The sequence below is a fragment of the Streptomyces sp. NPDC020192 genome (assembly GCF_044388685.1).
In the GTDB taxonomy this organism is placed as follows: Bacteria; Actinomycetota; Actinomycetes; order Streptomycetales; family Streptomycetaceae; genus Streptomyces.
Window position 1 is genome coordinate 57672 of record NZ_JBIRXG010000021.1, and the last position, 112656, is coordinate 170327.

Below are 112656 nucleotides of genomic sequence, written 5' to 3' on the forward strand. Positions count from 1 at the left end.
CACACCTGCTGCGCGCGGCGTCGTGGCGCAGCGCCCGCGACGGTCTCACCGGAACGGTTCTCGACCCGGTCTCACGCGAACTGGTTCCGTCCTCGCGCCGGATGCACAGCCTGCTGGCCTGGATCCGCCCCGTCCTCGCCCGGAGCGGCGACACCGCCCTGGTCGACTCCCTGCTGTCCCAGCTCAACCTTCACGGCACCGGAGCAGTCCGCCAGCGCGCCGCCCACCGGCGCCGCCGGCGCCCGGCCGACACCGTCGACTACCTCCTCGCCCATACCCTCACCGCCCCGACAGCCACCCCCACCGACAGGAGACGTCCTCGCCCCAGCCGAACGTGAACTGCGGGCCATCCGAGAGGAGCGAGATCCACCCGTACCGCTCCGATAGCATGATCGACCGCACGACGAGCGCACGCACCGCCCGTCCGTCACCAGATCACGCTAACAAATCGGCTGAACCATTGACATCTATAGCATCGCGGTTGTTTTCGCGAATAAACAGCAGAATGAAGTCCGCCGTGTGGTGTCAACCACGGGCGCTGCTGTGGGCCACGGCGGGTGTGGCGGTCCTCGGATTCCTCGTCACGCTGGAGATCGCCGCGCGTCACTACGGCCTGCCCGGGCCGATCACCAATCAGGTGGAAGAGGTGATACTCCCGCCCAAGTCGGGTTTCCTGCTGTACGCCAGTATGGCGTTGATGATGGTGGTGCTCACCTGGCGGCAACGGTTCATCGCGGCTGCTGTCGCGATCGGAATCGATGTCGTCTTCTTTTTGGTGCGGTGGGCGGCCGGCGTCAGGATCACCCATGGCCACCCGTTCGGCAACGGCGCGTTGTGGGTGATTCTGGGGTGTGCGGTCATCGCTGTCACGCGCCGCACGGGGCAGGAACGTGTCCTGCTGTTGAAGGGCGTCGGGCTGGGCCTGCTGCTGGTGGCCGGTCGCAAGGCCGGCGACATCTGGCTACTGATCACGTCGAGGACCCGCCCGGCGGTGTTCGACCAGTACGTGGCGACCGCCGATCACGCGCTGGGCAACCCGTCGTGGCTGGCGGGCCGGATCGTCAGGGCCTCCGGTCCGATCGGCGCCCATGTTCTCGACTACGTCTACATCCAGCTTGCGGTGGCCGCGGTCGTCGTCGCGGCGTACCAGCTGCGCAACGTGGCCGTCGAGCGCCGATTCCCCAGCCATCATCTGGTGCGCACCTTTCTGGTCATCGGCCTCGTCGGGCCGGCGATCTACATGGTGTTCCCGGTGGTCGGACCGGCCTTCGCCTACGGCACCGAGGGCGGGCACTGGGCGGTGGCCGACCTGTGGCCCGACACGCCGCCGCCGCTCACGGCCCCGCACCCGATGCCATTTGACGTGATCACCCCACGCAACTGCATGCCCAGCCTGCACACAGCGTGGGCCACGGCCATTTTCGTTCATTCCCGCAAGGGCCCACGCATGCTGCGATTCGCAGGCGCGTTCTGGTTGATCGCCACGCTCGGCGCGACGCTGGGGTTCGGCTACCACTACGGCGTGGATCTCGTTGCCGGTGTGGTGTTCGCGCTCACGATCGAGGCAGCCTTGCGTTCGCTCGAACGTGGCTGGGACCGGTCAGGATTCCAGCTCGTCGCCCATGGTGCAACGGTCTTCGCCGTGCTCTTGGTGTCATATCGCTATCTGCCGAGGGAGATGGCCGGACATCCGTGGGTGTTCGGACCACTTCTCCTTCTGGCGATGGCCTCAGTGGTCCACGGCTACGTACGGACCACCACCTGGTGGGAAGCGAGGACCGCACCAGCACGGCAACCGGAACCGGAACCGCAACCCGAGCCCGTCTGAGTCACGTCAGCGCCACGGACGTCACGCAACGTCGCGCCTCTCGATCGAGTCCGCGCCTGGAGCCCGGTGGCCCGCTACGGCGGCTTCAGGCCTGTCCCTGTGGAGCAGCGCGGGGCGTTGGTCATCGGTCGTAGGCGAGGCGCGCCGTCCGGGGCACCGGGCCGAAGGACCCGGCGTGGAAGTCGGTGAAGGCCTTGGTGATCTCCAGTTTGGTGTTCATCACGAACGGGCCGCCGAGGGCGACGGGTTCGCGCAGAGGTGTGCCTGTTCGCGCACGTCATGAACGGCCGCCTGCTCGTCGGCGGCCGCGAACTGCGCGCCGGACAGACCGGCTGGTCCGACCCCGTCACCAGCGCAACGACCAGCACCCTGCAGCTCGCGGCCGTCGACCCCGACGAACCCGCTCGCGTCATGGTCTACAGCGCCCGAGCCCCTGCCCCGGTGGGACGACGCCGCCGAGCGCGGCGCCGACATGTGGGTGACCGAGCACGAGACGCGCGAGGAGACCATCGACCGCTACCGTCGCGCAGGGGAGCACTCGGACGCGACGATCACCGCACTCACCATCGACTCCCCCGGCTACGTGCCCTGGTGGCCACGCCCCGAGGTGAAGCTCTTCGACATCCTGGTCCACGTGCTCACCGAGACCAGCCGGCACGCCGGACACGCCGACATCCTGCGCGAACAACTCGACGGCGCCACGGGGACAGCGGCCGAGTACGCACATCCGCAGCGCGAGGCGGCGTTCTGGGATGCCCGGCGCACGACGATCGAGCGGGCCGCCGGAGCAGCCGCCGCCAAGCCCGATCACACCGCTTCTGCCGACGCGCACGGCTCAACCAGGACTACACCCTGAAACAGCCCTCGCCGTGACAACAGGCCATCTCGGCCTCTGGAGCCCGCGCCCGTGCTCCACAGGCCAGTTCCGTACGTCCCCCACCGCGCGGTGTCCGGGTCCTTGACGAAGGGCTGAGCGCTTCGTCAACGCCGTTGCAGCTGGTGCTCGGCAAACAGAGCCTGCTCCGGCCCATACCGGCGGCCCCGCCCTGCTTGATGGCCTTTCAGGCGGGGCTCGACCGAGCGGAGCCGCCGTGCTGGACGGGGTGGTTTGGCCGACAGCCGGTCGGGCTACCCATGGCGCATGATTCCATCCCGGGTCGAGGAAACACTGCCGGAGCTGGCCCCCTTCGTGCACGCCGTACAAGGCCGGCGCCCTGACGACGGCACATGGTGCGAGGCGTGGACGGTCCGGGACGTCCTGGTCCACCAGGCGGGCAATGCCGAGGAACTGGCCCGCGTTCTGCAGGCGTTCCTCGAGGGCACGCCGGTGCAGACCAGGGGTTTCGACCGTGAGCAGCCCTATCGGCAGATGCCCGACTGCGACCTCTGGACGGCATTTCTGAACAACTGCGAAAAGCTCACCGAGGTCGCCGCGGCCGGCGCACGCCATCTGCCACCGGACACGGAGATCATGTGGACCGGGCGGCTCGTGAAGCCCCCCTTCTTCGCGGAGCACATGCGCGAGGAACTGATCCTGCATCGCTGGGATCTGGCCGGCGACGACCAGACCGCGGTGCAGGCGCTCAACGAGCCGTGGATGACGGAGCACAGTGTGGTCTCGGTCGGCCGCCCCCTGCTGGAACGCGGCCGCACCGGTCTGGACCTCGGGCCGGACGGGCGGATCGAGGGCCGCCTGCGCACACCCGGCATGGACGACGTCGTGGTGACCGCCGACGCCGACGGCGGCACCATCCGCCTCGCCAACCCCGAGGGCCCCGCCACCATCGAGAGCGACGCCGCCGTACGCGTCCTGCTGCTCTGGGGGCGCCGCCCCGCCGACCCGTCACGCTGGTACAGCGCCGCCGGCCCGGAAGCCCTGCGCCAGGTACGAACCCTCCTGGGCGGCTACTAAGAACAACAGGGCGACGCTGGAGCGACAGCTCGGGGCCGGATGTCAGGTGTCGGCCCGAGCCCGCTCGACGATCCCCTGGCGCTCGGCCTCGTCTCTGACCAGCATCGACAGCAGGGACGCCACGGTCAGGCCGGCCTCGGCCGGGTGACGCAGGACCTTGCTCGGGTCGACCTGGTAGTGGTTGACGCGGCCGTTGCGGGTGTGGGACAGGTAACCGTCCCGCTCCAGATCCGAGATGATCTTCTGAACGGCGCGTTCGGTGAGCCGGCAGCGCGCAGCGATGTCACGGATGCGCGTGTTGTGCTTGTCGGCGATGCTGGCCAGTACGCGCGCGTGATTGGTCAGGAAGGTCCATCCGGTATGCGGCTCGGGCACTCCGTCGACTGCCACCATGAGCACAGGGTACGACCGCGCGTACACGTTCACAAAAGCACGAAACAGTATTCGTGTATGACTTGACGTGCAATGGGGGGCGTATGAGCCTGAAGGAGGACATACGGAGGAGGCAGTCATGCCGGTACCTCCCTACGAGGAGCCTGTGACGAGCGAGGACGGCACCGACCGCTCGTCGACGCCCGCCAGGAACCTGCTGGTGCGGACCGGGCCGGACGGCGGCCGCGTGGCCGTCACCGTGAGCGGGGTGTTCTGCCTCGACGACAGCCAGAGCCTGCGGCACGCCCTGTGCGACGCTCTCACGAGGTCGGCCGAGGGAGTGGACCTGGACCTCAGCGGACTGACCCTCGCGGACTGCTCCGCGCTCAACGTCCTGCTGGCCCTTCGCCGTCAGGCGGTCACGGCAGGCAAGACGGTGACCGTCACCGCGGCCAGCGCCGCCGCGGAACACCTGCTGACCTTCACGGACACCTACGCCCTCTTCTCCGTCACACGCGACCGGACCGATGCACCCGGCGGGACACCCGGGCCGCGGTACGAGGACGCCGACGACGGGCTCCTGCAGACCGAGGTCGTCCAGCTCCGCCATGCGCTGCGGACCCGGCCGGACATCGACCTGGCGCGCGGCATCCTCATGGCCTCCTTCGGCCTGAGCCCCGACGAGGCGTGGGAGGTCCTGGTCACGGCCTCCCAGAACACCAACACCAAGCTGAACCGCCTGGCCAGGGACGTGGTCACCACGGTGCAGGGCGCGTCCCTGCCGGATCCGGTCCAGAGGCAGCTGACGGAAGCCGTCGCGAGAACCCGCAGGACGGGTGGTCGTCCGCAGCTCCGTGCCCGCACGGGCCCGACCCGGCAGGCGGTGTGCCAGGGCCGGTAACGATCAACGGATGCCGGACGGTTCAGTCCTCACCCCTGACGATGTTCCACTCGGCGCTCGTGTGCGCGGCGGATGAGGCACTGTCGTCCGCGACGGCGGCCGCACAGGTACGCACGCCCTCAGACTTCAGCCGGTCGCGTGGGCGGGGAGCACCGCCTCCAAGAGCAGAGTGCGCTGGACCAGGGCGTGAGCGACCAGGGTGGGGCGGAGGTCGGTACCGAGGGCGTATGTCCGCAGGGCCGTGTAGGCCTTGGCCAGGCTCAGACCGCCGTACTCCGCGAGCATGCCGCCGGCGATCTCGACGGTCGCCTTCGCGGCGATCGCGCCCTGCACGCGGGTGCTGATGTCGTCGGGGCGGATGGGGTACGGGTTCCAGTTGACGAGGGCCACGGCGGTGACGTCGGCGAGCGCCTGGGCCAGGTTCAGGTCCAGCTCCGGCAGCCCGCCGGGGCCGGTGAGCAGGAGGTTCACGGCGCCGATGGTCTGCTGATGGACGCGCAGGGGCAGCGCGTGCACCGCCTGGAAACCCGCTTGCCGGGCGAAACGGGCCACCAACGGCCAGCGGTTCGTGCTGCTCACCAGGTCCGTGGCGTCCACCCGCTCACCCAGGCGGTAGGAGTCGACACAGGGGCCTTCGTCGGTCTGCAGCTGGAAGAGTTCCATGAGGGCGGCCCGGTCGTCGGTGACGGCCATGGTGCGCAGGCCGCCGCGCAGCGGGGCCACCATGACGCCGACCGCGTCGGCACCCGTGATCTCCCTGCAGTTCGTCGCGAGGCGGTCGAGGAGGACGACCGGGTCGACGTCGTCCGCGAAGGAGTCGGCCAGCCCGACGAGAGCCTCGGCGAGCTGCTGTTCGCGATTCATGACTGTTCGCGGTTCATGACTGTTCACCGTCCGGTCCGTCGTCGCCGGTGTCACGCCGGCCGTCCTGCTCGCCCGGGTTGCCTCCAGGCCCTCGCTCGGGCCGGAAGCTGAACCTCCGGGCGATCACGTCACGGGCCACCTCCGTGACCGTACGACCCTGGACGAAGGCGCGCGCCCGCATCCGGTCGAGAGCCTCCTCGGGGTCCACGCCGAGCTGCACCATCACTATGCCCATCGCCTGATAGACCTCGCTGTGCTCGGCCTCCGAAGCCTCCACCCATGACGCTACCTCGTCTTCCGGCACCCGTTCGGTTCCGTCGCGCCGAGAATGCAGACTCATGACGGCGAACGTGACCGCATCCCGCGCCCACAGGGCAATGCTCAGCTCGCTCGCGGACAGCCCGCCGGGCCGGTCGCGGTACAGGTCGAGGGTGCCTATCGCCGCTCCGCCGACACCCAGCGGCAGCGAGAACACCGCCCGGACCCCCAGCCCGACCGCCTGGTGCGCGAAGACCGGCCACCGCCTGCTGTCGGGCTCCCTGGCGAGGTCCCCCGCCAGCACCGGGGCCGACACGTCGAGCGCGGTCTGGCAGGGCCCGTCACCCAGGGTGTACTGCGCCTCCGCCAGCCGGGCGGCGACACGGTCACTGGCACACCAGGTGGCCCGGACCGTGGGGCCGCCGGAGATCGACACCGAGGCACCGGTGACCGACAGCAGACCCACGCAGGCCCGGCAGAGCGTCTCCGGGACCTGCTGGGCGTCGACGCCTCTGGCGGCAGCGGCAAGCGCGTCGATGACACGCAGCCGTTCCGCCTCCGACGGATCTCCGCGACCGGAGCGCTGCGCGAAGAAACCGGATGGCATGGTCTTCACCTCCCCGTCGGCGAGCTCGGTCAGCAGACCTGATCCACCAGTTCCCCGGCCGTCAGGGAGCCGGGCGGCGAGGTGTCCGGCCTACGTGCCGGAGCAGGGCGCGGTGCTCTCGTCTCGAGCGGATCCCACGGGCATGGTTTTCCGTCTCTTCGTTCACCGCCGAGCGGACGCCTGACGGGTACCCCCGCCGGGTGACGGCGCAACCAGATCGGCCGGACCGGCGACAGCATGCGGACAGCCGCCCGGGAAGTCCGCACGCACCGATCTCCACCACGACGAGGCACCACCCAGGACGCCCTCGCCCACGACCACGAACCCGACGAGCCGGGCTTCACCCCGCCCCGCCACACACAGGTTCCCGGGGCGGATCCACGGGCCGGGCGGCGTGGTGCCACGGACATCGGTGACCTCAGGCGTGGCTCAGGACACGGTCCACGGCGATGCTCGGTGGTCAGCGACACGGCAGGGCTATGCGGTGGTGCTGCTCTTGGTGAGGCGGGCGTACTGGGCCTGGGCAAGTGCGGTCAGTCCTGCCCGGTCAGCCGTGGCATGGGAGTAGTAGTGCATCTCCACCGCGATGTCGCCGACGGTGAACCGGGCCTGCATGACGATGTCCCCGTAGGAATCCGCCGAGTCGGCGGTGAGAATCCTGCCGTCCGGCAGTCCTGCCAGTGCTGAAGCGGACGTCGCCATGCTCGCGGACAGTGAGTCGACGTAGCCACGGGCTTCAGCGGCGCCGCGGAACTTGATCAGGAAGATCACTGCCCCGGTGCCGTCCGCCGCGTCCCAGTTGGTCTCGGCGGCATGCACGAAGCCCTGTTCCTGCAGGTACTCCTTCTCAGCAGTGATGGACTTCGCCACGAACATTCCCCGCACGAACTGGTCGAGGTCGAGGGTGCTGCGGGGAGCCAGTGCAATGGTGTGATCCGGCTTGGACCCGGTCGGAGCCGAGAGCAGTTCGTCCCTCAGCTGTGCTGCGGTCGCTGTTTTCTGGTGTACAGCGGTCGGCCGCGTCTCCTTGGCCGGCGATGAGTGGCCGCAGCCGCTGAGGGTGGCCGTGGCGAGTGCTGCGATGAGAGGGGTGCCGGTCACGGTACGGCTGACCTTCAGCGAACCCGTCGACCTGCCCCTGGCGACACGGCCATCTGGGTCAACCAGGACCAGGCCCCTCACGACGTGCACACCAGCCCCGCCCCCTCGACCCGCTGCTCCTCCTCGCCGGATCGTCGCCGTACTCTGCCTGCTCCTGGTCGGCTCCCGCTCGGCCCACCGCAGGCGCGCGAGACAGCGGCACAGCCTCGCCGGGCTGACCCACGGGCCGTACGCGACGTCGGCTGCCGGGTCAGCGCACCCTGACGGTCTCGGTCGGCGTGACCAACCGGAGGCGGAGCTTGTTCGAGTTCCAGTCCGTCTCGTAGAGCGCGCCGCGGAACTGGAGCGTGCCACGGTGCTGCGTCCGCACCCATGTGTCGACCGCGCCGCCGTTGAAGACCGCGCCGTGCGCGCACTTGACCGTGTGCCAGGATGCGCTGCCCTGTCGCTGCTGCACGCAGAACTTCTGAAAGAGGTCGTCGTCTTTCATGGCGTACCCCTTCACGTGGACGCGCGCGCCGGCCTTCACCGTGTGCGGACTCGCCTTGAAGTCGTAATCGACCTTTGCGGAAGCCGTCACCGCACTCAGCCCGAGTGCCGATACGCCGACTGCCGCAAGGACGGCCGCACGCGCGGCACGTCGATTGAGAACGCCCATTCTTTGTCTCCTCCTTCGGACGGCCTCGTGCCCGATTGCACCTTGTCAGAGGGTAAATGAGGGAGCGCCGTTGCCCGGTGATGCTTCATTTTTCGGGTGTGGGCCGCATGGCCTCCGCCAGGGCTGCGGTGGTGTTCGCGGGGGGCATGCACGTGGATCCACCTCGTGCGCGGCCTGTGCCCAACGGTGTCCTTCGGGACCGGCGAGCAGCAGATGGCGGCCGTCGCGGACCAGATCGAGGGTCGAGAGGCCGTCGTAGCGGCCGGTGAGGAAGGTGTGCGGCAGCCGGGTGCCGGGCTCGCCGCGCCACCGGCCCGGCTCGTCCGCCTCCGGCAGACCGCGATCCGGATCGTCGCCGGGCATGCGGTAGCGGTAGCCGATCGCCACTGCCGCCTCGCTGAGCAGGGGGCGCGTCGGCCGGCGCTTCGGCGCGGTCCCTGAGGCGGAGCAGGGCCTGTTCGACCGTGAGTGCGCCCACCGCCCGCCGCTCGGGTCCGTAGTCGTCCAGCAGTCCCGGACCGGCGTCACCGCGCAGCACGGAGACCAGCTTGGAGGTGAGGTTCCAGGCGTCCTGGATGCCGGTGTTGGCGCCGAAGCCACCGGTCGGCGGGGTGACGTGCGCCGCGTCTCCGAGCAGGAAGACCCGGCCTGTGCGATAGGAATCGGCCACCCAGCCGCCCATCTGCCAGGGCCGGGTCCCGGTGACGGTGCAGCGCGACGCGGGCAGTCCCAGCGCACGTGACACGGCGTCACGGCACCGCTCGGTGTCGGACATCGTCGCCGGGTCGACGACCGCGGGATCGTACCTCACCGACACCGTCCCGCGGTCGTGTGCCGTGTCCCAGGAGATGAAGGCCCGCTCGGGCAGGTCGGTCCGGGCCAGGGCGAGGCGGCGGCCCTCGAGGATCTGGCGCAGGTCGGCCGTGAAGCCGATCTCCATGACGTGTGCGACCGCCTCGCTGCCGCTGCGGCCGATGCCGAGCCCTTCCCGGATGGTGCTGCTGTTCCCGTCCGCGGCGAGCAGGTAGACGGCCCGCACGGTGTACGGGTCTCCGGCGGGGTCGAGTACGTGGGCGACCACGTGGTCGTCGTACTGTTCCAGGTGGCGGAACCGGTGGCCGAATCGCAGGTCGGCGCCTGCGGCGCGGGCGTGCGCGCGGACCACTTCCTCCAGGTCGGCCTCCTTGACGAAGGCGCTGGGACACGGCGAGACGTCGCTGACGTCCTGTGCGGCGGGCAGAGGCCGGCGCCGTACTTCCGGCCCGGCGAGGGAGGTGACCACCGCGGCGTGGTCGGCGGGCGGGAGACTGCGCTGGACGGCGTACACGTCCTGGTCGGCCCCCATCGAGCGGTACGTCTCCATGGTGCGTGGATAGAACAGCTTGGCGCGCGGCCGGGTCGACACCGCCGGGTGCTTCTCGACGAGTACGGGGGTGATGCCCCGGGCGGCGAGGAACAGCGCGGCCGAGGCTCCCACGATGCTGCCGCCCACGATCAGGACGGCGGCGTGCTCAACTGGTGTCCGGGAATGGGCGTGTGGAGCGCGGCCACGATGTCGAGGGGGCACATGACATACCTACATGAGTCGACGAGCGAGGCAGTCGAAGTCCGCCGGTTCTGGCGGCGGCTGGGGCTGCCGGGGCTCGTCGACGTCCACACCCACTTCATGCCCGAGCGCGTGCTGCGCAAGGTCTGGGGTTACTTCGACTCGCTCAGCCCGGAGACCGGCGGACTCCCCTGGCCCATCACCTACCGTGCCGAGGAAGCCGAACGACTCGCCGTGATCCGGGATTTCGGTGTCCGTGCCTTCACGTCGATGCTCTATCCCCACAAGGCGGGCATGGCCGAGTGGCTCAACGGCTGGGCCGCGGACTTCGCACACCGCACTCCCGACTGTCTGCACACCTCGACGCTCTTCCCGGAGACGGGAGTCGAGCGCTACGTCCGGGAGGCGGTCGAGGCGGGCACGCGGGTGTTCAAAGCGCACGTGCAGGTGGGGGCGTACGACCCGGCCGACGACGTGCTCGACTCCGCCTGGGGGCTGCTGGCCGAGGCCGGGGTCCCCGTCGTGATCCACTGCGGCTCGGGGCCCGCGCCGGGCAAACACACCGGACCCGAGCCGGTCGGGAGCGTGCTCGCGAGGCATCCCCGACTGCGGCTGGTCATCGCGCACATGGGGATGACCGAGTACGAGGACTTCCTCGGCCTCGCCGAGCGGTACCAGGAGGTGCGGCTCGACACGACGATGGTGTTCACCGACTTCGCCGAACGGCTCGCACCGTTCCCGCGGCGCGCACGGCCCCGTCTGGCCGACCTCGGCGACCGGATCCTCCTCGGCAGCGACTTCCCCAACATCCCCTATCCGTACGTCCATCAGCTCGAGGCCCTGGAACGTCTGGAACTCGGGGACGAGTGGCTGCGAGGCGTCTGCCACGACAATGCCGCACGACTGTTCGGGTTGTGACGCGGGCGCCGCATGGCATGGTGACCGCTCAGCCCTGGTAGCCCCGCAGCTTGCGGTACAGCGTCGCTCGGCCGATGCCCAGGGCGGCCGCCGTGCGCGCCTTGTTGCCGCCGTGCCGGCGCAGCGCGTCCAGGATCGTGGTGCGTTCCGCGTGCTCCATCGCGCTGAGGTGCCGTGCCGCGGGCCCTTCGCGCACCGGGTCCGGCAGCTCGGCACGCCGGACGGGCCCGGAGGCGCGCCGATGCTCCGTCAGCGTGCGTACGACGTGGGCGAGTTCGGTGACGTTCCCGGGCCATGGGTACTGCTCCAGCGCGCGCAGCGCGTCGAGCGTCCAGGTCAGCGGAGTCCGTCCCGGCGCGGGACGCGGCGCCAGCGCCGGGAGCAACTCCCGTATGTCCTCGGGGCGTTCGCGCAGCGCGGGCAGGGCGACCGAGCGGGCGGCCAGCGTGTCCAGGAGTCGCTGGAGACAGGGTCCGGGTGGTGTGCCGGGCGTGTAGGTGAGCAGCAGGGGTGCGTCCGGGTGGGTGTCGAGCAGGGAGTTGAGCGCGGCCACGCCCGGCTGTGCGAGCCGCTCCGCGTGGCGGAGCAGAACGGGCCGCCCCTGCGCCAGGTCGGAGTGGAGGCAGTCGAGTCGCCCGTTCTCCGCCGCGTCGACGATCCGCGCGCTGCTCCCGCCCGGCAGCTGACGCGCCAGTGCCGTCTTGCCCGTGCCGCGTTCTCCCGACAGCACCAGCGGTTCCCGGGAGCCGGCCAGGTCGAGGGCCCGTTCGACGGCGTGCCGCCAGGGGACCGAGGAGCCGGTCAGGGTGGTGGACGGGCGCGGCACGCGGCGTACGGCGTCGGCGAGCGGGTGCAGTACGGCCACCACCCCGATGACGGCACCCTCATGGCGGACGGGAGTCATCCGCGCGGTGCACCCCGCGCCCTCGGGCAGCCTGTCCGCGTCGGCAGGGAGGTCCTGCTGCCGTACGGCCAGCGCCGTACGCTCCAGCGCGGCCAGCGCCTGCGGCGACAGCATCTCCTCGGCCGCCGCGCTGAGCAGTCGGTTGCGGCCGTCGAGCACGGCCACCGCGTGGTCCGGGCCCTGGGCCGCCCGGCGGTAGGCGTCCAGCAGGGCCCGCTCGGCCGTCCGTGACCGGGTGAGCAGCGCGGCCTCCACGGCGCCGGCGGCGGCCTCGGCGAGCGCCGCGCCGGGGTGCGGCGGGCATCCGTCGCACAGTGCCGTGGCGACGGTGACCGTGCCCAGCACCTGTCCGTTCTCCGGCGCGAGCACCGGCACGCTGACCGCGGACAGGTCCTGCCACCGGTCGAGGAAGTGCTCGGGCCCGTGCATCTCGGCCCGGCGCCGGGTGCGCACGGCGAGCGCCGCGCTGTTGTTGCCGACCTCCTGTTCCGAGAGGTCGGAGCAGGGCTCGAGCCCTGGGATGCTGCCGGCCGTCCACAGCACGCGCAGTCGGTGGTCGGTGAGGACCAGGCGGGACCGGCCGGCGCCCAGGGCGGGGGCGATCCGCTCCAGCACGGGGCGGGCGGCGCCGAGCAGGGGCGACTCCGCCGGCCGTACGGGCCCGGTGGCCGTCTTCTTGAGATCGTGCGGAACCCCGAAGAACCGTGCGCGCCGCCATGCCGCGACGACCTCGTCCGGTACGCCGTCCGGCAGGGGACGCCCCGTCAGGAACCGCTCGCGGGCCAGTCGCAGCGGTGGGAGCGCGGGGCCGGCGGGAGACTGTTCTGTGGTGGTCACGACGCCTCCCACCGTACCGGGTTCAGTTGAATGCGCAACAATTGGGGCGGCACCAGCGACCCGCCTGGCTGTCTCGAAATGAGACACCCGCACCCCGGCGCACCGCTCCATGATCATGAATGCCTGAAGCCCGTTCTCCCCCTCAGGAGACCCCGTGTCCACCGTCGTCGAGACCGACGTCCTGATCGTAGGCAGCGGCCCCGCCGGCGCGTCGGCCGCCCTCGCCCTGAGCACCTACGGCGTGCCCAACATCGTCGTGACCCGCTATGCCAGCCTCGCCGACACGCCCCGCGCGCACATCACCAACCAACGCACCATGGAGGTGCTGCGCGACCTCGGCGTCGAACAGGACGTCATCGCCCAGGCCACCCCGCAGCACCTGATGGGCGACACGACCTTCTGCACCAGCCTGGCCGGCGAGGAACTCGGCCGGGTGCGCTCCTGGGGCAACGACCCACTCGTCCAGGCCGCGCACGACCTGGCGAGCCCGACCCGCATGTGCGACATGCCCCAGCACCTCATGGAACCGGTCCTCGTCGACGCCGCCGTCGCCCGCGGCACCCGACTGCGCTTCCAGACCGAGTACCTCTCCCACACCCAGGACACGGACGGCGTCACCGCCACCGTCCGCGACCGGCTGCGCGGGGACACGTACGAGATCCGGGCCAAGTACCTCATCGGCGCGGACGGCGGCCGCTCGAAGGTCGCCGAGGACGCGGGCCTGCCGATGGGCGGCCGGATGGGCGTCGCGGGCAGCATCAACATCGTCTTCGAGGCGGACCTGGCCCGGTACACCGCGCACCGTCCGTCCACCCTCTACTGGGTGCTCGCCCCGGGCGCGACGGTCGGCGGCATCGGCGCCGGGCTGGTGCGCTGCGTCCGGCCGTGGCACGAGTGGCTGATCGTCTGGGGGTACGACGTCACCGCGGGCGCCCCCGACCTGACCACCGAGTACGCCGAGTCCGTCGTCCGGGGGCTCGTCGGCGACGACGACATCCCCGTGACCATCAAGTCGTCCTCCGCGTGGACGGTCAACGAGATGTACGCCGAGTCGTACACGAACGGCCGAGTCTTCTGCGCCGGCGACGCCACCCACCGCCATCCACCGTCCAACGGACTCGGCTCCAACACCTCCATCCAGGACTCGTACAACCTGGCCTGGAAGCTGAGGATGGTCCTCGACGGTACCGCCCACCCCCGGCTCCTCGACACGTACACCACCGAACGCGCCCCGATCGGCAAGCAGATCGTCACCCGCGCCAACAAGTCCATCGGCGAGACCGCCCCCATATTCGAGGCACTCGACGGGCTCTCCCCGCAGACCCCCGAGCAGCTGTGGGCCAACATCGCCGCCCGCAAGGACGCCACGGAGGCCGCCGAGAAGCAGCGCGCCCGGCTGCGCGAGGCGATCGCCTTCAAGGTGTACGAGTTCAACGCGCACGGCGTCGACCTCAACCAGCGGTACGTCTCGGCCGCGATCGTGCCCGACGGCACCCCCGACCCCGGCTTCGCCCGCGACCCGGAGCTGTACCACCAGCCCTCCTCCCGCCCCGGCGCGAAGCTGCCGCACGCCTGGATCACCTGCGGCACCCGCACACTCTCCACGCTCGACACGGTCGGCAAGGGCCGTTTCACCCTGCTGACCGGCATCGGCGGCGACGGCTGGGTGCGCGCGGCGCGGGCGCAGGGCATCGACATCGCCACCGTGGTCATCGGACCCGGGCAGGAGTACGAGGACCCGTACGGCGACTGGGCACGGCTGAGCGAGGTGTCCGACGCGGGTGCCCTGCTGGTACGTCCCGACGGCTTCGTCGCCTTCCGGCACGCGTCGGCGGCCCCGGATGCCACGGAACTGCTGACGGACGCGGTGCGGCGGATCCTCGGACGCGGCTGAGTACCCGACCATGGAGGAAGCGGGACGCCGTAGACGACGAGGAGCGGGTATGACCACCGACACCACCGAGACCACCGGCGCGGCAGCGGCTGTCACCGAAGAGGCCGTCGCCAGTCTGCGCGCGACGGCCGATCCCCGGCTGCGCGAGCTGCTCGGCGCACTGATCCGCCATCTGCACGACTTCGCGCGCGAGACCCGGCTCACCCAGGCGGAGTGGGAGAAGGCCATAGGTTTCCTGACGGCGACCGGGCAGACCTGCACGGACACGCGCCAGGAGTTCATCCTGCTGTCGGACGTCCTCGGCCTGTCCATGCTCGTCGAGACCATCAACGGCGACCGCGTCCCCGGCGCCACCGAGTCGACCGTCCTCGGCCCCTTCCACCTGACCGGGTCGCCCGCTCGTCAGCTCGGCGACGACATCGACCTGGTGGGCGGCGGCGAGCCGTGCGTGGTCAGCGGCAGGGTGCTGTCGCAGGACGGTACCCCGCTGCCCGGAGCGGCCCTGGACGTCTGGCAGGCGGACGCCGAGGGCTACTACGACGTGCAGCAGCCGGACGTCCAGCCCGCGGGCAACGGCCGCGGGCTGTTCACCGCCGACACCGAGGGCCGCTTCCGGTTCCGCACCTGTGTACCGGCCCCCTACCCGATCCCCACCGACGGCCCGGTCGGCGCACTGCTGCGCGCCACCGGCCGGCACCCCTACCGCCCCGCGCACATCCACTTCATCGCCACGGCCGACGGCCACACCCCCGTCACCACACACATCTTCGTGGCCGGCAGCGACTACCTGGACTCCGACGCCGTGTTCGCGGTGAAGGAGAGCCTGGTGCAGGAGTTCACCGTGACCGACGACCCGGCTCTGGCCCGGGAGTTCGGCGTCCCGAACCCCTTCCGACAGGCGCGTTTCGACCTCGTCCTGGAGCGTGCGTCATGACGTTCTCCACCGACTTCACCGATTTCACCGGCTTCGTGTACGAGACCCGGCCCGTGCGGGTCGTCTTCCGGCCGGGCGCGTCCGTGACCGCGATCCCGGAGGAGGCCCAACGCCTCGGTCTGCGGCGGCTGTTGGTGGTCTGCGGCAACCGGGGCGAGACCGACGCCCGGGCGGTGGCGGACTCGCTCGGCGACACCTGCGTGGGACTGCACGCCGAGGCCCGGATGCATGTCCCCGTCGAGGTCGCCGACCGGACCGTCGCGGTGGCGCGGGCGGCCGGGGCCGACGGGTGCGTCGCGGTCGGCGGCGGCTCGGCGATCGGCCTCGGCAAGGCGATCGCGCTGCGCACCGGCCTCCCGCTGATCGCCGTGCCGTCCACCTACGCGGGCTCGGAGATGACCCCGGTCTGGGGCCTGACGGAACACGGGGTCAAACGCACCGGACGCGACCCGGTGGTCCAGCCCCGCAGCGTCGTCTACGACCCCGACCTCACCCTCTCCCTCCCCGTGCCGCTCTCCGTGACCAGCGGCATCAACGCACTGGCCCACGCCGTCGAGGCGCTGTACGCCCCGGACACCTCGCCGCTGGTCTCGCTCATGGCACAGGAGGGCGTCCGCGCGATGGCGGGAGCACTGCCACGGCTGGCCGCCGAGCCCGCCGACCTCGACACGCGGAGCCGGGCACTGTACGGGGCATGGCTGTGCGGATCGTGCCTCGGGGCGACCACCATGGGGCTGCACCACAAGCTGTGCCATGTCCTCGGCGGCACGTTCGGAGTCCCGCACGCGGAGACTCACACGGTGCTGCTGCCGTACGTCCTCGCCTACAACGCGCCCACGGTGCCGCAGGCGATGGCGGCCCTGAACGCGGCGCTGGACACCCAGGACGCCCCACGCGCCCTGCGGGATCTGGCGGTTGGCCTGGGCGCACCGCGTTCTCTCGCCGAACTCGGTCTGACAGAGGGCGACTTGACGGTGGTGGCCGAACGGGTGACGGGCAATCAGTACGCCAATCCACGCCCCGTCACGGCGGAGGATGTCCTCGGAGTGCTCCGAGCGGCGTACGAGGGGCGAGAACCGACCGTCCCGTCCTGACCGGAAGCGACCGCCTCGAGGTGTCTCGTATTGAGACACCCTTGCCCGCGCGGCCTGCCACAAGATCGAACGGGGGGTACGACCCTATGCGGGCGCGGTCGCGCCAACCGTGAAGAAAGGTGAACATCATGGCCCTCACACTGCTCCGGCGCCGGCGGCCCAAGGGCGCCTCGGCCGAGGCGGCGGGCCTTTCGCTCCCCCTCCCGCCCGGCGCGGGCGCCGTGGGCCGCGAGGTCGTCGACCCGATGGGTTCGCCCATGGCGGCCGCGGACGTCACGCTCACCGCGCTCGACACGCACCGCGTCGTGGCCCGCGGCACCACCGACCCGTACGGCCTCTTCGTCGCGGCACTGCCGCCCGGCCAGTACAGTCTGCTGATCGCCGCGGAGGGGCTGCAGCCGCACCGTGAGACGGTCGGCATCGTGGCGGGCACGGCCTCGCCCCCCGAGCGCGTCCGGCTGCAGCCCGCGCAGGCCCTGCAGCTGCCCATGCCCGGCACCTGGCTCTTCGATCCGCCGCACACGGCCATCCGCTTCATCGCCAAGCACGTCGGCATGGCCCACGTCCACGGCCGTTTCGAGCGCTTCGACGGCGGCATCCAGATCGCCCAGGACATGACCCAGTCCCGGGTCCACGTCCGCATCGACGCGTCCAGCATCACCACGGGCAACAACACCCGCGACAACCATCTGCGCTCGGCCGACTTCCTCGACGTCGAACGCTTCCCGTACATCAACTTCGCGAGCACGCGCTTCGCCTACCGGGGCGGCAGCAAGTGGACCCTCCAAGGCTCCCTGACCATGCACGGCGTGAGCCGCTCGGTGTCCCTGGACACGGCCTACCTCGGCACGGTGAACGGCGGTTACGGCGAGGAACTGCGCTGCGCGGCCCTGGCCAGGGCGGAACTGCACCGCGAGGACTACACCCTGAACTGGCGCTCGATGCTGGCCCGCGGGATCGCGGTGGTCGGCCCGACGGTCCAGCTGGAACTGGACGTACAGGCGATGTACCGGACCCACGACACACCCACGCCTCCGGAGTAGCCCCGGCGTCACCGACCAGCGGACACCGAGGTCGTCCGTGCGCCGCCCGCCGTAGGTGAAGAACGCTTCCGGGTCACGTGAGGGGTTCGACGAATTCGAGCCGGTTGCCGACCGGGTCCGCGCTGTAGAAACAGCGGTGGCCGGGGAGGGTGTCGTCCCAGACCACCGGGGCGCCGTGGGCCGCCAGCCGGTCGGCGAAGGCGTCGATGTCCTTCACCCGCAGGCCCGGATGGGCCCTCTTCGCCGGACGGAAGGGTTCCTCGACGCCCAGCCGGAGCCGGACGCTGCCGTCGGGGGTCGCGAACCATACGCCGCCCCGCCTGGCCGGCACAGGCGGCCTGGGAATCTCGACGAGGCCCAGGGCATCGACGTAGAAGGTCCTCAGGCAGTCCTCGCTCGCGGGCGGTGCGGCGAGTTGGACGTGGTCGAGAGCGACAAGCATGACGGACGGTCCTCCGGCAGGAAAGGTGTCGTTTCTGTACCAGTGAGACGAAACAATGACTCTCATAGTTTCACAATCACGCAAATGAGAAAGTTTTGGGGGCAGGCCCGGCAATGACAGGGAGTCATGTGTCGTGGAGGTGACCGTCGTCCGGGCCCGGCGAGCCCGCATGGTGCCCGTACTGCCCATGCCCGTGGTCGGCGTGATCCCGGCCGGTGTCGGGTGAGCCGCCCATCATGCCCAGCATGGACGGTCCGCCGGTCAGCAGGAACCGCACCAGGAGTACGGCGGCGAGGACGAGGAAGGCGATGTTGAGCCAGGTGGTGTAGTTCCAGCTGACGCCTTCCATGGGGATCTTCGCGTCGCCCTGGTCGGGGATCAGGCCGAGGCCGCCGAAGGCGAACTCCACGATGAATCCGGCGATGACCATCGCGAGGTAGAAGGTGCCGAGGAGGAAGGCGGCCGTCTTCGCGCCGTAGTACTTCCGGTAGATGTTGAGGATCGGCAGGATCAGCAGGTCGGCGAAGATGAACGACACGACGCCGCCGAAGCTGATCCCTCCCTTCCACAGCACCACGGCCAGCGGCACGTTTCCGATGGAGCACACGAACGAGGCGATCGCCACCAGCGGGCCGACGACGGGCCCCCACAGCTTTGCGGCGAGCGGGTGGCCGTCGAAGAAGAAGGTGCGCCAGAAGGAGTCCGGTACCCAGGCGGCGATGGCGCCGGCGATGAGCAGACCGACGACCAGGTCGCGCAGGATCGCCGCCCATTCCATGACGAACACGTGGCTGGTGGAGGTGAGGCCCTCGCGGGAGAACAGACGCCGGACGAAGGAACCTTCGCGCTGCACGGACATGTCCATCGCGGCATGGCCCTCCATCGACCCGGCAATGCCCCGTTCCGCCTGCTCGCGGGCCTGACGCAGCAGCCCCGAGCGCAGGAACAGCCGGAACAGGACAGCCAGCACCGTGATCATGATGGGTCCGCCGACGAACTCGGCGGCGGTGAACTGCCAGCCCATCAGCAGCGCCAGGATGACACCGAGCTCGACGACGAGGTTGGTGGAGGCGATCTCGAACGCCATCGCGGCGGTGAAGTTCGCCCCCTTGCGGAACAGCGAGCGGGCCAGCGCCACCGCGGCGTAGGAACAGGACGAGGACGCCACGCCCAGGCCTGCGGAGAGGGCCAGAGTGCGGGGCCGGTCGTCGCCGAGCAGTGCGACGATGGTGGACTTGCGCACCACGGCTTGGACTACGGCGGACAGGGCGAAACCCAGGATCAGCGCCCAGGTGATCTCCCAGGTCATGGCCCCCGTGATCGACAGTGCGTGCAGGACGGCGTGCATCTGTGAAGTCTTCCCTCCGAAGGGCGGCGTACAACGGGCGGACACGCCCACCGGCCGGGCTCGACTGACACAGCGTCAGTCGAGCCCGGCTCGGGGCGGTGAAGGTATGGGTGGCGTCATCCAGGTGCCCCTGTGACAGGGACTCCGTCGGCGCCGGCGCGATCGCGGCCAACTGCCCCTTGGAAACGGCCATCACGTCCCATGGGCCGCCGCCCCCTGGCCACCGACTCCTCGTCAAGCTAGACCTGACGATGCCGCGCCGCGCTGCCGGGCCGTACCGCACCCCCCGACGCTCTGCCATTCTCACCATGGACATGCCATATTTGGGGAGTCCATCCCCCACGAAAGGTCACCTCCATGGCACACAAACGCCTGGCGGGCCTGACCGCCGGTGTCGTCATCGCCGCCGCGGCCCTGTTGCCGCAGGTCGCGCAGGCCGGTACCGGCGCGGACGCCACAACGGGCCGGGCCACCGCCACCGGCCGCGCCCACGGCGGGCACCGTACGGTCGTCATCTACCGCGTGCCCACGCGCAATCCGCGCACCGACGCCGAACGCCTCGTCGACTCCGGATACGACCTGCTGGAGAAGCGGCAGGACGACAGCCTGTTCGTCGCCGGCGACACGGCGACCGCGGCCGGACTGCGACGGCTCGGCTTCACCCCCGCGATCGCCACCACACTGACCGAGGCGATCCCCTCCACCACCCCGGCGCCGCGCGCCCTGGGCGACACCTACGACGGCGGCTACCACACGGTCACCGGCCAATACTCCCACCTGGACACCGCCGTGTCCCAACACCCCGATCTCGCCAAGGTGGTGACGTACGGCCAGTCATGGCTCAAGCAGCGCGGGCGGGGCGGCCGTGACCTCAAGGCGATATGCATCACCAAGATCCAGACGGGCGACTGCGCCCTCAGCCCGAACTCGACCAAGCCGCGGTTCTTCCTGATGAGCCAGATCCACGCCCGCGAACTGACGACCGGTGAGATGTCGTACCGCTGGATCGACGCGCTGACCAACGGCTACGGCAAGGACTCGGCGATCACCCAGCTGATGAACACCACCGAGATGTGGGTGGTGCCCGACGCCAATCCCGACGGTGTCGACATGGTCGCGGCGGGCGGCGGCAACCCCGTCCTGCAGCGCAAGAACGCCGACGACTCGCACGGCTCACGGTGCGGGGTGAGCGCGTACAGCCAGATCGGCGTCGACCTCAACCGCAACGCCGGCACCCACTGGAACACCTCCGGCACCTCCAGCGCGTCCTGTGACCAGACCTACGGCGGTCCCGCGAGCGACTCCGAGGTGGAGAACACCGCGCTGGAGAACCTCTTCCGCCAGCTGTTCCCCGCGGTGCGCACCGGCACCAGCGACACCGCCCCGGCGCCGACGAACGCCAAGGGCATGATGATCACCATGCACAGCGACGCCAGCATGGTGCTCTTCCCCTGGGAGTACAAAGCCACCGTGCACACCGGCAACGACACCGCCCTGCGCGCGCTCGCCGCCCACATGGCCTCGCTGACCGGCTATCAGTACGGCCAGGCGGGCGAGATCCTCTACAACGCCTCCGGCGGAACCGACGACTGGACCTACGACAAGCTCGGCCTGGCCAGCTTCACCATCGAGATCGGCGACAGCGACGGCGTCGGCTGCGACGGCTTCACCCCGCCGTACTCCTGCCAGGACAGCTACTTCTGGCCGAAGATCGAACCCGCACTCCTCTACGCCGCCCAGCACGCCACGTCCCCCTACAGCACCACGTCAGCCGCAGGCCACTGACGCCCCCCAGGTCCCGCGCGGCTGCACGCCCACGCGTGCCGGCCGTGCGGGCCGTCCGCTAGGGCGCGGAGCGGGGAGCCTGGGTCGAGACCAGTTCGGCGGCTTCTTCCTCCGTCGCGACGGCGGGCGGGGATCCGGCCAGGGGTTTGTTGGCGGTTTCCCACATGCACAGGACGGCGATGACGCCGACGGCCGCCGCGGCGCTCGCGTAGTGGGCCGGCATGAGATTGGTACCGAAGGCGCTGATCAGGGCCGTGATCACCAGGGGGGGCGTACCGCGGAAGGGGATGCACCGGCCCCAGTGCAGCATCTGCTCCCGGCTGAGGACCCCGCCGAGGACGACGAGGCCGGACGCCGCGACGTACCCGGCGAGCGTGCCGAGCTCCAGGAAGCCGCCGGAGAAGCCGCGCCGTCTGTCGGGCGCGGACTCCGCGATGAAGGTCGAGCCCGGAGGGAAAGAAGACCTTCCCGATGGTCGAGGCCAGGTAGCTGTATATGCCGAAGTCGTACCACTCCATCGCGTTGCCGAGGGCGGCCGCCTTGGTGGCCCGCCTGACCGCCGCCTCGTCGGTCGCCGTGATGTCGCCGCGGCGCAGCCGCGACCGCGCATGGCGGCCTCGTGCGGTTGTCCGGTCCATCGACTCGTCATCGCCGGTCGCCGCCATGACAACGCTCCCCGTCCCGATCGGTGTCCCCCACGAACGACGGCACCCTTCGCGCCCCCTCAAACAAACCTCTTCACACCCCCGGCCGGCCGAGGGCCTTCTCCGCGGACGGCTTCGGGTTGCAGGCTGTGGGGTGTGCCGGTGCGCTGAAAGGGGAACGCGACCGTCCGGGGGTGCGCCACGGGGCGAGAGGAGCGCATGTGACTGCGTCCACGCCGGCGGCGGGCGGCCGCGACCAGGACCCTCAGGACGTCCGGGACCTCCAGGGCCCCCAGGAGGCCGGATACGAGCCGGACCCGCAGCGGTGGCGGGCCCTGTGGGTCACCCTGGTGGCCGGCTTCATGAGCCTGCTGGACGTGACGATCGTGGCGGTCGCCCTGCCCACCATCCAGCGTGACCTGCACGCCTCCGCCGCCCAGGTGCAGTGGGTGGTCTCCGGCTACGCCCTCGCCTTCGCCCTCGCCCTCGTCACCGCCGGCCGGCTCGGCGACGCGCTGGACCGGCGCCGTATCTTCCTGCTCGCGCTCAGTGGCTTCGTCGTCTTCAGCGCGGCCTGCGGAGCGGCCCCCGACATCACCCTGCTGGTCGTGGCCCGGCTCGCCCAGGGACTGGCGGCGGGGTTCATGGCCCCGCAGAACTCCGCGCTCATCCAGCAGCTGTTCCGCGGCGCCGAACGCGGTCGCGCCTTCGGTTTCTTCGGCGCCACCGTCGGCATCTCCTCCGCCGTCGGCCCCCTCACCGGCGGCGCCATCCTCGCCCTGGCCTCCGGCGCCCAGGGCTGGCGCTGGATCTTCTACGTCAACGTCCCCATCGGCGTCGTCGCCGTCCTCCTGGGCCGCCGTCTGCTGCCCCGCATCCGCCGCTCCGGCCACGCCCGCGGCCATGTGGACACGCTCGGCGTCCTGCTCCTGGGCCTCGGCGTCCTGGCGCTCATGTATCCGCTGGTCCAGGCGGACTCCGGCGGCATCGGCCATGTGTGGTGGCTCTTCCCCGCCGGCGCCGTGCTCCTCGCCGTCTTCACCCGCCGGCAGCACCGTCTCGTCGTGCGGGGCGCGCAGCCACTGCTCGACCCCCGTCTGTTCACCACCGTGCGCGGCTACGCCATCGGCGCCGGCGTCGGCACCCTGTACTTCATCGGGTTCAGTGGCGTCTGGCTGGTCTTCGCCCTCTTCTACCAGCACGGCCTGGGCTACTCCCCGCTCCGCTCCGGCCTGGCCGTCACCCCCTTCGCCCTGGGTTCGGCGAGCGCCGCCGTGATCGCCGGCCGGCTCGTGGAACGCTTCGGCCGCACACTCACCGTCTGCGGCCTCGTCAGCGTGATCGCCGGCCTGGGCGGCACGGCACTGCTGCTCCGCTACGCGCCCCTGGGCACCGCGCCCTGGGTCGCCGCCCCCCTGCTGTTCCTCGGCGGCACCGGCAGCGGCTTCGTGGTCTCCCCCAACATCACCATGACCCTGCGCGACGTCCCCGTCCGCATGGCCGGCGCCGCCGGTGGCGCCCTGCAGACCGGACAGCGACTGGGCGCCGCGCTGGGCACCGCCACGCTGCCCGGACTCTTCTACCTCACGCTCGGCAGGACCAACGACTACCCACGCGCTCTCGTCACCGCCCTGAGCGCCGCCCTCGTCGCCCTGACGGCGTCCCTGGCGCTCGCGGCGTTCGACTGGCAGCGCGACCGGCGCATCCGCAGGCGCTGCCGGAAATGCCCCGACGAGGTCTCCAACAGCCCCATGCACTCCCGGCAGACCTGACCCGCCCCCCCCTTTACGAGGGCAGGGTCCAGCGCTGCCCGACACTGCCCGTGCAGGTGGCCAGGGTCAGCTGGGTCTTGTTCGTCGCGCCGTTGCCGGCATCGCTGAGGCAGAGCCCTGAGACCGGGTTGACGAGTTCCCCCGTGCCGTCGGGCCGCCACTGCTGGGCCTCGGTGCCGTTGCAGGTGTGGAGTTGGATCTTCGTGCCGGAGGTGGTCGCGCCGTCGGTGACGTCCATGCAGTCGTTCAGCACCTGCAGGGTGCCGTCGGGGACGACCTTCCAGGTCTGCGCGTCCGTGCCGTTGCAGGTGTAGACCTGGACGGCCGTGCCGTTGGAGGTACCGGCGCCGGCGTCGTCGACGCACCTGCCGGCCGCGGTCTCGGTGATCGGGCCGCTGGGCTGCGCCACTCCCGTGCCCGGGGTGCCGTCGTAGGACGGCGGTGCGGCCGAGGCGTCCGCCGCCCACTGCGTGTCGGCGGTCGAGGCGAGGGTGAAGTCCAGTTCGGCGGAAGACGCGAGGAAGGAGGCCGGCACGTAGGCCTTGTTCCAGGCGCTGCCGTTGAGGGTCAGGGCCTGGACGTACGGTGAACCGTCAGCCGCCGCGGGGGCGTTGACGGTCAGGGTGTGCCCGCCCGCGGTGACGACGGCCGAGGTGAACAGGGGGCTGCCGAGGGCCAGGTCGGCGGTGCCCGGTGTCTCCGGGTAGAGGCCGAGCGCGGACCAGACGTACCAGGCGCTCATCTCGCCCAGGTCGTCGTTGCCGGGTTCGCCCCCGGCGGCGTTCGTCCACAGCTGGTCCTGGACGGCACGCACCGTGGACTGCGTCTTGTAGGGCTGACCGACCCAGTCGTACTCCCACGGCAGGCCGATGCTGGGCTCGTTGCCCATGTTGGACTGGGTGCCGATGACACTGCCCAGGCCCTGGTAGCCGCTGAGCACGCTGTCCAGGTACGACGCCAGGGACGAGGTGCCGCCCTCCAGGGACGCCAGTTCGGCGATGTTGAACGGGATCATCGGCGTGTAGGTGAAGGCGTCGCCCTCGGCGAAGTCGTTGGCCGAGGTGCCGGTGATCAGCTTGGCGTTGAAGCCGTCCATCCAGCGGCCGTTGGAGTGCCGCGGCTGGATGTAGCCGGAGGACGTGTTGAAGATGTTCTCCCAGTCCTGCGCCCGGTTCTGGAACTTCTTCCGGTTCGCGCTGTCGCCGAGTGCGCCCGCGAACTGCGACAGGGCGAAGTCGTCGGTGTCGTACTCGAGTTGGGTGGAGGTGGTGGCGTACTCGTGGCAGCAGCCGTACAGGGAGTTGGTGGGCAGGTAGCCGAAGGAGTCCAGGTAGGTCACCCCGGGTGTGACGTCGGTGTCGGTGGTCTGCTCCCTGATCATGGCGGCGAGGGCCGTGGAGGTGTCGAAGTTCCGTGCGCCGAAGGCGTAGTAGTCGGCCAGCACGGGCACGGCCGGGTCGCCGACCATGATGTGCGTCTCGCCGGTGGCCATGCCCCACTTGGTGAGGGTGCCGCCCTGCTGGTAGTCGTTGACGATCGACTGCGCCATGTCGGAGGCGGCCGTCGGGTCGAGCAGCGCCGTGAGCTGTGCCTGGGAACGGTAGGTGTCCCAGTTGGAGAAGTCGGTGTACTGGGCACTGTGGCCGCCGGTCACGGTGTGCACGGCGCCGTCGTAGCCGCGATAGGAGCCGTCGGCGTCGCTGACCACGCTGGGGAAGAGCGAGGCGTGGTAGAGGGCGGTGTAGAAGACGCGCTGCTGGTCGCTGGTGCCGCCGCTGACCATGATCTTCGACAACGCGTTCCGCCATGCCGTCGTCGCGGCGGACTTCACGTCGGCGAAGCTCTTGCCGGTGACCTCCGCGTCCCGGTTGGCGGCCGCCTCGGCCACGGACGTGTAGGAGATGCCGACGCGGGCCTCGACTGTTCGCCTGCTCGTGGTGTCGAAGGTCAGGTACTCGCCGCCGCTGTAGCCGCCGCTGGCGGTGAAGGGGCGGTCGAAGGTGAGGGCGAAGTAGAGGGTGAAGGGGTTGCTGGCCTCGCAGAAGCCGGTGCTGGTCACCGAGCCGGTCACCGTGTCGCCGCCGGTCACGTTCAGCGTCGAGGAGGTGTAGGGGGTCTGTGTGCCGTTCAGTTTCAGCAGCAGGTCGGCCCGGGTGGTGGCGGGGAAGGTGAACTGGCCGATCCCCGCGTGTGTGGCGGTGGTGAGCGCCACGCTCGTGCTGTTGCCGAGGGTGACGGAGTAGGAGCCGGGGGACGCCGTCTCGTTCGCGTGGGAGTACGACACCGTCGTGGAGCCGGGGTCGGAGCCGATCGCGCCGACCACGGGCAGGATGGGCAGGTCCCCGGCGGCGTCGCAGCCGACGCCGGAGACGTGGGTGAGGCTGAAGCCGGAGACGGCCGAGTCGGCGTAGTTGTACCCACCGCCCTTGGGCCGGGAGGTGGTGTCCGGGGACCACTGGAGCATGCCGTGCGGGACATCGGCGCCGGGGAACGTGTTCCCGGCGCTGAAGTCGCTGTTGGAGCCGGTGCCGATGTAGGGGTTGACCAGCGGCACGGGATCGGACACGGCCGCGGCCCGTGCCGCCGGGGCGAGTTGGCCGGGCAGGGCGAAGGCCAGTGCCATCGCGCCGGCCGCCAGCACCCGCAGCAGGGGGCGGGAGCGCAGGACTTCAGCCACGGCTCAGCACCTCGCCGAGAACTCCGTTCGCCGGGGCGGTGATCCAGTCGGTGGAGATGTAGGAGGCGCCGTCGGCGGCGAGTTCGGCGACGCGGGCCTGGGCGTCGGCCAGGGACGGATCGGAGGAACTGAGGGCGGGTGACACGTCGTAGGCGTCGGTGACGACGGTGAGGTAGTGGTTGGTGTCGTACCACTGGGTGTCGCCGTCGCCGACCCAGGCGGCCGCGTCCGCGTCGAACACCACGAACCAGGGGCGCAGGGTGGTGTCGCTGTAGCGGGTGCGCGGGTCCACCGCCTGCGCGCCGAGCACGCTGGGGAAGACGGCGGCCCGGTCGATGGCCCCGGCGGCGTTCAGGTCCTTGAGGTGCTGGGCGTAGACGACGTCCACCCAGGTGGAGGCGGGGTCGACGGCCTGCTCGAAGGTGCCCGGGATGACCTCCACGATCGCCTTGCCGCTCAGGGCCGTGGATCCGGCCCAGTTGTTCGCGCGGGCGGCGGTGTCGAGGTCCGGGTAGCGGGTGCCGTCGCTCTTGGTCAGCAGGTCGGCGGGGGTGTAGAGGGCGCTGCCGAGGTGGGTCTTGACGTACGCGTCGAACGAGGTCGGGTTCATGCCCAGGGTGTTGTCGAACCCGTTCTTCATCTCGATCTTGACCATGATCGGATGGCTGGCGGGGTGGGCCTGCAGCCAGATCCGGATGTCGTCGAGGCAGCTGTCCAGGTTCTGGTTGCGGTCGCCGGTGTAGAGGTCGGCGGCCGTGCTCGCCTGGACACAGTTGTTGTCGCTGCCGAGCGGGTTGCTGTGGCTCACGTTCCACTTGCCGGTGAACACGTTGGCCCAGGTGTCCAGTTCCACCAGGGAGGTGCCGGTGTCCAGGGCGTTGGCCAGGTAGGTGTACGTCGACTTGTCGTTGTACGTGTTGTGGATGCCGGTGCCGGAGACCTCGGCCAGCGACGTCCCGGCGAGGTCCGCGGCGTGGGCGGACGGCATCGTTGTCAGGGCGAGCAGCAGCGCCGGGACGGCCAACAATACGGCCCGTACTCTTCGACAAATCATGCCCATGCCAAACCCTCTCCCGCAGTACGCCGTGGTCGCGCAGAGCCTAGAGGGGACGGGCGTCCATTCGCTACGCCCCGGTAACCGCTTTCCCAACATCCAGGAACCGTTACGGATGTGACGCCCAGGGAGCGGACAGCAGATCCGCGATGCTGCGCCGGTCACGGCTCTCCGTCGGCTCCTCGGCCGCCTTTCCCAGCGCGACCATGGAGACGATCACCCAACCCGGGTTCGGGCTCAGTTCCTTGGTGAGGCCTTCCAGATCGAAGGCGCGGAACTGGTGGGCGGCCAGACCCATCGCCTGCGCCTGGACGGTCATATGGGCGATGGCCTGGCCGAGGTCGTAGTCCGCGAACTCGGAGTAGAGCAGCGGTGTGTCGTCGACGTGCCGGCGCGTCAGCGTGACCACGAGCAGGCCCGCGTCCGTCGCCCACCGGGCCGAGCTGGGCGCGAGATGGCGCACCACCCGCTCGTGCTCCGGCTCACCGGGCCGGCTCGTGAAGAAGCCCCATGGCTGGGAGTTGCCGGCGGAGGGCGCCCATCGTGCCGCTTCGAGCAGCAGGCCCAGCGAGTGGTCGTCGACGGTGGCCGACGGGTCGAACCGGTAGGGGCTGAACCGTCCCGCCAGCAGAGGGTGGATACCGGCGGGCGGTTCCTGATCACGTTGCATGTCCCGGTGCAACCGATCACCGTACGGGCGTATTCCAGTCAAGGCCGTGAGCGGTTCGGCACGTTCACAGCAGGCCCTCGGCGGCGGTCAGGGCTCGCTTCCAGCTGCGGATGTCGGTGGTCGTGTTGTTCACGGGCGTGCTCGCCGCGACGTGCGGAGCGTGGCCGGCCCGGGTGCCGTTCGTCCAGGCTCCCCTCGGCGTGCAGGGCGACGGCCCAGCCGCCCGCGTGGCCGTCCGCGGTGGCGGGCGGCTTGCCGAGCGGCACCGCCTCGGTGAGCCGGTCGGCGGTCAGGGTGAAGGCGACGGTCAACTCACTGGTCAGGCCGTAGGGGTTCGGGCTGGCGTTCACCGGCGCGGTGACCGGACCGGGGTTGCGCGGTGCGCCGCCGTCGGAGCCGTCATGGGCGTGGCGTAACCAGGCGAAGTCCGCCTGTCCGCCGGTGCCGTTGACGTTGACGTTGACGTTGAAGGTGAACAGGCCGGGCTTGCTGCCCTTCCAGAGCGCGTAGGCGAGCGTGACGGCGCCACCGAGCCTCACGTTCGTGGCGATGTCGGCGTTCGTCAGCGCCCCGGCACTGAGGAAGGTGGTCATCGCCGGAGTCGAGCGGTGACGACGACCACCCCGTGTCATCGGGTCACAGCGCGGGACAGCCGGGGAAGGAGCAGCTCGGCACGGAACCGCTGCCGCTGACCGAGCTGGTGGTCTGCGCGTACGACGCGGTGTACGCGGTGGCGTCCAGGCTCACGTTCTCCAGTGTCAGGCCCAGCGGATAGCCCGAGTTGAGTCCGACGAAGGTGGACTTGGCGCCGGAGAGGGGCTGGTCGACTTCAGCCCGTTGACCGTGATGCCGGTGAAGTACGGCGTGTACGAGCCGGTGCCGCCCGCGTAGTGGGTGTCGAAGACCAGCGGATACCTCACCTTGGTCAGGCATGTGTCGGTGTACGTCACCTGCGAGACCTTGCCGCCGTGGGCGGGCGAGGACTTGATCCGCAGCCCGTTGCTGCTGGAGCTGGTGTTGCCGAAGCTGTCGGTGCCGGTCAGGGTGTCGTTCTCGACGAGGACTTGGTGACCCCGCTGGAGGTCTCCGAGCCGATCGAGATGCCGTGCGTGCCGTAGAAGTGGCTGTTCCTGACGGTGATGTTGCTGCTCGCCTTCGAACCGCCCTTGATGGCGATGCCGTCGTCACCGTCCTGGATGGAGGAGTCGGCGATGGTGACGTCGGTCGCGCCGGCCGGGTCGATACCGTCCGTGTTGCGTGCGGTGGCGGGGGTCTTGATCCGCACGCAGCGTGAGCGAGCCGAGCGTGCCGAGCACCACGTGTGCGACGGTGAGCGCGCGACTGCAGATGGCCAACCGGTAGGCCGACAGCACCGCCGAGGCCACACCGCCCGACACCGCACGCATCCAGTCCGCGCTGGACGCGTGCCGGGGCAGCCGCACCACGCCCGTCGCCGTCAAGCTCGTCGCCGGTGACTCGACCCACGCGGGAACGGTCGCGACGGCGGCGGCCGCGACACCGGGCACCGCCGTCACCGCGAGCTCGGTACCTCCGCCCGCGACGAGCAGGGCGATCCCGGCTCCGGTCAGCGCGCGCACGTTGACGGGGTTTCTTCTGCGATGCATGGCGACTCCATCGGCGAGGGAACCGGTAGGGCTCCCTCCGGTCGACGACGGCACTGCCCTGCACCACGCCCGGCGGCTTCGGGCAGCGCCCCTGCGCGGGTGAGTGGCCGCCGGCGGGCCGAAGGTTGCCGCCTCGGGGACGTCCTCATCACGTCGACTCCCGCACCACCAGTCGGCACGGAACCGTCCGCACCCCCGGCGTCGCCTCCCCCGCGTCGATCGCCTCGAGCAGTCGTAGGGCCGCGATCCGCCCGATCTCCGTGAGGTTCATGTCGATCGTGGTGAGCGGGGGGCGGCTGGCCAGGGCCATGGTGTCCCAGTTGTCGTAGCCGACGACCGCGATGTCCCCGGGGACACCGACGCCTCGCTCGCGCAGCGCGTCGGTGACACCGCGGGCTATCTGGTCGTTGCCGCAGAAGAAGGCGTCCGTGTCGGGGGCCGTGCGCAGGACGGCATCCGCCGCGCGGCGGCCCCAGGCCTCGCTCCACTCGCCGAAGTGGACACGTTCGGTGGACAGCCCCAGGCCCGCCTCCCTCAGGTGCTCCACGGCGTGGCGGGCCCGGTCGCGGGCGGCCGCGTGGTGCTCGGGGCCGGTGACGTGGGCGATGCGGGTGCGTCCGGTGGACAGCAGGTGCTCCATGGCCAGATCGGAGCCGCCCTTGTCGTCCGTGACGACGGACATGTCACCGGGGTCCGTGGACGGCGAGAGCGCGTAGACCACCGGAATCGACTCCAGGCCGTTGATGCCGGTCAGCGGCGGGCGCGGGTCCGTGCGGCGGCCGGTGACGATGATGCCGTCGACCCGCCGGTCCATGAGGTTGCGCAGGTGATGCTGTTCGCGGATGGCGTCGCCGCGCGTGTCGCACAGCAGGACCGAGATCTTGCCCGCGCCGAGGGCGTCCTCGGCCCCGAGGAGGACGGGCGTGCTGAAGCGGCCGATGCCGTCGGTGGTCATCAGGCCGACGGTCCAGCTGCGGCCGGTGTGCAGGCTCTGGGCGTGCTGGTTGGGGCGGAAACCGAGAGCTTCCACCGCGTCCAGCACGCGCTGCCGGGTCTCCGGACGCATCCGGCCGGCGCCGCTGAGCGCCTTGGAGGCCGTGCCCACGCTGACGCCGGCGAGCGCGGCGACGTCGGCGAGCCTGGCCCGGCCGGTGGGAGGAGAGCCTGGAGCACCAGCGGGAGCGGTCACGAGCAAACCTTTTCCTAGACAACGGGGACACCGTCCATCGTGGCAGGCACGGCAGGCCCGTGCCAGTCCCTGAGCACATCGGAAAAACTCGTGCGACACCTCTTGACCGGAGGGTGCCGCTGCCCTCTACTTCTCGCTCAGGAAAACGGTTGCTCAGCTTTCCCGGTCCGGACCCCCCGCTTCCCCTCGGAGAACCATGCCCCGCACACGCTCCGTCCCATCCTCCCCCGCCGGTGCCGCAGGTCCGGTCCGACCCGGTCCGGCCGCTCGTGCCGCGCTGCGTCCCGCCGCCGTCGGCATCGACGCGGGCTTCTGGCACGCCCGGCGCGAGGTCAACGCCCGCACCTCCATCCCGCAGGGCCCCGAGCTGCTGGAGTCCGCGGGCAACCTGCACAACCTGCGGCTCGCGGCGGGCACCGCCGAGGGCGAGTTCCAGGGAGCGTTCCCCTTCGTCGACACGGACGTCTACAAGTGGCTGGAGGCCGCGGCCTGGCAGCTCGCGCAGGAGGCCGACGAGGACCTGGAGGCAAACGTCGACCGCATCGCCGCACTCGTCGCCGCCGCCCAGCAGCCTGACGGATACCTCAACACGTGGTTCCAACTGGTCAAGGGCGGCGAGCGCTACCAGGACCTGCGCTGGGGGCACGAGCTGTACTGTGCGGGGCACCTCATCCAGGCCGCCGTAGCCCACCACCGTGCGACCGGCCGCACCGAACTCCTGGACGTCGCCGTACGGTTCGCCGAGCACATCGACTCCGTGTTCGGCCCGCCCGGCAGCGGCAAGCCGCTCGACGGCATCGACGGCCACCCCGAGATCGAGACCGCTCTGGCCGAGCTCTACCGGGAGACCGGCGAACGCCGCTACCTCGATCTGGCCGCCTACTTCGTGGACCGCCACGGCCACGGCCTGCTCGGGGGTGAGGCGTACTGCCAGGACCGCGTCCCGCTCCGGGAGGCGACGAACGTCGAGGGGCACGCCGTACGCCAGTTGTATCTGCTGGCCGCCGCCGCGGACCTCGCCACCGAGACCGGGGACGGCGAACTGCGTGCCGTGGCCGAGCGGTTGTGGCAGGCCATGGCCGCCACCAAGACCCACCTCACCGGCGGGCTCGGCGCCCACCACGACAAGGAGGACTTCGGCGACCCGTACGAACTGCCCAACGAGCGCGCCTACTGCGAGACCTGCGCCGCCATCGCCTCCGTCCAGTGGAGCTGGCGCATGGCCCTGCTCACCGGCGAGGCCCGCTACAGCGACCTGATCGAACGCACCCTGTACAACGGCTTCCTGGCCGGAGTGTCGCTGGACGGCGAGCGCTGGCTGTACGTCAACCCGCTCCAGGTCCGCGACGGCCACACCGACCCCGGTGGCGACCAGTCGGCCCGCCGCACCCGCTGGTTCCGCTGCGCGTGCTGCCCGCCCAACGTGATGCGCCTGCTGGCCTCCCTGGAGCACTACCTGGCCAGCACCGACGACAACGGTCTCCAGATCCACCAGTACGTCACCGGCCGCTACTCCGGTGACGGCATCACCGTCCGCTGCGCGACCGAGTACCCCTGGAACGGCACCATCGCCCTCACCGTCGAGGAGACGCCGGACGACCGCCCCTGGACGCTGTCCCTGCGCGTCCCGCAGTGGTGCCGTGATGTGCGCGTGCGGTGCGGCGAGGAGGCGTACGACGGTCCGGTGACCGATGGCTGGCTGCGGCTGGAGCGGACCTGGGCCGCCGGGGACCGCGTGGTCCTGGAGCTCGCGCTGGAGCCCCGCCTCACCGCGGCCGACCCCCGGGTGGACTCCGTACGCGGCTGCGTGGCCATCGAACGCGGCCCGCTCGTGTACTGCCTGGAGCAGGCCGACCACCCCGGTGGCGGCCTGGACGACGTCGTCGTCGACCCCACGCGCCCCCTCGCCGTGAAGCACCGCCCGGACCTGCTCGACGGCGTCACCACGGTCGTGGCCGCGGGCCGTCGGCGCCGGATCCCCGACGCGGGCTGGTGGCCGTACACCCCGTACCACCCGCAGGGCTCGTCACCCGCAGACCCGGCACAGGGTTCGCCCGAGGACGAGCCGCTCGAGTTGACCGCCATCCCCTACTACGCCTGGGCCAACCGCGAAGACGGCAGCATGCGCGTCTGGCTGCCCACCTCCTGACTCCCTCGCCCTACGAACATCGAGGTCAGCCCCGTGATACCCACCCGCCGCACATTCCTCGCCGCGCTCACCGCCGTCGGCGCGCTCGCCTCCCTGACCGCCTGCGGTGGCGGCTCCGGCTCCTCGGGCGCCGGCAGCGCGTCCTCGGGGACGTACACCTTCTGGGACCCGTATCCGCAGTTCGACGCCGCCTCCCCGTGGGGCAGGCTCGTCGCCGACTGCGGGACGAAGGCCGGGGTGAAGGTCAAGCGCACCGCGTACGACACCACCGACCTCGGAAACAAGGCGCTGCTGGCCGCCCAGCAGGGCAACGCGCCGGATGTGATGCTGGTCGACAACCCGGTCGTCTCGACGCTGGTGGAGGCGGGGATCCTCAACAAGACCAGCGACCTCGGCCTGGACACGACATCGATCCAGAAGAACATCATCGGCGCCGGCACCATCGACGGCTCCGCGTACGGCGTGCCCATCGGCGCCAACACGCTCGCCCTCTACTACAACAAGAAGGTCCTGTCCGCCGCGGGCGTCGACCCGGCCTCGATCAAGGACTGGAGCTCCCTCACAGCCGCGCTGAAGAAGGTCAAGGCTGCCGGGAAGAAGGGCATCACCTTCTCCGCGATCAACACCGAGGAGGGCAGCTTCCAGTTCCTGCCCTGGTTCTGGGGCGCGGGCGGCGACCTCACCAAGCTGAACTCGGCGCAGGGGGTGGCCGCGCTGTCGCTGTGGAAGCAGTGGGTGGACGCGGGGTACGCGCCCAAGGACGTCCTGCAGAACACCCAGACCACCAGCTGGCAGGAGTTCGCCACCGGCACCTACGCGTTCGGCGAGAACGGCACCTGGCAGCTGGGCAACGCGGACAAGGCCGGCTTCGACTACGGGATCCTCAACATCCCGGCGCAGAACGGCGGTTCGGCGCCCGTGCCGACCGGCGGCGAGTTCGTCACCGTCCCGGTGCAGAAGGACACCGCGCGCTACGACGTCACCAAGAAGATCGTCGGGTGTCTGACCAGTGACGCCAGTCTGCTGCCGACGGACACCACGCTGATGTACGTGGCGCCGACGGCGTCGGTGCAGGCCGCGCAGGTGAAGCAGAACCCGAAGCTGAAGCCGTGGGTGGACGCGGTGGCCGCGGCGCGTGGCCGTACCAGCGGCGGGCTGGGCACCAAGTACCCGACGATCTCCCAGCCGATGTGGACCGCCGTCCAGTCGGCGCTCTCCGGCGGCAAGAGCCCGCAGGCGGCCCTGGACACCGCCCAGGCGAGCGCGGGGAAGAGCTGAGGCCGGCCCATGACCCTCGCCCGTGTCGACCGGCCGCGCCGGCGGACACCGGCGGTGGCGGAGGTGAGCGGGGCCGGCCGGCCGGCGGCGCAGCGCAGGCTGCGGCGCCGGAGCAGGCTCACCGCGCTCGCCTTCGTCGCCCCGCTGATCGCCTACCTCGCCGCCTTCTACCTCTATCCCCTCTACCGCAACCTCGACCTGAGCCTGCGCGACTACACCGTCCGCTCCTTCGTGGCCGGCGACGCGCCCTTCTCCGGCTGGGACAACTTCCAGAAGGTCCTGGACGACCCGACGTTCGCCCCGGCGCTGCGTCACACGATGGTCTTCACCTTCGTGTCCATCGCCTTCCAGTACGTCATCGGCCTCGCCCTCGCGGTCTTCTTCAACCGGCACTTCCGGCTCTCGGCGGTGCTGCGGGCCCTGTTCCTCATCCCGTGGCTGCTGCCGCTGATCGTGTCGGCGTCCACCTGGTCGTGGATGTTCAACAGCGAGTCCGGCGTGGTGAACTACTTCCTGCACTTCTTCGGGGTCGATCCGGTGGGCTGGCTCACCTCGCCGGACTGGGCGCTGCCCTCGGTGATCATCGCCAACATCTGGATCGGCATCCCGTTCAACCTGGTCATCCTCTACAGCGGGCTGCAGAACATCCCCGCCGAGCTGTACGAGGCGGCGGCCCTGGACGGGGCGAGCGCCTGGCAGGTGTTCCGCCGGATCACCTTCCCGCTGCTGCGGCCGGTGTCGGCGATCACCCTGCTGCTCGGTCTCGTCTACACCCTCAAGGTGTTCGACCTGATCTGGATCATGACCAAGGGCGGTCCCGGCGACTCCTCCTCCACCCTGGCCACCTGGTCGTACCAGCTCGGCTTCGGCACGCTGCTGCCCAAGTTCGGCCCGGGCGCCGCCGTCGGCAACCTCCTCATCCTCATCGCCCTCGTCTTCGGCCTGCTGTACATCCGCGTCCAGAGGAGGCAGGAAGCGTGAAGTCCCGGCGCTACACCCTCATCGGCCTCCTGCTGACCGGGCTGATGCTGTTCCCGGTGTACTGGATGCTCAACGTGTCCCTCACCCCGCAGCAGGACATGCGCAAGAGCCCGCCCGACCTGTTCCCGCTGCACCCGACCTTCGAGGGCTACCGCTCGGTCCTGGACGACCAGTTGCCCTACCTCGGCACCAGCCTGCTCATCGGCCTCGGCACAGTGGCGCTGACGCTGGTACTGGCCGCACCGGCCGGCTACTCCCTGGCCAAACTGCGCCCACGCGGCGGCGGCGCGCTCGGCCTGACCCTGCTGATCGCCCAGATGGTCCCCGGCATCGTCATGGCGATGGGCTTCTACGGCATCTTCCTCGACCTCGGGCTGCTGAACTCCTGGTGGGGTCTGATCATCGCCGACTCCACCATCGCCGTGCCCTTCGGTGTCATGATCTTCACGGCGTTCATGTCGGGCATCCCCGGCGAACTGATCGCCGCCTCGCGCATCGACGGCGCGGGCACCTTCCGCACCTTCTGGTCGATCGTGCTGCCGGTGAGCCGCAACGCGCTCGTCACCGTCTCGCTCTTCAGCTTCCTGTGGGCCTGGTCCGACTTCGTCTTCGCCAACACCCTCGACGGCGGCGGCGATCTGAGGCCGATCACCCTCGGCATCTACAAGTACATCGGCAACAACAACCAGGAGTGGAACGCGATCATGGCCACCGCCGTCGTCGCCTCCGTCCCCGCGGCAGTCCTGCTGGTCCTCGCACAGCGCTACGTGGCCGCGGGCGTCACCGCGGGCGCGGTCAAGGACTGAGCCGCCTCCCCCATCCCCTCCGTTGAGGAGAACCTCCACCATGAGCCGCACAAGACCCCTCACCTCGGCCTTGGCCGTCTGTGCCCTGGCCGCCACCGCCGCCCTCGCCACCGGAGCCCCGGCCCGGGCGACCCCCACCTCCGCCACCACCCTGGTGGTGAACGCGGGCCAGACGCTCCGCCCGGTCACCCACGTCGCCACCGGCAGCCTCTACGGCCTCGCCGACAACAGCACACCCGCCGACAGCCTGGTCACCCCGCTCAGGCCCAACACCTTCGTGCAGATGGCTCCGGGCGGCTCCCAACTCCCCAACGGCGAGCCCAAGCCGGCCGGTGACGCGCTCGTGGTCGCACCGAAGGCGGCCCGCGCCGGCGCCAAGGTCGTCGTACGGATGCCGGACTGGTACCCCAATTTCCCGTACAAGTGGGTGAGCTGGAGCGACTGGCTGTCCGCGGTCGACAAGCAGGTCGCCTCCGTACAGTCCTCGGGCGCCGGCAACATCGCCGCCTACGAGCTGTGGAACGAACCCGACTGGACCTGGGACACCACCACCGCGGGTGCCTTCGACGCCGGTTGGACGCGCACGTACAAGGAGGTGCGGGCGAAGGACGGCAGCACCCCGATCCAGGGCCCGAGTCACTCGGCCTGGAACCAGTCGTGGATGTCTCAGTTCCTCACCGACGCCAAGGCGAACGGCACCGTCCCCGACATCATCAGCTGGCACGAGCTGCAGGGCAGCTCCGGCATCGCCGCGCACGTGGCCGCGTACCGCTCGCTGGAGTCGAGCCTCGGCATCAGCCCGCGCCCGATCGCCATCGAGGAGTACGGCACCACCAGCGAGGTCGGCGTGCCCGGACCGCTCGTCGGCTACATGGCCAAGTTCGAGCGGGCCGGTGTGCACGACGCCGAGCTCGCCTTCTGGAACCACTACGGCACCCTCGGCGACACCCTCACCGACACCGGCGGCTCGCCGAACGGCTCGTACTGGATGTACAAGTGGTACGGCGACATGTCGGGCTCCATGCTGGTCACCACGCCCCCGGCACAGACGGGGATCGACGGTATCGCCTCCCTCAACGGCTCGGGCAACCAGATCAGCGTCATCGCGGGCGGCTGCACCGGCTCCTGCGCGGTGACCGTCAACGGCCTGTCCTCGCTGTCGGCCTTCGGCGGCACCGTCCATGTGAAGCTGGAGTACACACCCAACACCGGCCGTACGACCGCCTCCCCCGGGCCGATCACCATCTCCGACGCCGACTACACCGTCTCCGGTGGCTCGATCACCGTACCGGTGACCATGAACGCCTCCGACGGCTACCACCTGGTGATCACCCCCACCGGGACCTCCACCTCGCTGGCCGGGCGCTACCAGATCACCAACAAGAACAGCGCTCTCGCCCTGGACACCCTGAACGGCGGCACCGCCCAGGGCACCTCGGTCGTCCAGGCCACCTCCACGACCGGAACCGACCAGAACTGGAGCCTGGTGGCGGCGGGTTCGGGCCTGTACAAGATCGTCAACCAGAAGAGCGGCCTGCCGCTCGGCATCCAGAACATGAGCACCAGCGACGGCGGCACCGCCCTGATCTGGGGTGACAACGGCACCGCCGACCACCTCTGGCAGGTCATCCCGGCCCGAGACGGCTACTACAAGATCGCCAACTACAACAGCGGCCTCCTGCTGGGCGTGGACCGGATGAGCACGGCCTCCGGCGCCCAGGTCCTCCAGTGGTCCGACAACGGCACCGCCGACCACCTGTGGAAGCTGACCGCGCGCTGAGGACTCCGCGCGCAGTGCCAACTGCATAGACACCTGTGTCCCTGGCCGATGTCGGCGGCCAGGGACACAGGCTGTGCGCCGGCGGGCCTGCGAGCGTGTTCAGAAGGTGAGCACGGGTTTGATCGTCTTGCCCGCGCGCATGTCCCGCGCCGCCTGATCGATGTCCGCGAACGGATAGGTGCTGATCAGGCGGTGCAGCGGCAGCCGTCCCTCCTTGACGAGCTGGACGAGGGCGGGGATGAGGGTCTGGGTCTCGCTGTCTCCCAGGGTGAGACCCACGATCCGCTTCCCCGGCAGCAACCCGTTGACGTCCAGGGCGACTTCGGTGCCGAAGGGCGGGGCGCCGACGACCACCAGGGTGCCGCGGGCGGCGAGCGCGTCGGCGCCCTGGCGCAGCACGGTGACATTGCCCGTGGTCTCGATGACACCGTCGGCTCCCTGCCCGTCGGTCAGCAGGGCGAGTGCGTCGCCGAGGTCGGCTTCGGCCGCGTTGACGGTGTGCGTGGCGCCCAACTCTCCGGCGAGAGCGAGGCGTTCGGTGAACCGGTCGACGGCGATGATCCGCGCGGCGGGGGTGAGGGCGGCGGCCATCACCGCCGACAGGCCCACGGCTCCGGCACCGAGGACGACGAGCGTGCTGCCGGCCCGGCGTTCGAGGACGTTCCATACGGCACCGACCCCGGTCTGCACACCGCAGCCGAGCGGGGCGATGGACGCGAGGGACACCTCGGGATCGACCTTCACCAGGCTGCGCCGGTCCACCAACGCGTGTCCGGCGAAGGAGGACTGGCCGAAGAAGTGCCCGCCGAGCGGGGTGCCGTCGCGGTTGATGGTGCTGGTGCCGTCGGCGCGCCGGCCGCCGATGAGGTTCAGCGGCAGCCAGGTGGCGCAGTACGCGGGGTGTCCGTCGCGGCAGTTGCGGCAGTCGCCGCAGGACGTGAAGGACAGCACGACGTGGTCACCGGGCTCGATGCCGGTCACGTCCGGACCCACGGCCTCGACGACTCCGGCTCCCTCGTGGCCGAGGACGCCGGGCAGCGGGAACGGCAGGGCGCCGCTCGCCACGCCGAGATCGGTGTGGCACAGGCCGGTGGCGGCCATGCGGACGAGGGCCTCACCCGGTCCCGGGCTCTCGAGTTCGACGTCGCAGAGCGTGAAGGGCGCTCCCCCGGATTCGACTACGGCGGCACGCGTGGTGGTGGTCATACGGTGAACTCCTCTGCGCAGGCGCTCAGTCGAGCGAGACGACGACGGACTTGACCTTGGTGTACGCGGCGAGGGCCTCGGGGCCGTACTCGCGGCCGAAACCGGAGTCCTTGACGCCACCGAAGGGAACCGCCGGGTCGAGCATGGCCCAGTCGTTGATCCAGACGATGCCGGCCTGCAGCCGCTCGGCGACACGGTGGGCGCGGGCGAGGTGGGTGGTCTGGATGCCCGAGGCGAGGCCGTACGGCGTGGAGTTGGCGAGTTCCACCGCCTCGTCCTCGGAGTCGAAGGGCTGGACGGTGAGGACGGGGCCGAAGATCTCCTCCTGGACGACCCGGGAGTCGTTGGAGAGGCCGGTGATCACCGTGGGCCGGTAGTAGTAACCGCCGTTCAGGTCCAGCCGCTCGCCGCCGACGACCACCCCGGCACCTTCCTTGCGGGCCAGTTCGACGTACTCCTCGACCTTCTTCAGGTGCTTCAGGCCCGCCATCGGCCCGACGACGGTCCCCGGATCGCGCGGATCGCCGACGGGCACCTGCGCGACCGCCTCGGCGAGGATGCCGACCAGGGTGTCGTGCACCGGGCGGGCGACCAGCAGCCGGGGGCCGGCCATGCAGAACTGGCCGGTGTTGAAGACGAACGCCTTGATGATCGCGCCGACCGCCTTCTCCAGGTCGGCGTCCTCGAAGACGAGGTGCGCCGCGTTGCCGCCGAGTTCCATCATGACGGTCTTGAGCCCTTCGCCCGCCACACTCGCCACGTGCCGGCCGACCGCCGTGGAGCCGGTGAAGGCGATCTTGTCGATGCCGGGGTTGCGCAGCAGGGCCTCGCCCGCGACCGGGCCCGTGCCGGTGACGACGTTGACCACGCCGTCGGGGATGCCGGCCTCCTTCAGGAGACGGGCCATGAAGAGGGCGCTGAGCGGGGTCTCCTCGGCGGGCTTGTGCACGACGGTGTTGCCCGCCGCGAGAGCCGGGGCGAGCTTCGAACCGGCCAGGATCAACGGGAAGTTGAAGGGCGTGATGGCGGCGACGACGCCGAGCGGTTCGCGGCGGGTGTAGGCGAAGGCGGTGAGGGGCGTGTCGCGGGTGGCGCCGTCCTGGCTCTGGGCGAGACAGGCGTAGTACTCGTAGTCGTTGGCCGCGTTGGTCACGTCGACCGCGCTGCACAGGGAGATCGGCTTGCCGACGTCCAGGCTCTCCAGGCCGGCGATCTCCTCGGCGTGCTCGCGGATCAGTTCCGCGACGCGGTGCAGCACGCGACCGCGTTCCCGGCCGCTCATCCGGGGCCAGGGTCCGGAGTCGAAGGCGTCCCTGGCCGCGCGTACGGCGGCGTCGACGTCACCGGCGTCCGCCGCCGCGACGGTCGTGATCACCTGGCCGGTGGACGGGTCGATGACCTCCATACGGGCGCCGTCCGCGGCCTCGCGCCAGTCGCCGCCGATGAACAGCTGCCCGGGGTCGGTGTCGTAGTCGGTCGTCATGGCCCACTCCCCAGCGTTGATCGCTAAACTCTCAACAAACAGGATTCCTGTTGGTCCGCAGTCGCAGTCTGATGACGGACAGGTTTCCTGTCAATGGACGTGTGGCCGGTACACAGACGCGATGCGGACTGTGCTGCGCGTCACATCCGCCCCATGTCACAGCCAGGCCGTCTGCTCCCATCTGGTGGGCGTCAGTGAGCGCGACGAGGAGGGCGTGACGATGAGCGCACAGCGGAAGACCGGCATGACGGGCACGCACCGTGTGGTGATCCTGGGGGCGGGGTACGCGGGCATGGCCGCGGCCGTCCAGCTCGCGGCCCGGGTGAAGGGACGGCCGGGCGTGGAGGTGAGCGTGGTGAACGCGCAGGAGCGCTTCACCGAGCGGATGCGGCTGCACATGACGGCGACCGGGCAGCGGCTGGCCGAACTGAACATTCCGGAGTTGCTGGATGGCACCGGGGCGCGGTTCGTGCGGGGCTGGGTGACGGCGGTGGACGCGGAGGCGCGGACCGTGCGGATCGACGACGACCGCCTACTGCCCTACGACACTCTGGTGTACGGGCTGGGCGGAGTCGCCGACACGCCGGCGGTACCGGGAGCCGAGGAGCACGCCTTCACCCTGAGCGGCGCACAGGACGCCGAGCTGCTGGCCGGCCGGCTGGCGCGCCTCGACAGCGGCACCGTGGTCGTCGTCGGCAGCGGGCTGACCGGCATCGAGTCGGCCGCGGAAATCGCTGAGCAGCGCCCGGAGTTGAACGTCGTGCTGCTCGGCCGGACCGAGCCGGGTGCCACCATGAACCCCAAGGCCAGGGCGTACCTGCACACCGCGCTCGACCGACTGGGGGTCCAGGTGCGCTCCGGGGTCGAGGTGGTGAAGGTGCTGCCCGACACGGTCGAGCTGGCGGGCGGGGAGAGCATCGCCGCCGACGCGGTCCTGTGGACGAGCGGTACGCGGGTGTCGCCACTGGCGGCCGCCGCGGGGCTGTCCGTCGACGAGCGCGGACGCATCGTCACCGACGCCACGCTGCGGTCGGTGTCCCACCCCGAGGTGTACGCGATCGGCGACGCGGCCGCGATCCGCCAGGGCTACGGCGTCATGCACGGCACCTGCCAGGGCGGCATGCCGACCGGCGTGCACGCCGCGCTGTCGATCGACCGGACGCTCAGGGGCAGGCAGCCCAAGCCGTTCCGCTTCGGCTACTACCACACGCCCGTCAGCCTGGGCCGCGGTGACGCCGTGGTGCAGTTCACCCGGCCCGACGACAGCCCCCGCACCATCTGCCTGACCGGCGGCATGGCGGTCAGGTACAAGGAGACGGTGACCGCCTCTCCCTGGCCGACGTACGGCCGTATGAAGAAGATGCCCGCCTCGGGCGCGTTCTGGCCCCGCGGGGGCCGCTTCACCCGGGTCCGGAGGGCCAAGTGACCGACCTGTCCACCCATCCCGACCAGCAGATCTTCCATGAGCACCGACGGCTGCTGTTCTCCGTGGCCTACCGCCTCCTCGGCACCGCGGCCGACGCCGAGGACGCGGTCCAGGACGCCTGGATCAAGTGGTCCGCCGCGGACCGCTCGCAGGTGGCCGACCCCAAGGCGTACCTGACGCGCATCGTGTCGAACCTCGCCCTGGAACGGCTGCGGTCGACCCGGCACAAGAGGGAGACCTATGTGGGGCCGTGGCTGCCCGAGCCCATCCTCACGGGCGGGGACGCCTCCGAGGTCGTCGCGGACGCCGAGTCGGTGTCGATGGCCATGCTGGTGGTGCTGGAGACGCTCAGCCCGCTGGAGCGTGCGGTGTTCGTGCTGAAGGAGGTCTTCGACTTCAGCCACGCCGAGATCGCCGAGGCGGTGGAGCGTTCCGAAGCCGCGGTGCGGCAGGCCGCGCACCGGGCCCGCGAGCACGTGCGGGCCCGCCGGCCGCGTTTCACCGCCGACCGGACGCGGCAGCGCGAGGCCACCGAGCGGTTCCGCGCCGCCGCGACCGGCGGGGACGTCAACGCCCTGCTGGAACTGCTCTCCCCCGACGTCACCCTGTGGACCGACGGCGGCGGCAAGGTCCGCCAGGCCCTGCGTCCCGTGGTGGGCGCGACCACGGTGGCGGCCTGGTTCGCGGCCATCGGCACCGTGACCTACCAGGGCGTCGAGCCCGCCGACATGAAGGCCGAACTCGTGGAGATCAACGGCGGGCCGGGCATGGTGTTCCGCGGCCCGGGACGTGTGATCGCCACGGTCACCTTCGACTTCGACGCCGACGGCCGTATCACCGCCCTCCACAACGTGGCCAACCCGGACAAACTCCGGGCGGTCGCCGGCGGCACGACGTACGACATCGGCACACGGTGAACGACGATCACCGGTCTCGTACGCTCAACTTTCGGGTGGTTTGCTGCCGTTGCCGGCACCGGACGTCACACGTGCCCCGATGATCTCCACCGGCCGTGGTCCGCGGCCGGGAACGGATGGAGGCACATCGATGAGTTCGACGCGACGTACGGTGCTGGGCGCGGCCATGGCCGCTCCGCTGCTGGCCCAGTTCACCGGTGCGGCATCCGCCACGGCCGCGGCCGGCACGCTGGGCACGGTCTCCGACGGCTGGGTCGAGGTCCGTTGGACCCAGCAGGCCCAGGCACTGCTGGACCGCTTCCAGGCGGCGGTGACGGCGGTGGCGCCGGCCCAGCCGGTGCAGGATGCCCAGGGGACGGCGATCCGGTTCCCGGTGCGGTTCGGGGAGGGCGACCCGTCGCTGTCGAGCCCGTCGAAGGCCCACGGCAACGGCCGGCTGGACGGCGGGGTCGAGGTCCGCACGCCGAACGGCACCGTCCGGGTGGCCGGTCTGGAGGCGGGCCTTCAGGAGGGGCTGGCCTCCGGGAAGTGCGTGGTCAACGGCGTCGACGTCGGACACCACGCGGTGCTCCGGCCGGATCTCGGCCAGGGCCGGCTGACGACGGAGAGCGTGCCGCTGGGCAAGCCGATGAAGGTCCGGATCACGGAGGTGCCGCTGCGGCCCACGCCGGAGCTGTTGGAGACGTTCACCAGCGGCTTCGGCGACCCCGGCATCACCGTGGACACGGTGCTGGCGCACCTGACCGCCGAGGGCGTGTACACCCCGCCGACCTCGTGAGCGGCCGCCGGTCCGGATCGCTCAGCCGGTCCGGACCGGCTTCGCATGGCCGGCCTGCGCGGGCAGAGCATCGCCACTGCCGCCACCACGGCCACCGCCGAAGCGCCGCTCGCGTGCCGCGTAGGCGGTGGCGGCGTCGCGCAGCCGGGCCAGGTCGTAGTCGGGCCAGGGGACGGGGTCGAAGACCAGCTCCGCGTAGGCGAGGTGCCAGGGCAGGAAGTTGCTGATCCGCTGCTCGCCGGAGGTACGGATCAGCAGATCGACGTCGGGCAGTTCCGGCACGTACAGGTGCCGGGCGAGGTCGGCGGGGCCGATGTCCTCCGGGCGGACCGTGCCCGCCACCGCTTCGGCGGCCAGCGCGCGTGCGGCGGCGGCGAGTTCCTCCCGCCCGCCGTAGTCCACGCAGACGGTGAGCGTGAGCGCGTCGTTGTGCGAGGTCATGCTCTCCACCAGCGCGATCGTGGACGCGAGCGAGGTGTCGATCCGGTCGCGGCGCCCGCACCAGCGCACCTGCACGCCGAGCCCGTGCAGCCACTGCGCGCCCCGGGCGATGCCGTCGGCGAGGGCGTCGAACAGGGCGCCCAGTTCCTCCTGCGAGCGGTTCCAGTTCTCGGTGGAGAAGGCGTAGATGCTCAGGTGCCGGATGCCCAGCCGCAGGGCCGCGTTGACCAGCCGCATGGCCGCGCGCGACCCGGCGTGGTGGCCCTGGTGCACCGGCAGGCCACGGGCTTCGGCCCAGCGCCGGTTGCCGTCCATGATCACCGCGACGTGTCCCGGCACCGGTCCCACACCCGGCCGGGCGGGGCGGGGGCGCGCGCCGCCGTCCAGGGTCAGCGGTTCGACGCCGTCCGCCAGTACCCGGGACCGCAGCAAGGTCACCTCGTCGTAGTGCAGCTGCGCACCGAGCAGCAGGGTGTGCAGGAACGGCGCGTACTCCTCCCCCACCATCCCGGTGACCGGGGCGGCCTCGTCCAGGAGCCCGCGCCAGCGGGCGAGTTGGATGTCCACGAGCGCGTCCAGCGCCTCCCGGTGCTCGCCGCCGCGCAGGTCTCCGACCTCCAGCCCGAGCCGGCGCAGGTCCTCCCTCGGCAGATAGCAGCGCCCCGCCGCGAGATCGGCCGGCAGGTCCTCGAACAGGTCGGCCACTGTGCACGCCTCGGCCAGCACCGACACCAGCCGCAAGGCCTCCGGCCCGCACGGCTGCAGCAGGGGCGCCCACAGCTCGGCCACGACCCCCGTGTTCCCTCTCAGATAGCGCCGCTGGTCCGCGAAGGACTCGAAGTCCGGCGCGGCCGCGCAGTCGGCCCGCACCGTCTCCAGGTGCTCCTCGATCAACGCCTGGTCGAGATCCCACCTGCGCACGGTGTCCACCAGTGCCCGCCGCACCGGATGCGCGCCCTGCCCGGACCGCAGCTCGGCCAGGGTGTCGGCCTGCCAGCGGGCGAACCGCTCCTCGCGGCCGTCGGGCGAGCCCTCGTCGGCGATCCGGTCCGTCCGCACCGCCCACCCGTGCACCGCGTGGACGAACGGCCGGACCGCAGCGGGCAGTACGTCGGAGGCCGTCCACATCGGGGCCAGGAACCGCCGCACCTCGGCCTCGGCAGCCTCGTACGACTCGCGCAGCTCCGGCGAGCCGCCGATCGCCCCTTCGTTCCCCACCACGTGCGGACCCCGCCTTCCGGCCGCCACGGCCGGCAGCCTCCACCGCACCAACGACCCACCGGCCGCTCGGTGGCGGAACCGAGAGCGGTTCCTCACCCCACAAGGGGCGGCGGGCCCGCTCGGGGCCCGCCGCCGATGGATAGGCCTTCGTCAGCTGCCGTGCCGGATCTCGACGTGCTTGGCCTCCGCCTTCTGGGCGCCCAGACCCACACTGATGGTCAGCATGCCGTTGGTGTAGTCGGCCTTGACATCGTCCTCGTCGGCGCCGGGCGGCAGCGTCACGCTGCGGCTCATCTCGCCGTACCGGATCTCGTTGTGGCTCTTGTCCACCTCCCGCTCGGTGCGCTCGGCCCGGACCGTCAGCACCCCGTCGCTGATCACGACGTCGATGTCCTCGGGGGCCATGCCCGGAAGCTCGGCGCGCATGACGTAGCGATCGTTCTCCATGTAGTCCTCGATCCGGACCGCGGGCATGGTGAGCCTGCTGGGAAAGGTCTCGAACCAGTCCGGGATGTCCGGGAACGGGAACCTCTGCCTGCGCGTCAGTGTGACCATCGCGGTACCTCCTCAGTCCCCTATGTACCGTTCTACCCGCACAGGGAGAGATCAGACTGGTAACGAGGGCACGACCACATACGGCGGCGATCACCATGTCCGACGTCACCACCACCGATCTCTACGAAGTGACCATGGCCCTGTCCTACCTCCACGAGGGCATGCGGGCGCCCGCCACCTTCAGCCTCTTCGTCCGCGACCTCCCGCCCGGCCGGGGCTTCCTGGTCGCCGCCGGCCTGGAGCCCGCCCTGGACTTCCTCGCCGGTTACCGCGTCGAACGCGACGACGTCGAGGAGTTCGCGGCCGCCCTGCACCGCCCGGTGCGGGACCTGACGCCCCTCCTCGGCCTCTCCTTCGAAGGTGAGGTGCGGGCCGTTCCGGAAGGTCATGTGGTGTTCGCCGGAGAGCCGCTGCTGGAGGTGACCGCGCCGCTGCCGCAGGCCCAGCTCGTCGAGACGTATCTGCTCAATCAGCTCTGCCATCAGACGGTGGTGGCGTCCAAGGCGGCGCGCTGTGTGCTGGCCGCGGCCGGGCGGCAGGTGGTGGACTTCTCGCTGCGCCGCACGCACGGTCCGTGGGCGGGGCTGCAGGCCGCCCGGCTGGGTGCCCTGGTGGGCTTCGCGGGCACGAGCAACGTCGCCGCCGCCACCTCCCTCGGCATCCCGGCCTCGGGCACCATGGCCCACTCCTACATCGAGGCCTTCCCGAGCGAGGAGGCCGCCTTCCGCGCCTTCGCGCGGAGCCATCCCGGCCCGGTCACCTTCCTCGTCGACACCTACGACACCGAGGAGGGCGTGCGCATCGCCGCCCGGGTCCTGGCCGATCTCGGCCTCGGACCCGGCTGCGCGATCCGCCTGGACAGCGGCGATCTCGACGCGCTCGCGCGGCGGGCCCGCGCCCTGCTGGACGCCGCCGGGGCGGCCGGCGTACGGATCGTGGCCAGCGGCGGACTCGACGAGTACGGCGTGGACCGGCTGGTGCGCGCCGGCGCCCCGATCGACGTCTATGCGGTGGGCACGCGGGTGGGCGTGGCCGCGGACGCCCCGTACCTGGACGCCGCGTACAAACTCGTCGAGTACGACGGCCACCCCGTCATGAAGCTTTCCTCGGCGAAGGTCACGGCCCCGGGCCGCAAACAGGTCTTCCGGCGCGCCGGAAGACCCGATGCCATCGCTCTGGCGCACGAGGAACCGCCTGACGCGGCGGCTCGGCCACTGCTGCACACGGTGATGCGCGACGGGCGCCGGACCGGCCCGCCGGACCGCTGGCAGGACGCCCGCGCGCGGTTCCGCGCGGATGTCGCCGCGCTGCCCGAACCGGCACTCCGGATCGAGGATCCCGAGCCGGTCCCGCCCCTCCGGTCGCGGGCTCTCGAGGAGCTGACCGCCTCGGTACGCGCCGGCCTCGAAACCCGCCTGAGCCGCCCGGGCACCCGCAGGTAGGGCAGTTGGGCCGGCCGGATCGGTCACCGGCGTGCGAGGTCCCGTAGCGGGTACCCCGTCGCCGTGGGACGCTGCTCGGGGAGGGGTCCGGGTGCGCCCAGGGCAGCGTACGGAGGTGGTCATGGTCGGCGACATCGGCGACGAACTGCAGGCGCGGCGCGAGGGCGAGAACGGTCATCGCGTGCTGCCGCACACCGCCGACACACGCCTGCACGCCTGGGGCACCACCCGTGAACACTGCCTCACCGAGGCCGTCCGTGCCCTGGTGGAGGCCTTCGCCGATGTGTCGGACGTACACCCCACCGCCGTCGAACGGGTCCGGCTCGCCCCCGGTGGCGACGAGGACCAGCTGGTCGCACTGCTGGACGAGGTCGTGTACCGGCTCGAGGTCGCGGGCCGGGTCCCGGTCGACGTGGAAACGGAGCCCACCGACGACGGCGGAGTGGAGGCACGGCTGTCGCTCGCCGACCTCGCCGACGTCACCGTCGTCGGCGCCGCGCCCAAGGGTGTCTCCTGGCAGGACCTGCACTTCGGCCCGGACGCGTACGGCTGGACGTGCGCGGTGATCGTGGACGTGTGACCGCACAGGAACACCGTGCCGCACGGACACCCGCGTCATCCCTTGACCACGCCGAGCGGCACCAGCCGGGCGACCTTCCGGCACAGCCCCGCCCCCTCGCTCGCGGCGACCACGGCGTCGACGTCCTTGTACGCCTCCGGTGTCTCCTCCGTCAGCCCGCGCCAGGACTTCGGGCGCGCGGCGATCCCGGCCTCACGCAGCCGCACCCGCAGCTCGCTGCCGGTGACGGTGCGTGCGGCCTGATGGCGGCTCATGGTGCGGCCCGCACCATGGCAGGTCGAGTGGAAGGCGTCGCCCCCGGGCACACCGGCCAGCACGTACGACGCCGTCCCGAGCGTGCCGGGAATGAGTACAGGCTGCCCGAACTCCCGTATGTCCTCGGGCAGTTCAGGATGTCCGGGCGGGAAGGCGCGGGTGGCGCCCTTGCGGTGCACGCACAGCCGCCGCTCCTCGCCGTCCACCGGGTGGGTCTCGATCTTGGCGAGGTTGTGGGAGACGTCGTACACCAGGGACAGCCGGGCACCAGCGGTGCGCCGGAAGACGGCGCGGGCCGCGTCGGACAGCAACTGACGGTTCGCCCGGCCGTAGTTGGCGGCCGCGGCCATCGCCCCGAGGTACGCCCGCCCCTCGGGCGAGTCCACCGGCGTACAGGCGAGCTGCCGGTCGGGCACGGTGATGCCGTACCGGGCCATGGCGTGGTCCATGAACCGCACATGGTCGGTGCAGATCTGGTGCCCGAGGCCGCGGGAACCGCAGTGGATCATCACGCACACCTGGCCCGGCTCGATCCCGAAGGCGGCCGCGGCCGGGCCGTCGTACACCTCGGTGACCCGCTGCACCTCCAGGAAGTGGTTGGCGGAGCCCAGGCTGCCGACCTGGCCGAGGCCGCGCTCCCGGGCCCGCTGCCCGACCTGTGTCACATCCGCGTCGGCGACGGCGCCGCCGTCCTCGCAGCGCAGCAGGTCGCGTTCCTCCCCGTGGCCCCGCTCCACGGCGTAGCGCGAGCCCCCGGCCAGCAGCCGCTCCAGCTCGCCCGGGCCGTCCGGACGCCACACGCCGCCGGGCCCGGCGCCGCGCGGTATCGCCCGGTCCAGGCCGTCCATCACCGCGGTCAGCGCGGGCCGGAGCGCGTCGGCGTCGCAGTCGGCGGCCAGCAGCCGCACCCCGCAGGAGATGTCGAAGCCGACACCGCCCGGCGAGACCACCCCGCCGGCGTCCACGTCGGTGGCCGCGACTCCGCCGATGGGGAAGCCATATCCCCAGTGGATGTCCGGCATGGCGTAGGAGGCGGTGACGATCCCGGGCAGCGCGGCCACGTGCGCGACCTGCTCGAGGGACTGCTGGGCGTCCGCGAGCAGCGCCGGGGAGGCGAACACCACCCCGGGCACCCGCATGCCGTCGTGCGGCTCGATGCGATAGCGGAAGGAACGCTCCTCGACCAACTCCATCGCGGCCTCCGCCCCGGCCCGGTCCGGCCCGCCCGGGGTCACTGCTCGCGCAGCGCGGCGAGCACGTCGTCGTCCGTCAGCTGTTCGAATGCGTCGTACCACTCCCCCACGGCCAGGAACACGGCGGGCCGGTGCAGGCAGACCACTTCGTCGGCCTCGCCCCGCAGCAGGTCCGCCGCCTCCATCGAACACACCGGCACCGCCAGCACCACCCGTTCCGGCGACTGCCGGCGCAGCCAGCGCAGCGCCGCACGCGCGGTCGCCCCGGTGGCCACCCCGTCGTCCACCACGATCACGGTGCGGTCCCGCAGCTCGGGCGGAGGACGGCCCTGCCGGTACCGCTCCTCCCGGCGGTGCAGCTCCGCCCGCTCCCGCTCCACCACCTCGTCCAGGTCCGCCTCGGTCAGCCCGAGATAGTCCAGGGTCCGCTTGTCGAACAGCGGAGGATCGTCCCCCGCGAGCGCTCCGACCCCCAGCTCCTCCTGGAACGGCGCGCCGATCTTGCGCGCGACCAGCACGTCGAGCGGCGCCTCCAGCGCCCTCGCCACTTCGCGGGCCACCGTCACCCCGCCGCGCGGCAGGGCCAGCACGACCGGGTGCGTCAGCGCCCCCGCCTCCTGCCGGATGCGCAACCGCTCGGCCAGCTCGTGCCCGGCGTGCACGCGATCACGGAACCGCATGCCTGACCACTCCTTCCGCGCCGACGCCGAACCCCTCACCCGGCGGGTCGTTCGACGGCTCGTTCGAGGGGCTCCCGCTCCAGCAGCCCGATGAACCGTCCCTCCGGATCCGTGACGGGGACCACCTCGGTCCCGGACCGGACCATCCGGGCAAGCAGCGGGCCCAGGGGCGCATCGGCCCGCACGGTCGTCGGCCCCGGCCGCAGGACGTCCCCGACCGCGCCGCCGCCACCGGCCCGGGCGTCCTCGCGGTCCAGCAGGCCCACGACCACCTCCTCGCCGTCCACCACCACGGCGTACCGGTGTCCGATGTCGTCCAGCGTGTCCACGGCGTCGTCGAGCGGCTGGTCGACGGTGCACATGAGTGCGTCGCGGTCGGCCACATCACCGGCGAGCGCAGTGGCCGCCGCCCACCCCTCCCGCGGCAGTCCGGCGGCCAGCCAGTCGGCCTTGCCGGGCGCGTAGTCGTACACCTGCCCGAAGCCGAGTTGGCGGAGCCGGGCGGCGGCCCGGGGACTCAGATCGCACAGGGCGTCGGCGCAGTACACGACGACCGGCCGCCCCGGATCGAGCCGCTCACGAGCCCGCGCGTCCAGCTCACGCAGCCCGATGCGCAGCGCACCCGGCAGGTGGGCCTGCTCGTACGGCTCGCTCGGGAGCACCTCGACGAGCTGGGCCATGTCCTGCTCCACGAGCCGGAACACCTCCTGCCGGTCGAACAACCGGACGGACATGACGGCACCTCCCTCCGGTGTCCCCGGCCGGGTACCCGGGCACCTCCGCACGACACCGGACCACACCCGGGCGGCACGGTGCGGCAGACATCCGGGGCGCGGGGGACGAGACTGTGGGAGGTACACCCGCGTTCTGGGAGGAGTACGGCATGGCCGGGTCGGGCGCGGGGGGTACCGAGGGCGTGACGGGCGGCAAGTCCCGGTTCGACGACATCTACGACCGGCCGGATCCGCGCACGTACTTCCGGCGGCTGGGCCCCTTGGAGTACGAGATCCCGCACCACGCCCAGCCGGTCTTCCGGCAGGTGGCCGCCGAACGGGCCGCGCTCGACGACGGCCGCCCCGGCCGGCCGGCGGTGCTGGACGTGTGCTGCTCGTACGGGATCAACGCCGCGCTGCTCAACCACGACGTGACGCTGGCGGAGATGTACGAGCGGTACACCTCCCCGGCCCGGCAGACCATGCCCACGGTGGAACTGGCGGCGCGGGACAAGGAGTTCTATGCCGAGCGGCGCCGCGCGGACGCGGTGCCGGTGTACGGTCAGGACGTCTCGGCCCCCGCCGTGCGGTACGCGCTCGAGGTGGGTCTCCTGGACGCCGCCTTCACCGACGACCTGGAACAGGGCTCCCCCGGTCCCGGGCTGAGCCGCGCGCTCGCCGACATCGGCCTCATCACGCTGACGGGCGGCGGCAGCTACATCACCGCCCGTACGTTCGCGGCGCTTCTGGACGGTGTCCGCAGGCCGGTATGGGTCAGCGCGTTCGTGCTGCGGACGGTGTCGTACCAGCCGATCGTCCGCACCCTGGCCGCGCACGGCCTGCACACCACGCTCGATGTCTCCCGCACATACCCGCAGCGCCGCTTCACCGACGAGCGGGAACAGCGGTATGCCATCGAGGCGGTACGGGCGCTGGGCCATGACCCCGCCGGCCTCGAGGAGAGCGGTCGTTTCCACAGCCTGCACTACGAGTCCCGGCCCGGTACCGGGTGACGGCACCGGGGGCTCAGCGTGCGCAGCCGACGTCCAGCACCTCGATCACGTCGCCCTGCACGGTGTAGACGAGCCAGCACCAGTCGCCGAACGCCGCGGAGAGGCTCGGGGCCTGGGTCTCCGCGTCATGAAGCTCCGCGTCTTCGGTGACCGCGTCGATGAGCGTGATGATCTCCTCGTGCGTCTCGTCCGGCACGTCGAAGAGCACGTCGGCGGCTCGTTGGATCAGTTCGACTCGCATGGCACTGTCACTGACCGAAATCCGTTCCCTGTGACCACCATAAGCCCGTGCCACCGGGGTACGGGGACGGGGAAAGGCACCGACGACCCCGCACCATGATGAAGCTCTCGTTCCTGGAGCCCCTCTTCGCCGAACCGGGACCCTGGGCCAGCGTTCAGCTGGACACCTCGCAGGACATCGACGATCCCGGCAGGGCGATCGACCTGCGCCGGCGGCACCTGCGGGACGCCCTGCGCGTCCAGGGCGCCGACACCGCCACCGTCTCCGCCCTGGACACCGCGGCGGACCTCCGCCAGGAACTGCCCGGCGGCCGGCACGGCCGGGCCGTGTTCGCCGCGCACGGGCACGTCGTCATGACGGCGGCACTGCCCGAACCGCCCGTGCGCGACACGGCCCGGTTCGGTGCGCTCCCGGACGCCCTGCCGCTGGCCGTGCAGCGCGCGCCGGACATCCCGTACCTGGCGGTCCGCCTGCTGCGCGACTGCCGTGCGTCCCAGGACGGCGCACAGGGCGTGCACCGGACGTCCGCCCATGTGCAGGTGATCGCCGAGACGGGCCGCTGGCCGCTCGCCCGGGTGCGTCCGGGACCGCGGTTCAGCCACCTGGTGCCCCTGGAGGAGTGGCCGTACACGGCCCCGCACATCGCACGGCACCTGGACGAACTCGCCGACCGCCACCGGGCCGAGGTGGTCGTCCTCGGCCACGCACCGGAGGACTCCTGGGCGGCCGGGGTCCTGGTCAACCGCATGCCGATCCATCTGCAGAACCGTGTGGCCCTCGTCGGCCCCGGTGACGACGTCACGGACCGGGCGACCGGCCGCGCCCTGCTGGAGACGGAGGCGGCGCGGGTCCTGGACAGACGGCTGAGCGCCGAGGACCGGCGTCAGGTCGACACCTTCCACGCCCAACGGGCCCGCCATCCGCACAAGTCGGAAGGGATCACGGCCGCCGTCACCGCCCTGCAGCGTGCCCAGACCCGTTCCCTCCTGCTCACCCGCTCCCCCGCATTGCCCGAGGCGTTGTGGTGGGCCGAGGAGCCGCCCTGGATCGCGCTGTCCGCCGGCGAGTTCGACACCTTCGGCGTGACCGCGCCCCGGGCGGAACCCGCCGGCGCCGTCCTCCTGCACGCCGCCGTCCGCACAGGCACCGACCTCGTCGTCCTGCCCCCGGACGAGACGCCGTCGACCGAGGGAGTCGCGGTCCTGCTGCGCTACCGCGACCCGGCCGACATGGCTCCCGTGTAGCGCGCCGCGGTGGGCCCGGCCCGGGTACACCGCCCTGCGCCGGGTACCCGTACACGGCGACGAAGGAGGTGTCGGCCATGGGCGCGACCTTCTCGCTCGGCCGCGTGGCGGGCATCCGCATCGGCATGCACTGGAGTGTCCTGGTCATCTTCGGCCTGATCGCCTTCGGGCTGGCCGAGGGGCGCCTGCCCCGCGCCCACCCGGGCAGTGCGCCCTGGGCCTACTGGCTGACGGGGCTGGCGACGGCCGTGGTGTTCCTGCTGTCCCTGCTGGCGCACGAGATCAGCCATGTGATGGTCGCCCGGCGCAACGGGGTCGGCAGTGACGAGATCACCCTGTGGCTGCTGGGCGGAGCGGCCCGGCTGCACAGCGAGGCGCCCACTCCGGTGGCGGAACTGCGTATCGCGGGTGTCGGGCCGCTGGTGAGCCTTCTGCTGGGCGGGGCGTTCGCCCTGTGCACCTGGTGGGCCCACGCGCTGCGCGGCCCGGGGCTGCTGGTGGAGGCGCTGGCCTGGCTCGCGGCCATCAACGTCCTGCTCGCGGTGTTCAACGTGCTGCCCGCCGCGCCCCTGGACGGCGGGCGGCTGCTGCGCGCACTGGTGTGGTGGCGCACCGGCAACCGGCTGCGCGCCACCGAGGTCGCCACCGGCGCCGGGCGCGCCCTGGGCTGGATCCTGGTCGCCGTCGGCCTGTACGAGGCCCTGATCGGCGGGTTCGCCGGCGGGCTGTGGCTGATGCTCATCGGCTGGTTCATGGTCGCCATGGCGACCATGGAGGGCGGCCAGGCGAGGCTCCGTGAACTGCTGGGCTCCGTGCCGGTCCGGCAGGCGATGACCCCGGATCCGGTGACCGTTCCGGCAGGTACGACCGTTCAGGAGTTCCTCAGCAGTCCGCCCTGGCGCTATCGGCACTCGGCCTTCCCGGTCACGGATCCGGCGGGGCGTGCGGTGGGGCTGATGAGCGTACGGCAGGCCGGACAGGTGCCGGTGGAAGACCGTGACTCGACCGCGCTCGACGCCGTGATGGTGCCCCTCGCCGACATCCCCACCGCCGGCCCCGACGATCCCCTGGTCCAGCTCCTGCCGACGCTGGAGGCCAGCCCCGCCCGCCGGGCCCTGGTGCTGGCGGAGGGCCGCGTCGTGGGCATCGTCAGCAGCTCGGACGTCAGCCGGGTCATCACCTGGCTGTCCTCGACGGCACCACCGGGCGCGGGCATCAGGACCCAGACGTAGAGCCTCGCCGTTCCCTCCGGCGGCGGCGGAGGACGACGGCCGCGTCCGCCACCGAGAACACGGTGAGTGCGGCACAGACGCCCGCGAGACTCGCCAGTTGCGAGGACGTGGGGCTGCTGCCCGGTCCGGAGTGCGCCGACCACACGGCGAACAGCACCGCGGCGGCCACGAAGAGCGGCGCGAAGCAGACGGACAGCAACAGCCGCAGGCCCAACGCACTGCGAGCCGTCACCGGCTCGGTGCCGCTGCGCTCCGCGGAACGCTCGCCGGTCTTCGAACGGCTCGGGTGTTCGCGCGCCATGACCGCCTCCCTGCGCAGCGTTCCTCCCGGGGCCTATTGCTCCTCGCGGGCGAGGAGCGCGATGGTGCCTCCGGCGAGTACGGTGCGCCGGCGGCCGTCGGACAGACGGTGGCGGACCTGATAGGTCTCGTCCTTGGTGGTGTTGTGCAGCCGCAACAGGGGCTCGGCTCCCGGAGCCAGTGCGGTGTGCAGGTTCTCCAGCCGTAGCCGGTCGCCGATGTCGAGGCGGTCGTAGTCGCCCGGGTCGTCGAACTCCAGCGGCAGGACGCCGAAGTTGGCCAGGTTCTGCCAGTGGATGCGGGCGTACGACTTGGCGACGACCGCGCGCAGTCCGAGGTGCCGTGGGGTGAGGGCGGCGTGCTCGCGGGAGGAGCCCTGCCCGTAGTTCTCCCCGCCGATGACGAAGTGTGTGCCGGGGCTGCCGTCGGAGGCCAGGTCGGCGGCGCGTCGCGGGTAGTCCGGGTCGATCCGGGTGAAGGTGAACTCGGCGAGCTTCGGGATGTTCGACCGGTACGGCAGTGCTTTCGCCCCGGCCGGCGAGATCTCGTCGGTGGAGACGTTGTCGCCGCACTTGAGCAGGACCGGGCCCGACAGTGTCTCGGGCAGCGGGTCGAAGTCGGGCAGGCCGGAGATGTTGGGGCCGCGTGCCAGCTCGACCCTGACCGCCTCCTCGGGCGGCAGCGGGGCCTCGAGCATCGCGCGGTTGACCGATGCGTGCTTCGGAAGGCTCAGGTCCGGGTACGGCACGCCTTCCCCGGCCGCCCATTCACGGGGGTCGGTGATCGTGCCGGTGAGCGCGGAGACGGCTGCCGTCTCCGGGGAGCAGAGCCAGACCGCGTCGTCCTCGGTGCCGGAGCGGCCCGGGAAGTTGCGCGGGAAGGTGCGCAGGCTGTTACGGCCGGGGGCCGGGGCCTGGCCCATCCCGATGCACCCCAGGCAGCCGGCCTGGTGGATACGGGCCCCGGCGGCGATCAGAGCGAAGGTGGAGCCCATCCGGGTGAGGTCGGCGAGGATCTCGCGGGAGGTGGGGTTGACGTCGAAACTGACGGCGGGGTGGGTCTGACGCCCGGCGACCACGGCCGCGGCGATGGCGAAGTCACGCAGCCCGGGGTTGGCCGAGGACCCGATGACGGCCTGCCCGACGGGCTCGCCGGCGACCTCGCGCACCGGCACCACGTTGCCGGGCGAGGTGGGGCGGGCGATGAGCGGTTCGAGCGTGGACAGGTCGATCTCGTCGGTCAGGTCGTAGACGGCGTCCGCCTCGGCGGTCAGCTCGCGGAAGTCGGCCTCGCGGTCCTCGGCGCGCAGGAAGTCGCGCACCGCCGTGTCGGAGGGGAAGACGGAGGTGGTCGCACCCAGTTCGGCACCCATGTTGGCGATGACGTGCCGGTCCATGGCGGTCAGTGCGTCGAGACCCGGGCCGTGGTACTCGAGGATCCGGTTCACCGCCCCCTTGACGCCGTGGCGCCGCAGCAGCTCCAGCACCACGTCCTTCGCGCTCACCCACTCCGGCAGCTCGCCGGTCAGGCGGATCCCCCAGATCTCCGGCATGGTCACGTACAGGGGCCGCCCGGCCATGGCCAGCGCGACCTCCAGGCCCCCGGTGCCGAGCGCGAGCATGCCGAGGGATCCGGCGGCGCAGGTGTGCGAGTCGGACCCGGCCAGCGTCTTGCCGGGAATGCCGAAGCGCTGCATGTGGGTGGGGTGGGAGACGCCGTTGCCGGGCTTGGAGTACCAGACGCCGAAGCGACGGCACGCGGAGCGCAGGAAGGCGTGGTCCTCGGCGTTGCGCTCGTCCGCCTGGAGCAGGTTGTGGTCGACGTACTGGACGCTGACCTCGGTACGGACCCGGTCCAGACCGAGGGCCTCCAGTTCCTGCATCACGAGGGTGCCCGTGGCGTCCTGGGTGAGCGTCTGGTCGATCCGCAGCCCGATCTCACGGCCCCGTTCCATCCGGCCGTCGACGAGATGATCGTCGATGAGCCGGTGCGCCAGTGTGCCGTGCGAGAGCGTCACAAGGCCAGGCTGCGCGCTCCCGGCCCGGGGTCGCAAGCCGACGCGCGCCCCGCCGCCGTACGGCGTGAGCGGCCCCCGGTCGGGTACTCGACGGTGTCGGCAGCTCGCGGCGGTCTTCCAGGGGGCCGAGAATGGAGGTGCCGTCCCCTTGCCCAGGAGGGAGAGTCCTGATGGCGCGTCCAGTCGGTATTGACCTGGGAACGACGAACTCGGTGGTCTCGGTCCTCGAGGGCGGGGAGCCCACCGTGGTCACCAACGCCGAAGGGGCCCGGACGACGCCTTCGGTCGTGGCGTTCGCGAAGAACGGCGAGGTCCTGGTCGGGGAGGTCGCCAAGCGGCAGGCCGTCACCAACGTCGATCGCACCGCTCGTTCCGTGAAGCGGCACATGGGCGATCACGGCTGGCGGTTCCCCGAGCACGATGACATCGACGGCAAGCGCTACACGGCGCAGGAGATCTCCGCACGTGTGCTGCAGAAACTGAAGCGGGACGCGGAGGCACATCTCGGCGAGGACGTCACCGATGCCGTGGTCACCGTCCCCGCCTACTTCGACGACGCCCAGCGGCAGGCGACCAAGGAGGCCGGGGAGATCGCCGGCCTGAATGTGCTGCGGATCATCAACGAGCCGACCGCGGCGGCGCTGGCCTACGGGCTGGACAAGGAGAACGACCAGACGGTCCTCGTCTTCGACCTGGGCGGCGGCACCTTCGACGTGTCCCTGCTGGAGATCGGCGAGGGCGTCATCGAGGTCAAGGCCACCAACGGCGACACACACCTCGGCGGCGACGACTGGGACCAGCGGATCGTCGACCACCTGGTCTTGAACTTCAAGAACAACTACGGCATCGATCTCGCCAAGGACAAGATGGCCGTGCAGCGGCTGCGGGAGGCCGCGGAGCGGGCCAAGGTCGAGCTGTCCAGCTCGTCGGAGACGAACGTCAACCTCCCCTACATCACGGCCTCCGCGGAGGGCCCGCTGCACCTGGACGAGAAGCTCACCCGCGCCCAGCTCCAGCAGCTGACGGCGGATCTGCTGGAGCGCTGCAAGGGTCCCTTCCACAACGCGGTCAAGGACGCCGGGATCAAGGTCTCCGACATCAACCACGTGATCCTGGTGGGTGGCTCGACCCGTATGCCGGCGGTGACGGACCTGGTGCGGGAGCTGACCGGCAAGGACCCGCACAAGGGGGTGAACCCGGACGAGGTGGTGGCCGTCGGCGCCTCGCTCCAGGCCGGTGTCCTCAAGGGCGAGGTCAAGGACGTCCTCCTCCTCGACGTCACCCCGCTGTCCCTGGGCATCGAGACCAAGGGCGGCATCATGACCAGGCTGATCGAGCGCAACACCACGATCCCGACCCGCCGTTCGGAGATCTTCACGACGGCGGAGGACAATCAGCCGTCGGTGACGGTCCAGGTCTATCAGGGCGAACGGGAGATCGCGTCGTACAACAAGAAGCTGGGCATGTTCGAGCTCACGGGCATCGCGCCCGCGCCGCGCGGAGTCCCGCAGATCGAGGTCGCGTTCGACATCGACGCCAACGGGATCATGCACGTCTCCGCCAAGGACCTCGGTACCGGCAAGGAACAGAAGATGACCGTGACCGGCGGCTCGGCGCTGCCCAAGGACGACATCGACCGCATGGTCCGCGAGGCGGAGCAGCACGCAGAGGAGGACCGCCGGCGCCGGGAGGCCGCGGAGACCCGTAACCAGGCCGAACAGCTCGTCTACTCCACCGAGAAGCTCATCAGGGACAACCCCGACAGGATCCCGGCGGACGCGAAGAGCGAGACGGAGAGCGCGCTGACGGACCTGAAGGAGAAGCTGAAGGGTGAGGACTCGGCCGCGATCCGGCAGGCCACGGAGCGTGCGGCCGAGGCGGCGCAGAAGATCGGTACGGCGCTGTACGACAGGTCTCGCACCGAGAGCCAGGCGTCCGCCGGCGCGGACACGTCGGCTGCCCCCTCCTCGGACGAGGACGTGGTGGACGCCGAGATCGTCGACAACGACAAGCCGGAGGCGGGCTGACCATGGACGAGGTCCGGCCGCCGCACCCGGACCCCGACCGGCTGCGGCGTCTGCTGGAGGAGCGCACGGCCGACCTGCAACGGGTGAAGGCCGAGTACGACAACTACCGCAAGCGGGTGCGCCGGGACCGCATGGCCGTACGCGAGATCGCCGTGGCCAACGTCCTGCATGCCCTGCTGCCCGTCCTGGACTCCGTCGACCGCACCTGCGCGTACGAGCCGCTGACGCCGGGTCTGAAGGACATCACCGACACGCTGCGAACCCAGCTGGGCTCCCTGGGACTTGAGGTGTTCGGGGAGCAGGGTGACCCGTTCGACCCGGCGTGCCACGACGCCGTGACGCATCACGTCTCCCTGGGCTCCGACCAGCTGATCTGCACGAAGATCCTGCGCCCGGGCTACCGGATCGGTCCGCAGCTGCTCCGTCCGGCTCATGTGGAGGTCACCGGGCCGCCTCCACCGGCGAGGAACCCGCTCGGGCAGCTTCGGCAGGAGCCTCCTCGACTCGGCGCGCCGCGAGGCAACGACTGCGCCAGCCTCACGAGTCTCACGCGCGCGGGGCACGGTGATCGACTCGGGTGACGGCCCTTGGGTGCTCATCCTCACCGGCTTCCCCAGGCACAGGCAGCGGCTGCCGGAACGGCACGGAGGTGTCGACCGTGGGCGCGTTCCTGCGCAGTCTCCGAGCGACGGCCTCGCCCTCCCGCTCGGCCCCCGCGGCCACGGCGAGCAGGCGGAAGGGAGCGGACGGCCACAGTTCGACGCACACGACGGGTCTGCCGGGCCGTACCGCCACGAAGTCCTGCCCGCCCTGATGGCCGCGCGTGCCGAGGCACAGGGCTCCGGGAATGTGGATGCCCCGCTCGTGGATTCCGCGCAGGGCGCGCCACCAGTCCCGTTCGACCGTCACCCGGCACACCGCTTCCAGCGGCACACGCACGTCACCGCGGCGCACGGCCATCCGCTCCCACCAAGCGAGCCGTACGACCAGCTCATCTCCCTCGACAAGCATGCGTGCCATCGTCAACGCCTCCCTTCTATCCTGCCTCAGGAAGACATCCGCCGGAGAGGACCGTGGAGGGGCGAGGGAAATGACGGTGTGGGGGCTGGTCGTCGAATCGACCGTGGGGGTCGGCGAACGCAAGCACGTCGAGGCCCACGTGGTGGCACACATGTCCGGCTCCCGTGCCGAGGCGCTCGCGGAGTTGGAACGGCGGGCTCGGAGCTACTCGCCCGAGCACCCCCGAAGCCCCGAACGCCGTCGGCTCCTTCGGGACGGCGACGGATTCCTTCTGGTCGTCGACGGAGCGTGGCAGTCGTTCATCACGCGGTTCACGGTGGCAGAGCTGCTGGCGGACTCCGCCGCGCCCGCCGCCCCGGAACCCGTGGAGGCGGCGACCGAGCCCGTTGCCGCCCCGGAACCCGTGGAGGCGGCGAGCGAGCCCGTTGCCTCCCCGGGTGAATCGGCGGAGCAGGTCGAGCGGTACGCGGACGGGGTGCCGGTCAAGCCGACGTGGCTGGGGCGCGACGACCTGTCGTGAGCGCGTCCGTGCCCCATGTGCCGGCGCAGGCCATCCGAACTGGATGTCAGACGGTCATCGGCTCCTGGAGCCAGCGGCTGATCCGGTACGGCAGCCACCAGGAGAGCGGGCCGATGTCGAGGACGAGTTTCTCGGTTCTGAAGTCGTCCAGGACGGCGGCCGGCACGGAGGTCGCCGGTGCACCGTATGTCAGGCGTTCGATCGTGTCCTCGTAGTCCGGTTCGTCGGCGGTGAAGCGGCGTAGTTCTCCCCAGCGGCGGTCCCGGATCTGAACGAAGCCGGGGCCCTTGCGCCACAGGCATTTGCACAGGTAGTGGCCCTGCTGCCAGGCTCGCAGGGCCTCGTCGGCGCCGGTGGGTCCCTCGATGCGCCGGGGTGGCTGGAGGTGGCTGAGGGCCTGCCAGGCATCGGCCGGCGCCGTGGGGAGGCGGAGGTCCCATTCGACGAGGACGGCTCGCGCGGTCAGGTCCCGTATCAGGCTCAGTCCGGCCACCGTCTCGGCGGCTTGTCCGGGGTCCGCGCCGGCCGTCAGGTCGATGGTCCCGGGCAGTCGTACGCGCCGGGCACCGAGCTGCCAGAGCCGGTCGCTCTCGCTCGCCGGCGGGCCGGGAAGGGCGAGTTCGCCCAGGGACATGCCGGGGAGTTCGCAGGCGGACGGGTCGTAGTCGCGCCAGGCGAGGACGGTGGGGAGGCGTAGCGTGGTCGAGGCAGTCATGGGCGTCCTCCTCGGGGCGCGGTCATGCGTGGACGGGCTCGGTGGGCACGGCCGGCGCCGCGTGGGTGTGCCGCATGAAGTCCAGGCGGAGCAGTTCCTCGTTGACGGCGGCCGGGGCGATGTGGACGTACTGTCCGCCGTCCGTGAAGACGATCCCGAGCCGGACCCAGGAGTCGAGGAGCCGCTGTACGCCGGTCTCGTCGCGGGCGGCTCCGGGCGCCTGTCGTGCGGCTTTGCGGGCGAGTGCGGCGACGGTGTGCGGCTGGTCGAGGAGGCGGAAGGCGGCCAGTTCGAAGGGGTCGGTCAGCTCGGTCGTACGCCAGTCGAAGGCGCGGCGCCGGGAGACGAGGACGACCCGGTCGCCCAGGTCGGCGTGGGAGAGCCGGGCGTCGGCGTGGTGCTTCTTCCACGCGGCCAGAGCGTCGTTCAGCGCGGTGACGGTGGGTTCGCCGATGCCCCGCTCAGGTGCCTCGAAGACGTACGCGAGGTCATACAGCTCCTCTTCGGGCAGGTCGTAGGTGAAGCGGTAGTGCTCCTCGGGCCTGAGGCCGGTGAAGCCGAGCTCGGGGCGCTCGAAGTACGGGCTGAAGCGTTCGATGGCGATCCGGGCCGACAGGTCGACCGGTGGGTCGAGGTGTTCCAGCGCCGGTAGCTGGGCGATCACCGGCTCATAGTCCTGGGCGGTCTCGCCGGGGAAGCCGTGGAGGTAGTTCCAGGCGACGGACAGGCCGGTCTCGGCCCCGTCGCGGAGCATGCGCACGTTCTGGCAGCCGCTGACGCCCTTGTCCATCAGGTCCAGGACACGGTGGTTGAGCGATTCGATGCCGGGCTGGACGTAGATCATCCCCGCGTCGGCGAGGGTACGCAGCTGCGGGCGGCGCAGGTTGGCCTTGATCTCGATGTGCATCCGCAGGTCGTATCCGCTGTCGATGATCCGGGGCAGTACGGTCGTCAGGTAGCCCATGTCGAGGATGTTGTCGACGACGTACATGTCCAGGACCCGGTGCCGGCGGACCAGTTCGACGATCTCCTCGTAGAAGGTGTCCGGGCTCTTGGAACGGAACTCCATGAACGAGCCGTTGAGTCCGCAGAAGGTGCAGTGGTGCTTCTCGCCCCACCAGCAGCCGCGGGCGCCCTCCACGACCAGCTTGGGCTCGATCCAGTGGCGGGCGGCGGAGGCGGCGAGGCGCTCGAAGTAGCCGCTGTAGTCGGGGGGCAGGATCGCGGCGGGCGGAAGCGGCCGGCTGGCCATCGCGTTGGCGCGGCTCTCTCCGCCGGGGCCCCGATGGCACAGGCCCGGCACCTCGGCGAGGTCCGAGCCGTCGGTGAGGGCGGTGAGCAGTTGCGGGAAGGCGGCCTCGCCCTCTCCCCTGACGACGTGGTCGACGAAGGGGAAGTTGCGGTGTACGGCGGCCCCCTGCGCCCCGTCGCAGTTGGCCCCGCCCATGACGGTGACGATGTGCGGGGCGAGTTGTCTGACCCGCCGGGCGGCGGCGAGCGCCGCGGTGTTCTGCTGGAAGGTGGAGGTGAACCCGACGACGTCGGGCGCGTGCGCGACGATCCGCCGCGCGATCTCGTCGACGAACTCCGGGACGATCCGGTGCAGCGCGTGGGTCAGCTCCATGCGTGACTTCTTGAGTTTCCCGCGCATCGCCGCGGTGAACTCCTCCTCGCGCCAGTGCGGGTCGTCGTAGAGGGCCGAGGAGAACACCCAGTCGCCGCAGCCCATGAAGTAGGACGACAGCGCGTAGTACTCGTAGTCGTCACCGGTGAACCCGGTCCGCTCGGTGATCCAGTCGATGAATTCGAGATTGGCGTGCAGGACCTCGGCCTCGGCGCCGGGCACGCGCTCGTCCACGCTCCGTTTGAGGATTCCCAGTGCGAGGGACGGGAGGTCGATGGGCGACCAGGGCATGTTGACCAGCAGGACACGCATGTCGGCTCCTCGGGGATGGGGACCGGCCGGCCGGGGCGGGTCAGTCCTCTTCCGCTTCCTCGGCGTTGCGGAACGGGATGGTGACGGTGATGCCGATGCCCGGCTTGCGGTTCTCCTCGTCACCCGCGAGCGGGTCGTTGTGGATGATGTCCTTCTGCATGGGTCCTTCTCCTCTCCGTGGTGTGTGCGCTGGTGTGGTGCTCCCCCGCTCCGGGCGGAGCGGGGCGTCTGGGTGGGGCGGCCGGCCGGCCGCGCAGTTCCCGGTCGAGGAAGACGATGGCCCGGCGCAGCACGGTGACGTGGTCGCCGCCGTCGTAGCCGTCGTGGCCGGAGTCGAGCCACAGCGACTCGTGCCGGACTCCGGCGGCGTGCAGCGCGGCCAGGTAGCCGCGGATCTGGCCGGGCGGGCATTTGACGTCATGGCGGGCGGCCGCCACCAGCAGGGGGGCGCGGACCGCGGTGGCGTAGTGGATCGGTGAGCTGCGCGCGTACCGTTCGGGAACCTCGTCGGGCGTGCCGCCGAAGAGGCGTTCGTCCAGGGCGCGCAGCGCGGGAGTGGTGGTGCGGTGGGCGGCGACGCAGTCGGCGACCGGCTTGACCGCCACGCCCGCCTGCCACAGCCCGGGGCGGGTGCCGAGGGCCAGCAGGACGAGGTAGCCGCCCCAGGAGGTCCCCCACAGGCCCACGGCGTCGGCGCGGATCAGCCGGCGTGCGACGAGGTCGGCGCGCACGGACGCCAGGTCCTCGACCTGGGTGAGGCCGACGCCCTCCCGGAAGGCACGCCGCCAGCGCGGCCCGTAGCCGGTGGAGCCGCGGTAGTTGACGCGGGCGACGGCAAACCCGGAGGCGACCAGGGAGTGGACGACGCCGTCGTAGGCGTCGCGGTCGTGGTCGGCGGGCCCGCCGTGCACCAGGAACACCGCGGGGGCCGGACCGCGCTGTGCGTCCGGCAGACTGAGCAGGGTGTGTACCGGCCCGTCCGGGCCGGGCGTCCACACGTCCCGGTGCGTGCCGGGAACCCGGTCGGGGAGCGTGGGCAGCTCGGGCAGGGCGGTGCCCCGGGTGGAGTAGGGCCGGGGCGGGTGGCCGGCGGCTGTCCAGAGGTAGTGCAGATCGCCCCCGGGCCGGGTGGCGGCGTCCAGGACGGTGCCCGCTGGGGTGGGTACGGCGGTGAGGGTGCGGGTGGTGAGGTCGGCGCGGTGCAGGGTGGAGCGGCCGTGGCGGTCCTGGCGGACCAGGACGGACCGTCCGTCCGCGTCCCAGCGGGCCGTGATCTCCGTGTCGAAGGCGCACCAGTCATGGACGGTCAGCCCGGTGACGGGCCGCCAGGTCGCGAGGGCGTAGCGGTCGTCGTACTCGCGGACGAGGAGGAGTTCCTCGCCGTCCCCGGTGGGGGCGAAGCCCAGGGACCACAGCCGGCCGGTGTCGCCGTCGGGCAGGACGGCCCGTACGGCACCGTCATGGGTGAGGACGGTGACGGCTCCGGTACCGGCGAGGGCCAGCAGCCGGCCGCCGGGTGTGATGCCGGTGAGGGTGGCGTGGCCGTCGATCCGGGCGACCGTGCGGGCGGTGCCGCCGCGCGGGCCGAGGTGGACGGTGGTGGCGTGGCCGTTGCCCGCCGCGATGGCGACGGTGCCGTGGTCGCTCACCGCCAGGCCTCGGGGGAGGCCGGCCGGGACGTTCGTCAGACCGGGCCGGTCGGGGCCTCCGGCGAAGGGCTGGAACCGCCACTGCCCCGACCCGTGTGCGTCCTCGTCGAACCACCACACGTAGGCGTCCCGGTCGATGGCGCCATGCAGGGTGCCCCGGGGGCGCCGGGTGACCTGCCGGGCGCTGCGGGCGGCGGCGTCCCAGGCGAACACCTCGCACCGGCCCTCGGCGTCGGCGGTGAAGACCATCTTGGCCGGGTCGGCGGCGGCGACCTCCGGCAGGGCGGCCCGGTAGACCTGGTAGCCGCCGCTCACCGGACGCCCTCCGCCACGAGCAGGCCGCGCACCGGACGCCGGGAGCTGTGGACCGCGAGCAGGGCCAGCAGCAGCCCGCAGACGACCGCGGGCGCGGCGGTGGAGACCCGGTCGGCGAGGGTGCCGGCGAGGACCGGAGCCAGCGCGGCGGCGCCGGTGGTCGCGGTGGCCAGGACCGCACCGGTACGGGCCTGCAGCGCGGGCGCGGTGACCTGTATGGCGCGGGCCTGGAGCACGACGGAGGCGAGCGGCATCAGCAGACACACCAGGCTGAACAGCAGGCCGTACGCCCAGGCGCCGGTGACGGTGGCGAGCGCGGCCGTGAGCGGGACGAGCAGCCAGGTCACGCCGGTCACGACCCGTGGTGGGCCGTAACGCCGGGCCACTCTCGGTGCGGCGAGCGCCCCCGCCAGGCCGGCGGCGCCCGACACGGCGAGGACCGCGCCGAGCACGGGGCCGGCATGGCCGTCTCGCCGGAGGGTGAAGACGGCTCCGTAGTACAGCGCCACCACGACGGCGTTGACGACGGTGCCCCAGGCCAGCACCAGCCGCAGCAGCGGGGAGGAACGCACCAGCCGCAGCCCGGCCGCGGCCTCCCGCAGCAGTCCCTCGCCGCGCTGCCGCGTGGCCGGCGCGGCGAGGTCCGCGCGCATGGCCGAGACGCACAGCGCGCTGACGGCGTAGGAGAGGGCGTCGGTGAGGAACGGCAGGGCGCGGGCAGCCTGGTAGAGGACACCGCCCAGCATCGGGCCGGTGATCAGCGCGCCCTGGTCGGCGGCGGTGAGCCGGGCGATCGCCCGGGGCTGCTCCGGGCCCGGGCAGATCAGCGCGACCGTCCCGCGGGCCGCCGCCTCGAAGCAGGCGGTCGCCAGGCGTTCGACCAGTACGGCGGCGAGGATCAGGCCCAGGGGCGGCCGGCCGGTGGCCAGGGCGAGTGCCACGCAGCCGATGGCGAGCGCGGCGACGGCCGCGGACCCGATCATCACAGGCTTGCGAGCGCCCCGGTCGGCGGGTAACGCGACGAGCGGGCCGAGGAGAAGCCCGACGGCGGTGGAGACACCGGCGATCAGGCCCACCGTCTGGGGCGAGTTGCCCAGTCCCAGCAGGAGCAGGGGAAGGACGGTGCCGGAGGCCTGGCTGCCGACCCCGTCGGCGGCGTTGGCCAGCCATAAGAGCCGGAAGTCACGGTGTTCCGCCCTGGGGTGGGACGGTCGTGCGGTTGACACTGGCCGTTCCACGAACACCTCACCGATGTGGCGAAACTGTGCAGAAAGTGTGGCGAGAACGAAGCGAGCGGGAGCGTATTCGAGTCCGAACAGGCGTCACAAGAGCCCGATGTGCGTGGCCGGATTCATGTCGCGCTGCAGCAGGGAACGAGGGAGCGGCCATGGACGGAAATGAAGGGCGCCCATTCCGCATAAGGGGGGAGGAATTCGGATTTTTCCAGGGCAAACGCGCGGCAGCCTCTGCGTCCCGCCCGGGCACGCAGAGACGAGTGGCCGGCGGTCCGCGTCGCGGGGGGCGCGAGCAGGGCGCCGCTTTCGACCGAGAATGTTCGCCGCCGCGCACTGGCCCACGCCCGCGACGGGTCGGCTACGCGATCACCGATGCCGGCGCCCCGCGAGCCGTACGTCGACGGCGGTGAGTCTGGTCGTAGTCGCGCCGGAAGGTCGTCTGCAGGGCGTTGTCGCCGGAGGGCGGGACCTGCGGCGGTTCTCCAGGGTGCCGTCCGTGCCGTACGGCACCGGCGCGAGCGCCACCCCGCCCTTGACGGGGGCACCGTAACCGCTGGCGGGGGCATGCCAGTTGACGTCGGAGGCGGCCTGGCCGCGGCCGAGCGGGGTGCGGCCGGGCGGCGGCACTCCGGAGCGCCGCCGGGCGCTTCTGTTCGTAGGCGTCGTAGCACGATCGTGCCGCCGCCGGTCGACTCCTCGCTGCTAGGCCGTCGGCTCGCCGTCGTGGGGCGGCGTCGTGCCGGGCAGCGCGTACTCGTCGCGGCGCCCGCACATCCCGAAGCCGCCCAGGCGGCTCGGCTCGCTCTGGTACGCGGTCGCGTCGGCGAGGTAGGCCGGCTCGCCGGACTCCAGGGCGTCGAGCTGGGCGCCGGTGCGTTCGGCGGCGGCGAGGGCGCCGGCCCGCCACAGCTCGCGCCAGGCGGGCACCCGGGCGCGGACCAGGCGGGCGGCGGCCTGCTGGAAGGTGCGGTACGGGCCGCTGTCGCCCGCGACCATGGCCTCGCGCAGGGCGAGATAGCCCTCGACGGCCAGGTCCCGGCGGCGCCGGGCGGCGGCCTCGGTGTCCGCTCCGGTGCCCGGCGGCAGCGTGGCGGCGGCCGCGTACCGGTCGGGGTCGGCGAGCACCTCGGGCGGGAAGGTGAACACGGCGTCCCCGGCCTCGGGCAGGCCGTTGTTCTGCATGAGCACGGTGATCCGGAGATCGCCGCCCTGCACCATGCGGTGCACGGTGCCCGGGGTGAACCAGGCGAGGGAACCGGGCCCCAGCGGGATGTCCCGGTAACCGTCGGGGCTCAGCGTCTGCACCGCACCCCGGCCGCCGGTGACGACGTACGCCTCGGTGCACACCAGGTGCAGGTGAGGGCTGCCGCCGCAGACGCCGTCGGCGGCCTCCCAGTCGTAGGCGCTCAGGTGCGACAGGCCCACGGCGCCGGGCAGCGGACAAGACGGTCCACTCACCACGGCAGGCCCTCCAGGTGGCTGCTCACCTGCTCGCGGTCCCAGGCACCGTCGGCGATCACGACCCGGTAGCGGTAGCCGAACCTCTCCCCCGGCGGCAGGGCGAACTCCTCGAAGAACGCCCAGGAGAACGCGACGGTCGGGATCGGCTCGGAGCGCACGAACCAGTGCGAGGCGTGGATCGCGGACGACTCGTCCAGGTTCTCCGGGGCGTGTGCGAAAACGAGGGTGGAGTGGGCGTCCGTCTCGTCGTGTTCGGTGGTGAAGGCCAGCCACGGTCCCTGACTGCCCATCACTTTCTCGGCTCCGACGCCCGGTTCGGAGTCGGACGTGAACACGGCGCCGCCGGTGAAGTCGCGCGGGCCGCGCCACTGGAGCCCGGTGTAGCCGGCCATCTCGCGGCCGGCGGTGGTGGGCGAGCCGAACAGCAGGGGTTCGTCATGGGTGTTGGTGAGGTGGATGGACCAGTCCAGGGTCCAGGCGCCGGCTCCCTCGTCCACCGTGTGCACGGCGAGTCCGCGCACCTCGCGGGCCCATTCCCGACCGCCGTTCTCTACCCAGGTCAACTCCTCGGTGGCGTCGAGGCGTTCGCCGGTGACGGCGAGGTGGGTGAAGCCGTCGTGGCGCATCGAGCCGACGCGGTCGGGCAGGCGGAGGTAACCCTCGCCGTGCACATAGCAGTTGCCACCCCAGAAGTTCTGCCCGGACAGGTGACTGGCCGTCATCTGCAGGCCCTTGTGCCAGCGGTGGTCGTTCGGCCGGTATCCGGTCACCGTGCGCCCGGCGAGTGTGCGCAGGGGGTGGGCGTAGGGCTTGCGGGCCTCGAAGGCGTCCGGGTCGGGCCGGTAGACGTAGCGGAGGATCTCGGTGCCGCCCGGCGCCTGGACCGCGAGATGCTCGCCGTGGACGTGGCTGACTCGGATGCTCATGCGCGCTCCTTCGGGGCCCAGGCGGGGTGGTCGCCGTGCATGGCCGCGTAGTAGGGGTCGCCGGGTCCGATCTCGCCCGCCTGCACCGGCTGCCCGGTGAAAGCAGCCTTGTACAGGGCGGCGGCGAACTCCAGGGTGGCGCGCGCGTCGGGGCCGCTGCCCGGGGGCCGCTCGCCGCGGTCGAACGCGTCGAGGACGGCACCGAGTTGGGCGGTGTGCGAACTGGGCACGTCCTGCGCGGGGGTCCGCCAGGCCGCGGCGCGCTCGGGGGCGACGTGCGGCGCGGGGGTGTAGACCCAGTCGTCGTTGGCGTGGCCGTACAAGTGGGTCAGTTCCAGCGTGGCGTCGGCGCAGTCGACGCGGATGCGGCTGACCTCGTGCGGGGACAGGACGCTGTTGACGACGGTGGCGAGCGCACCGCCGCGGAAGCGGACCAGGGCGGTGGAGACGTCCTCGCTCTCGACGTCGTGGACCAGCCGGCCCGCCATGGCCCGCACCTCCTCCCATTCTCCCAGCAGGTGCAGCAGCAGGTCGTACTGGTGGATGCCGTGCCCCATGGTCGGCCCGCCGCCCTCGCTCGCCCACCGGCCGCGCCACGGCACGGCGTAGTAGCCGGCGTCCCGGTGCCAGGTCGTCTGGCAGTGCGCCACCAGCGGGGCGCCCAGCTCACCGCGCGTGATCAGGTCCCGGGCGTGTACGGCGCCGGAGCCGTAGCGGTGCTGGAAGATCACCGAGGCGTAGGCGCCGGAGGCCTCCTCGGCGGCGGCGATGTCGTCGTACTCGGCGAGCGACAGACACAGCGGCTTCTCGCACAGCACCCAGGCACCCGCCTTGAGCGCGGCCACGGTCTGCTCGCGGTGCAGGGCGGGCGGCGTACCGATGAGCACGAGATCGGGGCGTACGGCGTCGAGCATGGCCTCGGTCGAGGTGAACCCCGCGACCTGCGCACCAGCCTCTGCCCGGAAGGCGTCCAGCCTCCCCTGGTCCACATCGACGGCGGCGACGAGCTCGACGCGCTCGGCATGGGCTCTGAGCGCGGGGAGATGGCTGCCTGTGACGATGGCGCCGGTGCCGATGACGGCGACACGGCGGCGGGGTGCGGACAAGGACATACGGCGCTCCTGAGGGTTCGGCACACGGATCCAAGCACAAGGGAGAGAGAAAGCGCTTGCTCCGTACGAGGCGACCCTAGGGGCGCAGGGATTGTCAGGACAACCCCTGCGCGGGGAGAAATCGCTGGTGCGAGGGGATGGGGGCGGTGTCGAGCGCGGCCGGCGCCACGATGGTGGCCCGGGCGGGGAAGCCGCTCGGGCGGGCAGAGATTCAGTGCGCGGCGGCACTCGCGGTGTCTGTGGACCACGTCATCGAGGACGCACCTCCCTGGGCAGGCCGCTCACGGTCGGCATCACGACCTCCGACGGCGCCACGGCGGCTGTCCGCGGTGGCACCGAGGGCTGAGTCTCCCGTGCGGGCGGCGGCGGGGATCACCGCGGCCGAGCCCGGTCGGGACCGGGCCGTGTGGTGACCGGCCTCGGGCCCGGCCGTTATTCGCTTGCCGGCCATGGGGCAGCGCTGCATTGTGGCGGGACACCACGAGTCGTGGTGTCGGTATCCCGGGGAGGCAGCGGCAGCGATGGAGATCCGTTCCACGACCGACCAGGACCTCGACGTCTTCGTCGACACACTCCATGCCGCGTTCGGACGCTTCCCGGAAGCCCCGGCCGAGGGCGGCGGCGGGGTCTGGTGGGCGGCGCTCGAAATGGACCGCAACCTGCTCGCCATGACGGCGGACGGGCGGCCCGTCGGCACCGCCGGTGCGTACTCCTTCGAGCTCACCCTGCCCGGTGAGGTCCTCGTCCCGGCCAGCGGGGTGACCGCCGTCGGCGTCCTGCCCTCGCATCGACGCCAGGGCGTGCTCAGCGCGGTCATGCGGCACCAGCTCACCGAGCTGCGGGCCCGAGGTGAGTGCCTCTCCGTACTGCTGGCCTCCGAGGCCCTGATCTACCGCCGGTTCGGCTACGGACCGGCGACCTACACACAGCGGCTGGCGGTGCCCCGCCACCAGGCCGCCCTCGTCCTCCCCCGGGCGCGCGGAACGGCCGATGCCCCCGCGACCGGCTCGGACACCGGCACCGTCGAGGTCCTGCGGCGTGCCGAGTGCGGCGAGATCCTGGAAGAGGTCTACGACCGCTACCGCCGCGCACAGCCCGGCGCGCTGTCCCGGCCGCACCGCTGGTGGGCCACGCGCGCGGGGCAGCCCCCCGATATCTCCGGCGCCGCGCTACGTCGCCGTCCACCGTGACGCCGACGGGATCCCGGACGGGTACGCCAGCTACTCGATCGGCGAGGCCGACACCTTGACGGTCGACGAGACCGTCGCCGGCGACGACGCCGTCTTCACGGCCCTGGCGCGGTTCGTGCTCGGACACGACCTGGTCAAGCAGGTCGTGTTCAAGCACTTTCCGCCCGAGCACCCGCTGCGCTGGCAGCTCGCGGACTTCCGCGCCGGCGAGGTGAGCGGCCACACCGACTGGCTCTGGGTGCGGCTGCTGGACGTCCCGCGTGCGCTGACCGCGCGTGGCTGGTTCACGGACGGCGAGCTCGTCCTCGACGTCGACGACCCGTTCCTCGGTAAGCACGGCCGCTACCTGCTGACCGTCCGGGACGGCAAGGCCGACTGCGTCCCGACGGACCGGGAGCCCGACCTGTCCCTGGACGTGAGCGACCTGGGCTCGGTCTACCTCGGCGGCACCGCACCGAGCACACTCGTGCGCGCCGGACACATCCGGGCCCACCGCCCGGGCGCGGCCACCCTCGCCGACGCCCTCTTCCGCGCCGAGCGCCCCCCGCACTGCCTGCACTGGTTCTGACCGCGCGCTCGCCGAGGGTTGCGTTGAGCGTCTGGTGCCGGACGAACCGCGGGAATGGCGCCGGCGGTCTTGACGTCCGCCGGCCGTTCGCCTTCCCGGACAGCCAGGTCGTAGCTCATGACCGGGACCCTCTCACGCGGCACCGCCTCAGCCGGCGTGGCCCATCGTCACCGTGCGGGATCCCGGAGCGAAGTCAGCGAAGGACTGGGCCCAGGACTCGCCAGGCCAGTAGTAGGTCACCCTGCCCTCGGCGGGCCGGTAATGGGCGGTGTAGACGGTTCCCCAACCCGCGTCGAACTCGGGGCGGTACAGCGGCGGCCGCAGCATCGCCGCCACGTCCGTGCCCGCCGCGCGGACGGCGCTCAGTCGCTCGTTGGTCCGGGAGGACCGCTCCTGCTCATCGGGGACCGGCAGATGCTGGTGGTTGGCGGCGCAGGAGTCCGGTGCCTCGGTCAGGGGGATGTCCGGCCCGACGAACACCGTCACCGCCTTCTCGGGGTCGACGAGGGTGACGTTCTGCGGGATGGCGATCGGTATGGACCTCAGCTTGCCGACGGCCTCGTCCACGGTGTCGCACGTCTCCAGCAGGTAGCGCAGCACGATGAGGACGGCGAAGCCGGGGCCATGGACCAGTCGCCCGCCGAAGGTGAGCGAGACGGCGAGCCCGGCGTCGTTCATCCCGTCCAGCAAGCCCCAGGCCGCGTCCTGCGTTCCGATCACCGGACGGAGGAAGTGGGAGGACACGATGGTGCCCTCGCAGTCGTCGGGCTCGAAGTCGTAGTTGCGCAGCAGGGTGCCGCTGCGGCCGATCTGGGTGCAGCCCGAGAAGAACGGTCGCAGGGTTGCGTGGGTGAGGAAGGTCTCCCCCTCGGGACGGTCGAGTTCGCGGGCGAGCCGGTCGAGCACCGGGACCAGCTCCGGCATGTGCGCCTCGAACAGCTTCCGGGCCCGGGCCGCGCCCTCTGCGGTCCGGCTCTCTTCGGTCATCCACCCCTCCGCGGCCGGCCACAGGGCCTGGGCGTGGGCAGCCCACCGTCCGTCGCCCCCGTCGCCGACCTCGATCGCACGGAAGGTCTTCTGCTGCTGGCTCATGGCTGCCGCTCCCCTGTGCACCTCGCATGGATGAAGTGGTGGCAACCTACCTAAATTCGCGGGCAGTTCACCATGGAGGGACAGGCCGGGACGCTGTCAGGTGATGTGCCGGAGCAGGGCCGCGACCGCCGGTGGGGCCTCGCCGGGAGGTCGTACCACCATGATCTTCCAGTTCGGCGCGTGGCGGTCGAACCGGTACTGGGCCAGATCGTCGAAGCGGTCCGCGATCGACTGGGGCATGATGCAGACTCCCAGGTCGCCCCGGACCAGTTGGGCGGCGGCGACGATGTCGTTCACCTCGAACGTCGTGACGCGCTCCACGCCCGCGGCACGGAAGGCCCGGTCGACCGCGTAGCGGATGGCCCAGCCCGGGGTGAAGTCGACCAGCGGCATGAGGGCGACCTCGGCGAGGACGGCCTCGCCGGTGGGGGTGAGGCCGGGGACGGCTCGCCCCGGTGCGGCCAGGAGGACCATGTCCTCGCGGGACAGCAGCCGGGTCGTCAGTCCGCGTTGCTGCTGTCGGTCGAGGGCCACCACGGCCAGGTCGACCGTTCCGTCGCGCAGGGCCTGCCGGATGTCGGCCACCGCCGCTTGCCGCAACTGGACGACCACACCGGGATGTTCGGCACGCAGGGCGGCCAGCGCATGGTGAAGACCGGCCCACACCCCTTGCATGGTGCCCACCGTCACCCGGCCGCGCAGTTGTCCCCGTACGGCGTCGACCGCCTCGCGTGCCAGTTCGGCGGCCCGGAGCGTGGCGCGGGCGGCCGGGACGAACGCCTCGCCCGCGGGCGTCAGGGTCACGCGGTGCGTGGTCCGGTCGAACAGCGGGGTGCCCAGTTCGCGTTCCAGGGAACGGACCGTGCCGGAGACGGCGGACTGGACCACGTGCAGTCGCCGGGCGGCCGCGGTGAAACCACCCGCGTCCGCCACCGCGACGACGACCTCCATCTGCCGCAGGTCCATCATCCGCTCCCGGTCAGGCAGCGCCTCGTTTGGTGTGCACGTGACGATCTGCGCTCTTCTCCGCATCGTAGAGCGCGTGGCGTCCGAAGCCCGGACGAGTGGCGTGTCGGCCGCAGGCTCCGGCAGGCAGCACGCCTGCGGTTGCTTCCGGCCGACCGCCGCCCGTGTCCCGGCTCAGGCCTTCGTCGCGCTCGGCTCCCGTCGCGTCGGCCGCCGGCGTTCGGTCGTCCAGTACAGCAGCGCGACGAGGGGCAGTACCGCGCCCAGGACGGTGAGACCGGTCCACCCCGCGGCGTGGTAGAAGATCGACCCGAGCTGGGAGCCGGCCGCCCCGCCGACGAAGAAGATGGCGATGAACGCGCTGTTGAGGCGGGCGCGTGCCGCGGGATCGAGCTGGTAGATCGTGTGCTGGCCCAGGATGAGCGTCGTCTGCACGGCCATGTCGATGAGGATCGCGGCGAGCGCGATCAGGACCACGCTGTGCGCGCCGAGGCCCGCCAGAGCGAAGGCCAGCGCCGCCACCACGAACGCGGCACCCGTCATGGGACGGACCAGGCCGCGGTCGGCCCAGCGTCCGGCCAAGGGGGCGACCGCCGCGCCGGCCGCGCCGACGAGCGCGAAGACACCGACGGCCAGCTGCGAGTAGTGGAAACGCGGACCGGTCAGGACGAAGGACACGGTGGTCCAGAAGGCGCTGAACGCCGCGAACATCGCCGCCTGGTACAGGCCACGGCGGACCAGCGCCGGATGCGTGCGGACCAGCGCCGCGGTGGAGCGCAGCACGTGGTGGTACGGCATCGTCGTGGTCGGCGCGTGCTGCGGCAGGGCCGCTCGCAGGGCCACGGCGAGAGCCGCCATCAGGACGGCGGAGCCCAGGAACACCACGCGCCAGCCGGCCAGGTCGGAGACCACACCGCTCAGCGTGCGGGAGAGCAGGATGCCGGTGAGCAGACCGCTCATCACCCGGCCGACCACCCGGCCACGGGCGTGATCGGGGGCGAGACCGGCGGCGAACGGCACGAGGATCTGGGCCACCACCGAGGTCGCGCCGGCGACCAGCAGAGCGAGCAGCAGCATCGGGAACGTCGTGGCCGCTCCCGCGCCCACCAGGGAGACGGTCGTGACCGCCAGCAGGGCGGTGACCAGGTTGCGCTTCTCCAGCCGGTCGCCGAGCGGGACCAGGAAGAGCATCCCGATCACATAGCCGATCTGGGTCACCGTGATCAGGGCGCCCGCGGACGACGTGCTGATGCCGAAGGCACGGCTCAGTGTCGAGAGCAGCGGCTGGGCGTAGTACAGGTTGGCGACCGTCATCCCGGACGCGGCCGCCAGGAGCACCACCAGCCAGCCGGGCACCCCGGTACCGGGGCTCTCGGAGGACCCGGAACGGCGTCGAGACAGAAGACCGGGCGATGCGGACATGTGCACCTTCTGAAGGAAAGGAGTCGGAGTCCCGACCCACACGAACGGATCTGCGCCCACGGCTCCGTCGCCGCCGGCATTCACCTGAACCGTCCGTACGCCGTTCTGCTTCCCTGTCTCCGGCGATGATCCGAGATGTCAGTCATCTCGATCGGTGATGAGCCGGGATCGGCGCGCTCTCAAGTGGCGACGGAAGTCTCCCAGTTGATCCGGTGGTCGTACTGCCAGGCCATCTTCTCCGGGGTGGCGAGGCGGGCGAAGAGCGGCAGGAGGGCGTCCCGGAGCACCCGGCCCACCGGTCCGGCGGCCTTCCCGCTGTTGGTGCGGGCGGCCTGGGCGATGACTCGCTCGACCCGGGCGCGGCGGGCGCTCTCGTAGGCGGCGAAGGCCTGAGGGTGCGGCAAGTCCCGTAGCGCGCGGGCGAGTTCCACGGCGCTTTCCGCGGCGAGCGAGGCGCCCTGGCCGGAACTGGGGGACGTGGCGTGGGCGGAGTCACCGACCAGCACCATGCGGCCGCGATGCCAGTGCGGGACGTGCGGGAGATCCTCCATGGGGCCGGCGGTGACCAGGTCCTGGGGTGGGGTGCGGCGCAGCAGGTCCAGGGCGGGGACGCTGTCGTCGGCGAAGGCCTCGGCCAGCCGGCTCAGCCACTCCTCGTTCGGGGTCTGCCGCACCTGCTGCCATGTCAGGTAGGCATGCGGGAGGTTGGCGAACCAGACGCCGGTGCCGTCGTCGAAGGACTGGTGTCCGAAGAAGGCGCGGCGCCCGAAGGCCATGTACATCCGGTCACCGGTGGGCGGCAGTCCGGCACCGTCGACGCGGGCGCCGAAGCCGAGGAGTCCCGAGTAGCGCGGGTGGGGCGCCTGCGGGTCGATGAGCCGGCGCACGGTGGAGCGCAGGCCGTCCGCGCCGATCAGGATGTCGGCCTTCTCGCTGGTGGTGCCGTCGGCGAAGACGGCCTGGACGCCGGTGTCGCTCTCATGGACGTCGACCAGTTCGTGCCCGTGGTGGACACGGACGCCCTGGCCCAGGGCGAGGTCGTAGAGCCGCCGGTACAGGTCGGCGCGCCAGCTGAACTGCATGGGCTGGCGGATCTCGGTGATGACCCGGCCCTTGTGGTTCTGCAGCACGATGGCGTTCATCGGGGCGCCGATCCGGTCGAGTCCGACCAGGCCGAGGGCGGCCCGGCCGTTGGGGGCGACGCTCAGGGCTCCGCCGATGCCGTCGGCGGTCGTGGTGTGGGACTCGTGCACGGTGGCCTCGATGCCGGCCCGGCGCAGCGCGAGGGCTGCGACCGGGCCGGCGATGCCGCCGCCCACCACGACGGCGGTGCGGGTGCGGGTGCGGGTCATGTCAGTGGGTCCTCTCCCGGGTGGGGTCGTCGACGACGGGCGACCGGAGTGACTGTCGTCATGGCTCGATAGTCGCAATGAAACTAGTCTCTCGTCAACTAGTTCTCCTGAGATTGGCTCCGGTAGGCTCTGCCCATGCGCAGCTCCCCACTCGGCCTCACCGTCCTCTCGCTCCTGCACATGCGGCCGCTGCACCCGTACGGCATCCAGCGGCTGATCAAGCAGTGGGGCAAGGACCAGGTCGTCAACGTCAGCCAGCGGGCGAGCCTGTACCGGACCATCGACCGGCTGCTCGAGGCGGGGCTGATCGCGGTGCGCGAGACCAGCCGGGATCAGCAGTACCCGGAGCGCACCGTCTACGAGGTGACCGACGCGGGCCGTACGGCGACGCGTGAGTGGCTGCGGGAGATGCTGGTCGCGCCGCGCGCGGAGTACCCGGAGTTCCCCGCCGCGCTGTCCTTCACCATGATGTTGCTGCCGCAGGAGGTGGAGGCCGATCTGTCCACGCGCGCCGACCACGTACGGGCGCGGCTCGCCGAGTTGGAGGCCGCCGCCGAGGGGGCCCGGCAACTGGCCCTGCCACGGGTCACCATGCTGGAGGACGAGTACCGGCGCGCCGTACTGACGGCGGAGCTGAACTGGCTCGACACGGTCACGGCAGACCTCCGTTCAGGCACGCTCAGCTGGGACTTCGACACGCTGGCGGCGCTCGCCCAGGCTTCGTCCTGACGCCTTCAGGCGTCCCGGAACCGCAGCAGTGTGCCGCCGACGAGGAGCGCGCCCGCCGCCCACAGGGCGAGTACGCCGAGGCCCGCCCACGGTCCGATGGGCAGATGACGCAGGTCGGTTGTCGCCTGGACGGCCAGCCCTGCCGACATCGGCCCGATCTGCGCGAGGTGCCGCCGCAACTGCGGGTCGGTGACCACATGGCTGAGGAGCGGGAAGAGGTACAGCAACCCGAGTACGACGCCCATCGCCACCGCCGCGTCCCGAACCGCCGCGACGACACCGAGAGCGAGCAGCGCGACCAGCACCAGATAGATCACCGAGCCGGCGACTGCCCGCAGGGTCGGGCCGTCCGTGAGGGAGAGGGCGGCGCAGCCGTGGGCGGGCGTGAAGCCGTTGCCGGGCAGCAGGCGGCGTCCGGCGAGGGCGGATGCGAGGACGGCGAGCGTCCCCGCGGCGCATACGGTCCCGCTCACCACGGCGGCCTTGGCGACCAGGACGGTGGTGCGCCGCGGTATCGCCGCGAGCGTGGTGTGGACCAGGCCGGTGCCGTACTCGTTGCCGAGGACCAGCACGGCCACGACCGCGGCGATCGTCTGCCCCAGTGTCACGCCCGTCAGACTGAGCCTGACCGGGTCCTGGCCGCAGCCGACGTCGGGGCACCGGGTGGTCGCCGCCACTGCCGCGCTCACGGATGCCGTGACGGCGACGAGGCCCGGCCACAGCCATGCGTGGCCCGTGTCGGTACGCAGCTTGGTCCACTCGGCGTGGACCGCTCGGCGCAGATCGGCGGCGCTCATACGTCCCTCCGGCGCAGCAGCAGGCCGGCCGCCGCCAGTGCGAGGACGGTCCAGCCGGCGAGGACCGCGTAACCGCCCCAGGGCGAAAGGGGGAAGTAGCCGGACGACGGCGTGTACACACTCACCACGTGGGCGTAGCGCGGCAGTGTCTGCTGGACGGCGAAGCCCGCTGCCGGGGTGAGGCGGAGCAGCCACCGCGCCGGAGCATCCGACAGCACACCGCTGATCGCGAGCAGATAGGGAAGCACCGTCGTCACGACGACGGCGGTGATCGCTGTGGCGCCGCGCCGCAGGAGCGTGCCGATCGCCAGCGCGAGAGCGGCGCCGGTGGCCAGCAGGAGCCCGGTACCGAATACCACGCGCAGTTCCACCGCGCGCGGCACGGTGAACACCACGAAGTGCGTGGCGTGCGCGCGTTGCCGTCCGAGGGGGATGCTGACCGCGGCGGCGGCCACGCCGACCGCGAAGGCGACAGCCATGACCACGGCGGCTTTGGCGGCCAGCAGCCGTGTGCGTCCTGGTGTCGCGGCGAGCGTGGTGCCGATCAGTCCGCGCCGGTACTCGGCGGTGACGAACTGCACGGCCACGACCGTCAGGACGATCAGCCCGGCGAACGTGCCGACGAGGAAGTTCTCCATGGTGTAGGCAGGGCCGAGCGAGGGGCCGCCGACCACAGGGGCGATGTCCCCGGCACCCGTCACGGAGAAGCCGCGACCGGTCGGCGTGAAGCCGCCCGCGGTGTGCTCCGCGTAGCTGCCGGACGTGCCCGCGTCGCCGCCCACCTGCACGCCCCGCCAGCCGTCCGGCCGGCCGCCGTGGGCCCAGGATCCGCCGAGCACCACACGGCCGAACGTTCCGCTCGCGACGGCAGGGCTCGTACCGCCTTGTGAGCCGGTCATCTGCAGGGCCGCCGGGCAGGCGGTGAAGAGGCCCACCCGCACGGTGGCGGCCGGACCACGCAGATGCGCGCTGCCGACCTGGCTCCAGTGCACGCCGTCCATCGAGTCGTAGCCGGTGATCCTCGAACCGGTGCGGACGAGGCGCAGCCAGCGCGGCGAGGCGGCGGAGGGGCGGCCGGGCAGGCCGGCCCGGTCGTGGGTGAAGTCGTGCTGCATCCGTACACCGTGGGCGCCGGTGACCATCATCGCGGCGTAGGGCGAGCCCTGTTCGAGGCTCTGCCTGACGAGGATCCCGGTCTTGGCCCACGGGGTGAGGCCGGGCGTGGTCTGTCCCGGTTCCCGGGCGAGCACGCCGGTCAGGCGGGTCACGGGGACGGTGATGCTGCCGTCACCGGTCAGCGCCTGGTGCACGAAGTAGAAGTTGTCGTTGACCGCCTCACCCGAGGGACCGGTCGGCAGGGCGGCGGCGTCCTGCGCGCGCTGGTTCGAGGAAGCCGTCCCGGCCAGCAGCAACATCACGGAGGCCAGGGCCGCACCGACTGTGCCGAGCACCCAGCCGCGCACGGTACGGAACTTGGTCCACTCGGCGTGCAGGACCCGAAGCCGCCTCATCGTACGGCCCCCTCGACACCGGTGCCGCGGTACTGCACGTCGTCTCGGGTCAGCTCCAGGTACGCCTCCTCCAGGCTCACGCGGTGCGTGGCCAGTTCCGCGAACGGCACCCCGCGCGCGTTCAGCACGGTCACGATGGCCTCGCCCGGAAGCCCACTGACGCTCAGCGCGTCCGCTCCCCCGGCTTGGACGACCGCCCCGGCACGGGCCAGCGCCTCCGCCGCCGCGACCGGCGCGGAGGTCCGCAGCGTGACGCGGCCCGCGGACAGCCTCGCCAGCAACTCCCGTACGCCCGTGTCGGTGACCACACGACCACGTCCCACGACGATCAGATGGTCCGCGACGTCCTGCAGCTCGCTCATCAGATGGCTGGACACCAGCACGGTCCGGCCCCGCGCCGCCAGCGAGGCGAGCAGGCTGCGGATCCACAGGATTCCTTCGGGGTCCAGCCCGTTGAACGGCTCGTCCAGCATCAGCGCGGGCGGATCGCCGAGGAGCGCCGCCGCGATGCCGAGCCGCTGCCGCATCCCCAGTGAGAAGCCTCCCGTACGGCGCCGCGCAGCCTCGGCGAGGCCCACCTGCTCGAGCACCTGGTCCACGCGGCCGGCCGGGAGCCCCTGCGAGTGCGCCAGCCACAGCAGGTGGTTGCGGGCGGTACGGGCGGGATGCAGCGCGCCGGCGTCCAGCAGCGAACCCAGGTGCCGCAGCGGGCTGCCCAGAGTCCGGTACGGCCGGCCGCCGACCAGTGCCGTTCCCCGGTCGGCGGCGTCCAGGCCCAGTACCACCCGCATGGTGGTGGATTTGCCCGCGCCGTTCGGACCCACGAAGCCGGTCACCCGCCCCGGCCGGACGGCGAATGTCATGCCGTCGAGCGCCTGGGTCGCCCCGAAGCGTTTCCGCAGCCCTTCGACCTCGATCCCGGGATCGTCCGTCATTCTCTGCACTCCTTGCTGGTCCTGTCCTGGGGTCACCACGCTGGGCCGGAGGTCGTAACGCGGGCGGAACGGCCGCTGTCATGCCGCTGTTAGGCGCTCTCGCCTAGCCTGAGCGGGCGTTGAGGGAGAAGGGGGACTGATGGCTGCGGAACTCGGGCTCCCCGTACGGTCGGTGCACCGGCGGGGCATCCGTTGGCGGTTCACCACCTTGTACGCCGGCCTGTTCCTGGCCTCGGCCGTCGCGATGCTGGTGGTGGTCGGGCTGGTGGCCGGCGGCACCTACCGGGCGGCCCCGGCGCCGGGCAGCCGGCCCGGCGCCCTCCCGCCCGCCGTGCAGGAGCGGATCGCCAGTCTGGAGCACCAGCTCGCCCAGGCCCACGACCGGCAGGTGGACCAGCTGCTCCTCGGCTCGGCGGCAGGGCTGGTGGTGATGGGGCTGCTGTCGGTCGCGGTGGGCTGGTACGCCGCCGGACGCGTCCTGCGTCCGCTCCGCGCGATGACCGCGGCCACCCGGCACCTCTCCGCCGACAGCCTGCACGAGCGCCTCGCCGTCCCCGGCCCGCACGACGAACTCAGGGGCCTCGGCGACACGATCGACGAGTTGCTGGAGCGTCTGGAGCAGGCGTTCGCCGCGCAGCGGCGCTTCGTCGCCGATGCCTCGCACGAACTGCGCACCCCGCTGGCGACCATGCGCGCCTCGGTGGAGGTCGCGCTCGCCAAACCGGGGCCGGTGCCCGAGCAGACGCGCACCATGGCGCACCGCATCACGGCCGAGCTGGACCAAATCGAGCAACTGCTGGGCGGCTTGCTGGTGCTGGCCCGCGCACAGCACGGAGTGCCGCTGCCGGACAGCGAGTTGGTCGCCCTGGACGCGCTCACCGCGGATGCCCTCACCGAGCGTGCCGCCACGGCCGCCGCGAAGCGGCTCGTCGTGGACACCGACGGCAACGGGGTCGGGCCCGGCGTGTGGGTCTGCGGCAGCCGGACCCTGTTGCGCAGGATGGCGGACAATCTCATCGACAACGCGATCGAGCACAACCGGCCCGGCGGCTGGATCCGCGTCGCCACCGACGTCGAGGCCGCGGACGTACGCCTGGTCGTGGAGAACGGAGGGCCGTTGCTGACAGGGGATCAGGTCGCCCAGCTGGCCCGTCCGTTCCGTCGGCTCGGAGCCGAGCGGACCGGCGGCGGCAGTGGCGCGGGGTCGGGCCTCGGCCTCTCGATCGTCGCGGCGGTCGCCGAGGCGCACGGCGGCACCCTCGACCTGCGGGCACGTACCGAGGGCGGCCTGCGGGCCACGGTCACCCTGTCCCGCGCGGCCGCAGAGGAGGTCGCGGCGTGAGGGTGCTCGTGGTGGAGGATGCCAGGTCGCTCGCCGACGTGCTGGTCGAGGGTCTGCGCGACCAGGGCATGGCGGTGGATGTCGCCTACGACGGCTTGGCAGCCGCGGCCAAGCTGGACGCCAACGCGTACGAGGTGGTCGTCCTGGACCGGGACCTGCCGGGTGTGCACGGCGACACGATCTGCCGGATGGTCACCGACCGGGACGACCGGCCGATGGTGCTGATGCTGACCGCGGCGGACGCGCCGGCCGATCGTGTCGGCGGACTGAGCCTGGGCGCCGACGACTACCTCGTCAAGCCCTTCCACTTTCCCGAACTCGTGCTCCGCCTGCGGTCACTCGTCCGTCGGCGCCCGTACGCCCGCGCCCGCACACTCCGCGCCGCGGGCATCGAACTCGACCCCGTGCACCGCACGGCCACCCGCGACGGGCACCGCCTCGACCTCTCGGTCAAGGAGTTCGAGGTCCTGGCCGCCCTGCTGCGGGCCAGTCCGGCCTCTCTCAGCGCGGAGGCGCTGCTGGAACAGGTGTGGGACGAGCACGCCGACCCGTTCACGAACACGGTCGCCGTGACGGTGGGCAGGCTCCGGCGCAAGCTCGGCAGCCCTCAGGTGATCGTCACGACGCCGACGATCGGCTACCGGATCGCCGATCCGACGAACTGATCGGCGCCTGGAGGGAGTCGAGCCAGCGCAGGAGGCGGCCTCCTTGGCGGATCATGATGTCCGGGTCGCGCAGGGCGTTGGCGAGGAGTGACATGCCCTGGTAGCCGGAGACGAGAGTGAGGGCCAGGTCGTCGGGGTCGGGCAGGCCCAGCTCGCGGAACTGGCATCCGGTCCAGTCCAGCAGCCGCCGGATCACCACGCCGGCCTCCGCGTCGAGGGTCCCGTCGGCACGCTTGTCGAGTTCGACGGCCAGGGTGCCGGTGGGGCAGCCGTAGCGGGCGGCGACGTCGCGCTGGTCGACCCAGGCTTCGACCAGCGCCTTGAGGCGGTCCCGCGGGTCGGCCAACTCCTCCAGCCGGCCGGTGAGTTCGTCCAGGTGCGCGCTGTGCTCGGACAGCGCGGCCTGGACCAGCTCGTCCTTGGTCTTGAAGTAGTAGTAGACGTTGCCGACGGGGACCTCGGCCTCGCGCGCGATGTCGGCGAGGGTGGTGCGTTCGACCCCCTGCTCGTGCAGGACCCGGGCGGCCGCCGCCGTGAGCCGTTGACGCTTCTGCGAGGCCTGCACGCGCCGATTCACTGAGTTGGTCACCCAACTGACTATAGACAACCCCCGATGGATGCGTGCTAGGTTCTTAGTCAGTCAACTAACTAAGACACAAGGGGTCGCGATGATCACAGTCACGGGTGCCACCGGCAACGTCGGGCGGACGTTGGTGGAACTGCTGGCCGAGGCGGGCGAGGAGGTCGTGGCCGTATCACGGCGACCGCGGCCCGCACACCACGCGGACGGTGTCCGGTGGGCCCGGGCCGATGTCGGGGACGCCGGAAGCATGCGGCCCGCCCTCGCCGGGGCCCGCGCCCTGTTCATCCTGCTGGGCGGGGAGCTCAACGCGCGGGGCGAGAGCCCGAACGCTCTGCTGGACGCGGCCACGGACGCCGGGATCGAGCAGGTCGTCCTGGTCTCCTCGCAGGTCAGCGCCACCCGCCCGGAGGCGCTCTCGCACGCCCGGCTACGGGAGTTCGAGGCGGCGGTGCGGGCATCCGGACGGAGCTTCACCATCCTGCGACCCGGCGGTTTCGCCTCCAACGCCTTCGCCTGGGCCGAGTCGGTCCGCACCAAGCGCACGATCTTCGCCCCGTTCGGTGACGTGGCCCTGCCCGTCGTCGACCCGGCGGACATCGCCGCGGTCGCCGCGACCGTGCTGCGCGAGGACCGGCACGCGGGCCGCGCTTACGAGCTGACCGGCCCGGAGCTGATCAGTCCGCGTCAGCAGGCCGCGGCGCTCTCCGAGGCGCTCGGCGACGAAGTGACCTTTGTGGAGCTGTCTCGTGAGGACGCTCACGCCCACATGGCCCGGTTCATGCCGGAGCAGGCCGTCACCGGCACGCTGGACGTCCTCGGCGTCCCGCTCCCGGCCGAGCAGAAGATCAGCCCCGACGTGGAGGCCGTTCTTCACCGCCCGGCCGCTGCCTTCAGCGAGTGGGTCGCGCGCAACCTGACGGCGTTCCGGTAGGAATCCGGAGCCCGGCTTGGGCGTACGCCGGTCCCGTCGGCCATCAGGCCGCCTCGTGCTCCGGCGCCGGCGCCGGGGTCGCGACAACCGCGGTGCCGTCGGTGAGGTGGAGGACGAGGTCGGCCTGGGCCGTCAGGCGCAGGTCGTGGGTGATGAGGAAGGTCGTGCGCCCGGCGGTGAGGCGGCGCAGCGGCGCCATGATGCGGGCCGTGGAGTCGTCGTCGAGTCCGGCCGTGGGCTCGTCGAGGATCAGCACGGGCGCGGTGCGGAGCATGGCCCGCGCGAGGGCGATCCTGCGGCGCTGGCCGCCGGAGAGGTTGTTGCCGCGTTTGCCGACCGGGCTGTCGTAGCCGTCGGGCAGCGCGCCGACGAATCCGTGCGCGTCGGCCGCGACGGCGGCGGCGAGCACGTCCGCCTCGGAGGCGTCGGGGCGGCCGTAGGTGATGTTCTCGCGGACCGTGCCGTCGAAGAGCATGCTGTCCTGCGGGAGCAGGGTGATGTGCCGGCGCACCTCGTCCACCGGGAGTTCGGCGATGTCCCGGCCGTCGAGCAGGATCCGGCCCCGGGACGGCTCATGGAACCGCAGCAGCAGCTTGCCGAGGGTGGACTTGCCGGTGCCGCTGGGTCCGGTGACCGCGACGAGCAGGCCGGGGGCGATGTCCAGGCGCACCCGGTTCAGCACGGGGTGGCCACCGCCGGGGTAGGAGAAGACGACGTCCTCGAAGGTGACGGCGCCGCGCACCGGTTCGGCGAGCGGTGGGACGTCCGGCCGCGGGTCGGGCTCATGAACCGTGCCGGTGCGCAGCACCTCGATGAGGCGTTCGCAGGCGGCGGTCGCGGAGGACGCGCTGACGACGAGTTCACCGAGTTCCTGGAGCTTGGGGTGGAGATAGCCGAGGAAGGCGGCGAAGGAGAGCAGGCCGCCGACGCTGAGATGGTGTGCGGAGATCTGCCAGGCCCCGGCCCCGATCACGGCCAACACGCTGAGCGTCTCGACCAGTTCGCCCATGGGCCCGTACGCCGACGACAGCCGGATCTGCCGCAGCCCGGCGCGCATCCAGTTGCGCCCCTCGCGGTGCACCTTGCCGCTCTCGGCCTGCTGCCGGCCGTAGGCCTGCACCAGGGGCATGTTGGCCAGGCTCTCCTCCAGCAGGGAGGCCAGTCGGCCGTTGCTGTCGCGTTCGTCGCGGGTGGCCGAGCGCATGAGGGTGCCGAACCACCGGGCGCCGAACCCGATCAACGGGGCGGCGGCCAGGGTGATCAGGGCCAGTTGCCAGCTGGTCCAGAAGGCCGCCACGGCAAACACCACCGCACCGACGGCGGAGGTGATCAGTTCGACGGGCATGGAGGCCACCAGCGACTCCACCGTCTCGATGTCACCGGTCAGCCGGGAGACGAGGTCGCCGGTGCCGAACCGGTCCAGGGCGTCCGGGGGCACCCGTTGCAGGTGCTGGAAGACCCGGTCGCGCAGGCCGAGCAGGAAGTGCTCGCTGGTCCAGCCGGCAAGATAACCGCCCGTGGCGGAGGCGACCGCGCCGGCCGCCGCGAGCCCCAGCCAGAGGGCGGCGGGTCCCCAGAAGGCGGCGAGGTCGCCACGGGTGAGCACGTCGTCGGTGAGGACGCCGACGATGCCGATCGCACCCGCGTCGCACCCGGCGGAGACCACCAGCAGCGCGGCGGCGGCCAGTACGGCCGCGCGGTTGACGCTGACCAGCGGCCAGAACGTACGGAACGCGGCCGGCGGGGAGATGCGGGCGTGACGCATCCGGGTCGGGGCACCTGCCGCGGTGCCCGCCCCGGATGCGGCCCCGGACATGGTGAGGGGTGCTGCGGTGTGCATGGCCGGCGCTTCCTGGGCACTGCCCGATCCGACGGCGTGCCGGGATCCGTCGCGCTTCCGTGCTGCGCGAACGGACCCCGGCACGGTCTGCCTGTGTGGTCGTGTTCCGTGCCGCTGTCCTACTTGGCGGCGGCCTTCTTGTGCTTGCGGTGGTGCTTCTTGTGGTGCTTGGCCTTGCCGGCGGCACCGGACTCCTTCTTCTTGGCCTTCTTGGCCAGAGTGATCTTGGCGAAGGACATCGTCGTATCCCTTCTTGACGAACCGTCAACCGGCGCTGCTCGCCGGTGACTTCATCGTGTGATGCACCTGTGAGTACGGGGGCGGCCGGTGCCTCACTCAAGACCAAAGGTGAGCGTTGACCTAGATTCCCTTACCGAAGCGTGTCGGGGTGGGCAGGGAGTGGGGCGGTGCCGGTGACACCGGAGGCCGTCCCCTTACGTTGCCCAAGACGCGGATCATCGCGCGGCCGGGGATCGTGTGCGCCTCCTGGCCCGATCGCCGCAGCGCCCGCTACTGCGACGGTGGCACCCCGGCCGCCGCATCCGGGCGGAGCGTCCCACACCCCGCCGTAGGCGTGCGCCGCCCCTGCCGCCCTGCCTCCAGCGTGCCAGAGCCGTCCGCCGCAAGGGGCTCAACGTCCGTGCGCCCCTGCCCACTTGCGTGTCCGCACCCTGTTCAACCTGACGGATCGTCAGCGACGCGGGCAGTGGCACGTGACGGCGCACGACGATCCGTGAGCTCTACGCGCCTTGTGAGCGGCCGGGCGTCACTGCCGTACTGCCTACAGCCCGCCGGAACCACCGGTGGGCGGGTACCGCAGTGGAGAGGAAGGCCTATGACCGCACGACCGCGGCACCGCCGCACCACGCCCCCACGGCTCCTGCCGTCGCTCCGCACCGCCCTCGCCCTCGGCAGCTTCGGCATCGTCCTGCCGCTCCTCGCACCGACCGCCGGCCACGCGGCCTCCGGCACCGCCTGGGACCGCGTCGCCGGTTGCGAAAGCGGGGGCAACTGGAGCATCAACACCGGCAACGGCTACTACGGCGGGCTGCAGTTCACGCAGCAGACGTGGGCTGCGTACGGCGGGACCGCGTACGCGCCGCGGGCCGATCTGGCGGGCCGGGCGGAGCAGATCGCCGTGGCGGAGTCGGTGCTCGCCCGGCAGGGGCCCGGAGCATGGCCGGTCTGCTCGGTGCGAGCGCACCTCGCGCGGGGCGGCGGGCACAGCGCGCCGGTCGTACGTCCCAGCACTCCCGTCACTCCCCCGCATTCCGCGCCCACGTCCCGCTCACGCACCGGTACCGCCCACCGCCCCGGCACGTCGTACACCGTGGTCGAGGGCGACACCCTGTCCGGTGTCGCACTGCGGGCCGCCGTCGCCGGGGGCTGGCAGCGGCTGTTCGAAACCAACCGGAACGTCATCGGCCCGAACCCGGACGTGATCCACCCGGGCCAGCGGCTCACCCTGCCCTCCGCCGGCTAGTGCGCCACAGGTGCCCGGGGTTCCCGACTCATAGGGTGGGCCGGCGGGTTGGGGCCGGTGAGATGCCGGCCCCGCTGGGGTCAGCGGTGCATGAGCGCGAAGACGCCCCAGCCCAGGTACTCGCGTTCATAGGGCGCTGGGCGGCGCGGTAACGGTCCCAGCTGTCCTGGTCCGCCAGCACCATCTCGACCACGTCGTCATGGTCCCGTTCGGGCGGAGGCTGCTCCCCAGCAGGTGGACCCGGGGAGCCCGTCGCCGATCCAGGTGGCACCGATGCAGGCCGCGACGTCGACGGGCTCCTCGGCGACGTGGCCTGCGGCATCGTCGTGGACGAACGTGACCTTGTCGGCGACGCCGAGTTCCAGGGCCCGGGCGCGAGCGCGGGTGGTGAACACCGTGCTGATGTCCACCCCGATCCCGGTGATCTGGTGGTCGCGGGCCCAGGTGCACAGCATCTCGTCCGAACCACAGGCCAGGTCGACCACGCTGGTGAAGGGTTGTTGATGCGGCGGCGCACTCCCCGTCCATCGACTTTCCCGTGTCACGTCGACTCGGCCGCCGCGTCCAGGTCTCGGTCGGCGATGCGCTCCATGTGCCGCGCGAACACGGCCGCGGCGTCGGCGTTCATACGGCTCAACGCGACCATCCCGGTGACGATGACGTCGCAGACCTCGGCCTCGACGTCCTCCCAGGTGTGCGAGTAGCCCTTGCGGGGATTCTGTCCCATGGCGCCGATCACCGCCTCGGCGACCTCGCCGGCCTCTTCCTGGATCTTGAGCAGCTGGAGGAGGATGCGTTGTTCGCGTGGAAGCGTGGAATGATCCTCCAGGCGGACTGCGAGGCGGGTGATCGTCTGCCAGATGTCCGTCACGTGCGTCTCGATTCTGTGTCGTGTGGTGTCATCGGTCTTGCGCCAGGGCGATGAGTTCTGCGAACAGTCCGTCCGCGTTCGCCAGGTCCTCGTAGGTGCCCTGTTCGATGACTCGTCCCTGGTCCATGACGAGGATCCGGTCGGCGAGGCGTGTGTTCTCTGGGGGTTCCCCGGCTGTGGCGTGACGTCGCACGGATCCCTCTCGTTAGGGAGGCTGCGACGGTTCTCAGGGGGTGCGGCTCTGCGGTGAATCGTTGCGATCAACTCGTGGAGTAGAGGTGCCAGTGCAGGCATTCCCTGTACAGCTGCCGTCGGGCACCCGGTACTGGACCGTGGTGGACGATGAGTTGGGGGTGGTCGAGGAAGCCGACCGCTTCCTGCGGGAGCTGAGGTTGGCCCGAGGGCGGGCGGAGACGACGACGAAGGCGTACGCCGAGGCCGTGATGCTGTTCCTGGCATGGTGCGTGAGCACCGGCCGGGACTGGCACACCGCCGCCCGGGACATGGGGCTGTTCATGCTCTGGCTGAAGTGGACGCCGGGAAGTGGCGGCAAACTTCGCGTCGTGGTGGCGGGACCGGGCGCGAAACCGGTTCGGAGCGAGAGCCGAATCAACAAGGTACTGACGGCAGTTCGGATGTTCCTGGTGCACGCCGTGGTGAACAAGACGGCACCGGCCTGGGTGCTGGAACAGATCTACGAGCTCGGGGACAGCCGCGACCTGCCCGAGGAGGCCCGCGGCGAAAGCGGTGGGATGCGGTACCGGATGCGGGCCCGCCACCGACTCCAGGAGCCCGAGACCGCCATCGACCGAGCCAGCGACGAGGAGATCGTCGCGATGTTCTTGAAATGCCGCTCCGCCCGCGACCGGCTGATCCTTCTGCTGCTGTCGCGAGTCGGACTGCGCCCAGGGCAGGTCGCGGGGCTCCGCCGGAGCGATCCGCATCTGCTGATGGACTCCCGCTCGCTCGGCTGCGACATGGAGGGTGCCCACGTCCACGTCATCCGCCGCGAGAACGAGAACCGTGCCTGGTGGAAGTCGAAGAAATCGTGGGCCATGCCGGTCGACTTCCTCGTGGTGCAGGCTTTCGACCAGTACGCGCTGGAACGCCACGAGCGCTTGGGTGCCGACGGCAGCGACTTCCTGCTGGTCAACCTGTTCCGTCCGCCCTATGGGACGCCGATGACGACCGACGCGATCGGGGAGCTGTGTGAGTCGCTGTCCCGACGGGCCGGGCTGGGCCGCAAGATCGGACCCCGAATGTGCCGGCATGCGATGGCCAGTAACGTCGCCGACGCCGGCGGCAAACTCGACGAGGTCCAGGCCCTGCTCGGGCAGAAGAGCGCGGAATCGCCCCGCCCCTACCTCCATCCCAAGCCATCACGGCTCCGCGAGGCCATCGAGCGGGTGCCGCTGCCCCGGCTGCACGGGCAGGAGAGCAACCGGTGACTATCGCCCTCCTCAGGAACCCGTCGACCGAGCCGGAGGAGGCCACAAGCGCGCTGCTGGCGGCCGTGACTGCGGACTTCCAGAAGCTGATGAGCTGGGATGCCGACAAGCGTCAGCTGGTCTTCCCACGCGACCATCCCCTGCTGGGCGCCCCGGAGTGCCCGGTGACGGGCTGCGACAAGATGGTCTTCCACACAAAGGACCACGGGCTTTGCGTGGGCTGCGCGAGACGGCTGAAGACCAGCGGGCAGAGCCTCGAGGAGTTCTTGTCCACTGTCAAGCGCCATTGGCGCTCGATCGGTGTCCTGGACTGCCGCGTCCCACAGTGCGGCCGCCCGTCGAAGACGTCACGCGCCGGGCTGTGCTCCACCCATCTGCGTCGAAAGGACAGGCTCGGCCTGACGGTCGAGGAGTTCATCCTCCACCCGTCCGCGAAACCGCTGCCCGGTTTCGGCCCCTGCGAGGTCGCGTCATGCCCCCGGTCCCGAGATGGGCATAGCCGCCGATACTGCCTGGCCCACGACCAGCGCCGGATGACGGAGATCCGCAACGGCAGTACCCATGATGAGGAAACCTGGCGGCTGACGACCCCGGCTATCGCCCAGGCCGGCGTGGTGAGCCTGCTCGGCCTGCCCGACCGGGTGGTGGCCGAGATCCTCTACGGCCTGCAGGAACGCGTCGCCGCAGGAATCCGGCACAAGGACCACCATGTCCGGCCCTTCTGCGACCTCCTGCGAACCCGGCAGGTCGGCTCGCTGGCCGAACTCGACACCTCCGGGCTGAGCAAGATCAACACCTCGCTGGCGACGGGCTTCCTCAAACACGTCGTCCGCTTGAGCCTCTCGCCGGAGACCGAACGACACAAAGACACCTGGGACGGTGCCGCATTCGGCATGACCGGCTACCTCCACTTCGAGAAGATCAGCCAGCCCTGGCTGCGTAGAGCCACCAAGAACTGGGCGGTCGACGATGCACCCCGCCGCCGGGGCACCAACCCCTGCGGAGCAATGCAGACACAGATCAACTGCATCGTCCGTCTCTCGGAAAGCCTCAGGCTGAACCGGCCAGACAAGGGCATGGATCCGCGGCTCCTGGGCCGCGACGACATCGTGGCCTTCCTCAACCGAATGCGCTACCTGGTGCAGCAGGGAGAAGTCGCAGCCTCGCGCCACGTCACGGATGTCCGACACATCCGACGCATGCTCATCCTCATGCGGAGCCTCGGGTTGACCCAGCCCGATCAGCCCCTGCACGGCCTGTCCGAGCAGTTCACACTCCGTCCCGAGGACATTCCAGACGACCCGGAGGACACAGAAGCCGGCCGCGACATCCCGCCCGAGGTGATGCGCCAACTCTGCGACCACCTAGCCACTTTGGTGCCTGACGATCCGCAGGTTCGCACCGCTGCCGAACTCTTGATGGACACCGGCCGCCGCCCGGACGAGATCTGCAGACTGCCCTTCGACTGCCTCGAACGGGACAGCGACGGCGAACCCGTCCTGATCTACGACAACCGCAAGGCGTTCAGGAACGGGCGACGGCTGCCGATCGCCAAGGCCACCGCAGGCATCATCGTCGAACAGCAGCAGAGAGTCCGAACCCGATTTCCCGATACCCCAGTCAAAGACCTCGTGCTCATGCCGACGCCGGTTGCCAACCCGCACGGCACGAAGTCGCTGAGCGCCAGCTGGCTCGGGGGCCGCCACCGAACGTGGGTCGATTCCATGCCGGCCCTCCTCGTTCCCACCGTCGTCGAGGTCGCTGGCGAGCGCGTCACGAAGATGCTGCCCTTCGACAAGGCGAAGATCTTCCCTTACGCCTACCGCCACACATACGCCCAACGTCACGCCGATGCTGGCGTCCCCGTCGACGCCCTCCGGGTTTTGATGGACCATCGCCAACTCGACACCACGCAGCGTTACTACCGGGTCAGCGAGAAACGCCAACGCGAAGCGGTCGAGCGCGTCGCCGCGATGCAGTTCGACCGGCATGGCAACCGCGTCTGGCGCAAGGCGAAGGCCGTCCTTGACTCCGAGCGCGCCCGTCGGGCGATCGGCGAGGTCCAGGTCCCCTACGGCACCTGCACCGAACCGTCGAACGTCGCCGCCGGCGGCCACGACTGTCCGGTGCGGTTCCGCTGCGTCGGCTGCAGCCACTTCCGCACCGACGCGTCCTACTTGCCCGACCTCGAAGCCTATCTGGCGGACCTTCTACGCAACCGTGAGCGCCTGGCCGCGTTCTCCCATGCCGATGACTGGGCCAAGAGCGAGGCGATGCCCTCGGACGACGAGATCAGCCGAGTCCGCCGCTTGGTCAAACGTGTCCGCGAGGAACTCGACGACCTCACCGACGAGGACCGGGCCCAGATCCAGCAGGCCGTCACCGTCGTGCGCAGAACCCGGGCGGGCGTCGTCTCGCTCGGCATTCCAAAGGTGAGGCAGCCCATGCCCGACCTCCGCCCCGAGAGGACCGCATGACCTCCAGCATGATCGAAGGCAAGCGTGCCGACTCCGCGCGACGCCGAGAGCGCGTGATCAAGGCTCTGAACGCAGCCCTGCGAACCGGCGGCGACATCACCGTCTCCGGTCTCGCCCGCGCAGCCCGAGTCGACCGCAGCTTTCTCTACCGTCACCGCGACCTGCTCGAACGCGTTCACACAGCCGCCAACACGCCTGTCGAGGAAGGTCGACTCGCTGCCGTCAGTCGAGCCTCCCTGCAGGCCGACCTGGCCAACGCGCTGGAGCGGAACACCCGCCTCGCCGCGCGAGTGCGTCAGCTGGAGCAGCGGCTCTCCAAGCAGCTTGGCGAGCAGGCATGGAGCGAGTCGGGGCTCGGGGCCGCACCAGACATCGACCAACTCCAACGCCGAATTGCCATGTTGGAACAGGAACTCGCCGAGAAGCGAGGAGAACTTGAGGAAAAGACGGAGGAGCTCGAGGCCGCCCGGGCCGCCAACAGGGAGCTGACCCGGGCCTTGAACCAGCCGCACTCCGGACGGCCGTGATCCAGCGGGCAAGCGTGAACCACTCGGCGTGGTATTAGCCGCCCCCTGGCATGACTAACCGAGCGTCACGAAACCCGTTGGGTGCAGTTCGGAATGAGTGACCTTCTGGGCAGTTTGGCATAGGTATCTGCCGTCTCGGGCGGGTTGGGTTCCTAGGGTGCTGGTGTCGGGGCCGTCGGGGTGGCGGCCCGGGTACGGGCACGAAGGAGCCTTGGGTGGGATCAGTGTTGGAACAGTTGAAGCGCCGGGAGGCGGCGGCGCTGGCTCGGGTGGAGGAGCTGCGGGCGAAGGCGCAGGACGTGGCCAATCGGCTGGATGCGGCCCGCGATGAGCTGTCGAGGCTGGAGATCGCGAGACGGACGGTGGCCGAGGTACTGGCCGGTGAACCGGGCGGGGAGACTGCCGGTGAGGACGTCGCGCCGCAGAGTGGTCCTGCGCTCGGAGTGCGCGGGTCACTGCGCGATGTGGCGGTCCATCAGCGGATCGTGTCCGTGTTCGTGACGGCCTCGGGGCCGATGCGGTCGCGGGACGTGTGCGATGCCCTGGGCATCGGGGGTGGAGGCGCGGTACACCGAGGCGATGCGTTCCAAGCTCAAGCGTCTGGTGGCCGACGGGACGCCGGTCGAGGTGGAGCCGGGGCTGGTCGCTCGCGCCACCGTGGAGACCACCGCGTGAACGCGGGCCGTGGTGGGGGCGAGTTGGACTCGGCGGCTGGTCTGGAGCAGGTGATCACGTCCTTCGCGGCGTCGTGGAACCTGTTCGGTGCGCTGGTGGAGGACTTGCACGACGAGTCCGCGGACCGGCTGATGCACGCGCAGTTGGAGGACCTGATCGCTTCGCGCGGGCGGGAGGTGATGCGACGACTGCTGCAGGACCATCTGGACTTGCGGTCCATACGCGAGCCGCGACTGACTCATGTCACGGGCACGGATCAGGTGACGCGCCGCAGGATCGAGCCGGGGCATGAGCGGCTGCTGGCCGCGGTGTTCGGCACGGTGACCGTGACCCGGACCGCCTACCGGGCGCTGGGTGCCTCCAACCTTCATCCGATGGACGCCGTCTTGAACCTGCCTGCCGAGCGGTCCAGCCACGGAATACGGCGGCTGGCTGCCCTGCAGGCGGTGCGCGGCAGCTTCGACGACGCCCAGCGGGCGATCGAGCGCGGCTGCGGCACCAGGATCGGCAAACGGCAGAGCCGCCTGGTGCTTCCATGCCGCGAACGACCCCGCCACCGAGAGTTGGGTCGCCGCCCAAGCCCGCAGTGTGCTGGCCGGCGACAGCGAACAGGTCACCGCCGACATCCGTACCGCCGCCAAGACGGCCGTCCTCGGCGAGGACAAGCTCAAGACCATCGAGGCGGTCTGCGGCGCTGACCCGCGACTGGCCGATCGCCACCGGCATCACCGAGGGCACCTGCCGCCACCTGGTCAAGGACCGCCTCGACATCACCGGCGCCCGCTGGTCACTCGCCGGAGCCGAAGCCATCCTGAAACTGCGAGCCCTGATCAGCAACGGCGACTTCGACCCCTACTACCTCAAACAGGAACACCGTCGTGTCCACCAAGCCCGCTACCAGGACAGACTCCGCCTCGCAGCCCCTCGCGCGTCGGCTCACTCTCGGACTCAACATCAAGCAGCCTAGCGATCTTGAATGTTCGTCGTCCAACAGGCCGTCACCCAAGCTGAATAGCTACCTCTGGGCTCTGGCGTACCGCAGTGCGATCTCCTGGAAGACCTGGGCCTGCGTCGGGTAGCAGTGAACCGTGTCGGCCAGCACCTCCAGCGGCACCTGGTTCATGATTGCCAGCGTAAGCTCGGTGATCATCTCACCGGCGTGCGCTGCGACAAGCGTCGCTCCTGCGATCTCGCTGCTGCCGCTGCGCGTGTATATCGCCCCGAATCCCTCCTCCTCGCCGTCGATGAACGCCCGCGCCACCTTGTCCAGGTCGAGCCGGTAAGCGTCGATGGCGACACCTTCGTTGCGGGCTCGGCGCGGAGTTAGGCCCACCTCGGCCACCTCGGGATCGGTGTAGGTGCAGTGGGGAATGACGAGCTCTCGTGCCGGGCGATGCGCTCCGTCCAGCGCGTTCGCGATACAGAGCCGCGCTGTCGCATTGGCCGCATGCGTGAACTTCTGCGGGAAGGTTGCATCGCCAATGGCATAGATGTTGGGGTTGCTGGTGCACAGGTATTCATCTACCTCCACGCCATCCCCGTCGGCGTGCACCCCTGCCGCGCCCAGGCCCAGGTGCTCCACGTGCGCCTTGCGGCCGGTGCCGAACAGCAGCGCGTCATAGGGCAGCTCGCGCGTCTCGCCGGTGCCCTGCGCCAGCAAACGGCCAGCGCCCGCCCGTACTGCCTTGAACCCCAGATGGAGACTTAGCCCCTCCTGCTCGAACCGGCGACGGATCAGCTCACTGACCTCCTGCTCATCATTGGGCAGCAGGGTCCTGGAGTGGCTGACCAGGTCCACCTCGCTGCCGAGACGGCGGAAGGCCTGGGCCAGCTCGCATCCCATCGGACCGCTGCCGATGACGACCAGCCTGGCTGGCAGCTCGGTCAGTGAGAAGACGGTCTCGTTGGTCAGGTACTCGCCTGTCCGCAGTCCCTCGATGGGGGGCACCACGGGGTCCGATCCGGTGGCGATCACGGCCGTCCGAAATCGCAGTGGCCTGCCCTCGACCTCCATGGCATTCGGCGCGGTGAAGCGCGTGTGCCCGAGGTAGACCTCCGCCCCCGCTTGCTCGGCCACCTCGACCGCATCGCCTGCGCTGCTGAGGGAACGCATCTTGCGGACCCGATCCATGACCGAGCCGAAATCAGTTTGGGGTGGGGCGTCGAGCCGAAAGCCGAACTCGGCCCCGCGGCTCGCATCGTGCACCGCGCGTGCGCAGCGAATCAGCGCTTTGCTCGGCGTGCAGCCGAAGTTGACACAGGTGCCCCCGGTCAGTCGCTGCTCGGTCATAGCGACACGGTGCCCGCCTGCGGCAGCAGTTATGGCGGCGGTGAGGCCGCCCGGTCCGCCGCCGAGCACCACCAGGTCGTAGTCACCACCTTCGCGGTTGACCCAGTCGGGTGGGTGCCCCTGGCGGATCGTCCGCTGGTTGTGAACGTCATCGGGGTAGAGCTCGATAGTCGTCATGGCGCATCCTTCGTGGGCCAGGTTGGACGAGTTCCCGAGCGATCACGGGCGCACAGGTCCAAAATATCGACCACATGGTGCTAATTACCGTGATACGAGTTTCGCCACGTGGCGGTGATCGTCGACGTCACGCTGAAGAGTGGGTCCGTCGCCGAGAGCTGCCGTGGCGCACATGTGTCAGGCGGGCTGTCGCACCGCCGTCCCATGACGATTGTCGATCAGGTTCCGCCAGAGTGCATCCGCGCTGCGGCGTGCGATATCGCTTGCCGAGCCTTCGACGTGCGCGTGCAACGCCCACCCGAGCACGGTAATGTGGCCGGTGGCGGTATTCGAGCGCGCTTTCCTCACGCGGAGCAGCCTGGCGAGCGCTTCGCTGTCGGCGATGTCGGGGCGGTCCAGGAATACCGGTAATGGGTGGTGGCCGTAGTTTTTCTTCCAGGTCGCTGTCGTGTTCTGGTTGGAGTGGTCGATGGTGATGGTGGCATCGACATCAATGTGCAGCCACCCACCCGCGGCGGCTGCGGCACCGACCGCCCACGCCAGTGCCCGCGCGGCCGCGGCGACCAGATCGGCGAACACCGCACGGCTCGTACACCCGCGGACCCTTGTACGTGTCCGCGAGCACGGCCGCGACCTGCACCGGAAGTGTGGTCAGGTCGGCGAGTTCGCGCACCATGCCCATCCCGACATGCGACAGGACACCCAGGCCGTCAGCAGAGATTCGTACCCAGCCTGGCGCGTGGAACCCTTCAGAAATCATTGTGTCTTGCAGAACAGACACTTTCGCGTTTCGCACGCACTCATCGGCGGACCTTCACGAAAAATCCAGGCTTAACTGACGCCATACAGACAAGGAGCGAACGCATGGAACGGGAAATCATCCGGGTCGAACCCATCGACAGCAATTTCGATAAGTGGGGCGCGCCGGTGTCGACCTGTACCCGGGCCGGCAACATGGTGTTCATCTCGGGTATGCCGCCTTTCGACCCCGACACCGGGGAACTCGTCCCGAACGCGCCGTTCGAACGCCAGGTCGAGCTCATCCTCACCCAGATTAAGAAGGCGCTCGAGGCCGCTGGCTCGGACCTCGACCATGTGCTGAAGTGCAACGCAATGTGCATCTCGGCCGACCACTTCAACGCTTTCAACGAGGTCTACAAGCGCTTTTTTCCGAACAACCCGCCTGCCCGCATCTTCTTCTGCGTGCCGGAGTGGACGGGCCCCTTCGACATCGAGGTCGACTGTATCGCCGTCACGAAGGACTGAGGGTTGGGACGACATGACCGCGCCGCGCGCGGTGACGATCACGACCCAGACGGTGCAGGCCCTGGTCGCCGTCAACGCCGCCGCGGTGCAGGCGGGCCGGCCCGACGCCCCCTCGCCATGGACAGCACACCGAGCCTGGTGCCCTGACCTACCAGATCGCCGCCACGCTCTACCAGCACCGGCAGGTCGCCACCACCCATCTGCAGCGCATGCTCGCCCCACACATACACAGCACCCAGATCCTGCGCCGGACCAGGAAGCTGCGCGAGCAGGGCCTGGCCCCCGCCACCGAGAGCTGGGTCGCCGCCCAAGCCCGCCGTGTGCTGGCCGGCGACAGCGAGCAGGTCATTGCCGACATCCGTACCGCCGCCAAGACGGCCGTCCTCGGCGAGGACAAGCTCAAGACCATCGAGGCGGTCTGCGGCTAACTGGGGAGCAAAAGCCCCTACCTGCGATACGACACCGCACTGACCCGCGGCTGGCCGATCGCCACCGGCATCATCGAGGGCGCCTGCCGCCACCTGGTCAAGGACCGCCTCGACATCATGCTCGACTACACGGCGAACGCCAGGGAGGACGGGTTCACGGTCGATCCTCGTGCAGACCGCGCCGAAGCGCTCGCCTGGCTGAGGCACAACGAACCGACTGCGGCAGATCGAGCGTGACCGGCAGACGGGCCCTGTCCCGTTCGCTGTGCCGTCAGTCGGCTTGAACCTGCAGTTGGGCCGCGTGGGCGATCCGCTCCCGCTCGCACAAGCTCACCCGATCCAGCGATAGCACCACACCTGTTGCGGTGGATAAGCTCGGGCCACCGACGCTGAGCTGCATCAACCTGAGCACCCCGCTGCTGCAACAGGCCGAACCCCCGGAGAACGTACGTTCTCGAGCTGGTGGGTGACGACGATGGTCATGCGTCCGGCGGCGATCCGCTTGATCTCCAGGAAGATGGCGTGCTCGCCGCGGGCGTCCATCTGCGAGGTCGGCTCGTCCAGGATCAGCAGCGGCGTCCGCCGGTACAACGCCCGCCCGCACACGAGTCGCTGCCACTGCCCGCCGAACAGCTCGGCGCCGCCCCAGAGTTCTCTGGCAAGGAGGGTGTCGAGCCGCTGGGGCAGTTTCTCGATCGCTTCCCGCATGCCGACGGCGTCGACGACATCCCACACCGGCCCGTCGTCGTACGTCTTGGGCTGGCCGAGGGTGATGTTCTCGCGGGCGCGCAGGGGCCAGCACGCGAAGCCCTGTGGGACGAGCGCGGTTCGTTGCCACACGGCGTCGGGGTCGGCCTGGGCCAGGTCGATGCCGTCCCATACGACTCGCCCCTTGTCGGCGAGCAGGATGCCGGTGATGAGCTTGGTCAGGGTCGACTTGCCCGAGCCGTTCTCGCCGACGACGGCCAGGATCTCTCCCCGGCGCAGCGTGAGCGACACCCCGGCGACGGCAGGCTCCTCCTTGCCTGGGTACTGGTACACGACGTCGTCCAGGCGGATCTCGTCCACGCGTTCCGGGATGGTCAGTTCTCCTCGCCTGGGGGCGCGTTCTGCGGCCATGTCGAGGAAGGACCGCATGTCCGCCAGGTAGAGCGAGGTGTGGAACATCGCGGCGCCGTAGATGACGAACTGGGAGAGCGCGGCCAGTGTGGTCTGGACGGCGACGACGGCGGTGGCCGCGACGGGCAGGGCGACGCGGCCGGTGGCGGCCAGCCAGGCGAGGGCGGTCCAGGTGCACAGCAGGAAGATCCCGCCCAGGGTGCTGGTGGCGAGAACGATACGCAGCATCCGCGGGGCGGCGGTCAGGGTGCGCCGGTCGATCCGGTCGGACAGGGCTCGGTACCAGTAGAGGAGGTAGCCGGACATGCCGTTGGCGCGGACCTCGTCGCCGTAGCGGGAGTAGGTGGCCCACCAGCGCATCATGGAGCGCACGTTGCGGTCACCGACGTTGAGATAGTAGGTCTCGTAGTCGACGCGCGCGGACAGCACGGCTCCGGCGCCGGCCGGGAGCACGGCCAGGAGAAGCAGCGGCAGCATCAGCGGGTGCAGCGCGGTGATGACCCCGCTCGCCGCGATCATGCGGATCAGGGCGGACATGAGGCGTTGGGCGTCCTGCACCATCGTCCGGCTCCGGGTGACACCGACTTCGGCGGCTTCCTGCCGGTCGGCGAATCCGTCCTCGCCGTATGCGGACGACTCCACGCGGCACACGGCATGCACGAGGGCGATGTCCGCCTCGGTCATCAGCAGGGGTGTGATGCGCCCGTCGGCGTAGGAGGACAGGGCGCCGCTGATGCGGCCGATCCCCGCGGCGGTGGTCACCGCGACGAGAGCGGGCAGTGCGGCGTGCAGGCGTTCGGAGACCGTGCCGGTGCCGAGGATGTGTCTCATCGCCTGGGCCGTCGACGTGAGGACGACCGCGGCCGCGACGCCGGTGAGCAACTGACAGACGAGGAGCAGTACGACGCCGGTCCTGTCGACGGCCCACGCCATCCGCGCGGTGTGCCCGAGCACGGACGGAAGCCGGCGGCACATGGCCGTGAAGCCGGCGTCTTCCAGGGGATTCTTTCCTTGCTTCCCCTCGAAGGTGATGGCGGCCGGGGGTGGTGGGGGCGGGGTCTCCGCGTGTGCCGTCGAGGCGTCGGTCACGGTCACCTGCGTTCCTCCTTGGGAGCGGCGCCGCACCTGGATGGTTCGGCGGTGCCCGGCATAACGACGCTCCCCGAGATTCGAACGCACTCGATTCCGGACGTGCTGGACCCCTTGAATCGCAAGGGGTCGAACGCGTGGCCGCCGTGATGAAGCCGCCCTGGGGCGGTGAGGATTGGCCGAATCGCCGACGTCTGAAACGCGTGTGACGAATGGGGTTTCCAGATGGTGATCGGCGGACCCGCCGCACCCCCGACGTGAGGAAGCCTCAACCAGCCCCACAACAGGGCTGGTTGAGGCGTGTGTACGCGCGACTCGGTCACGGAGTCGCGGTCGGCCTCCGGTTACGGAAGAGTGGCTCCTTCCGCGCTCAGCGCCGCCGGCACCGGCTGGAAGAACGTCTCGCCGCCGGACGTGCAGTCACCGCTGCCGCCCGAGGTCAGCCCGATGGCCGCGTCGCCGTCGAAGAGCGCGCCGCCGCTGTCGCCAGGCTCGGCGCACACATCGGTGTCGATGAGCCCGGAGACCGAGCCCTCCTCATAGTTCACGGTCGCGTCGAGCCCGGTGACCGAGCCGCCGTGGAGGCCGGAGGTGCTGCCGCTGCGCTGGACCGACTCGCCCACGTAGGCGTCGGCGGCGTGGGTGATCTGCTGGCTGCTGCCGTCGTAGAGGTCGACGACGCTCGCGTGGTCGCTGCTCGAGTCGTCGTACTGGACGAGGGCGTAGTCGGTGCCGGGGAACTGCGAGTCGACGGTCTGGCCGACCTCGCCGCCGCCCTGCGAGTCGGACCATGTCGAGGAGGCGTTGCCGCAGTGCCCGGCGGTCAGGAAGTACGGCGCTCCGTTCACGGACACGTTGAACCCGAGGGAGCAGCGCACACCGCTGCCCCAGATGGCGTCGCCGTCCGCGATGAGCGGCTTGAACGCGGAGGCGGCGCGACGTACGACGACCTTGTCGCCGAGCGCGTCGACCACGGTGTTCAGCCGGGTGCGCTTGGCTCCGGTGACCGTCGGGTCGACGGTGACGACCACCTTGTCCCGACGGGGGTCGATCGACCAGGCGGTGCCCGCGATCCGGGCCCGCTGGGTCAACGTGCCCAGCGCGGCTCGCAGTTGGGTGGTGGAGTAGCTGACGGTTCTGGGGACGGCGCCGGTGCCGCGCACCTGGCCGGCCGCGGACGGGTCGGTGATGTTGACGACGAACCGGTGGGCCGCGGCGTCGTAGTAGGAGCCGGCGGCACGGTCGCCCAGTCGTGCGACGAGGGCCGCGGCGGAAGCGGCACGGGTCGCGGCCGGGGTGGCCGCGGAAGCGGGGGCTGCTGTGGCCGAGCCGGCGCCGGGGAGCAGAGCCGCGCCGGCCGTGAGAACCGCGACACTCGCTCCGGTGAGCGCGCGGGTGGTGAGAGCTGTTCGGCGTTGCGCCATGTGAAGCCTCCAGTGGGGGTTGCCCCGTCCGCTCGACGGGCCGGGGCCGGAGGGATGACAGACACGGGGACGTCCCAACCCGCAAGGGAGTCGGACGTGCCCATGCCAAACGCCGACGAGTATGGCGATGCGCTCTCCTCGCAACAAGGAATGATTCCGGCCGGACATCCGGTACGACGGGAGGCCAGGGGCGGCTGCCATCCGCGCACTCCGCGCCCCCGGCCCGACGCCCGGCGTCACGCACGGTGCCCGCCGGCGCTTCCGTCGTCCACGCTCGGTTCACCCATGGCTGGCCGGTACGCAACGATTCCGTCCGGAATCCGGACCAGCCGTCCTTGATTTAGAGCACTCTTGGCTCATCGATGACCTGACACGACCACACCGTCAACTACTGCCGCACACGGTCTCCATGGCCCACCCCCACCTGGGCGGGACGCGGCCAGGGGATCAGCGCCGGGACGCGGGCGCGGTAGGCCCCGTACACCGCGCCGAACCGGCCGGCCATCAGGCGGTCCTCGGCCCGGACCCGCAGCAGCAACCAGGGAACGGCGACTATGGGGAACGCGACCCAGACGCCGAAGCCACAGGCCAGCATGCCGCCGATGACGAGGCCGAGCAGACCTGTGTAGATGGGGTGGCGAACCAGCCCGTAGGGACCGTCCGTGCGTAGCTCGTGGTGTTCCTTGACCGTGGGAACGCTGGCCCACATGGTGCCCAGCACCCACCGGGCCCACAGCAGCAGGGCGGTGGAGGCGACGGCGAGCGCAGCGCCCAGCAGGGCCAGCTCGGGCTGCCAGTACCGCAGATGCCGCCAGAAGCCCCGGGAGTGGTCGAGCAGTATCGAGAACACGTAGACACCCGCGATCAGGAGGACCCGGCGGGGCACCGTACGACGCTGTCCATGCCACCAGCCGCGCAGGCCGGCGTGGCTCTTCACACCGAAGTAGAGGGCGCCCGCGATCCAGGCGGCATAAAAGATCAGGCCGCAGATTCCGATGAGCGTGACGAGTGCCGAGTGAAGCGATCCCATGCCTCAAGAGTGCTCCGCGAGCGCGATGGATCACCACCACCCACGGGTCGATGGACACGCCCCCACCGATCTCCACCCCAGGATGGAGACGGGTCACCTTGGTGCCGAAGTCGCGACGGGAATTGAATGCCTGTGACCGTCGGGTGAACAATGTGCAATTCGCGCACCGGAAGGCTCCGAAGCGCGTCGATATAATTGAGACAGACAAGACGAGAGCACGACGAGATCGCGCCACGGAGGGGATGATCGCATGAAGGAGATCAAAGTAAACAGGAATCTGCTGTTCCGTTCTCATCTTCCGGAAGAGAATACCTGGCCGGAGCGTGAGGACACGCCCCGCGGTGATATTCATGACGACGAGGGCGGAGAGGGAGACGGGATCCGCGAACCTCGCGTCGACCCGCCCGCCGGCCCCGGAAGTGGACAAGAACGCGCCATTCCAGCTGATGGCGAGTAAAAAAGAGAGTGTGAAGAAAGCGCCGATTCGCCATTGATGCGACTAGCGTTACCCCCCGACAGCGATCCCGAAAAGATCACTGATTCAGGGGGAAAAACAAGTGAAACGGCGCGTCATTTTCCTTCTGGCCGCAATAGCGAGTGTTCTCGCACTGCTGGCGGTCGGCCCGGCACAAGCCCAGGCGGCGACGAACGGTTCGGGCACGAACCGCACCACCGCACCACTGCCCAAGCAGGTGGAAAAGCGTATCGCCGAATTGAGGGCCAGGGGCGCGAAGATCCTCGACGTCACCTCGGCCCCGTATGAAAAGGTGTCCAAGAAAGCGAAGTCCTCGGGGGACGTTCTCGACAGACTCCCCTACGGAGGTAAGCCGAGCGGAAAGGCAGCGGCGAGTCCCGATGCCTATCCCACGGGGTGTGGCCTGTGGGTTCTCGTGTACCGCGAGGGCAACAGGATCTACAACTCCTCGCTGACCTCGTGCCTCTACCAGGTGCTGGACATTCAGATGCACAGCGGCCTGGCCTGGTCCCGGTGGTGGGGCTGGGAGGAGCTGTATGCGCAGACCTTCGACACCGACGACAGTTCGTCTCTCGACACCTACATCTGGGTGGACTGCACGGGAACGGGCACGCACGACTACCAGGGCGTGACCAACGGGTTCATCGAGACGTACAACGGCGATGAATACGAGGCGGCGGCGTACGACGAGATCGACCGCGTCGAATGCGGCTGACCGCTCCACCCCCGTGATACCGAGAGCCCGCATCCTTCCCGGGTGCGGGCTCCACCCACGCCCGACGCGAGTCAGCCTACCGGGCGGCCCGGGGACGCATGATGAGGGCCGCGACATGGTAAGCGCACGGCGTCGGTCCGGCGTTGGCATAGCCGTGGACGACGTCGGCGGCGAAGTACACCGAGTCGCCGGCACCGAGGTCCACGGCTCGGTCGGCGAGCGTGAGGCGCAGGGTGCCGGATTCGACGGCGATGAACTCGTGCGAGCCCGACGCATAGGCGGGGTACTGGCCGGCGTCGCAGCCCGGGGGCAGGACCGTGCGGATCCATTCGAAGTTCACGCCGGGTACCACCGGGGTCAGGATCGTCCGACGCCATCCGCCCGGCTCCTCGACGATGTCCTGTTCGGCGGCCCGGCGCACGATCACACGCAGATCCTGCGGCTCGGCCACCAGTTCGGCGAGAGGGACGCCCAAGCCGTCAGCGATGCGCGCGAGTACGACGACAGTGGGCGCCTTCTGACCGCGCTCGACCGACGACAGCATGCTCACGCTCACCTCGGCCGCGTCCGCCAGCTGCTGCAGGGTCAGGCCGAGTCCGTGCCGCGCCTTCTGCACACGGCCACCCAAGGTCACGAGATCCAGCATTCCTCTATAATAGCTGTGAATTTCACTATAGAGAAATGAGCGTGCCGTGATGACAGCTCCCCAGCCGGCCGTCCGTCCGGCCACCCCCTCCGACCTCAAGGCCGTCGCCGACATCTACACGCACTACGTCCGCCACAGCGTGGCCACCTTCGAGGGGATCCCGCCGACCGCCGCCGCCTGGGAGGGGCGGCTGGACGACCTGACCGCGCGGAAACTGCCCTTCCTCGTCGCCGAGTCGGACGGCGCGGTGGCCGGCTTCGCCTATGCGTCTCCGTGGCGCCCGAAGCCCGCGTACCGGAACACGGTGGAGGACACCCTCTACCTCGCGCCCGACGCCACCGGACGGGGGCTGGGCACGGCCCTGCTCGAAGCGGTCATCACCGAGTCGGCCCGGGCCGGGATGCGGCAGATGATCGCCGTCATCGCCGACACCGGCAGCGACGCCTCCCGCGCCCTGCACCGCCGCTTCGGCTTCACCGATGCCGGCCACCTCGTGCAGGTCGGCTACAAACACGGCCGCTGGATCGACACCTTCCTCATGCAGCGGGCGCTGACCACGGAGCACGGCCGACAGGTCCGGTGACACGCTCACCGCCGCGGACGATAAGTCAGATCTTGGTCCACGCACGCCCATTGACCGAGATCGCCCACATCCATAGCCTCCATCCTCATACATGAACGACTTCCTCAGGCGCATGAGGACATCGTTCATGGAGGCGACCGCGGTTCAAAGGGGAACGGGCCCATGCCACTTGTTGTCGTAGCCATCGCCGTACTGATCCTGCTCTTCCTGATGACGAAGCTGAGACTCAACGGCTTCGCCGCCCTGTTGTTCGTGGCCGTGGGTGTCGGCCTCGTCCGGGGCATCCCGCTGGAGAAGATCCCCGACGTGCGCTCCAAGGGCATCGGCGGGCAGATCGGCGACACGATGCTCACCATCGGGCTCGGCGCCATGGTCGGCAGGGTGATGGGCGACTCCGGCGCCGCCCAGCGGATCGCCGGCAAGCTGCTCGACCTCTGCGGCCCGCGCTGGGTCCAGGTCGCCATGGTGCTGTCGGCCATGCTGATCGGCGTCACCATGTTCTACGAAGTGGCCTTCGTCATCATCGTGCCGGTCGCCTTCACCCTCGTACGCGTCACGCGGGCGAATCTGCTGTGGGTCGGGCTGCCGATGTCGATCGCCCTGTCCACCATGCACAGCTTCCTGCCGCCGCACCCCGGGCCGACCGCGGTCGCCGCGACCTTCCACGCCTCGGTCGGACTGACCCTGTTCTACGGCCTGTTCATCGCCGTCCCGGTCGGCGCGCTCATCGCCCTGATCTGGCCCCGCCTGCCGTTCGTCCGGAAGATGAACCCCTCCATACCCACCGGACTGGTGAGTGACCGCGTCTTCACCGACGAGGAGAGCCGGGCATGGGCTGGTCACTGTCGGTGGCCCTGCTGCCCGTGGTGCTCATCGCCGGAGCCGCGGTGACCGGCCTGGCCGCCTCCGGATCGGGCCCGTGCTGCACTTCATCGCCTTCATCGGCTCGGCGCCCATCGCCCTGCTGCTCACGCTGGCCGCCGCGATCTGGGCGTTCGGTCCACGGATCGGGCGCAGCCTGGACGAGGTCAGCGCCTCCTGCCGGTCGGCCGCCCAGGCGATGGCGATGATCCTGCTCGGGATCGGCGCGGGCGGCGCGTTCAAGCAGGTCCTCGTGGAAGGCAGGATCGCGGACTACATCAAGCACACCACCGCCGACTGGTCCCTGTCGCCGATCATCCTCGCCTGGCTCATCGCGGCCATCCTCCGCGTGGCCCTCGGCTCGGCGACCGTCGCCGTCGTCACCGCCTCCGGCGTGGCACTGCCGCTGCTCGCCGGCAGCGGAGTCCATCCGGAGATCATGGTCCTCGCCGTCTCCTGCGGATCGATCGCCTTCTCACACGTCAACGACCCGGGATTCTGGATGTTCAAGGAGTACTTCAACCTGTCCGTCATCGACGCGATCAAGGCACGCACCACCTACACGACCGTGCTCTCGGTCCTGGGCCTCGGCGGCGTCCTCGCCATGGAGTCCATCCTGGACGCCCTCAACGTGTGACGCACCGCCCTCGCGGAGACGGGTCACGGCGCGGTCTCCCGTCCGCCGCCCGCGAGGAAGCCCAGGGCCACGGAGGCGTGGCAGGCGATGCCCGAGGCGATCACGTCCTCGTCGATGGTCATGCGGGGCGAGTGCAGTGACGGGGCCTCATCCGGTGCCAGGCCCGGCGGGCACACGCCGAGGAAGGCCAGGGCGCCGGGAACGGCCTTGAGGAGGTAGGAGAAGTCCTCGGCCGTCATGTGCGGGGTCGGCAGCACGTCCACCGCCGCTGCTCCGAGTGTTTCCGTGGCCGTCCGCAGGACGAAGTCGGTGAAGCCTGGGTCGTTGACCGTGACGGGGTAGCCCGGCGTGACGGTCACCTCGGCCTGTGCTCCGTGAGCGGCGGCCACGCCCTGGGCCACCCTGGTGATCGCCTCGTGCATCCGCAGCCGCGTCGGCTCCGACACGGTGCGCAGGGTGCCGCCCAGTTCGGCGGTGTCGGGGATGACGCCCGTGGCGGTGCCCGCGGTCAGGCGGGTCACGCTGAGAACGGCCTGGTCGTCGGCGGACAGGGTGCGGGTGACCATCGTCTGCAGGGCGAGCACGATCTCACAGGCCACGGGTACCGGGTCGCAGGCGGTGTGCGGCGCCGAGGCATGGCCGCCGCGTCCGCGGACGAGGACCCGGAACCGGTCGGAGGCCGCCATCTGCGGTCCGGGGCGCAGCCGCAGGGCGCCTGCGGGCAGGTTGGGGTGGACATGGAGGGCGAAGGCGGCGTCGGCCCGGTGTCCGGACGCCTCCAGCACACCCTCCTCGATCATCTGGCGGGCGCCGTGATGCCCCTCCTCGCCGGGCTGGAACATGAACACCACGCGTCCGGCGATGCGTTCGCGCCGCGCGGTAAGGAGCCGTGCGGCGCCCACCAGCATCGCCATGTGAGCGTCGTGCCCGCATGCGTGCATCTGTCCGGAGGTGCGCGAGGCGTACGGCGCGCCGGTCTCCTCGGTCACCGGCAAGGCGTCCATGTCGGCGCGCAGCAGGATCGTGGGGCCGTCGGCCGGTCCGGCGAGGGTGGCGGTGACGGAGGACAGCGCCCGGCCGGTACGGATCTCCAGGCCGAGACCGTCGAGCGCGTCCAGCACCAGACGCTGTGTGTCCGGCAGCTCGAGGCCCAGCTCGGGGCCGGCGTGCAGGGTGCGGCGCAGGGCGACCGCTCGAGGGGCCAGGAGGCGGGCCTCGTCGAGAAGGGACCGGGCGTCGGCGTCGTGCGGGGACGGGGCGTCGTACGGAGCCCGAGGCGGAGGCGTCATGCGGCCGTTCTCCTTCCCGGGCCAGGACCTCGGCGGCGCGCGGCCCGCAGCGCGACATCCTACGAGGAGGAAGTACTCCCCCACGGTAGGAACCGCGAGCCCGGGCTTGTCTCGACGACGACGGCCGGATCAAGGCCGACCCTGTGTTCCCGGGGCGTGTGCCGTAGGGGCGGCGGCCAGTGGCCTGGTGGCCGTCGAGAGCGCTTCGGCTGTCGCCTGGTCGGCCGGCAGGAACGCCTCCAGCTTCAGCTCGGCGAGTGTCACGTCGACGGCGGTGGCGAAGGTCGTCACGGTCGTCATCAGGCGCAGCTCACCGTACGAGGACCGCAGGCGGAGCGGAACCGCGAAACCGAGTGGCGCGTCGGACGGCTCCAGCTCGGCGACGTACCCGGCGAGCTCCGCGTGCAGCTCCTGAAGGTGGCCGAGGCGGGCCAGGATGTGCTGCGCCCATTCGGCGAGGTTGCGGATGCGGGGAGCCAGGCCGTCGGGGTGCAGCGCAAGGCGGTAGACGTTCGTGCCCGGACCCACCAGATGGGGGGCGGCGCCCTCGGTGATCAGGTCGAACGCGGAGTTCGCGGCGATGAGGTCACCGCGCCGGTCCAACACCAGCGCCGGATACGGCAGATGCCCGCGGAGGATGTGGTCGATCGCCGTGCGCACGGGGGCCAGCTCCGGGTCGTCGAGCGAGCTCTCGGGGTAGGCGGGCGCGTAACCGGCGGCCAGCAGCAGCTCGTTGCGCTCCCGCAGCGGTAGTTTCAGCGACTCGGCCAGGCGCACGACCATGTTCCGGCCGGGGACGGACCTGCCGGATTCGATGAAGCTGAGGTACCGCTGGGTGGTGCCTGCCCGCAGCGCCAGGTCGAGTTGGCTGAGATGACGGCGGGTACGACGGTCACGAAGCGCGCGAGGGAAGTCCACGGGCCTGTTGTAACGGCGGCGGAGGGTCTTCCGCCATTCCCTGCGGGGAATTGTCGCCACCCCGCTCCGGTCGTGACCATCGTCGGCATGGACATCGGTGTACTGCTTCCGACCGGAACCGCCCAGTGGGGCCCGGCCGACGACCCTCGCGAGCTGATCGCCTTCGGCCGCCACGCCGAACGCTCGGGCTTCTCCTCGCTGTTCGTCAACGATTCCCTGATCAGCCCGCGCATCGAGGCGCTCACGATGCTGGCCGCGCTCGCCCCGGCGACCGAGACCGTGACGCTGGGCACAGCGGCACTGATGCCGTTCCTGCGTCGGCCGATCCAGACCGCACAGTCACTCGCGTCGATCGACCTGCTGTCCGGTGGCCGGCTCACCGTGACCGTCGGCGCCGGCTTCCCCGGCCGCTTCGGGCGGCCCTTCTACACGCTGTCCGAGGTGCCGTGGCAGAGGCGTTTCGCCCGCCTGGACGAGACGGTCGCGCTGTGGCGGGCCCTGTGGGCGGGCGCCGACTCCTTCCACGGCGAGATCCTCCGGTTCACCGGCATCCCGCCCATGACCAGGCCGTCCCGAGCCGGCGGCCCGCCCATCTGGCTCGGCGGCGCGACCCCCGCAGCACTCGCGCGCACCGGCCGGATGTACGACGGCTGGCTCCCCTACCCGCCTGACCCCGCCGTCTACGCATCCGGCCTGCTCGATGTCCGCAAAGCGGCGGCCGACGCCGGGCGTACGGCCGAGGACATCACCCCCGCGCTGTTCGTCTCGGTGCGGATCGACGACGACATGGAGAGCGGCCGTCGTGCGCTGGACGACTACGCGCGGGCCACGTACGGCATGCCGCTGCACGAGCTGGAAACGATCCAGGCGGTTGTCACCGGCTCCGCGGACCAGGTACTCCAGCGCCTGGGACAGTACGTCGCCGCGGGCGTCCGCCACATCGTCGTACGCCTCGGCGCCCTGGACCTGCGCTCCCAGCGCGACCAGCTCGAACGGGTCGCGGCGCTGATCCCCGCCGTCCGGAAGGCAGCGGATCACGCCGCCACCACGGAAGGCTTCTGAACCCCCGCTGGCGCAACGCAACCGCACCTGCGTCATGGGGGACGTCACCCGGAGGCTCCGCGCGTGGTTCAGTGCGCCGCGCGGAGTTCGGCGTACAGCTCCGGGCCCGTCCATGTGCGCGGGCTGGACTCCGCCTCGTGGACCAGGGCGGCGAGGCGTGCGTTCACGGGCGCGCTCAACCCGTGGGCGGTGGCGAGGGCGACGATCTCGCCCTGCAGGGAGTCGATCTCCGTGGACCGGCCGCGCCGCAGGTCCTCCCACATCGAGGAGCGCGCGTGGGCGTCGATGCGGAGGGACGCTGCCGCCACCCGGCGGAAGAGGGCGTCGGGCAGCCCCAGTACATACGGGGTGACGCCGGGCGCGGTGGGACCGAGGCGGGCGGGAGCCACCCCGGCCGCCCGGTACGCGGCGAGGGCCTCGCGCTGGCACAGGGCGAGGCAACGACGGTACGTCCGCTGGGCGAGCTGGTCGCGCAGCGGCAGCCCGGAGAGGGCGTTGATCGCGTTGTTGAGGTTCATCAGCAGCTTGGCGTGCTGCACTTCGGACATGTCGGTGCGTGCCTCGAAGGCCAGGCCCGCCTCACGGAAGGCGGCGAAGAGCGTGTCGTCGGGCTCGGTCATGAGCTTGCCCGGCATGCCCTGGTGCACGGTGCCCGGCTGGGACTGCACCACGTTGTACGGCACCATGCCGGCCAGCACGGTGTGGCCGGGGAGCGCGGCTCGAAGCGTGGCGGGGTTGTGCAGGCCGTTCTGGAAGCTCACCACGACGGTGTCCGGGGCGAGATGAGCGGCGAGGCCCTTCGCGGCGGCCTCGGTGCCGGCGGTCTTCACCGTGACCAGCACATAGTCGGCGCCTGCCGCGGCCTCGGGGCCGGTGGCCAACGTGAGCCGGTCCGGCGCGAGGTGGACCGGCGGCCGTACGGAGGTACTGAGGGTCAGTCCCCGCTCGCGCAGCACATCCATGCCGGCGGGCCGGCCGATGAAGGCCACGTCATGTCCGGCGGCGACGAGATGGCCGCCGAGGTGACAGCCGATACTGCCGGCGCCGAGAACGGCGAAGCGGGCCTTGGGCATGGGGTGACTCCTGTGGAAGTGCGGGGCCGGGCAGGGGCCAGCATGGACCAGGGGCACGCCGGCTGACCAGGCCCGTCCTGCTGCCGCTTGCCGACTGCGGATGCAATGCCGCGCGAGACCGGTTCGCCCGTGCGGCCTCAGTGGTGGACCAGCCGCATGCCGGCCTCGTGCAGGCGGTCACTCGCGGCCGGGGTCAGGTTGTTCAGGCGCTCGAGCTGACCGGCGGTCAGTGTGAGGGCGTCGGCGGCGGTGTTCTCCTCGACGCGGGAGACGCGCTTGGTGCCGGGGATGGGCGCGATGTCGTCGCCCTGGGCGAGCAGCCAGGCCAGGGCGACCTGGGCCGGGGTGGCACCGGCCTCGGCGGCGACCGCCTCGACCTCCTCGACGATGCGGAGGTTGCGCCGAAGGTTCCCCGGTGTGAAACGCGGGTTGTCGGCGCGCCGGTCGTTCGTGGCGAAGTGGTCGGTCGAGCGGACCGTGCCGGTGAGGAAGCCGTGGCCCAGCGGCGACCAGGGCACCAGCCCGATGCCTAACTCCCGCATCAGCGGCAGGATTTCGGCCTCCACGTCCCTGGTCCACAGGGAGTACTCGGACTGGAGGGCGGCGATCGGATGGACGGCGTGAGCACGGCGGATCGTCTCGGGGGCCGCCTCGGACAGGCCGATTGGTGGCCACCGCCGACGTCGGGAGCGTGATCGCGGGTTCACCGCAGGCGCCGAGGGTGGCGAAGACGCCGGCCAGGGCCAGCAGGCCCATGGGCGCGCCGATGTCGAGGCGGCCGCTGACGGTGTTGACGATGAGGTCGAAGGTGCCCGCCAGGTCCTCGAAGGTGGCGGGGTCGCCGGTGGCGCGGTAGTCGTCGGCGCCCAGCTTGATTCCTTCGTCCTTCTTGGCCAGGGTGCGGGACAGGACGGTGACCTCGGCGCCCAGGGCGCGCGCCAGTTTGATCGCGATGTGCCCGAGACCGCCGAGGCCGATGACGGCGACCTTCTTGCCGGGCCCGGCTCCCCGGTGCGCCAGCGGCCACCAGGTCGTGGCGCCCGCACACAGCAGCGGCGCCGACTCGTCCAGGGCGAGGCCGTCGGAGATGCGCAACACGAAGTCCTCGTCGACGACGACGTGGGTGAAGTAGCCGCCCTGGGTGAGGGTGCCGTCTCGGCCGACCACGCCGTAGGTGAAGGTGTTGCCCCGCAGGCAGTACTGCTCCTCGCCGCGCACGCAGTGGGCGCACTCCCGGCAGGAGTCGACCAGGCAGCCGACGCCGACCCGGTCACCGACCCGGTACTTCTCCACCTCCGAACCCACGGCGCCCACCACACCGGCGATCTCGTGGCCGGGGACGACCGGGTAGGTCCGCGGCCCCCACTCACCGCGCACCCAGCTGATGTCGGAGTGCGCCGCAGTACATGATCTCGATCAGCACGTCGCGCGGGCCGAGGTCGCGACGCTCGATCCGGGCGCGAGCGAGGGGTGCGGTCGCGGAGGAGGCCCCGTACGCGTCGACGCTGAGCATGGGGTTTCTCCAGAGCCGGTGGGACCAGGGGGAAAGGGGCCGACGGGGGCGGGTCCCTCATCCACGATCAGCAAGCCTGCCGCCGTCGCTCGCCGCGTGGCAGGCCGGGCTGGGCCAGGGAGCGCTGTTCGGTGGAGTGCCAGGGCACCCCACGCGCCTTTCCCGCGTGTGGGGGTCTCCTTACACTGGCCGGCACCGGGTCACGCTGCAGGAGGTTGCCTGCGTTCGAAGCCGCGTGCCATGCGCTGTTCGAGCCTCGCTCGGCAGTCCGGCCACTCCTCCGTGGTGATCGAGAAGATGGCGGAGTCACGCAGCCGACCGTCCTCGCCGGGCACCCAGGACCGGGACCAGTTCCGCAGCACGCCCTCGAACTGTGCGCCCACCCCTGCTATCGCGGCCCTCGACCGGCTGTTGCGGGCGTCGGTCTTCAAGTCGACGCGTGCCACGCGCCAGTTCTCGAACGCGTGCCGGAACAACAGGTACTTGGCCTCGGTGTTCACGCCCGTGCCCTGGGCCGATGCCGCAAGCCAGGTGAAACCGACCTCGATCGCGCACAGTTCGCCGGTCGTCGGCCACAGCCTCGGATCCCAGTAGGCCGTGGCCCCGATCGCGCGCCCCGACGCCACCTCCACCTGTGCGTACGGGGCCAGCTTCCCGGCGGCGGCACGGGCGAGCTGGGCATCGATGTATCCCTCGACCTCGGACGCCGTGGGCACCCACGTGAACCGATAGGAGTTCCGGTCCTCTTCCGCCGCCACGGCCAAGTCCGCCGCATGGCGGTGATCCAGCGGCTCCAGGCGCACGAGCGCGCCTTCCAGAGCCGGTCCCTCAAGCATGAAACTCATCGATCACCCATCGAGTGCCCGTGCGGATGGTGGCATCCGGTTGTCGTGTCCGGGCCGCGGGCCCAGGCCCGTAGCGTTCCAGAGCCTT

General features: G+C 70.9%; 100 protein-coding genes and 8 pseudogenes (1 of these 108 cut by a window edge). 47 read left to right on the top strand and 61 right to left on the bottom strand.

Annotated elements, in window-relative coordinates:
* Both ACH47Z_RS33285 and ACH47Z_RS33290 read left to right on the top strand, forming a co-directional pair.
* Positions 1-338: the end of a glutamate--cysteine ligase gene (locus ACH47Z_RS33285; protein ID WP_399080421.1), read on the top strand. The gene continues 883 nt to the left of window position 1, outside the view; 338 of the gene's 1221 nt are visible here — the last part of the coding sequence; the start codon falls outside the window, past its left edge; the stop codon is at positions 336-338.
* A 167-nt stretch (positions 339-505) separates the two neighbouring features.
* Entirely contained in the window at positions 506-1828 is a 1323-nt protein-coding gene (locus ACH47Z_RS33290; RefSeq protein ID WP_399080423.1) for a phosphatase PAP2 family protein, read from the top strand.
* Positions 1829-1949: 121 nt separating this feature from the next.
* Here the strand turns inward: ACH47Z_RS33290 and ACH47Z_RS33295 are convergent, their stop codons facing one another.
* Complete coding sequence (locus ACH47Z_RS33295) at positions 1950-2084, bottom strand: pirin-like C-terminal cupin domain-containing protein (RefSeq protein ID WP_399080626.1); 135 nt, start codon at positions 2082-2084, stop codon at positions 1950-1952.
* A 177-nt stretch (positions 2085-2261) separates the two neighbouring features.
* Here ACH47Z_RS33295 and ACH47Z_RS33300 point away from each other — a divergent pair, with 177 nt between their 5' ends.
* Both ACH47Z_RS33300 and ACH47Z_RS33305 read left to right on the top strand, forming a co-directional pair.
* Positions 2262-2684 (top strand): DUF664 domain-containing protein, encoded by a 423-nt coding sequence (locus tag ACH47Z_RS33300; RefSeq protein WP_399080628.1) that lies wholly within the window; start codon positions 2262-2264, stop codon positions 2682-2684.
* A 285-nt stretch (positions 2685-2969) separates the two neighbouring features.
* Positions 2970-3740, top strand: a complete 771-nt coding sequence (locus ACH47Z_RS33305) for a maleylpyruvate isomerase N-terminal domain-containing protein (protein ID WP_399080425.1) — start codon at positions 2970-2972, stop codon at positions 3738-3740.
* Between the two features lie 42 nt (positions 3741-3782).
* Here the strand turns inward: ACH47Z_RS33305 and ACH47Z_RS33310 are convergent, their stop codons facing one another.
* Entirely contained in the window at positions 3783-4133 is a 351-nt protein-coding gene (locus ACH47Z_RS33310) for an ArsR family transcriptional regulator (RefSeq protein ID WP_399080427.1), read from the bottom strand.
* 118 nt (positions 4134-4251) lie between these two features.
* On the opposite strand from ACH47Z_RS33310, the gene ACH47Z_RS33315 reads away from it, so the two are divergent.
* Positions 4252-5013: an ANTAR domain-containing protein gene (locus ACH47Z_RS33315; RefSeq protein ID WP_399080428.1), complete on the top strand. Its 762-nt coding sequence runs from the start codon at positions 4252-4254 to the stop codon at positions 5011-5013.
* A 126-nt stretch (positions 5014-5139) separates the two neighbouring features.
* Here ACH47Z_RS33315 and ACH47Z_RS33320 read toward each other — a convergent pair whose 3' ends face one another.
* The 5 genes from ACH47Z_RS33320 to ACH47Z_RS33340 all read right to left on the bottom strand — a co-directional run bounded on the left by ACH47Z_RS33320 (position 5140) and on the right by ACH47Z_RS33340 (position 9993).
* Positions 5140-5877, bottom strand: a complete 738-nt coding sequence (locus tag ACH47Z_RS33320) for a GAF domain-containing protein (protein ID WP_399080430.1) — start codon at positions 5875-5877, stop codon at positions 5140-5142.
* Positions 5878-5890: 13 nt separating this feature from the next.
* Positions 5891-6742, bottom strand: coding sequence for a GAF and ANTAR domain-containing protein (locus ACH47Z_RS33325; RefSeq protein WP_399080432.1), 852 nt, complete (start codon positions 6740-6742; stop codon positions 5891-5893).
* Between the two features lie 477 nt (positions 6743-7219).
* Complete coding sequence (locus tag ACH47Z_RS33330) at positions 7220-7843, bottom strand: hypothetical protein (RefSeq protein ID WP_399080434.1); 624 nt, start codon at positions 7841-7843, stop codon at positions 7220-7222.
* A gap of 250 nt (positions 7844-8093) precedes the next feature.
* Positions 8094-8501 carry a hypothetical protein gene (locus ACH47Z_RS33335; protein ID WP_399080436.1) on the bottom strand — a complete coding sequence of 136 codons (408 nt, stop codon included), beginning with the start codon at positions 8499-8501 and terminating at the stop codon, positions 8094-8096.
* An 85-nt stretch (positions 8502-8586) separates the two neighbouring features.
* On the bottom strand, positions 8587-9993 hold the full coding sequence (locus ACH47Z_RS33340; protein WP_399080438.1) for an FAD-dependent monooxygenase: 1407 nt from the start codon (positions 9991-9993) through the stop codon (positions 8587-8589).
* A 75-nt stretch (positions 9994-10068) separates the two neighbouring features.
* Between ACH47Z_RS33340 and ACH47Z_RS33345 the strand changes: the two genes are divergently transcribed.
* Positions 10069-10965, top strand: a complete 897-nt coding sequence (locus ACH47Z_RS33345) for an amidohydrolase family protein (protein ID WP_399080441.1) — start codon at positions 10069-10071, stop codon at positions 10963-10965.
* 28 nt (positions 10966-10993) lie between these two features.
* Here the strand turns inward: ACH47Z_RS33345 and ACH47Z_RS33350 are convergent, their stop codons facing one another.
* Positions 10994-12706 carry a sigma-54-dependent Fis family transcriptional regulator gene (locus ACH47Z_RS33350; protein ID WP_399080443.1) on the bottom strand — a complete coding sequence of 571 codons (1713 nt, stop codon included), beginning with the start codon at positions 12704-12706 and terminating at the stop codon, positions 10994-10996.
* A 154-nt stretch (positions 12707-12860) separates the two neighbouring features.
* Between ACH47Z_RS33350 and ACH47Z_RS33355 the strand changes: the two genes are divergently transcribed.
* The 4 genes from ACH47Z_RS33355 to ACH47Z_RS33370 all read left to right on the top strand — a co-directional run bounded on the left by ACH47Z_RS33355 (position 12861) and on the right by ACH47Z_RS33370 (position 17671).
* On the top strand, positions 12861-14600 hold the full coding sequence (locus tag ACH47Z_RS33355) for an FAD-dependent oxidoreductase (protein WP_399080445.1): 1740 nt from the start codon (positions 12861-12863) through the stop codon (positions 14598-14600).
* Positions 14601-14649: 49 nt separating this feature from the next.
* The gene (locus ACH47Z_RS33360; protein ID WP_399080448.1) at positions 14650-15534 is read left to right on the top strand and encodes a dioxygenase; all 885 of its coding nucleotides are present in this window, start codon (positions 14650-14652) and stop codon (positions 15532-15534) included.
* Positions 15531-16628, top strand: coding sequence for a maleylacetate reductase (locus ACH47Z_RS33365; RefSeq protein WP_399080450.1), 1098 nt, complete (start codon positions 15531-15533; stop codon positions 16626-16628). Before ACH47Z_RS33360 ends, ACH47Z_RS33365 begins: the two co-directional genes overlap by 4 nt.
* A 128-nt stretch (positions 16629-16756) precedes the next feature.
* Positions 16757-17671, top strand: a complete 915-nt coding sequence (locus tag ACH47Z_RS33370; protein WP_399080451.1) for a YceI family protein — start codon at positions 16757-16759, stop codon at positions 17669-17671.
* 73 nt (positions 17672-17744) lie between these two features.
* Here the strand turns inward: ACH47Z_RS33370 and ACH47Z_RS33375 are convergent, their stop codons facing one another.
* Entirely contained in the window at positions 17745-18113 is a 369-nt protein-coding gene (locus tag ACH47Z_RS33375; protein WP_399080453.1) for a VOC family protein, read from the bottom strand.
* Positions 18114-18237: 124 nt separating this feature from the next.
* Positions 18238-19461, bottom strand: a complete 1224-nt coding sequence (locus ACH47Z_RS33380) for a permease (protein WP_399080455.1) — start codon at positions 19459-19461, stop codon at positions 18238-18240.
* Positions 19462-19818: 357 nt separating this feature from the next.
* Here ACH47Z_RS33380 and ACH47Z_RS33385 point away from each other — a divergent pair, with 357 nt between their 5' ends.
* Complete coding sequence (locus tag ACH47Z_RS33385; RefSeq protein WP_399080457.1) at positions 19819-21246, top strand: M14 family zinc carboxypeptidase; 1428 nt, start codon at positions 19819-19821, stop codon at positions 21244-21246.
* A gap of 58 nt (positions 21247-21304) precedes the next feature.
* Here ACH47Z_RS33385 and ACH47Z_RS33390 read toward each other — a convergent pair.
* Positions 21305-21911: pseudogene (locus ACH47Z_RS33390) on the bottom strand (hypothetical protein).
* 200 nt (positions 21912-22111) lie between these two features.
* On the opposite strand from ACH47Z_RS33390, the gene ACH47Z_RS33395 reads away from it, so the two are divergent.
* Positions 22112-23662 carry an MFS transporter gene (locus tag ACH47Z_RS33395; protein ID WP_399080460.1) on the top strand — a complete coding sequence of 517 codons (1551 nt, stop codon included), beginning with the start codon at positions 22112-22114 and terminating at the stop codon, positions 23660-23662.
* Positions 23663-23675: 13 nt separating this feature from the next.
* Here the strand turns inward: ACH47Z_RS33395 and ACH47Z_RS33400 are convergent, their stop codons facing one another.
* The 7 genes from ACH47Z_RS33400 to ACH47Z_RS33430 all read right to left on the bottom strand — a co-directional run bounded on the left by ACH47Z_RS33400 (position 23676) and on the right by ACH47Z_RS33430 (position 30877).
* The gene (locus ACH47Z_RS33400) at positions 23676-26339 is read right to left on the bottom strand and encodes a lectin (protein WP_399080462.1); all 2664 of its coding nucleotides are present in this window, start codon (positions 26337-26339) and stop codon (positions 23676-23678) included.
* A complete protein-coding gene (locus tag ACH47Z_RS33405) occupies positions 26332-27363 on the bottom strand; it encodes a hypothetical protein (RefSeq protein WP_399080464.1) in 1032 nt (343 codons plus the stop codon). The genes ACH47Z_RS33400 and ACH47Z_RS33405 overlap by 8 nt, the downstream gene beginning before the upstream one ends.
* 139 nt (positions 27364-27502) lie before the next feature.
* Positions 27503-28063 carry a nitroreductase family protein gene (locus ACH47Z_RS33410; protein ID WP_399080467.1) on the bottom strand — a complete coding sequence of 187 codons (561 nt, stop codon included), beginning with the start codon at positions 28061-28063 and terminating at the stop codon, positions 27503-27505.
* Positions 28064-28101: 38 nt separating this feature from the next.
* On the bottom strand, positions 28102-28656 hold the full coding sequence (locus ACH47Z_RS33415; RefSeq protein ID WP_399080469.1) for a hypothetical protein: 555 nt from the start codon (positions 28654-28656) through the stop codon (positions 28102-28104).
* A gap of 165 nt (positions 28657-28821) precedes the next feature.
* The gene (locus ACH47Z_RS33420) at positions 28822-29106 is read right to left on the bottom strand and encodes a glycosyl hydrolase family 28 protein (protein WP_399080630.1); all 285 of its coding nucleotides are present in this window, start codon (positions 29104-29106) and stop codon (positions 28822-28824) included.
* A complete protein-coding gene (locus ACH47Z_RS33425; protein ID WP_399080471.1) occupies positions 29103-29348 on the bottom strand; it encodes a glycosyl hydrolase family 28 protein in 246 nt (81 codons plus the stop codon). Before ACH47Z_RS33425 ends, ACH47Z_RS33420 begins: the two co-directional genes overlap by 4 nt.
* A 488-nt stretch (positions 29349-29836) precedes the next feature.
* Complete coding sequence (locus ACH47Z_RS33430) at positions 29837-30877, bottom strand: LacI family DNA-binding transcriptional regulator (protein WP_399080473.1); 1041 nt, start codon at positions 30875-30877, stop codon at positions 29837-29839.
* A gap of 196 nt (positions 30878-31073) precedes the next feature.
* On the opposite strand from ACH47Z_RS33430, the gene ACH47Z_RS33435 reads away from it, so the two are divergent.
* From ACH47Z_RS33435 to ACH47Z_RS33455, 5 genes are read left to right on the top strand one after another with little or no spacing between them, the layout of a single operon-like run.
* Complete coding sequence (locus ACH47Z_RS33435; RefSeq protein WP_399080475.1) at positions 31074-33026, top strand: glycoside hydrolase family 127 protein; 1953 nt, start codon at positions 31074-31076, stop codon at positions 33024-33026.
* A 33-nt stretch (positions 33027-33059) separates the two neighbouring features.
* A complete protein-coding gene (locus ACH47Z_RS33440; protein WP_399080477.1) occupies positions 33060-34304 on the top strand; it encodes an extracellular solute-binding protein in 1245 nt (414 codons plus the stop codon).
* Positions 34305-34313: 9 nt separating this feature from the next.
* Complete coding sequence (locus ACH47Z_RS33445) at positions 34314-35285, top strand: carbohydrate ABC transporter permease (RefSeq protein WP_399080479.1); 972 nt, start codon at positions 34314-34316, stop codon at positions 35283-35285.
* A 44-nt stretch (positions 35286-35329) separates the two neighbouring features.
* The gene (locus ACH47Z_RS33450; RefSeq protein ID WP_399080632.1) at positions 35330-36091 is read left to right on the top strand and encodes a carbohydrate ABC transporter permease; all 762 of its coding nucleotides are present in this window, start codon (positions 35330-35332) and stop codon (positions 36089-36091) included.
* 40 nt (positions 36092-36131) lie between these two features.
* Positions 36132-37871, top strand: coding sequence for an RICIN domain-containing protein (locus tag ACH47Z_RS33455; protein ID WP_399080480.1), 1740 nt, complete (start codon positions 36132-36134; stop codon positions 37869-37871).
* 99 nt (positions 37872-37970) lie between these two features.
* On the opposite strand, the gene ACH47Z_RS33460 is transcribed toward ACH47Z_RS33455, so the two are convergent.
* Both ACH47Z_RS33460 and ACH47Z_RS33465 read right to left on the bottom strand, forming a co-directional pair.
* Entirely contained in the window at positions 37971-39077 is a 1107-nt protein-coding gene (locus ACH47Z_RS33460) for an NAD(P)-dependent alcohol dehydrogenase (RefSeq protein WP_399080482.1), read from the bottom strand.
* A gap of 25 nt (positions 39078-39102) precedes the next feature.
* Positions 39103-40560, bottom strand: coding sequence for an aldehyde dehydrogenase family protein (locus ACH47Z_RS33465; RefSeq protein WP_399080484.1), 1458 nt, complete (start codon positions 40558-40560; stop codon positions 39103-39105).
* A 220-nt stretch (positions 40561-40780) separates the two neighbouring features.
* Here ACH47Z_RS33465 and ACH47Z_RS33470 point away from each other — a divergent pair, with 220 nt between their 5' ends.
* The 3 genes from ACH47Z_RS33470 (at position 40781) to ACH47Z_RS33480 (ending at position 43681) form a co-directional block, all read left to right on the top strand.
* Positions 40781-41986, top strand: a complete 1206-nt coding sequence (locus tag ACH47Z_RS33470) for an NAD(P)/FAD-dependent oxidoreductase (RefSeq protein ID WP_399080486.1) — start codon at positions 40781-40783, stop codon at positions 41984-41986.
* The gene (locus ACH47Z_RS33475) at positions 41983-42903 is read left to right on the top strand and encodes an RNA polymerase sigma-70 factor (RefSeq protein ID WP_399080488.1); all 921 of its coding nucleotides are present in this window, start codon (positions 41983-41985) and stop codon (positions 42901-42903) included. The genes ACH47Z_RS33470 and ACH47Z_RS33475 overlap by 4 nt, the downstream gene beginning before the upstream one ends.
* Before the next feature lie 130 nt (positions 42904-43033).
* Positions 43034-43681, top strand: a complete 648-nt coding sequence (locus ACH47Z_RS33480) for a hypothetical protein (RefSeq protein WP_399080490.1) — start codon at positions 43034-43036, stop codon at positions 43679-43681.
* A gap of 21 nt (positions 43682-43702) precedes the next feature.
* On the opposite strand, the gene uppS is transcribed toward ACH47Z_RS33480, so the two are convergent.
* Positions 43703-45343: a polyprenyl diphosphate synthase gene (gene uppS, locus ACH47Z_RS33485; RefSeq protein ID WP_399080492.1), complete on the bottom strand. Its 1641-nt coding sequence runs from the start codon at positions 45341-45343 to the stop codon at positions 43703-43705.
* Positions 45344-45493: 150 nt separating this feature from the next.
* Complete coding sequence (locus ACH47Z_RS33490; RefSeq protein WP_399080494.1) at positions 45494-45898, bottom strand: Hsp20/alpha crystallin family protein; 405 nt, start codon at positions 45896-45898, stop codon at positions 45494-45496.
* 95 nt (positions 45899-45993) lie between these two features.
* On the opposite strand from ACH47Z_RS33490, the gene ACH47Z_RS33495 reads away from it, so the two are divergent.
* Complete coding sequence (locus tag ACH47Z_RS33495) at positions 45994-47340, top strand: nicotinate phosphoribosyltransferase (protein ID WP_399080496.1); 1347 nt, start codon at positions 45994-45996, stop codon at positions 47338-47340.
* 121 nt (positions 47341-47461) lie between these two features.
* Complete coding sequence (locus tag ACH47Z_RS33500) at positions 47462-47920, top strand: archease (protein ID WP_399080498.1); 459 nt, start codon at positions 47462-47464, stop codon at positions 47918-47920.
* A 35-nt stretch (positions 47921-47955) separates the two neighbouring features.
* Here ACH47Z_RS33500 and ACH47Z_RS33505 read toward each other — a convergent pair whose 3' ends face one another.
* The 3 genes from ACH47Z_RS33505 to ACH47Z_RS33515 are packed head-to-tail and all read right to left on the bottom strand — an operon-like array spanning position 47956 to position 50782.
* Positions 47956-49368 (bottom strand): RtcB family protein, encoded by a 1413-nt coding sequence (locus tag ACH47Z_RS33505; RefSeq protein WP_399080500.1) that lies wholly within the window; start codon positions 49366-49368, stop codon positions 47956-47958.
* 38 nt (positions 49369-49406) lie between these two features.
* A complete protein-coding gene (locus tag ACH47Z_RS33510; RefSeq protein WP_399080502.1) occupies positions 49407-50048 on the bottom strand; it encodes a phosphoribosyltransferase in 642 nt (213 codons plus the stop codon).
* Positions 50049-50083: 35 nt separating this feature from the next.
* Complete coding sequence (locus tag ACH47Z_RS33515) at positions 50084-50782, bottom strand: CBS domain-containing protein (protein WP_399080504.1); 699 nt, start codon at positions 50780-50782, stop codon at positions 50084-50086.
* A gap of 113 nt (positions 50783-50895) precedes the next feature.
* Between ACH47Z_RS33515 and ACH47Z_RS33520 the strand changes: the two genes are divergently transcribed.
* On the top strand, positions 50896-51774 hold the full coding sequence (locus tag ACH47Z_RS33520; RefSeq protein ID WP_399080506.1) for a hypothetical protein: 879 nt from the start codon (positions 50896-50898) through the stop codon (positions 51772-51774).
* Between the two features lie 13 nt (positions 51775-51787).
* Here ACH47Z_RS33520 and ACH47Z_RS33525 read toward each other — a convergent pair whose 3' ends face one another.
* The gene (locus tag ACH47Z_RS33525; RefSeq protein WP_399080508.1) at positions 51788-52015 is read right to left on the bottom strand and encodes a hypothetical protein; all 228 of its coding nucleotides are present in this window, start codon (positions 52013-52015) and stop codon (positions 51788-51790) included.
* A gap of 95 nt (positions 52016-52110) precedes the next feature.
* Between ACH47Z_RS33525 and ACH47Z_RS33530 the strand changes: the two genes are divergently transcribed.
* Together ACH47Z_RS33530 and ACH47Z_RS33535 are read left to right on the top strand one after the other, a co-directional pair.
* On the top strand, positions 52111-53259 hold the full coding sequence (locus ACH47Z_RS33530; RefSeq protein WP_399080510.1) for a hypothetical protein: 1149 nt from the start codon (positions 52111-52113) through the stop codon (positions 53257-53259).
* Between the two features lie 77 nt (positions 53260-53336).
* Entirely contained in the window at positions 53337-54491 is a 1155-nt protein-coding gene (locus ACH47Z_RS33535; protein ID WP_399080512.1) for a site-2 protease family protein, read from the top strand.
* On the opposite strand, the gene ACH47Z_RS33540 is transcribed toward ACH47Z_RS33535, so the two are convergent.
* The gene (locus tag ACH47Z_RS33540) at positions 54475-54792 is read right to left on the bottom strand and encodes a DUF6343 family protein (protein ID WP_399080514.1); all 318 of its coding nucleotides are present in this window, start codon (positions 54790-54792) and stop codon (positions 54475-54477) included. The two genes, ACH47Z_RS33535 and ACH47Z_RS33540, sit on opposite strands and share 17 nt — an antisense overlap.
* 33 nt (positions 54793-54825) lie before the next feature.
* On the bottom strand, positions 54826-56808 hold the full coding sequence (locus ACH47Z_RS33545; RefSeq protein WP_399080516.1) for an aconitate hydratase: 1983 nt from the start codon (positions 56806-56808) through the stop codon (positions 54826-54828).
* Between the two features lie 170 nt (positions 56809-56978).
* Between ACH47Z_RS33545 and dnaK the strand changes: the two genes are divergently transcribed.
* Positions 56979-58835, top strand: coding sequence for a molecular chaperone DnaK (gene dnaK / locus ACH47Z_RS33550; RefSeq protein WP_399080518.1), 1857 nt, complete (start codon positions 56979-56981; stop codon positions 58833-58835).
* Positions 58836-58837: 2 nt separating this feature from the next.
* Complete coding sequence (grpE, locus tag ACH47Z_RS33555) at positions 58838-59416, top strand: nucleotide exchange factor GrpE (RefSeq protein WP_399080520.1); 579 nt, start codon at positions 58838-58840, stop codon at positions 59414-59416.
* Here grpE and ACH47Z_RS33560 read toward each other — a convergent pair.
* Entirely contained in the window at positions 59382-59855 is a 474-nt protein-coding gene (locus ACH47Z_RS33560) for a hypothetical protein (protein WP_399080521.1), read from the bottom strand. The genes grpE and ACH47Z_RS33560 overlap by 35 nt on opposite strands.
* A 70-nt stretch (positions 59856-59925) precedes the next feature.
* Here ACH47Z_RS33560 and ACH47Z_RS33565 point away from each other — a divergent pair, with 70 nt between their 5' ends.
* Positions 59926-60375, top strand: coding sequence for a hypothetical protein (locus ACH47Z_RS33565; protein WP_399080523.1), 450 nt, complete (start codon positions 59926-59928; stop codon positions 60373-60375).
* A gap of 46 nt (positions 60376-60421) precedes the next feature.
* Here ACH47Z_RS33565 and ACH47Z_RS33570 read toward each other — a convergent pair whose 3' ends face one another.
* The 8 genes from ACH47Z_RS33570 to ACH47Z_RS33605 form a co-directional block, all read right to left on the bottom strand.
* The gene (locus ACH47Z_RS33570; RefSeq protein WP_399080525.1) at positions 60422-61090 is read right to left on the bottom strand and encodes a DUF5825 family protein; all 669 of its coding nucleotides are present in this window, start codon (positions 61088-61090) and stop codon (positions 60422-60424) included.
* A 22-nt stretch (positions 61091-61112) separates the two neighbouring features.
* Positions 61113-63026, bottom strand: coding sequence for a RiPP maturation radical SAM C-methyltransferase (locus tag ACH47Z_RS33575; protein ID WP_399080527.1), 1914 nt, complete (start codon positions 63024-63026; stop codon positions 61113-61115).
* A 119-nt stretch (positions 63027-63145) separates the two neighbouring features.
* Positions 63146-64924, bottom strand: a complete 1779-nt coding sequence (locus ACH47Z_RS33580) for an alpha/beta hydrolase family protein (protein WP_399080633.1) — start codon at positions 64922-64924, stop codon at positions 63146-63148.
* Between the two features lie 62 nt (positions 64925-64986).
* A complete protein-coding gene (locus ACH47Z_RS33585) occupies positions 64987-66216 on the bottom strand; it encodes an MFS transporter (RefSeq protein WP_399080529.1) in 1230 nt (409 codons plus the stop codon).
* 375 nt (positions 66217-66591) lie between these two features.
* Positions 66592-66852: a hypothetical protein gene (locus tag ACH47Z_RS33590; protein ID WP_399080531.1), complete on the bottom strand. Its 261-nt coding sequence runs from the start codon at positions 66850-66852 to the stop codon at positions 66592-66594.
* 75 nt (positions 66853-66927) lie between these two features.
* Entirely contained in the window at positions 66928-67686 is a 759-nt protein-coding gene (locus tag ACH47Z_RS33595) for a cupin (protein WP_399080533.1), read from the bottom strand.
* Positions 67680-68612 (bottom strand): PmoA family protein, encoded by a 933-nt coding sequence (locus ACH47Z_RS33600; protein WP_399080534.1) that lies wholly within the window; start codon positions 68610-68612, stop codon positions 67680-67682. Before ACH47Z_RS33600 ends, ACH47Z_RS33595 begins: the two co-directional genes overlap by 7 nt.
* Entirely contained in the window at positions 68609-69724 is a 1116-nt protein-coding gene (locus tag ACH47Z_RS33605; protein ID WP_399080536.1) for a Gfo/Idh/MocA family protein, read from the bottom strand. Before ACH47Z_RS33605 ends, ACH47Z_RS33600 begins: the two co-directional genes overlap by 4 nt.
* Before the next feature lie 521 nt (positions 69725-70245).
* Between ACH47Z_RS33605 and ACH47Z_RS33610 the strand changes: the two are divergent.
* Positions 70246-71482 (top strand): annotated as a pseudogene (locus tag ACH47Z_RS33610) (GNAT family N-acetyltransferase).
* A gap of 147 nt (positions 71483-71629) precedes the next feature.
* Here the strand turns inward: ACH47Z_RS33610 and ACH47Z_RS33615 are convergent.
* The 4 genes from ACH47Z_RS33615 to ACH47Z_RS33630 all read right to left on the bottom strand — a co-directional run bounded on the left by ACH47Z_RS33615 (position 71630) and on the right by ACH47Z_RS33630 (position 76314).
* Positions 71630-72574 (bottom strand): C45 family autoproteolytic acyltransferase/hydolase, encoded by a 945-nt coding sequence (locus ACH47Z_RS33615; RefSeq protein WP_399080538.1) that lies wholly within the window; start codon positions 72572-72574, stop codon positions 71630-71632.
* A 96-nt stretch (positions 72575-72670) separates the two neighbouring features.
* Entirely contained in the window at positions 72671-73606 is a 936-nt protein-coding gene (locus ACH47Z_RS33620; protein WP_399080540.1) for a LysR family transcriptional regulator, read from the bottom strand.
* 108 nt (positions 73607-73714) lie between these two features.
* Positions 73715-74962 carry an MFS transporter gene (locus ACH47Z_RS33625; RefSeq protein ID WP_399080542.1) on the bottom strand — a complete coding sequence of 416 codons (1248 nt, stop codon included), beginning with the start codon at positions 74960-74962 and terminating at the stop codon, positions 73715-73717.
* A gap of 179 nt (positions 74963-75141) precedes the next feature.
* Positions 75142-76314, bottom strand: coding sequence for an FAD-dependent oxidoreductase (locus ACH47Z_RS33630; protein WP_399080544.1), 1173 nt, complete (start codon positions 76312-76314; stop codon positions 75142-75144).
* Between the two features lie 135 nt (positions 76315-76449).
* Between ACH47Z_RS33630 and ACH47Z_RS33635 the strand changes: the two genes are divergently transcribed.
* A complete protein-coding gene (locus ACH47Z_RS33635; RefSeq protein WP_399080546.1) occupies positions 76450-77043 on the top strand; it encodes a PadR family transcriptional regulator in 594 nt (197 codons plus the stop codon).
* Positions 77044-77048: 5 nt separating this feature from the next.
* Here ACH47Z_RS33635 and ACH47Z_RS33640 read toward each other — a convergent pair whose 3' ends face one another.
* The 3 genes from ACH47Z_RS33640 to ACH47Z_RS33650 are packed head-to-tail and all read right to left on the bottom strand — an operon-like array spanning position 77049 to position 80286.
* A complete protein-coding gene (locus ACH47Z_RS33640; protein WP_399080548.1) occupies positions 77049-77840 on the bottom strand; it encodes an ABC transporter permease in 792 nt (263 codons plus the stop codon).
* Positions 77837-79351, bottom strand: coding sequence for an ABC transporter permease subunit (locus ACH47Z_RS33645; protein WP_399080549.1), 1515 nt, complete (start codon positions 79349-79351; stop codon positions 77837-77839). Before ACH47Z_RS33645 ends, ACH47Z_RS33640 begins: the two co-directional genes overlap by 4 nt.
* Complete coding sequence (locus ACH47Z_RS33650; protein ID WP_399080551.1) at positions 79348-80286, bottom strand: ATP-binding cassette domain-containing protein; 939 nt, start codon at positions 80284-80286, stop codon at positions 79348-79350. Before ACH47Z_RS33650 ends, ACH47Z_RS33645 begins: the two co-directional genes overlap by 4 nt.
* A gap of 139 nt (positions 80287-80425) precedes the next feature.
* Here ACH47Z_RS33650 and ACH47Z_RS33655 point away from each other — a divergent pair, with 139 nt between their 5' ends.
* A complete protein-coding gene (locus ACH47Z_RS33655; RefSeq protein WP_399080553.1) occupies positions 80426-81628 on the top strand; it encodes a sensor histidine kinase in 1203 nt (400 codons plus the stop codon).
* A complete protein-coding gene (locus tag ACH47Z_RS33660) occupies positions 81625-82293 on the top strand; it encodes a response regulator transcription factor (protein WP_399080555.1) in 669 nt (222 codons plus the stop codon). Before ACH47Z_RS33655 ends, ACH47Z_RS33660 begins: the two co-directional genes overlap by 4 nt.
* Here ACH47Z_RS33660 and ACH47Z_RS33665 read toward each other — a convergent pair.
* Positions 82247-82870: a TetR/AcrR family transcriptional regulator gene (locus tag ACH47Z_RS33665; protein ID WP_399080635.1), complete on the bottom strand. Its 624-nt coding sequence runs from the start codon at positions 82868-82870 to the stop codon at positions 82247-82249. The genes ACH47Z_RS33660 and ACH47Z_RS33665 overlap by 47 nt on opposite strands.
* Positions 82871-82961: 91 nt before the next feature.
* Between ACH47Z_RS33665 and ACH47Z_RS33670 the strand changes: the two genes are divergently transcribed.
* Positions 82962-83807, top strand: coding sequence for an SDR family oxidoreductase (locus ACH47Z_RS33670; RefSeq protein ID WP_399080557.1), 846 nt, complete (start codon positions 82962-82964; stop codon positions 83805-83807).
* Between the two features lie 43 nt (positions 83808-83850).
* Here the strand turns inward: ACH47Z_RS33670 and ACH47Z_RS33675 are convergent, their stop codons facing one another.
* The gene (locus tag ACH47Z_RS33675; protein ID WP_399080559.1) at positions 83851-85647 is read right to left on the bottom strand and encodes an ABC transporter ATP-binding protein; all 1797 of its coding nucleotides are present in this window, start codon (positions 85645-85647) and stop codon (positions 83851-83853) included.
* A gap of 835 nt (positions 85648-86482) precedes the next feature.
* Between ACH47Z_RS33675 and ACH47Z_RS33680 the strand changes: the two genes are divergently transcribed.
* The gene (locus tag ACH47Z_RS33680; RefSeq protein WP_399080561.1) at positions 86483-87130 is read left to right on the top strand and encodes a transglycosylase family protein; all 648 of its coding nucleotides are present in this window, start codon (positions 86483-86485) and stop codon (positions 87128-87130) included.
* A gap of 80 nt (positions 87131-87210) precedes the next feature.
* Here ACH47Z_RS33680 and ACH47Z_RS33685 read toward each other — a convergent pair.
* Both ACH47Z_RS33685 and ACH47Z_RS33690 read right to left on the bottom strand, forming a co-directional pair.
* Positions 87211-87636 (bottom strand): annotated as a pseudogene (locus ACH47Z_RS33685) (SAM-dependent methyltransferase); the annotation flags it as partial.
* Positions 87637-87671: 35 nt separating this feature from the next.
* Complete coding sequence (locus tag ACH47Z_RS33690) at positions 87672-88001, bottom strand: MazG-like family protein (RefSeq protein WP_399080563.1); 330 nt, start codon at positions 87999-88001, stop codon at positions 87672-87674.
* A 278-nt stretch (positions 88002-88279) separates the two neighbouring features.
* On the opposite strand from ACH47Z_RS33690, the gene ACH47Z_RS33695 reads away from it, so the two are divergent.
* The 6 genes and pseudogenes from ACH47Z_RS33695 to ACH47Z_RS33720 all read left to right on the top strand — a co-directional run.
* Entirely contained in the window at positions 88280-89449 is a 1170-nt protein-coding gene (locus tag ACH47Z_RS33695; protein ID WP_399080565.1) for a tyrosine-type recombinase/integrase, read from the top strand.
* Positions 89446-91926: a tyrosine-type recombinase/integrase gene (locus ACH47Z_RS33700; RefSeq protein ID WP_399080567.1), complete on the top strand. Its 2481-nt coding sequence runs from the start codon at positions 89446-89448 to the stop codon at positions 91924-91926. Before ACH47Z_RS33695 ends, ACH47Z_RS33700 begins: the two co-directional genes overlap by 4 nt.
* On the top strand, positions 91923-92453 hold the full coding sequence (locus tag ACH47Z_RS33705; protein ID WP_399080569.1) for a DUF6262 family protein: 531 nt from the start codon (positions 91923-91925) through the stop codon (positions 92451-92453). The genes ACH47Z_RS33700 and ACH47Z_RS33705 overlap by 4 nt, the downstream gene beginning before the upstream one ends.
* 537 nt (positions 92454-92990) lie before the next feature.
* Complete coding sequence (locus tag ACH47Z_RS33710; protein WP_399080571.1) at positions 92991-93128, top strand: hypothetical protein; 138 nt, start codon at positions 92991-92993, stop codon at positions 93126-93128.
* Positions 93125-93826, top strand: coding sequence for a hypothetical protein (locus ACH47Z_RS33715; RefSeq protein ID WP_399080643.1), 702 nt, complete (start codon positions 93125-93127; stop codon positions 93824-93826). The genes ACH47Z_RS33710 and ACH47Z_RS33715 overlap by 4 nt, the downstream gene beginning before the upstream one ends.
* Positions 93823-94095: pseudogene (locus ACH47Z_RS33720) on the top strand (hypothetical protein); the annotation flags it as partial. The gene ACH47Z_RS33715 and the pseudogene ACH47Z_RS33720, both read left to right, overlap by 4 nt.
* Before the next feature lie 48 nt (positions 94096-94143).
* Here ACH47Z_RS33720 and ACH47Z_RS33725 read toward each other — a convergent pair.
* Positions 94144-95595, bottom strand: coding sequence for an FAD-dependent oxidoreductase (locus ACH47Z_RS33725; protein ID WP_399080573.1), 1452 nt, complete (start codon positions 95593-95595; stop codon positions 94144-94146).
* A gap of 288 nt (positions 95596-95883) precedes the next feature.
* A pseudogene (locus ACH47Z_RS33730) lies at positions 95884-96355 on the bottom strand (IS1380 family transposase); the annotation flags it as partial.
* Between the two features lie 104 nt (positions 96356-96459).
* Between ACH47Z_RS33730 and ACH47Z_RS33735 the strand changes: the two are divergent.
* A complete protein-coding gene (locus tag ACH47Z_RS33735) occupies positions 96460-96861 on the top strand; it encodes a RidA family protein (protein WP_399080575.1) in 402 nt (133 codons plus the stop codon).
* A 209-nt stretch (positions 96862-97070) separates the two neighbouring features.
* Positions 97071-97289, top strand: coding sequence for a hypothetical protein (locus tag ACH47Z_RS33740; protein ID WP_399080577.1), 219 nt, complete (start codon positions 97071-97073; stop codon positions 97287-97289).
* Between the two features lie 399 nt (positions 97290-97688).
* On the opposite strand, the gene ACH47Z_RS33745 is transcribed toward ACH47Z_RS33740, so the two are convergent.
* The 3 genes from ACH47Z_RS33745 to ACH47Z_RS33755 form a co-directional block, all read right to left on the bottom strand.
* Positions 97689-99497, bottom strand: a complete 1809-nt coding sequence (locus tag ACH47Z_RS33745) for an ATP-binding cassette domain-containing protein (protein WP_399080637.1) — start codon at positions 99495-99497, stop codon at positions 97689-97691.
* A gap of 344 nt (positions 99498-99841) precedes the next feature.
* Positions 99842-100921 carry a S1 family peptidase gene (locus tag ACH47Z_RS33750; protein ID WP_399080579.1) on the bottom strand — a complete coding sequence of 360 codons (1080 nt, stop codon included), beginning with the start codon at positions 100919-100921 and terminating at the stop codon, positions 99842-99844.
* Between the two features lie 388 nt (positions 100922-101309).
* On the bottom strand, positions 101310-101951 hold the full coding sequence (locus ACH47Z_RS33755; protein ID WP_399080581.1) for a methyltransferase family protein: 642 nt from the start codon (positions 101949-101951) through the stop codon (positions 101310-101312).
* Positions 101952-102201: 250 nt separating this feature from the next.
* Here ACH47Z_RS33755 and ACH47Z_RS33760 point away from each other — a divergent pair, with 250 nt between their 5' ends.
* Complete coding sequence (locus ACH47Z_RS33760) at positions 102202-102408, top strand: hypothetical protein (RefSeq protein WP_399080583.1); 207 nt, start codon at positions 102202-102204, stop codon at positions 102406-102408.
* Between the two features lie 100 nt (positions 102409-102508).
* Complete coding sequence (locus tag ACH47Z_RS33765; protein ID WP_399080585.1) at positions 102509-103141, top strand: hypothetical protein; 633 nt, start codon at positions 102509-102511, stop codon at positions 103139-103141.
* A 76-nt stretch (positions 103142-103217) separates the two neighbouring features.
* On the opposite strand, the gene ACH47Z_RS33770 is transcribed toward ACH47Z_RS33765, so the two are convergent.
* Entirely contained in the window at positions 103218-103787 is a 570-nt protein-coding gene (locus tag ACH47Z_RS33770) for a helix-turn-helix domain-containing protein (protein ID WP_399080587.1), read from the bottom strand.
* 49 nt (positions 103788-103836) lie between these two features.
* Between ACH47Z_RS33770 and ACH47Z_RS33775 the strand changes: the two genes are divergently transcribed.
* Positions 103837-104370: a GNAT family N-acetyltransferase gene (locus tag ACH47Z_RS33775; RefSeq protein ID WP_399080589.1), complete on the top strand. Its 534-nt coding sequence runs from the start codon at positions 103837-103839 to the stop codon at positions 104368-104370.
* A 162-nt stretch (positions 104371-104532) separates the two neighbouring features.
* A pseudogene (locus ACH47Z_RS33780) lies at positions 104533-105868 on the top strand (gluconate:H+ symporter).
* 23 nt (positions 105869-105891) lie between these two features.
* On the opposite strand, the gene ACH47Z_RS33785 reads toward ACH47Z_RS33780, so the two are convergent.
* Complete coding sequence (locus ACH47Z_RS33785) at positions 105892-107157, bottom strand: M20 family metallopeptidase (RefSeq protein ID WP_399080591.1); 1266 nt, start codon at positions 107155-107157, stop codon at positions 105892-105894.
* Between the two features lie 129 nt (positions 107158-107286).
* On the bottom strand, positions 107287-108075 hold the full coding sequence (locus ACH47Z_RS33790; protein WP_399080593.1) for a helix-turn-helix domain-containing protein: 789 nt from the start codon (positions 108073-108075) through the stop codon (positions 107287-107289).
* Positions 108076-108162: 87 nt separating this feature from the next.
* Here ACH47Z_RS33790 and ACH47Z_RS33795 point away from each other — a divergent pair, with 87 nt between their 5' ends.
* Positions 108163-109137, top strand: a complete 975-nt coding sequence (locus tag ACH47Z_RS33795) for an LLM class flavin-dependent oxidoreductase (RefSeq protein ID WP_399080595.1) — start codon at positions 108163-108165, stop codon at positions 109135-109137.
* A 68-nt stretch (positions 109138-109205) separates the two neighbouring features.
* Here the strand turns inward: ACH47Z_RS33795 and ACH47Z_RS33800 are convergent, their stop codons facing one another.
* From ACH47Z_RS33800 to ACH47Z_RS33820, 5 genes and pseudogenes are all read right to left on the bottom strand, one after another.
* Positions 109206-110210, bottom strand: a complete 1005-nt coding sequence (locus ACH47Z_RS33800; protein WP_399080597.1) for a 2-dehydropantoate 2-reductase — start codon at positions 110208-110210, stop codon at positions 109206-109208.
* Positions 110211-110347: 137 nt separating this feature from the next.
* Positions 110348-110875 (bottom strand): annotated as a pseudogene (locus ACH47Z_RS33805) (aldo/keto reductase); the annotation flags it as partial.
* Between the two features lie 55 nt (positions 110876-110930).
* Positions 110931-111587: pseudogene (locus ACH47Z_RS33810) on the bottom strand (NAD(P)-dependent alcohol dehydrogenase); the annotation flags it as partial.
* On the bottom strand, positions 111577-111723 hold the full coding sequence (locus tag ACH47Z_RS33815; RefSeq protein ID WP_399080599.1) for a hypothetical protein: 147 nt from the start codon (positions 111721-111723) through the stop codon (positions 111577-111579). The gene ACH47Z_RS33815 and the pseudogene ACH47Z_RS33810, both read right to left, overlap by 11 nt.
* Before the next feature lie 200 nt (positions 111724-111923).
* Positions 111924-112568: a GNAT family N-acetyltransferase gene (locus ACH47Z_RS33820; protein WP_399080601.1), complete on the bottom strand. Its 645-nt coding sequence runs from the start codon at positions 112566-112568 to the stop codon at positions 111924-111926.
* Positions 112569-112656: the final 88 nt, after the last annotated feature.

What these genes read in the sequence shown, in the direction of transcription:
- ACH47Z_RS33370 (WP_399080451.1), top strand. Translation starts at nt 16,757, where the DNA reads ATGGCCCTCACACTGCTCCGGCGCCGGCGGCCCAAGGGCGCCTCGGCC.
- ACH47Z_RS33540 (WP_399080514.1), bottom strand. Translation starts at nt 54,792, where the DNA reads ATGGCGCGCGAACACCCGAGCCGTTCGAAGACCGGCGAGCGTTCCGCG.
- ACH47Z_RS33345 (WP_399080441.1), top strand. Translation starts at nt 10,069, where the DNA reads ATGACATACCTACATGAGTCGACGAGCGAGGCAGTCGAAGTCCGCCGG.
- ACH47Z_RS33325 (WP_399080432.1), bottom strand. Translation starts at nt 6,742, where the DNA reads ATGCCATCCGGTTTCTTCGCGCAGCGCTCCGGTCGCGGAGATCCGTCG.
- ACH47Z_RS33755 (WP_399080581.1), bottom strand. Translation starts at nt 101,951, where the DNA reads ATGGGATCGCTTCACTCGGCACTCGTCACGCTCATCGGAATCTGCGGC.
- ACH47Z_RS33570 (WP_399080525.1), bottom strand. Translation starts at nt 61,090, where the DNA reads ATGACTGCCTCGACCACGCTACGCCTCCCCACCGTCCTCGCCTGGCGC.
- ACH47Z_RS33750 (WP_399080579.1), bottom strand. Translation starts at nt 100,921, where the DNA reads ATGGCGCAACGCCGAACAGCTCTCACCACCCGCGCGCTCACCGGAGCG.
- ACH47Z_RS33725 (WP_399080573.1), bottom strand. Translation starts at nt 95,595, where the DNA reads ATGACGACTATCGAGCTCTACCCCGATGACGTTCACAACCAGCGGACG.
- ACH47Z_RS33290 (WP_399080423.1), top strand. Translation starts at nt 506, where the DNA reads ATGAAGTCCGCCGTGTGGTGTCAACCACGGGCGCTGCTGTGGGCCACG.
- ACH47Z_RS33515 (WP_399080504.1), bottom strand. Translation starts at nt 50,782, where the DNA reads ATGTCCGTCCGGTTGTTCGACCGGCAGGAGGTGTTCCGGCTCGTGGAG.
- ACH47Z_RS33530 (WP_399080510.1), top strand. Translation starts at nt 52,111, where the DNA reads ATGATGAAGCTCTCGTTCCTGGAGCCCCTCTTCGCCGAACCGGGACCC.
- ACH47Z_RS33705 (WP_399080569.1), top strand. Translation starts at nt 91,923, where the DNA reads ATGACCTCCAGCATGATCGAAGGCAAGCGTGCCGACTCCGCGCGACGC.
- ACH47Z_RS33760 (WP_399080583.1), top strand. Translation starts at nt 102,202, where the DNA reads ATGAAGGAGATCAAAGTAAACAGGAATCTGCTGTTCCGTTCTCATCTT.
- ACH47Z_RS33620 (WP_399080540.1), bottom strand. Translation starts at nt 73,606, where the DNA reads ATGCGGAGAAGAGCGCAGATCGTCACGTGCACACCAAACGAGGCGCTG.
- ACH47Z_RS33385 (WP_399080457.1), top strand. Translation starts at nt 19,819, where the DNA reads ATGGCACACAAACGCCTGGCGGGCCTGACCGCCGGTGTCGTCATCGCC.
- ACH47Z_RS33815 (WP_399080599.1), bottom strand. Translation starts at nt 111,723, where the DNA reads ATGCTCAGCGTCGACGCGTACGGGGCCTCCTCCGCGACCGCACCCCTC.
- grpE (WP_399080520.1), top strand. Translation starts at nt 58,838, where the DNA reads ATGGACGAGGTCCGGCCGCCGCACCCGGACCCCGACCGGCTGCGGCGT.
- ACH47Z_RS33580 (WP_399080633.1), bottom strand. Translation starts at nt 64,924, where the DNA reads ATGGTCTTCACCGCCGACGCCGAGGGCCGGTGCGAGGTGTTCGCCTGG.
- ACH47Z_RS33650 (WP_399080551.1), bottom strand. Translation starts at nt 80,286, where the DNA reads ATGACGGACGATCCCGGGATCGAGGTCGAAGGGCTGCGGAAACGCTTC.
- ACH47Z_RS33365 (WP_399080450.1), top strand. Translation starts at nt 15,531, where the DNA reads ATGACGTTCTCCACCGACTTCACCGATTTCACCGGCTTCGTGTACGAG.
- ACH47Z_RS33535 (WP_399080512.1), top strand. Translation starts at nt 53,337, where the DNA reads ATGGGCGCGACCTTCTCGCTCGGCCGCGTGGCGGGCATCCGCATCGGC.
- ACH47Z_RS33410 (WP_399080467.1), bottom strand. Translation starts at nt 28,063, where the DNA reads ATGCAACGTGATCAGGAACCGCCCGCCGGTATCCACCCTCTGCTGGCG.
- ACH47Z_RS33740 (WP_399080577.1), top strand. Translation starts at nt 97,071, where the DNA reads ATGCTCGCCCCACACATACACAGCACCCAGATCCTGCGCCGGACCAGG.
- ACH47Z_RS33800 (WP_399080597.1), bottom strand. Translation starts at nt 110,210, where the DNA reads ATGCCCAAGGCCCGCTTCGCCGTTCTCGGCGCCGGCAGTATCGGCTGT.
- ACH47Z_RS33565 (WP_399080523.1), top strand. Translation starts at nt 59,926, where the DNA reads ATGACGGTGTGGGGGCTGGTCGTCGAATCGACCGTGGGGGTCGGCGAA.
- ACH47Z_RS33675 (WP_399080559.1), bottom strand. Translation starts at nt 85,647, where the DNA reads ATGCACACCGCAGCACCCCTCACCATGTCCGGGGCCGCATCCGGGGCG.
- ACH47Z_RS33415 (WP_399080469.1), bottom strand. Translation starts at nt 28,656, where the DNA reads ATGACCACCTTCCTCAGTGCCGGGGCGCTGACGAACGCCGACATCGCC.
- ACH47Z_RS33375 (WP_399080453.1), bottom strand. Translation starts at nt 18,113, where the DNA reads ATGCTTGTCGCTCTCGACCACGTCCAACTCGCCGCACCGCCCGCGAGC.
- ACH47Z_RS33435 (WP_399080475.1), top strand. Translation starts at nt 31,074, where the DNA reads ATGCCCCGCACACGCTCCGTCCCATCCTCCCCCGCCGGTGCCGCAGGT.
- ACH47Z_RS33635 (WP_399080546.1), top strand. Translation starts at nt 76,450, where the DNA reads ATGCGCAGCTCCCCACTCGGCCTCACCGTCCTCTCGCTCCTGCACATG.
- ACH47Z_RS33380 (WP_399080455.1), bottom strand. Translation starts at nt 19,461, where the DNA reads ATGCACGCCGTCCTGCACGCACTGTCGATCACGGGGGCCATGACCTGG.
- ACH47Z_RS33455 (WP_399080480.1), top strand. Translation starts at nt 36,132, where the DNA reads ATGAGCCGCACAAGACCCCTCACCTCGGCCTTGGCCGTCTGTGCCCTG.
- ACH47Z_RS33495 (WP_399080496.1), top strand. Translation starts at nt 45,994, where the DNA reads ATGTCCGACGTCACCACCACCGATCTCTACGAAGTGACCATGGCCCTG.
- ACH47Z_RS33525 (WP_399080508.1), bottom strand. Translation starts at nt 52,015, where the DNA reads ATGCGAGTCGAACTGATCCAACGAGCCGCCGACGTGCTCTTCGACGTG.
- ACH47Z_RS33575 (WP_399080527.1), bottom strand. Translation starts at nt 63,026, where the DNA reads ATGCGTGTCCTGCTGGTCAACATGCCCTGGTCGCCCATCGACCTCCCG.
- ACH47Z_RS33470 (WP_399080486.1), top strand. Translation starts at nt 40,781, where the DNA reads ATGAGCGCACAGCGGAAGACCGGCATGACGGGCACGCACCGTGTGGTG.
- ACH47Z_RS33600 (WP_399080534.1), bottom strand. Translation starts at nt 68,612, where the DNA reads ATGAGCATCCGAGTCAGCCACGTCCACGGCGAGCATCTCGCGGTCCAG.
- ACH47Z_RS33320 (WP_399080430.1), bottom strand. Translation starts at nt 5,877, where the DNA reads ATGAATCGCGAACAGCAGCTCGCCGAGGCTCTCGTCGGGCTGGCCGAC.
- ACH47Z_RS33505 (WP_399080500.1), bottom strand. Translation starts at nt 49,368, where the DNA reads ATGGAGTTGGTCGAGGAGCGTTCCTTCCGCTATCGCATCGAGCCGCAC.
- ACH47Z_RS33640 (WP_399080548.1), bottom strand. Translation starts at nt 77,840, where the DNA reads ATGAGCGCCGCCGATCTGCGCCGAGCGGTCCACGCCGAGTGGACCAAG.
- ACH47Z_RS33310 (WP_399080427.1), bottom strand. Translation starts at nt 4,133, where the DNA reads ATGGTGGCAGTCGACGGAGTGCCCGAGCCGCATACCGGATGGACCTTC.
- ACH47Z_RS33360 (WP_399080448.1), top strand. Translation starts at nt 14,650, where the DNA reads ATGACCACCGACACCACCGAGACCACCGGCGCGGCAGCGGCTGTCACC.
- ACH47Z_RS33615 (WP_399080538.1), bottom strand. Translation starts at nt 72,574, where the DNA reads ATGAGCCAGCAGCAGAAGACCTTCCGTGCGATCGAGGTCGGCGACGGG.
- ACH47Z_RS33465 (WP_399080484.1), bottom strand. Translation starts at nt 40,560, where the DNA reads ATGACGACCGACTACGACACCGACCCCGGGCAGCTGTTCATCGGCGGC.
- ACH47Z_RS33315 (WP_399080428.1), top strand. Translation starts at nt 4,252, where the DNA reads ATGCCGGTACCTCCCTACGAGGAGCCTGTGACGAGCGAGGACGGCACC.
- ACH47Z_RS33645 (WP_399080549.1), bottom strand. Translation starts at nt 79,351, where the DNA reads ATGAGGCGGCTTCGGGTCCTGCACGCCGAGTGGACCAAGTTCCGTACC.
- ACH47Z_RS33680 (WP_399080561.1), top strand. Translation starts at nt 86,483, where the DNA reads ATGACCGCACGACCGCGGCACCGCCGCACCACGCCCCCACGGCTCCTG.
- ACH47Z_RS33735 (WP_399080575.1), top strand. Translation starts at nt 96,460, where the DNA reads ATGGAACGGGAAATCATCCGGGTCGAACCCATCGACAGCAATTTCGAT.
- ACH47Z_RS33450 (WP_399080632.1), top strand. Translation starts at nt 35,330, where the DNA reads ATGCTGTTCCCGGTGTACTGGATGCTCAACGTGTCCCTCACCCCGCAG.
- ACH47Z_RS33500 (WP_399080498.1), top strand. Translation starts at nt 47,462, where the DNA reads ATGGTCGGCGACATCGGCGACGAACTGCAGGCGCGGCGCGAGGGCGAG.
- ACH47Z_RS33770 (WP_399080587.1), bottom strand. Translation starts at nt 103,787, where the DNA reads ATGCTGGATCTCGTGACCTTGGGTGGCCGTGTGCAGAAGGCGCGGCAC.
- ACH47Z_RS33630 (WP_399080544.1), bottom strand. Translation starts at nt 76,314, where the DNA reads ATGACCCGCACCCGCACCCGCACCGCCGTCGTGGTGGGCGGCGGCATC.
- ACH47Z_RS33775 (WP_399080589.1), top strand. Translation starts at nt 103,837, where the DNA reads ATGACAGCTCCCCAGCCGGCCGTCCGTCCGGCCACCCCCTCCGACCTC.
- ACH47Z_RS33710 (WP_399080571.1), top strand. Translation starts at nt 92,991, where the DNA reads ATGCCCTGGGCATCGGGGGTGGAGGCGCGGTACACCGAGGCGATGCGT.
- ACH47Z_RS33490 (WP_399080494.1), bottom strand. Translation starts at nt 45,898, where the DNA reads ATGGTCACACTGACGCGCAGGCAGAGGTTCCCGTTCCCGGACATCCCG.
- ACH47Z_RS33625 (WP_399080542.1), bottom strand. Translation starts at nt 74,962, where the DNA reads ATGTCCGCATCGCCCGGTCTTCTGTCTCGACGCCGTTCCGGGTCCTCC.
- ACH47Z_RS33820 (WP_399080601.1), bottom strand. Translation starts at nt 112,568, where the DNA reads ATGAGTTTCATGCTTGAGGGACCGGCTCTGGAAGGCGCGCTCGTGCGC.
- ACH47Z_RS33460 (WP_399080482.1), bottom strand. Translation starts at nt 39,077, where the DNA reads ATGACCACCACCACGCGTGCCGCCGTAGTCGAATCCGGGGGAGCGCCC.
- ACH47Z_RS33605 (WP_399080536.1), bottom strand. Translation starts at nt 69,724, where the DNA reads ATGTCCTTGTCCGCACCCCGCCGCCGTGTCGCCGTCATCGGCACCGGC.
- ACH47Z_RS33655 (WP_399080553.1), top strand. Translation starts at nt 80,426, where the DNA reads ATGGCTGCGGAACTCGGGCTCCCCGTACGGTCGGTGCACCGGCGGGGC.
- ACH47Z_RS33785 (WP_399080591.1), bottom strand. Translation starts at nt 107,157, where the DNA reads ATGACGCCTCCGCCTCGGGCTCCGTACGACGCCCCGTCCCCGCACGAC.
- ACH47Z_RS33305 (WP_399080425.1), top strand. Translation starts at nt 2,970, where the DNA reads ATGATTCCATCCCGGGTCGAGGAAACACTGCCGGAGCTGGCCCCCTTC.
- ACH47Z_RS33510 (WP_399080502.1), bottom strand. Translation starts at nt 50,048, where the DNA reads ATGCGGTTCCGTGATCGCGTGCACGCCGGGCACGAGCTGGCCGAGCGG.
- ACH47Z_RS33670 (WP_399080557.1), top strand. Translation starts at nt 82,962, where the DNA reads ATGATCACAGTCACGGGTGCCACCGGCAACGTCGGGCGGACGTTGGTG.
- ACH47Z_RS33480 (WP_399080490.1), top strand. Translation starts at nt 43,034, where the DNA reads ATGAGTTCGACGCGACGTACGGTGCTGGGCGCGGCCATGGCCGCTCCG.
- dnaK (WP_399080518.1), top strand. Translation starts at nt 56,979, where the DNA reads ATGGCGCGTCCAGTCGGTATTGACCTGGGAACGACGAACTCGGTGGTC.
- ACH47Z_RS33445 (WP_399080479.1), top strand. Translation starts at nt 34,314, where the DNA reads ATGACCCTCGCCCGTGTCGACCGGCCGCGCCGGCGGACACCGGCGGTG.
- ACH47Z_RS33795 (WP_399080595.1), top strand. Translation starts at nt 108,163, where the DNA reads ATGGACATCGGTGTACTGCTTCCGACCGGAACCGCCCAGTGGGGCCCG.
- ACH47Z_RS33560 (WP_399080521.1), bottom strand. Translation starts at nt 59,855, where the DNA reads ATGGCACGCATGCTTGTCGAGGGAGATGAGCTGGTCGTACGGCTCGCT.
- ACH47Z_RS33335 (WP_399080436.1), bottom strand. Translation starts at nt 8,501, where the DNA reads ATGGGCGTTCTCAATCGACGTGCCGCGCGTGCGGCCGTCCTTGCGGCA.